This window comes from Candidatus Baltobacteraceae bacterium, from assembly GCA_036488875.1.
GTDB lineage: Bacteria > Vulcanimicrobiota > Vulcanimicrobiia > Vulcanimicrobiales > Vulcanimicrobiaceae > JAFAHZ01.
This window is the reverse complement of the sequence record DASXGW010000002.1, coordinates 1-115343: the sequence shown is the minus strand read 5'-3', so window position 1 is coordinate 115343 and position 115343 is coordinate 1. Positions and strand designations below refer to the sequence as shown.

Sequence of the window (115343 nt, the reverse complement as noted above, 5' to 3'; positions counted from 1 at the left end):
CATAACCGCGACGGCGGGTCGTGCAGGTAGTCGAAGCGAATCACGGTGTTTCCCATGCGGCAAGCGACGCTGCGAGCGTCCAATCCGGAGCGGCCGAGCGCGCGACGTCATCGGGATACGCGGCAACGCGCAGTAAGTCGCTGACGGGGACGTCCACCATCGCCCCGACCGCGGCTTCGACGAACTCCGCAAGTCCCGGCAAACGCGCGCCGTTTCCCGTCATGGCAAGACGGCGAACGGGGTGGCGTTCGCGCACGTCGTGAATCGTTGCGGCGACGCGTGCGACGAACGCGTCGCGCGCTCCCTCGCCGGCGCCCGCGGTTCCCAAGATGCGCTTTCGGCGCTCGGCCGCGGTGGAATCGATCCCGAGATCGCGGCAGATGCCGGCCGTCACCTCCGCGCCGCCCGCCGGAATGGTCACCGACAGCGGGCCCGACGCTGAGAAGACGTGCAAGCTCGACGATTCGCATCCGACGTCGAGCACTGCATCGGCGAACGGAAACGCTCGGCGCATCGCGCACGCATCGTGATCGACGCCGGCAACCGACAACCCGGCCCGACGGGCACACGCAACCCGCGCGCGCAGCGCCTCCTCGCGCGCGACGCCGATTGCAACGAGCCCGTCACGCACGTTCACCCAATGCGCGCGAACCACGGTGGCGATCTCCTTGGAGTTCCACGAAACGATACGCTCGGACTCAAAGAGCGCCGCGTTGCGACGCTCGGCATCGCTCATCTTCGGAAAGCGCAAGACCTTTAGCACGCCGGCGCTGGCCGGCAGTGACAACACGCAGCGGCGCTCGCGCGTTCCGAGCTCGCGACGAAGATCGTCGAGAACCGTCGCCGCTGCTTCGGGCTCGTCCGGCGCCTCGCGCGACGCGACGCCGACGAGCTCCACGGCTCCCGACGCCGCTCGGACGGCCGCGGCGACGCGTATCCGCGTCTTGCCGATATCGACGCCCAACGGAATCGACCGCATTTTCACCACGCCGCGCTTCCCGCCGACATCACCGCCCCCAGTGCGACGAACGGCGCGAACGGCATCGCGTCACCGCGCGAGCGGCGGCGCGTCACGATGCACGCAACCGCGACGAGCGCTCCGATCACAAACGCGAACCACAGTGCCCGCATCGCGTCGTACGGTCCGAGCGCACAACCCAGGACGCCCGCGAGCTTTACATCGCCAAACCCCAGACCGCGCGCGCGGGTCACCGCCCACGGCACGGCAAGCGCCGCCGCCGCGACCGCACCGCCTTCCAGCGCAAAACTCAGCCTTCCGTGCGCCGCCTCCGCGGCCATCAACGCAACGCTCCCGGCGAGCAGTACGCGGTCGAACACATATCCGCAGTGGAGATCGGTAATTGCGGCAACGGCGGCGATACCGAAGGCGATCGACGTCTCGATTCCACCGACGCCGCGCCGGGCCAACCAGCCGCGTGCGAGCGTCGCCGCGACCGCTATCGTCATCGCACGAGCGTCGAGCACCCGCGCTTTCAAGCCGTTCGCGTGCATCCTTTCATAAGCGATTGCCGCCAGAACGCTCAGTGTTAAAACGGTCTCGAGGGACGCCGCAACGACGCTCACGACGCGTTACTCCCAAGCGCGTGAAGCGCGGCGCGAAAGTTACGATCGACGGTCAGCGCTTTGCGCCATAAGGCACGCGCGCGGCGATGCTCGTGGAGCTTGTCGGCGGCATAACCGGCAAAGGTCAGCGCCGTCGCGTCGCGTTCCCGTTCGCCAACGCGCTCGAAGTCTGTCGCAGCGTGGCGCCAATCGCCCAGCAACCGAAACGCCATCGCGCGATCCATGCGCACGACGTCGTCGGCCGGACGCCGGCGAAGGTACGCTGACGACGCCGCGATCGCTTCGCGAACGACCGTTTTTTCCCGAAGGCTCACCGCGCCGAAGGCGAACCGATCGACTGCGGAGGCGTTGAGCGGATCCGCGTCGATCCCGCGCTTGTAATACCCGAGCGCCTCCCTTGCGCTGCCGCGATAAAGCCGCTCGTCGCCGCGTATCACGAGCGCTTGGGAAATCTGCGGACGCACCAAGTAACCGGAAAGGACGATGCCGGTGAGTGCCAGCGCCATGCGCCGCGCCGCCGGAATCTCCCTCACGCGAGCACCGCGTAATACGTACCGGTCGCAAGCATCAGGGCGCCCGAAATCGTTACGCCCGCGCCGCTTTCGACCGCTCGCGTGACGGCGCCGCCGAACCGCATCGAGCCGGCTGCAACCGCCACCAGCGGTAAAGCGTGACCCAGCGCGAACGCGCCGGCGATCGCTGCTGCGTATCTGGGACCGGCCGCCGCGGCCGCGACGCCCGCCAACGCGGCACCGATCGGACCGCAGCACGGCGACGTTACGCTCGCCGACACTAAGCCGGCAAAGAATCCCACACCGCCGTTAACTCGGCCTTCGCCGCGGCAACAAGCCCGTTGCGGCCCGCGTACGAGCGTCCAGACGCCGCCGGCCGCAGCGGCGATCGCCAAGATTCGATAGATCGACGGCGACAGCGCGGACGCCAAGCCTGCCGCACCCGCAACTGTAGCGACGATGGCGTAGCCGGCACACAGTCCGGTGGCAAAGATTCCAGCGGCAATCCAACGCGCCGCGCCTCGGTGCCGCGAGCACAGCGCCGCGAGCGTCAGTATTCGCGGACCGATGCACGGGCCGAAACTGGATGCGGTTCCCGCCGCGAACGCAAGCGCCGGCGCGGCGACCGATGCGCTGCCCGCGTCGCGCAGTGCGGCGCTCATAACGTCCACCACGTCAGTTCGCCGCCGAAAACCCTGCGGCCGACGTGTACTGAATGTGGGTGAGCGTCGTGTTCGGCGTAATGTTCTGTAACGTGCCGGGATCGTGCACGCCGGGGCAAACGATCGTATACGTCGCCGTCGACGCACCGGATCCGGTCACGGTAAACGTGTAGTACGCGCTAGGACCCGCGGCAGGATCGACCGGCGTTTGCTTCAGATAGGGTTGCAGATCCGTGTTGCTCGCGTTAACCGTACCGCTCGCGGGATATTTCTCGTTATCGGTTTCGTACAGCTCGAGTGCCGTCGCGATTTCCTTGAGATTCGCCTCGCACGCTGCGGTCTGCGCTTGCGCCCTCGCGCGAATGAAATTCGGGACTAAGATGCTCACCAGAATCGCAATGATCGCCACGACGATCATCATTTCGATCAGGGTAAACCCTCGTTGGGACGCTAAATGCTTGCGATCTGGCACGCTTCATCACCCTCCACGGGCAATGAAGTGCCCGGTTAGTACGAAGCCGAGCCGTTGTGAATCGTGCTAATCCCGATACCGAAGATGATCGCGAGCGAGTTGTGCGTTTGGCCGGCCGTCGTGACAACGTCCTCGAGCTGCAGTTTGAACGGGCGGCCGATAAAGATGCTCGTCCCATAGACGAAGTCTCGTCCGAATCCGCCGGCCGTGTCGTTAACGCCGTCCTCACGCGCGTACGCGAAGATCGATCGCCCGATTTGATACTGCCCCTCAACGTAACCGCCGCTCGAAACCACCGCTTGTCCGATGCCGAGCGGATTCGTATCGTTGCCGACCTGCAGCGCGGTGTGCACCGTCAAGCGGCCGGTATAATAGTTGGCGCCGTACCCTTGACGCCAAAACTGATCCTCCGGACCGACTGCTCGGCGCCCGGTGTACCGGTACACCTCGAAATCCGCGTGCCGGAACGTTTCGCGACCCACGAACATCCAATCCGTGCCGGTCTGCTGGATCGGCGATCCTTGATCGTGATTGCTAAACGCCAGAATCGATGCGTTGAAGCCGCTGACTTCCTTTCCTAGCGACAGTCGCAGACCGTCCATCGGCTCGTAGAGATTGAACGGATTGTCTCCGACGGTTTGCACGGCGACGCCGTAATCTTGTTCGCTCAGCTTAAAGCGCTGGGGATCGGTCGGCAGCGGCATGACTTGCTGGCCGACGCGAAAATCGACCGGAATTTTGTCGGTCCAGTTCGACGTGTATTCCACCCACGCTTCGCGCAAATCGCCCACCACGCCGCCATCCATGAAATACTGCTGGCCGTCGTAGGTAAAGTGCGGACCGATCGGCCCCCCGACCAGCCCGATAACCTTATCGACGATCGTCTTGGGCAAACCCGTGGGATCGGGGTCACCGAAATAGGCCGCTTGCGCCTGCAACGTTGCCGGAATCGAACCGTTCGGAACGAGCTTGGGAACCACGTAGCCGCCGGCTTTGAACGCCTTACCGAAATCCGTGAGCTTTACGCCCACGCTGTGACACGCGCCGCACGACAGCAAGGTGCGCCGTGCAAACTCCTGCGTCGCGTCGGCGGGACGCGGGTGAAACACGCCCAACGCCAGCACCGCCATTGCCGCGATACGAACGACCGCGCTGCGCAGGGCCGGCATCTCGATGTTGCGGAACACGCCGACCAGCTCGCGTAGGCGTTCCGACTGTTCGCGCGAGCTCTGCGACGAGTCGTTCATCTCTTGCATCTGCTGCGAGAGCACCCCCGTCGCATCGGAAACTTCGCGCGCGGTCTTTGCCTGCGCGTCGGCCGACTCGGCGACTGGATGAATCGTCGTCTGCACGTGCTCGCTGCGTTCGTTGACGTGCGCCGCAGCGGCGGCGTTGTCGTCGATGATCCGCGAAACGCCGGTGATGCTGCGCGTCAGCGCGCTCGAAGCGGATTTCATGTGCTCCGAACGGCTCGCCACCTCGGCGGCGACGTCGCTCGTCTGCGAGATCGCGGCGCCGAGCGCGCCCAGTGCTTTGGTCGCGTCGGTCGACAGTGCCGTGCCCGTCTTCACTTGCGCCGAGGCCGATGCCATTGCCGCCACGGCGCGCACGCTCTCGTCGCGGATCGCGTCGAGAATGCGGCTGATCTCTCCGGTGGAGATGCGCGACTTCTCCGCAAGCTTGCGTACTTCGTCGGCTACAACGGCGAAGCCGCGACCTTGCTCGCCGGCGCGGGCCGCTTCGATCGCCGCATTGAGGGCCAGCAAGTTCGTCTGATCGGCGATGTCGTGAATCACCGCGACGATATCCGAGACGGCACTCGAGCTGCTTTCGAGATTCTTCATGGCCGCCTGCGCCACGTTGGTCGCTTCGGTGATGCGCTCCATCGCGTGCGCGGCCTGCGCCACCGACCGTTCACCGGTTTGCGCTTGGTCGGACGCGTGTCCCGCAGCGCCGGCTAACGTCGTGCCGAGCGTCGCGAACGCGGAGATCTGCTCGTCGAGGCGCCGCACCGCTTCGACCGCCTCGATCGCTCCGCGCGCTTGCGCGCTCGAGCCCGTAGCGATTTGCTGCGCGCTCGCCGTCAGCACGTTGATTTCGCCGTGCGCCGCACTGATGCGTTCGGCTTGGTTACGTGCGCCGTCGGCTACGCCCTCGATCGATGCCGCGATCTGATCGACGGCGACCGATGATTCGCTCGCGGCTGCCGACATGCGGGAACTCAAGCTTGCCAGGTCGTCAGTCGCAACGGCGATGCCCGACATCACGTCGCGCAGCGTCTGGGTCATCTTGTTGAACTCCAGCGATATCAGTCCAAGGCCGGCGGCGACGCCGTTGTAGCTCTGCGCGAGCTGACCGATCTCGTCGCTCCCCTCGTCGACGATGAACGCTCGATCCGACTCGAAGCTAACGGCAAGATCGCCCGCGCTGAGGCGATCGAACGCCGCGGTAAGTTGTGCAACGTCCTGCTCGGTAACCTCGAGCAGCGCTTGCGTCACGGCCTGCAAGCGGCGTGCGATGCTCCCGCCGATGAACACGGCGGTAAAGATCAGCGCGATTACGGCAGCCACGGTGCTCACGAACAGCGCCGTCATCAGCTCGACTTGCGCACGGTCGAACTGCCCGGATGCGACGCCGGCCTGCGTGGTCGAATAGGTCAGCAGCGCGTCGTTGTCGCGTCGCAGATTCTTGAAGAGCCGTTGCGTGGCGTCCATCGCCGCAATCGGCTGCGGGCCGCGTCCGGGACCGACGGCGATCTGTTTGTCGAATCCCTTCTTCACCGCATCGATGTCGCTCTCGATCTGCGCGGCCTCGATGTCGACTTGCTCGAGCCGGGCCGAATCGATGGCATTGGTCTGATCGACTTTATCGAGCTTCGCGGTATCCGCGCTCACGGCCGCCTGCGCGGCACCCATCGAATCGAGATAACGCCGGTTGCCGGTGGCGACGTAGCCGCGCACCGCACCGGATTGATCGAGCATCTGCGCCATCACGTCGCGCGTCAACGTTGCGATGCCGCTCAGGGCGGCCGCTTCTTCCGACCGGGCGCGCATCACGTGAACGCGCGAAATAGCCAGCGCCGTCACAATCCCTAAGAGCAAAACACCAACGAAAAACCCGGCCCCGATTTGCACCGGAACGCGAAAGCGCGAGAGGACGTTCACGACTTCGAGATTCCGCAGGCCGCTTGCGTGGCGATGTCGGCGTACGACTTGTGGACGTTGACGATAAGGTCGCCGCCCGTGAGCTTGTCGATCGGCACGCTGAGCGTCGTCGTCGACTGGCCGTTCACCACGTCTTCGAGCGGATAGAGCGGACGCGGCTGATATTTGTCGCACGTGCCGACGTGAAAGTGCGCGGGCTGCTCGATGCCCGATCCATTAGAAAGCTTGATAACGACGACCGTCTTGCTGCCTTGCGCGTGCAGCGTCGCCGTTCCGTTCTCGCCGCTGCCGTTGAGCGCGTTGAGCGTTACGACTACGGTCTGACCGGAATCGGCGGCCGCCGTCACCGGCATTAACAGGGTCAGGGCAAGCGACGAAATCACGAGAGCGCGGGTCCTCATCACACCTCCAGCGGCATGCTTGTGCCGCTTCCGAGCTAGAGTTTGCCAGCTTGTCATGAATAAAGTCTGAAGGGATTCATGAACTTGAAACCCTTGCGGCTACGCGCGCAGGCGGTAGCCGACGTTCCAAATCGTCTCGATGAGATGGTCGGCGCCGCTGCGTTTAAGCTTACTGCGCAACTGGCTCACGAACACGTCCACGACGTTGCTGGCGCCGTCCCGTTCTTCGCGCAACCGCTCGAGAATTTTAGAGCGCGGCAAAGTCATGCCGGCGTTGCGCGCGAGCAGCTCCAATAGCCGAAACTCCGTCGGTCCGAGTGCCAACGGCTCTCCGGCATACGTGGCGGCACACGCTCCAACGTCCACGCGGAGCTCGCCGATCTCGAGAACGTCTGACTCTTCCCGGCCGTGACTACGCCGCAGCAGCGCTCGCAGACGCGCCAGCAGCTCGTGCTCGGCAAAGGGCTTGATCAAGTAATCGTCGGCGCCGCACTCCAAACCGCGAACGCGATCCTCGACACCGTCGCGTGCAGTCAGCATGAGAATGGGGATGACGACACCCTCTTTACGGGCGCGTTTTACGACCTCGAATCCATCAATGCCGGGCAACCCAACGTCGACGATTGCAGCGTCGTGCGAATGCCGCAGAAGCTGATCGAGCGCCGCCGGGCCGTCTCCCGCAACGCTCGTCGCGAACATATGTCCCTCGAGCATCGAGCGAATCGCTCGCGCGGTTGCGGCATGATCCTCGACGAGTAGGATCTGCACGGCGTCACCGTAGCGAGCGGACGTGAAGAAACTCTGAAATTCATGGGTTCTCCAGACTTGGAACGCTCGTCGATTCAGGATTCCTTCATGGATGCTTCCGAGAATCGATTCATGAATCTCCGGAGCGTCCTCGCGCCCTTTGTGGGCGCCGGCATCTTTTTATGTTCCTTTGCGCACGCCGCCGCCGGTGACGTCCGCATCGTCGATATCAAGGTCATCCCGAGCACCTTTTCGCCCGATACCATCGTCCTGCACGCCGGCGAGACCACCACCCTGCGCTTCTCCGTCAGCGGCGTCCACGGACTCTACGCGCCCGACGCCGGCATCACGCACACTCTGCTTTCCGACGGGCAAACCACCGACGTGACGATCACACCCGTCAAAACGGGCGCGTACGTTTTACACTGCCGCGTTTTCTGCGGTCCCGGGCACGCCGACATGACGTTGACGATCGTGGTCGAGTCTTAGTGTCGACCGCACACCGCGATCCGATCGTCGCTCTAACTTTTGTCGCAATTGACTTCAGTCCCGCGGAGGCTTCACCTAAGTGCGATGTATATATGGCGCGGACGCGCGGCGGCTTGGTAGAGTAGGCGTTATGCTTCCGAAGAGCTATGACGGGCCCGAACGCCGAATCAGCGATCGCCGTCGCAGCGCAGCCCCTCCCGCGCCATTTTTTGCGCTCGGTATTCTCGAGCGCCGGCAGCAGGGGCGCAGGTTGTCGGACCGCACGCACGCGATGCACCGCGAACAACTGCTCGACATCGCGCGAACGTTTTTACTCGAGGAAGAGACGCCGTAAGTCAACGGCGATCGGGAGGTGGCGCGCCCGGAGGGATTCGAACCCCCGATCCCAGCCTTCGGAGGGCTGTGCGTTATCCAGCTACGCTACGGGCGCACGTGACGCTTATGGCCGAGGTGACTCGGGCGAGCTCCCCGCACTCGGAATGTGCTTGAAGAGATCGAGCTTGTGGTCGACCAGCGTGCGGTAGAATTTCCGCACGCAATCGGGATGTCCGAAGAAATACGTGCGCGCGTATGCGAGATCGTCGCCCGAACTGTCCGGAACGTAGTGCGAGATCTCGATCTCTTCCATTTGTCCGCGATCGACGGGATGGGGACAAAAGTCGCAGGGAATGGTCGACATGATGCGATGCTTACCTCGGGAACTGAACCGGCCGCCGGACACGGCGACCGGCCCTCTATTCAAGCTTGACTCGGGTAGGATTTGAACCTACGACCTAGGGCTTATGAGTCCCCCGCTCTACCACTGAGCTACCGAGCCATGGCCGTCGAGCGCTTTTCGACACCGTACGATACCATGACCCGTCGCCCGTCGCAACTGTCGCGCCGTTTTGCTCGCCAGGGTAGCCGCCACACCCCCAGAAATCCTCGGCTCCGAGCCATCGTCCTTCGGAAGGCATCTCGTGCGACATCGTTTCACCGTTTTTGCTGCGGCCTTGTCGATCGTTCTCCTAGGCAGCGCGTGTCCAAGCACGACCGCCCAAGCTCTGGCCGATTCGAACGCCGGCCGAGCGCTTGCCATCAATGCGGGCGGCACGTTTCAGGATATCGGTGTGTGGCTGTATCGAAACGCTGCCGGCAAATACCGCTTCGGACCTGCAGTCGTCGGTACGAATGAGACGCTGAACATGCCGTCGCCCTCGCCCGAGACCGGCGGCGCTGTAGCGGGCGTAGAAATCGTGCGCCATTCCTTGGACACCCTCGGTTATCCGATGCACATTTCGCTGGTCGAAAAACTTTTCGCCGCCTCGTATCAGATCGAGATCGACGCCTCGGACGACGGCGCACTATGGTCGTACGAATATGGCGATCCGATCGCGAACGAAAAGCCGGTGACGACGACGTCCGCCGCGCGGCCGGCGTTCAAGGTTTGGGGTCCATTTCACGGCGATGCGGTGCCGTTCGGGCAAGCTCCGGAGGCCGACCTTCAGGCCGCTTTCGATTTTGCAAAAGGCGCGCTGAACTCGATCGGTAATCTGCCCGCGGCCCAGAAAGACCTAACGAATTACGGCGTCCTTTTCATCGACGACGGTCACACGATCTGGGTGGAGTTCGGCCCCCGCTTCGCTTCCGCCGAATCTCCGCATCTCGGCTGCCAAACCAAACTCGGCCGCGACATGGTGTTCGGTTACGACAAGCAACACGCGGGTCAAGATAAATCGGGCAAGTTCTTACAGTGTTTCTAAGATGGAAGCCTCGCGTTGCCGCGAGGCTTCTTCCATAATCGCGGTCGGAGGGACTCGAACCCCCAACCTACAAGTTCGTAGCCTGTTGCTCTATCCAATTGAGCTACGACCGCGCGTCCGTACTAACTTCGGAGAGAGAGGGATTCGAACCCTCGATACGACTTTACATCGTATAACGGTTTAGCAAACCGCCGCCTTCAGCCGCTCGGCCATCTCTCCTCGCCGACGACCGACTATACCACGCCCCGGCGCGATGTCCTAGTGGGTGCTTGGCTCGGGTGGGGGCGGGGGCGTGATCGGCGGCTCGGGCACGAACTCGGCCTGAACCCGCGGTATGCGAGTACGGCGTCGTCCCAACAGCGCGTCGAAGCCGAGGACGCGACCCGTCGGCAGTACGAGATTTATCCCCGACAGGACGATCATGCTAAAGTCCGGCGTCGCGAGCGTTTCGTAGCTCAGCAGCGGCCCCTTCGCAGCGAGATACATGATCGGGAGAAAGATTCCGACCAAGCCGCCTAGTCGCGTAAACAATCCGAGCAGCAGCGCGATGCCCGTCAACAGTTCGCCCAACCGTGCGAGCTCGGCGAAGAGCGGTAAGTTCGGCGTTACCACGGTTGCGAAAAACCCCGCGAATGCGTGCGAGCCGTGTTGCGCGCCGTGAGCGACCAGCTTCGGCATCATTCCGTTGGGAGGCATGAACGACGCGGCGTTGAGAAACTTCGGAAGCGCGTGCGCGATCCACATTGCACCGGTCAGGATGCGCAGCAGTGACAGCCAACGCGCGTACGTCGTCGCAGACGGTAACGTCATCATTAGGCAACGACCTCCTTTCGCATCCGCACCAGCCGCGCAATCAGCGACGCGGCTTCGGCCGCTGCGTGCGGTCTCGCGATGCGTCTAGCCGCAACGAGCATGCGCTCGCGACGGGCGCCGGGTGCCAGCACCGCGCTCACCGTCTCCGCCAGATCCCCGACGGTCCGCGAACGAACCGCCGCGCCGGCCTCGCAAAGAATGCGGGCGTTTCGTTCTTCTTGCCCGGGAAGCGGCTTACATAAAACCATTGGGAGCTGCGCGACCAGCGCCTCGGCCGCCGTTAAACCGCCGGGTTTGGTCACCAGCACGTCCGCCGCGTGCATGTAATCGTAGACGTTATCGACGAAACGCATCGCGCGCACCGGATAGCCCACGCCTTCTGCGGCAGCGAGCACTCGCCGTTCCATGCGCTTGTTGCGGCCGGCGATGACGACCGCGGCGATCGGTAACTCCACGCCGTCCAAGGCACGCATCAATCGTGCTAACGGCCCGATGCCCAAGCCGCCGCCCATAAGCAGCACGATGTGCCGATCCAACGGCAAGCCGAGCGCTTCGCGCAGGCGGCCGCGCGGAAGCGCCGGCGGCGCGAACTCCGCTTGTACCGGTATCCCGGCAGCGACGACGCGTTCGGGTGCGACGCCGCGCGCCATCATTTGATCGCGAATCGCTTCGGTCGCAACGATGTATCCATCGATGTTCTTATGGATCCAAAACGCGTGTACCGCAAAGTCGGTAACGATCCCGACGACCGGAGGAGCGTCGTCGAACTGGCGTTTGTATTCGGCCATCGCGCCGCTAGGAAACGCGTGCGTGCACACGACTAGGTCGGGGCGCTCGCGCTCGATCAGCGGTCGCAGATTTCCGGCGGTAAACTGATGCGCCCACGTTCGGAACGGACCGACTTCGGTGGCGCGCTCGGCGCGATGGTAGATGTAGCGATACATCTGCGGAATGGTTTTGACCATCTGCAGATAGCCGTCGGAAACGACGCGCGAAACGACGAGCGCCGCGTACTTATACGAGTCGACGACCAGCGTACGCGCGGACGGATCGATCTTGCGCAGTCCCGCGCAGACCGCGTTCGCGGCCGAGACGTGACCGACGCCGACGTTCGCCGACAGAAATAGGACGCGAATTAGGCTTTCGCGCCCCCGTCGTCGCCCGCTTCTTCGGCAAAGACCAAGAACTCGTCGAGAATCTCTTGGGCGAGCTCTTCGTCGTCGACGAGGTTCCCTTGCAAGTCCGTGACGATGAACTCACCTTCGCCTTCCTCGTGCGGCTCGTGCATGAGCACGGCATAGGAGGTTCCGTCGTCGGGATCTTCCAGAATGCCCACGACCTCGAACGGCATCTCCGCGCCGTCCTTGGTCTGAATGTAGAGGACCTCGCTCAGCTCGAGCGGGCCGCTCGAACGTTCACCGTTATCGGACGGCATTTCTGAAAGCTCCTTAATGCAGACAGCGTGCGACGTTGGCTTGGTGCTCGGTCAGCGTTTTCGCGAACGCGTGCCGCCCGTTACCGCAGTAGACGTAATACAGAAAATCGGTCTTCGACGGGGAGAGCGCCGCCTCCAGCGAGGGGAGCCCTGGATTGGCAATCGGCGTCGGCGGCAGCCCGGCGTGCGTGTAGGTATTGTAGGGCGAATCGATCCGCAAATCCGCGAACGACAGTTCGTTCTTGTGGGAAGGAAGTGCGTATTCAATCGTGGCGTCGACCTGAAGCGGCATGCGCAGGCGCAGGCGGTTGTAGATCACGCTTGCGATCAGCGGGCGGTCGGCATCCGCCTTTGCTTCACGCTCGACCAGCGAGGCGACCGTCACGGCTTGGGGAACGGTCACGCCGAGCCGTTTCGAGCGCGCTGCCGCATCGCGCGGAAGCCTTGCGAAAAACTCACCGGTAAGCTGCGATTCGACTTGCTGCGGACCGGCACCAAGCGACACCAGGTACGTGCTGGGAAAGAGAAAGCCCTCGAGACTCTTGGTTCGCGCGCCGTCGACCACGATCGAATCGTGGGCAAACGCGCTCGCAAACGGCTGCGCCGTTCCGACGCCGCTTTCTTTCAGTCGCTCGGCGATCTCTTGCGCCGTAAAACCTTCGGGGATCGTCACCCATACCGCGACTTGCGCGCCGCCCGTCATGAGCGCCTCGAGCACGGCACTTTGCGTTTGGTGCGCCGCGAACCGGTATTCGCCGGCGTGCGCGCCGGCTTCTTCGCCGCGGATGCGCGCCAGGAGCCGGAACGCCGTATAGTTGCCGACCACGCCTTCGCGCGCGAGCTGACGCGCGATCTCGTCGAACGTCGACCCGCGCGCGATCACGACTTGCGTCTCGTGCGCGGGTAACGTCGTGTCGCGATACGCCGTCGCGTAAAACCACGTAGCGGCACCCGCTGCAACGACGATCGCAACGAACAGCGCCCAGCCGGCGGCGCGAAGCAAACCCTTCAGGGGGTTTCCCGCCCACGGCGCGCCAGGTACGTTTCCAGGATGAGCGCGGCAGCCATTGCGTCGACCGCGCGTTTGCGTTTCGCGCGCGACACGTCCGCGGCGATGAGCGTTTTGGTCGCCGCAGCCGTCGTCATGCGCTCGTCGACGCGATGAATCGCTCCGTCGTAGACCGCGCGCAGCCGTTCGACGAACTCGTCCATCTTTTGAGCGGCGATTCCGCGCTCCCCCGAAAGCGCTATGGGATCGCCGATGATCAGTTCGTCGACGCCGTGTTCTTCGAAGAGCTCGCGCAGGCGCGCGAGATCGGCTTTGAGATTGCTTCGCTCGACCGTCGTCGCCGGCAACGCGAAGGTGCGGCTGGGATCGGCAACGGCCACGCCGATGCGCTTGCTTCCGACGTCGAGCGCCATAATGGCCATAGCGCTGCCTTTACCGCGAGCTAAACTCGGCCAGATGCGCGCCCGATTTCGGACGGCGCCCGAGATGGTGCGCGAGCAAATCGTCGATCGCGCGCGCCACGAGCGGACGCGCGCGCAGCCCGGCGGACGTCGCGTCCTTAGGCGCGCGGAGCGCGGCAAAGTTTTCGCGATCGGCCGCATCGGCTTCGGGAAGATCTCGCCACCGCTCGCGACACGCCGCATCGATGAATCCACCGGCTTGCGCATCGACCCACGCACGTGCGTCCCCCAGCGCCGTCGCGCAGCGCACGCAGTCGCCGGCCGGGGGAGCCAAGCCCAGCAGATCCAATAGACGTAGCGAAAAACGCGGCAACAGCGCGCGGGGTTCTTGCGACGAGGTCACGGCGCCGAGCATTCCTGAGAAAAGCGCGTACACCTCGGGCAGTTCCAAATCCGGTTCGCAAAACGCATCGATCAGCTCGGCCGCGACCGAGGCAACGGCGTATCGCTCGGGTTCGACCAGCTTCGTCCACGGCGCCGTCACGATGTCGGCCGATACGATGACGTCGAGCGAACGTCCGTGATGCATTCCAAACGCACACTCATTTCCAAACTCTAAGCGTCCCGCGAGATGGCTGCGCGGACGACGGACGCCTTTTGCAACCGCGTCGAGTTTCCCGCGCTCGAGTGTAAAGAGCGTGAAGATGCGATCGGCTTCGCCGAGCTGGCGTCCGCGAATGACGATGCCGCGCGTCTTATAGGCGCGTGCTTGCGTCGCTCGTCTCCACTTCGGACTGCGGCTTGAGCTGGGTTATGCCGTTGGTGAACACGCGCACCAAAAGGATGCGCCGTCCGCGCGTCCGGTCGACGCGCAGCCGCGTATGGTCGTCGGCGTCGATCTCTTCGCCTTCGGCCGGAAGCCGGCCGAATAAACCCACCGTGTAGCCGCCGATCGTCTCGAAGTCGTCGCTGGGAATCACCGTTCCGAGTTTGGCGTTGAGATCTTCGATGTTCGTCCCCGCCTCTACGACGGCTTCGGTCGGGGAAACCACGTGAATCGCTTCTTGCTCGTCGACGTCGTGCTCGTCGCGAATCTCGCCGACGATCTCTTCAAGCAAATCCTCCATCGTCACCAAACCGGCGGTGCCGCCGTACTCGTCGACGACGATCGCGAGCGTAAATTTATCGCGCTGCATCTCGCGCAGCAGGTCCGCCAGCCGCTTGCTTTCGGGAACGTGTACGGCCGGCCGCATCAATGCGCGCAAACTCGCTTGCGAGATCGTTCCGTTGGCCAAAGCGACGAGCAGCTCGCGGTCGTGAATCACCCCGATGATGTCGTCTTTGGATTCCTGATAGACGGGCAGTTTCGAGTAGCCTTCGGCGATCACGACTTCGAGCACGCGGCGCGGCGGATCGTCCACCGAGACGGCCACCATCTCCGGGCGCGGCGTCATGACTTCGCGCACGATCGTGTCGCCGAACTCGATGATCGAATGGATCATCTCGCGCTCGCCCTCTTCGATGACGCGCTGTTCCGCGCCGACGTTGATCAGCGTGCGGATGTCTTCTTCGGTTATGTAGATCTGCTGCCCGTGCTTGACGCCGAACGGCCGCAGCACGAGTTCGGTCAAGAACTGAAAAGTTCGCGCGATCGGCGTGAGCGCGATCGCGAAAAAGCACATCGCTTTGCCGAGCCGCAGCGCCCAGCGTTCGTTGTCGCTCGTCGCGATCGTTTTCGGAACGATTTCGCCGAACAGCAGCATGACGATCGTCATGAGGACGGTCGACCACACGGCCGGCGCGGGCAGGTTCAAGTTGATCGCGACGTAGGTCGCGAGCGAATCCGACGCCATCAACACGATCGTGTTGCCGACGAGGATCGAGGTGAGGAATCGGTTCTTATCCTCGACGACGGTGACGAGGGTGTCCGATCCGAGCACGCCGCGTTCGGCGATGGATCGGGCCCGAAGCCGTGAAATCGAGATCAGCGCCGCCTCTGAGGCCGCGAAGAACGCCGCCAGGAGCACGAGCACCACGAGGGCGACGATCTGGAAAATTAAGGCCTCGGGACTACTTCGAGACGGGTCGGTATTCAAGACGGCGCCTATTATAGCACGAAGGGCAGGCGGTCAAAGCAGCACGTGGGGGCGGACGATGACGTAGATGGCCATGGCCACAATCGTTCCCAGGGCTGCCCCCCAGAAGACCTCAAAGACACTATGAATCCGGGCCTCCACGCGGCTCTGGGCCACCAGGAAGGCGATGGCATAGGCTAGGAGCGCCGGAAGCGGCTTCTGGTAGAAGAACGCCAGCATCGTGGCGGCGGCGAAGGCGACGGCCGCATGGCCCGAGACGGCGCCCCCTTGTAAGGGCGACCCCCGGCCGACCCAGGCCTTGGCGAAGATCGTGGCGATCGAGACGACCGCCAGCACGATCAGGGCCACGTTGGCCGGTACCGACTGTACCGCCTCGAAGACCCGGGTGCCGCCACCGACGATGCCTTGATAGAAGATCAGGTAGCCGGCCAGCGCCGAGGCGATGGCCGCGATGAGTACGGCCCCGGCGGCGGCGTCCTTGGCCGTCTTCGCCAGCGGGTGGTGCGCGACGGTCAGCAGATCGACGATCGCTTCGACGGCGGTATTGATCAGTTCCAGGCTCAGCACCAGGGCGACCAAGATCAACGTCGCGACGACGTAGAACCGGTCCAGCCGCAGCACGAGCGTGGCCAGCAATACCAGCGCCGCGATGACGAAGTGCACGCGCATGTTCGGCTGCGTGCGCGTCGCGTAGAGAATCCCTTCGAACGCGTGGTAGAACGAACGGCCGAACTTGCTCTCCGAAATCGGAACGTATTGCGGGCGCTCCGGGCGTTTGGGCTCGTCGACGGGATGCTTCATCAGCGGCTACCCTCGTACGGCCACGTAAGTCCGATAGCTCGCGCCAAACGCCGTTCCGCGGTCACCATCACGCGGCGCTCTTGCACGCGCTCGTGGTCGTGCCCCATGACGTGCAGAATCCCGTGAATGAGCAGGCGGTAGAGCTCGTCTTGCAGCGATGCGTCGTAGTCGGCCGCCTGCCGACGCGCGGTTTCAATTGAAATCACGACGTCGCCGAGCAGCCGTTCTGCCGACGCGCTGCCGTTTTCCACTAGAGAAAACGACAAAACGTCGGTCGCCTTGTCTTTTCCGCGATGCTCGCGATTGAGGCAACGAATCGCCGCATCGTCAACCAGCGTGAGCGAAAGCGACGAAGACGGCTCGCCGGCGGCGACGAGCAGCTTCTTCGCCGTTGCGACGAGGGCGCGGCCGTTCACGCCGCTGCTCCGGACGTCGTTGCGATAATAGATCACGGCTTTTTGGGTGCGTACGCACGGATAATCTTCGCCACCAGCGGATGACGAACGACGTCGCCTTCATCGAACTCGACGATCGCGACGTCGCCGAGACCGTTCAAGCGGTTTGCCGCGTCCCGCAGCCCGCTGCGCTCGCCCGACGGTAAGTCGATTTGCGTCTCGTCGCCGACGACGAGCATCTTCGACGCGGAGCCCAGACGCGTGAGAAACATCTTGATCTGATCGTTGGTCGCATTCTGCGCTTCGTCGAGAATGACGAACGCGTCCGAAAGCGTCCGGCCGCGCATGTACGCCAGCGGTGCGACTTCCAAGGTCGCGCGGTCGATGTGTTTGTCGACGACCGCCGGACCGAGCAGTTCGTTGAGCGCGTCGAAGAGCGGACGCATATACGGGTCGACCTTTTCGCGTAAATCGCCGGGCAGAAATCCGAGTTTCTCCCCCGCTTCGACGGCCGGTCGCGAGAGGATCACGCGCGCGACTTCGCGATTGCGCAGCGCGCGGACGGCCATCACGATCGCGAGGTACGTCTTTCCGGTACCGGCCGGACCGATCCCGATCGTCAACGTCTTCGATTCGACGGCTTCGACGAACCGGCGCTGTCCGGGCGTTCGCGGACGCACGCTTTTGCCGCGTTGCGTCTGCGCGAGCGTTTCAGGCAGCGCACGCTCGCCCGAACCCTCACGTACGTCGTTGGAAGCCAGCGAAACGTCGTCGGGCGTCACGAACGTGCCGCCGCGGGCAGCGTCGAGCATCTTGCGCACGACGTGCTCGGCGCGTTCAACGTCGTCCGGATGCCCGCTGACGCGCAGCCAATCGCCATCGGCCTGTACGGAAACATCGAGCGCCTCCTCAATAGCCGACAGGTTGCGGTCGAATTCGCCGAACAGGCGAACGCGATCGGGAAGATCGTGCAGCTCGATAGAGCGGGTTGTTGAAGTCAATAGCCGATTATTCGTCGCGCAGCGCGAGAGGCTTTCCCAGCACTTCTGCCGCGACGATACCGCGGATCAGGGCCCCGCGGTCGGCAAAAAATCCAGTGGCGCGCGCTCGCGGCAACTCGACGTGTGATACAACCGGGCGCGGCGGCGCGATCACGATTGGCGGCGGCGGTACGCTTGCAACCGGCGGTACGCGAGCCGGCGGCGGAGCCGGCGCCGCTTGCACCATCACGGGAGGCCGCGCGGGCGCTCCGGCCGACCGATTCACTCGAGCGTTAGGCGAGGCCGGGGCAGCCCGAGCACGCCTGGCACTTCGCACGATGCTCGATATCACCGCGAAGAGCACGAAGACGATCCAAACGAGACCGCCGATGTCGCGCACGGTCGAAACCTACTTCACGGGCGGCGTGGGCGGCGCTTGCTGATCGCTTGCGGCGTCGGCGGAGCCTCCGATCGTCGAGCGCATGTCCGTGTCGGCTTGAAGGTTTTTCAATCGATAGTAATCCATCACGCCCAGATTGCCGCTGCGAAACGCTTCGGCGATCGCTTGGGGGATTTGCGCTTCGGCTTCTACGACTTTTGCGCGCATCGCCTGCGTCTGAGCTTTTTGCTCTTGTTCGGAAGCCATTGCCGCGTATTGCCGTTCCGCGGCTTTCGCCTGTGCGATCCGCCGATCGGCTTCGGCTTGACTCGTCTGCAGCTCGGCACCGATGTTCTTGCCGACGTCGACGTCGGCGATATCGATCGAGACGATCTCGAATGCGGTGCCCGCATCGAGCCCTTTTGCGAGGACGGCTTTACTGATGCGATCGGGAAACTCCAGTACTTCCTTGTGATCGATAGCCGCACCGACGGCCGAGACGACGCCTTCGCCGACGCGCGCAACGATCGTGGGTTCGCTGGCGCCGCCGACGTAACGATCGAGATTCGTACGCACCGTGATACGCGCTTTGACGTTGAGTTGAATGCCGTTTTGCGCAACGCCCTGGAAGATCGGCGTTTCGATGACTTTCGGGTTTACCGACGTCTGCACCGCTTCGAGCACGTCGCGTCCTGCGAGATCTATGGCGGCGGCACGCTGCCACTCCAGCGGAATCTGCGCGCGCTGCGCGGCGATCATGGCCAAGGTCACCTTGTCCACGTTACCGCCCGCAAGAAAGTGCGACTGCATTTGGTCGACGGTGAGATCCAATCCGGCTTTGCGCGCGCGCACGTAGTTCGAGACGATCACGCTAGGCGGAATGCCGATCAAACGCATCCGCACCAGCGAGATGATGCCCAGCGGTACGCCGGCCGCGACCGTTCTGATCCACATCCCGATCGGGAAGTAGTACAGGAACATGAAGAACGCGACGACGAGAACGAATATGACAATCGCCGCGCCCGCTCCAGCTAACGCCACCCTCTATACCTCCTCAACGAATATGCGCGCGCCCTCGACGCGCGCGACGCGAATCGGGGTTCCCTGCGCGATGAACTCGCCCTGCGTCAGCACGTCGACGCGGTGTCCTTCGATCTGCGCGATCCCGGCCGGCCGCAGGTACGAGGCCGCCACGCCGCTCTTCCCGCGCAGCGCTGAAAAGTCGGCGCTGGCGACGTAGTCGGGACCTTGCACTGCCGCCAACGCCAGCCGGTTGGCCCACGCGTTTTGCGGAACGGCGCGCACCAGCAGCGAAAAGCCGATCGCGGTGAGCACGATGGCCGTCGCGATCGTCTCGACGGCGATGACGAAAAACGGCGTCCCGAATGCGAAGAGCACCGCGCAAAAGAGTAAGACGGCGCCGATGATTCCCGGTAGGCCGTGGCCGGGCACGACGTGCAGCTCCCACAAGATGCCCAAGACGCCCAGCAGCGCCAAAACCGCGACGATGCCGTTGGAGAATCCGGCATAGATGTGCGCTCCGAAGAAGAGCGCGAACGCGCCGACGCCGATAACGCCGGCGATGCCGTGCATCGTCTGCATCTCGATGAGCAACCCCAGCATGCCGAGCGTCAGCAGAAGCCCACTAATGACCGGATCGGTTGCAAACCGCGCAAGCTCTTCCGCCCAGGTGTACCCCGCCTGCTCGCGCGGAGCGGAACCCAGACCTTGTGCCGTGAGCGCCGCATCCAGCGACGGTTCAATCCCGTCGGCGATGTGCGAACGAATCGCGTCCTGCGTGTTGAGCGTTAGAAACGCTCCCGTCGGCTTATATTCGGGAACGTCGATCGTTCGATCGACCATCGCCGCGGCAAGCTTTGGATTGCGGTGATTGCGCAGCGCCGTCGACTCGAACTCGGCTTTTAGCGCCGAAACGGTCTCGCGCGTATCGGGATGCGGCTCGGCGGATCCGATCGACGCGCCCGGCGCCATGATGATGCGGCTCGACGAAAGCGAGATGAGTGCTGCCGACGAATATGCGCGGCCGGAAACGAACGCGATGACGGGTTCGTGCGCCGAAAGCAGCGCGTCTTTGATCTGCAGTGCGGCATCGACGATACCGCCGAGACTGTTGACGTCGAGAACGACGGCGGCGGCATGTTCTTCGTTGGCTTTTTGCACCGACCGCGTGACGAGGTGGGCCATGCCTTGGTCGACGGTACCGTGAATCGGTACGACGACGACCGGAGGGGCCTCCTGAGCGAACGCGGCGACGCCCAGCCCGCACATACCGCACAGCACGAGGCCGGAGCAAACCCAGGCACGCAAGCGTCGACTCCACATACGGCTAGCTACCGTCGCGGCGCGAAAAGGTTACTGGCCGAGCTCTTCGGTGACGATTTGGCGGACCAAATTGCCGTCGGCCACGCCCTTGAGCTGGGGCATGACGACCCTCATGACGGCGCCCTGGTTGCGGTTTTCCGGCGGCAGCTCCGCCAGAACGCTTTGAACGATCTCGCGCACCTCGGCCGCCGATTTTTGCTGCGGCAAATAGGCCATGAGAATTTCACGCTCGGCGCGCTCTTTGGCCGCGAGCTCCGTCCGTCCGGCCTTCTCGAACTCGGCTTGTGAGTCGCCGCGCTGCTTGACCAAACGCCGCACAACGTCGAGCTCGTCGGCGTCGGTGAGGTCTTGACCGGCTTCGGAGCGTTTGTAGGTAAACCCGGAAAGGGCCGACCGCAGCGTATCGAGGCTCAGTTGGTCGCGCGCCTTCATCGCCTCCTTGAGATCGGAGGCGATGCGGTCTTTCAAGGATGCCATTGTGTTATTAGCTGCGGCGCTTGCGAGCGGCTGCCGACTTCTTCTTGCGGCGCACGCTCGGCTTCTCGTAATGCTCGTGCTTGCGCGCCTCGGCGAGGATCCCCGCCTTTTGGGTGGCCTTTTTGAAGCGACGCAGCGCGCTCTCGATCGATTCGCCCGGAGCAACGCGAACTTCCATTCTGTAACGACCCCCCTTTCGAGACGTGCTGACGCACGCAAAATTAGGCCCCGAGGGGCCTGAGCACCTACCCTAACATAGGGCAGCAAGTGCGTCAAATATAGAGGAGGCTACCTCCCTCGACCTCGACCCCTTCGGTGAGCCGGTGATCGGCCTGTTTCCCGGCGATCAGGTGGACCACGTGATCGTTCGCCAGCAGCACCGCGGCGTCGGAGATCAGCCGCCGATGGCATTTCCACCACGGCGTCTCGGCGCACATAACGGCCGTGCGGCGTTCGCGCGACTCGTCGACGACGCTCGAAAACGCCGCTCGAAACGCGTCACTCGCCATCCAGTCCGCGTAGCCGCGAAAGCCTTCGTTGCGCAAGCCGGTGTTGGCAGAATCGGGCAACGGACGACGCCGCCCTCCGAGATCGACGGCGTGGCGGTACGCAACACCGGCTTGCCGCAACGCGTCCGAAAGTGCGGCCGAGCCGAACTGCGGATGTCTACGGCTGCCGGGAAAACGTCGCACGTCGACGAGCGATGCGATTCCCGCATCGCACACGTAGCCGATGAACGTGTCGATATCGACGGCGCCGTGACCGATCGTAAAGAGCGGCTGCGAGGCTACCCGGGAGGCCACGTCATCGGACGGCCGGCGAGCACGTGAACGTGGAGATGATCGACGGTCTGTCCGCCGTCGCGGCCGGTGTTGATCACGAGCCTGAATCCGTCGCCGCCGCGCTCGCGCCCGAGCCGCGAAGCGACCTCGATCAGCTTCCCAACCAGCGAACCGTCGTCACGATCGGAGAGCGCTGCGATGTTCGGATGATGCCGTGACGGCAGAACGAGCAAGTGCACGGGGGCTTGTGGGTTGACGTCCTCGATGGCGAGCACATCGCCGTCGCGATAGACTTCCTTCGCCGGAATCGACCCCGACGAAATCCGGCAAAAGATACAGTCCTCGTTCATGGTTACCCCGGCGGATGGAGAAACTCGAAAGCGATGCTCGTGTCCGGACTGGGAATGTACCCAGCGATCGACGTTCGCATCGCCACCGGCACCGCCGAATGGACGATCGGAATCGACGGAACCATGTCGTGCACCATCGCGTTGGCGCGCTCGTAGATGAGCGCTCGCTGGGTGGGATCGCTGGTATTCTGACCCTGCAGCATCAGTTGATGGTACGCTTCGTCACGCCAGAAGCTGTAGTTGAGCGCGTTCGGCCGGCGCGCCGAGTCTTTGTCGAGCAGCGTGTACATGAAGTTGTCGGGATCGCCGTTATCCCCGCTCCATCCGGTCAGCACCATCGGATGCTCCCCGTTGTGGATCTTTTCCAGGAACACGCTCCAGTCGAACGATTCCAGCTTCACGTCGATGCCGACGCGGTGAAGCTCGGATGCAACTTCCCGGGCCATGCGCGCCGGATCGGGCATATACGGCCGGGCCCTGGTCGTGTAAAAGAGTTCGGTCTTGAACCCGTCGCGAAATCCGGCGCTCGCAAGCAGCGCGCGCGCGCGTTTATCGTTCTGCGCGTACGCCTTGACGCTCGAGTTCTCGCCCGCCATGCCGGGCGGAGTCCAGTTGTCCGCAACCTCTGCGCCGCGTGGGAAAAACTCTTTGACGATGCCGCGCACGTCGAGCGCGTACGCCACCGCTTCTCGGACGGCACGCTTGTCGAACGGTTTGCGGTCGATATTCATCGCGAGGTAGGCGCTATTGTTGGGCGGCTGATAGTACATCGTCACGCCCGGCGTTTCCGATAGCGCGTCCACGCTGTCGGGCGCCGGATCGACGAGCACGTCGACCGTCCCTTCCGTCATCGCGCGCACGCCGGCTGCGGGATCCCCCATGTCGCGAATCACGACCGCGGAGTACGTCGACCGCACCGGATAGGATGGATTCGCGCGCAACACGATACGGTCGCCTTTGACCCACTCGCCCAAGGTGTACGGTCCCCATCCGACCGGATGCGAAGCAAAGCCGGCGAGGTCGTCGCGAATCGCCGTCGGCGAACCGATCCCGAACGACGGCACGGCGAGATCGTGAAGAAACGGCGCGAACGGCCGCGCGAGCGTAAAGACGACGGTGTAGGTGTCCGGCGCCTGGACGTCTTGGATCAGTCCTGGGAATCCGCCGAACTCCGAAATGTAGTACGGATAGCTAAAGTTCCCGTGATACGGATTGCTGATCAGCCGCCAGCGGTCGAAGTTGAACTTCACCGCCTGGGCGTCGACGGGAGTGCCGTCGGAGAATTTCAGACCGCGCTTGATGGTGAACGTCCAACTGCGTCCGCCGCCGCCGACGCTCCACGATTGCGCGATAGCGGGTTCGATGTCGAACGTCCCCTGCTTGAACTGCACCAAACCTTCGACGATCTCGCGCGTGATGTTGAGCGAGAATCCGTCGCTGGCTTGCGCGGGGTCCAGCGACACCGCGTCTCCCGCCCGCGCGACGAGCAGCACGGGGTCGTTCACCGACGCTGCGTAGGCCGGTCGCGTGACCGGCTGCGACGTGCACCCGCTGAAAAGAAGGGCCGTTAAAACGGCCGATGCTCGGACTCGTTCGGCTCCGTTACGCACCTGCTACCCCCTGCCGTCACCGCGCCTTGATCGAAAAGGTCCAAGACTTCGTGGTGACGTTCCCGGCCCGGTCCGCGATTCGCACGGTGACGCGCACCGGTCCGTTCGGATACGAATACGACGGAAGGTATTGAATGAACTGCGCGGTGCGCACGCATTCGGAGGTAACGTCGCGCCCGTTGACCCACAGCACGGCGCTCGACGGATTGACCGGGACCGCGCCGGCCGAGAACGCGGCAAAAATGCCCGGGTGCGAGCCGTTGACGGTTGCTCCGGGGTCCGGAGCAATGGCCGAGATACCCGGCGCGGTACTGGCGGCCGAAACCGTTTGCTCAGCGGCGGCGTCGGCCGGGGCACGCCCCGGCAACTGCAAGTGGCCGATCACCGGCACGGCCGAAAAGTTCGCCCCGCGTGGAATCGTGTAGACGCCCGAATAGGTGCCGGGCTGCGTCTCTTGCATGGCGATATTCGTGACGTACGAACCGATGTCGAAGGTCGCCGAACCGCTCGGCGTACCGTGTATCGTGACGTGCACCGCGTCGCCGGCGCGCAGCGGCTGATTGGCATCGTCTTCGACGCTCGTAATGAGCTGCGGGTCGCCGCTGACGCCGGCGACTTTCCGGCTGGCCAGCACTTCGCGAACTTCGTTCGTCTCGACGTTGTATCGAACGCTCACGTCGTCGCCGGGCTTCAAGTCGCCAAAGCCGGCGGCGCGGCCGTTGAGCGCGATCTCGGTCGTGCGCCCGGCGGCAATAACCTGGCCGTCGTCGAGCACGAACTGACCGCTGCCGACCGCGACGATTTTTCCGTAGTGCGATCCGTAGGCGTCGATCACGCGCTCGACGCTGCCCCTACGGTCCATCTCGACGCGCGCGAAATCGCCCGGGCGGACGTCGCCGAGTTCGCCGGGACTCGTGACGTTGGCGCCGACGTCTTCCATTTCGATGATCGCGTTGCGCCCGATCGCAATGGTCTTTGGTCCGGTATCGTAACCCAGCGTAATCGTCGGCGGATCCGACAACACGTCGACCGCGGCGACCGTTCCAACTCGAACGTAGCCTTCGTGCGTCGCACTCAAACCGTTGGCCGTCCGTCCGACGAGCTGCGCCACGATCGTTACGGTGTTCGTCTTTCGGTCGTAGTTCGTTTGCGCGCCGAGGACGTCGCTAAAGAACCGCAGCGGCGCGTAGAGCACGTTCCTGATCTCGATGGTCGGCGCGACGTCCACGTTGCGCGAGCCGACCTGCGTCGTCACGTGCTTGTCTTGCGCGAAGAACGGCAGACCGAGCGCCGCGAGCGTGTGCCGCACGGGAACGTAGAGCACGTTGTGCTCCATCAGCGGAGGCGGATCGATCGGAAGCTTGTCGCCGTTGATGACGATCGAAATGGGCGGCGCCGCGCCGAGCAGGCCGATCAACGCCGCCATCGACAAAAGGCGTCTATACACGTTTGCGCGCAGGCTCGAGCACCTCTCGATAGACGTCGGCAGTCGCCCGCGCGCATCGATCCCACGTAAGCGTCCGGGCGATTCGCCGCCCTAAGTTGACGAACCGGTCGCGGAGCCCTGCGTCGGCGAGCACGTCGTGCAGAATCGCCGACAACTCGCCCGAGTCCCGCGCAGCAAAGGTCAGCGCGGCCGGCTCCAGGATTCGCGGAACCGCGTCCTCGCACGCGACGACGGGACAGCCGGCCGCCATTGCCTCGAGCATCGGCAGCCCAAATCCCTCCCGCAGCGCCGGCTGCACGAGCGCCCGTGCGCCGGCGTAATACGAGGCGAGCCGATCGTCGGGAAGGTCGCCCAGCGCCACGATCGCGCGCTTGCCCGTCGCGCGCCGCTGCAGCTCGCCGTTGAAATCGTCCGGACCGGTCACGTAGAGATCGACCGCGTTCTCTTCGGGCAGTTTTGACCACGCGTCGAAAAGCGTCGCCAGATTTTTATGGAGCCGATGGTTTCCGACGTAGAGCACGTAGGGACGCTCGGCCGTGAAGGGTTCGGCCGGCGCCAAAAACCGGTCGTCGACGCCGAGCGCGACCACGCGAATCTTCTTCCGCTCGACGCCCAGCAGTTCGTGCAAATCGTCAACGGTTCGCTCGTCGTCGGTGATAACGGCCTTCGCTCGCGCGCAGGCGAGTCGAACGACGGTTTGATAGTATGGCCGAACCTTCGCCTTGAAATACTGCGGAAAGCGCAAGTGGATGAGGTCGTGCACCGTAACGATCGACGGCGCAGCCACAAGCAGGGGCACGTAGATCGAAAGAAAGTGCACCAGGTCGACGCGCGACCGCCGCATCGCCCACGGCAAGCGGATCTGCTCTTCCAATCCGAAGTTGCGCCCGCTGGAATACGTGCGATAGGAAAACTCCGGCGCCACGTTCGGAAGGCGCGCGACGAGCTCGCGGACGTAGGTTTGCATTCCCACCGACATTTGAGCGGTCAGCCGCGCATCGAGTCCCACCGTTCCCCGCGTCAACGGAGCAGCGCTTTCCAAGCCACCGCTATGGGATACGTCGCGGAGCCGCACGCCACGTAAATCCCGCCTAGACCGTCGAGCAACGCTCCCTTGGCCAACAAGAAATACGGAAACCTCACGGCTGCGCGCAGGCACGCGGCCAGCAGGGCTCCCACCGACGCTCGGGATCCTTCCGCTTCAATAGCCGTATACTGCGCGAACTTTTTGCGATACGCCGAGGCGTCCGGATAGGAGTAGTGCAGCAGCGATCCGGTCAATTCGGCCACGCTGCCGTCGCCGACCCAACGTTCGTGGAGCGCCGCGTCCGCGTCGGTTGCCGGCGCGGATTCGAGATGCGCGCGATCCCGCTTGAACAGCCGCAGCAGCGGTTCGTCGCGCCACAACCGCATCGGCCGGCCGCAGAAGTACGTCGTCCGGCGCACGCGGTAGCCGTCGATCGCCGGATCCGCACGCTCGATCGCGTCGCGCAGCACGTCGTCGAGGGCTTCGTCGGCATCGAGCATCAGCACCCAAGGGGTCCGCACGTGCCCCAGCGCAAAACGCCGCGCGTCCAGAAAGTCCGTCCATTCACGCTGCACCACTTCGGCGCCGGCACCCCGGGCAAACTGTATCGTGTGATCGGTCGAACACGCATCGAGCACGAACATGTGCATACCTTTCGGCAAGCTCGTTAGTGCTCTTGGTAAGTTACGCTCCTCATCCCGCGTGAGTATGACGGCAGTAACGTCAGCGGGATTCACGGTTGCGACGAGGACTTAGCGCGTGACTGAACGTTCGATCGAGCCGTGCTTGAGACCAGCGCTATCTGAATGCACGAGCGCCGCACCAATAAAATCGCGGTACAGCGGTGAGGGGCGGTTCGGGCGAGATTTGAATTCGGGATGCGCTTGCGTGCCGACGAACCAGGGGTGCATCTCCGGCGGAAGCTCGATGAGCTCGACCAGCGTCGTTTTGCCGATCGTGTGGTGTCCGCTAAAGCGCATGCCGTGCTCTTCAAAAATCGGACGATAGCGGTTGTTAAACTCATAGCGATGGCGATGACGCTCGCTGATCTCCACCTCGCCGTACGCCCGAGCGGCGTGCGTTCCGGCGTCGAGCGTGCACGTGTACGCTCCTAAGCGCATCGTGCCGCCCAGAATTTCGAGATTGCGCTGGTCGGGCATGAAATCGATCACCGGATCCGGCGTCGATTCGTCGACTTCGCTCGACATGGCGTCGGACAGCCCGCACACGTTACGCGCAAACTCCACGCAGGCGAGCTGCATGCCGAAGCATATCCCCAAATACGGTATTTTACGCTCGCGTGCGCACTGTATCGCGCGAAGCTTGCCCTTAACGCCGCGCGCCCCGAAGCCGGGGGCGACCAGTATCCCGTGCGCGCCTTCGAGCAGTTCGATACCGCTCTCTTCGATCGTCTCGGAATCGATGCGGCGAATTTCGACGGCCGCGTCGTGGAAGTTTCCGGAGTGATTGAGGGCTTCGATGATCGAGATGTACGCGTCTTTGAGCTCGACGTATTTGCCGACGAGGGCGATCGTGACGTGGCGCTGCGGTTGGAGCATCCGCGCGGCAAAATCTTCCCAATCCGCGAGTTTGGGCACCTGCGTGGGCAGGTTCAATTTCCTCACCGCCGCTTGGGCCAGACCTTCGGCCTCCAGGTTGAGCGGGACTTGATAGATCGTTTTCGCGTCGCTGTTTTGCACGACGGCGCTGGGCGGAACGTCGCAAAACAGCGCGATCTTTTCCTTGAGCTCCACCGACATCGGCGTCGACGATTGCGTGCGGCAGACGATGGCGTCCGGCGAGATACCGATGCCGCGCAGTTCGCGCACGGAGTGCTGCGTCGGCTTGGTTTTGAGCTCGTCCGCGGCGCCGAGGTGGGGCATCAACGTAAGGTGGACGTACATCACGTTCTCTTCGCCCACGTCGTAACGCATCTGGCGGATCGCCTCCAAGAACGGCAGCGACTCGATGTCGCCGACGGTGCCGCCGACTTCGACGATGCAAACGTCGGCATGGCTGGATTCCGCGACGCGCTTGATATGCGCCTTGATCTCGTTGGTGATGTGCGGAATGACTTGAACCGTCGCCCCTAAGTAATCGCCGCGGCGTTCCTTTTCGATGACGGAGTTGTAGATTTGACCCGTCGTGACGTTATTCGCCCGCTGCAAATTCTCGTCGATGAACCGCTCGTAGTGCCCCAGATCGAGATCGGTCTCGGCGCCGTCTTCGGTGACGAAGACCTCGCCGTGCTGGTACGGGTTCATCGTGCCCGCGTCCACGTTGATATACGGGTCGAGCTTTTGGATCGACACGCTGACGCCGCGGGATTTGAGGAGTCGTCCGAGGGAGGCCGCCGTAATGCCCTTGCCGAGCGAACTCACGACGCCGCCGGTGAAGAAGATATACTTCGCCATCTCGGGTTGTTGCGTTTCGGCGCGAAGCGGCAACGGGCCTTTGGCTCCTAGCTTGGCGACGTGAGCTTTACGTAACGAGCGAGGCCCGCGTAGTCCTCGCGGATCTCGAAATCGACGCGGGGGAACGCCTGGCCGGCCAGGAGCGCCAGCCCCTCGATGGTTGGGGGGGCCGCCTCCATGAGCAACAAGCCGCCCGGTTTGAGCAGCGCCGGCGCCGACCCGAGAAACTTCCGGTACGCGTCGAGGCCGTCCGGTCCGCCGTCGAGCGCTTCGCGCGGCTCGTAGCCGGCGGGGTCGGGCGGTCGCGGCACGTCGTCGCTGGGAATGTACGGCAGGTTCGCGACGACGACGTCGAAACTGCGGTCGCCGATCGGCATCGCCAAGCTTCCATAATGAAAGCGGCATCGCGAGATCACGTTGAGCCGCCGGGCGTTGTGTTGCGCGACCTTCAGCGCCGCCGGCGAAGTATCGGTGCCCTCGACGAAGACGTTGGCGTTTTCGGCGGCCAGGGTGCACGCAATCGCGCCGGAACCGACGCCGACGTCGAGCGCCGTCACGAACTGTTTGGGGAAATCCGGGTTCACGCGCATTTTGACGAACGCAAGTGCTTCGTCCACCAAATGTTCGGTTTCCGGGCGCGGTACGAGGACGTGCTCGTTGACGGCAAACTCGCGTCCGTAGAAGCCGGCAAACCCCAAGATGTACGCCAACGGCGTGCCCAGCGCCCGGACGTCGCACAGGGATGTGAACTTTTCGGCCTGCGGCCTGGAAAGAAACGTTTCGCCGTGAGCGGTCACCCACGCGCGCTCGCGGCCGAGCACGTGCGCCAGCAGCAGTACCGCGTCGGCGCGGGGCGAGTCGCCGTTTTTGGCCAACGCCACGATGCCGCGCGCGAGCGTCTGCGCTACCGTCTGAGGCCGGTAGGCCTTGGCGTTCATCACGGCGGCTTCTATACCGCGGATGCTTCTCCCGCGAGCAAGCGCGCACGCTCGTCGGCGAGCAGTTCGTCGACGATGTGTCCGAGATCGCCGTCCATGATCGCGCGAATGTTACCGAAGTTACGATTGATGCGGTGATCGGTTACCCGGTCTTGCGGAAAGTTGTACGTGCGGATCTTCTCGGAGCGGTCGCCGGTGCCGACTTGCGAACGGCGCATCGATCCGACCGCCTCTTCCTGTTCGCGCAGCTTGCGATCGTAGAGCGTGGCACGCAGCATCTGCATCGCTTTCTCGCGGTTTTGCATCTGGGAACGTTCTTGCTGCGAAGCGACGACGACGCCGCTGGGGACGTGCGTGATGCGGATCGCCGACTCGGTCTTGTTGACGTACTGACCGCCGGCGCCGGAGGCCTTATAGGTGTCGATCTGGAGATCCGAAGCCCTGATCTCGATCTCGATGTCTTCGTCGACCTGCGGGAGCACGGCCACCGTCGCGGTGCTGGTGTGAATGCGCCCCTGCGCTTCGGTTTCGGGTACGCGCTGAACGCGATGCACGCCCGACTCGTGTTTGAAGTAACGGTAGGGCTCGGCGTCGCCGGTGCCGTTGACCGCAAAGACGATTTCCTTATATCCGCCGGCGTCGCTGGGGCTTTCCGAAACGAGTTCGACGCGCATGCCCAGGCGTTCGGCGAAACGCATGTACGCGCGCGCGAGATCGCCGGCAAAGATCGCCGCTTCGTCGCCGCCCGCGCCGCCGCGGATTTCGACGAAGACGTCCTTGTCGTCGTTGGGGTCGCGCGGGATCATCAGTTGCTGCAGCTCGTCCTCGAGCGACGCGAGTCGCTCGCGTAGACTCTGCGTTTCTTCTTCCGCAAGCTCGCGCATTTCGCCGTCGCTCTCGCGGGCAAGGCGCGCGCTGGCGTCCATCTCGTCGCGCGTCTTGGTCAGCCGTCGGTACTTTTCTACCGGCGCTTCCAGCTGCGCTCGCTCTTTCACCAGCGCCGTAAACTTCGTTTGATCGAAGCCGCCGGCCGGATGTGCCAGCCCCGCCTCGATTTCGTCGAAGCGGCGGCCCATCGCGTCGAGCCGTTCCCGTAATGCGTCGTTCATGGCGTAACCAAATCAAAAGCGAGCCGCATCAACGGCTCGCTTCCGGAAAACAGTGCGTAGCTAAAGGGATGCGGCGGCTTTTTTGGCGTCGCGATCCGCTTTGCGGACGGCGGCCTCTTCCTGCTTCTTCTTCGCGGCGGCCGAACGCTGATTGAACTTGTCGACGCGGCCAGCGGTATCGATGAGCTTCTGTTGCCCGGTGAAGAGCGGGTGGCACGCGGCACAAATTTCGACCGAGATTTCCGGCAGCGTCGAACCGGTGGTAAAGGTACTGCCGCACGCGCAGTGGACGCGCGCTTGCGAGTGCCATTTGGGATGGATCTTGTCTTTCACAGCCTTAGCATTATACCAGGGCCCGCAACCCCTCGACTTCGGCACTACGTGCCTTCGGGACGACGCTCCCTTCGGGAGCTCGCCGGTACGGAGCGGTCGCTTCGCAGGAGCCGCTACGACGCCGCCTAAGAGCGCCCGCGTGAAACCCTTTGCGTCCACCCTCCTCGCGTCGGCAGCAGCCGTCGCGCTCCTCGGCTACGGCTCGGTGGCCTCGAGCTCGCCCGTCGTTGCCGCGACGCCGCCTCCGACCCCGCCGCCCGTTTCGGCCCCCGGACCTCTGGCCAGCCCGACCTCACTGGCTCCGCCCAACGGCCCGCAGATTCCCCTCACCTCACCGTCGCCGGGCGCAACTCCCACGCCGCCCGCCGTTGTGCGCAAAGGGCTCGAAGGCGTCTGGGAGGTCGCGATCCAGCATCCGGACACCACCGACTACACGCATTTCCGGCTGGCACCGCAAAGCGGCAGCACCTTAACGGGCACCTACCTCGACACGAAGGGTAAGCGATACCCGCTTGCCGGCTCGGTCGACGGACAGGCAATCCGCCTGATCGTGACTATGTCCGACGGAACGACGCTTCTGATGGAAGGCCGGCTCGACGGCACGACGGACATCATCGGCATGCTGACCACCCCAAAAGAGCAGATCCCGTTCACGGCAGCCTATCGGCCAAAAGAAAAGTGGATCGAGAACGTCAATCCGGCGCCGGGCGGTTTCGGGATGCCCAACGCCGGCGGAGGTCCCTCGGGCGGCGGCGGCTACCCGCCGCCGCGCTAGGCCTTCGCTTCGGCTAAGCGTTTCTCGACGTACGGAACCAAACCGCCGGCATCGATGAGCGACTGCATGAACGGCGGAAACTGGGCCGCCTGATACGTTTCGCCCTTCGTGTGGTTGACGATCGCCCCGGTCGCCGGCTGCACCTCGATATCGTCACCGCTGGCGATACCGTTGACGGCAGCTTCCGATTCGAAGATCGGTAAACCGATATTGAGCGCGTTGCGGTAAAAAATCCGCGCGAAGCTCTTGGCGATCACCGCCGACGTCCCCGAGCCTTTGATCGCGATCGGCGCGACTTCGCGACTCGATCCGCAGCCGAAGTTGGTATCGGCAACGATGATGTCGCCGGCCTTCATCTTCGACGTGTATTCGGCATCGAGCCCCTCGAGCGCGTGCTTGCCGAGCTCCACGGGATCGATGATGTTGCAATATTTTCCCGGGATGATCACGTCGGTATCGACGTTCTTTCCGTATTTGTGCGCCTTGCCGCGCATCGAATCTTCCACTCTATACTCCTGCCAGCTCTAAAACGCGCGGATCGCTGATCTTTCCGGTTAACGCCGACGCCGCGCACGTTGCGGGTGACGCTAAGAACACTTCGGCTTTGGGCGAGCCCATCCGGCCCACGTAGTTGCGATTGGTCGTCGAAACGGCGCGCTCGCCGTCGCCCAGCGTTCCCATGTGGCCGCCGAAGCAGGCGCCGCAACCAGGCGTATTGACCACGCAGCCCGCGGCGGCAAGCGTCGTGAGCACGCCTTCCTGTGCGGCCTGCATCCAGACTTTTTGCGAACCCGGATTGACGATCACGCGCAAGCTCGACGCGATTTTCTTGCCCTCGAGAATCTTTGCGACGATGCGAAGATCTTCGATGTAGCCGTTGGTGCACGAACCGATGAAGACTTGGTCGACGTTCACGTTGTCGGCCGCGACTTCCGAAATCGGATGCACGTTGTCGGGCGTGTGGGGACAGGCCACCTGCGGCTCGAGCTCGTCGACGTCGATCGTTACGACGCGCTCGTAAACTGCGTCGGCATCCGACCGCTCGACCACGAACTCCCGGCTCGTGCGCTCCTTGACGTAGGCAATCGTCTTGGCATCGGCGTGGAAGATTCCGTTCTTCGCGCCGGCTTCGATCGCCATATTTGCCATCGTGATGCGTCCGGTGATCGACAGTTCGTCGACGGTCGACCCGTGGTACTCGATCGCTCGATACGTCGCGCCGTCGATGCCGAGCTCGCCCACGGTGCGCAGCATCAGGTCCTTGGCGTAGACCATGCGCCCGAGCTTCCCGTTATACACCAGCTTGATCGAGCCGGGAACCTTGAGCCAGACTTCGCCCAACACGAACGCCGCCGCGATGTCGGTCGAGCCCATGCCCGTCGCGAACGCGCCGAAGGCGCCGTACGTGCACGTATGCGAGTCGCCGCCGACGATCAGCTCGCCGGGCGCGACCAGACCTTCTTCGGGTAACACGACGTGCTCGATGCCGCCGCGTCCGACGTCGAAGAAGTGCTCGATCTTCTGCTCGATCGCAAAATCTTTCATGAGCTTCGCGAGCTTGGCGGACTGCGCGTCCTTGGCGGGAACGAAGTGATCTTCGACCAGCGCAATACGGCTGGGATCGAAGACGCGTTGAGCGCCCTTGATGCCGCGCATCACGCCGATCGCTACCGCCGCGGACAGCTCGTTGGCCAGAACGAGATCGACCTTGGCGTTGATGATCTGCCCCGGTTCGACGCGGTCCAGGCCGGCGTGCCGAGCGAGAATCTTTTCGGTAAGTGTCATGCCCATGATCTCTTCATTATAGGGCGAAGCAGTCGGGTCATGCACCTCGACCGGCAATTCGGCTTCGCCACCCGCGCGATCCATGCAGGAACGCCTCCCGATCCGGCAACCGGCTCGCGCGCGGCACCGATCTACCAAACGGCTGCGTACGTCTTCGGTTCAACCGAGCAGGCGGCGGAGCTCTTCGCCCTGCGCAGTTACGGCCATATCTATAGCCGCATCAGCAATCCCACCGTTGCGGCGTTCGAAGAACGCGTGGCCAGCCTTGAAGGCGGCCTCGGTGCGATCGCCTTCTCCAGCGGAATCGCGGCGCAGTTGTGCGCGGTGCTCGCGGTCGCGCAAAACGGCGATCACATCGTTTGTTCGCAGAACGTCTACGGCGGAACGGTGACGCAGTTTACCGTTACCCTCAAACGCATGGGCATCTCTACGACGTTCGTTCCCGGAACCGATCTCGAAGCGGTTCGCGCGGCGATCGCGCCAAACACGAGACTGCTCTTTGCCGAAACCGTCGCCAACCCGTCGGGTGAAGTCGCCGATATCCAAGCGCTGGCAGGGATCGCGCACGAAGCCGGCGTTCCGCTTTGCATCGACAACACGTTTGCGACGCCCTACCTTTGCCGGCCGATCGAGCGCGGCGCCGACCTCGTCCTTCACTCCGCGACGAAGTTCATCGGCGGTCACGGCGCGGTCATCGGCGGCGTGCTCGTGGAGTCGGGACGCTTTCCCTGGGATAATGGCCGCTTTCCGCTGTTGTCGCAGCCGAGTCCGGCCTATCATCAGAAAACGTTCACCGAAACGTTCGGTGAATACGCGTTTCTCATGCGCGCGCGAGCCGAAGTACTGCGCGACGTCGGCGCGCAGCTCGGGCCGATGGACGCGTGGCTGCTGCTGCTCGGCCTCGAAACGCTGGCCGTTCGGATGGATCGTCACGTCGACAACGCGCGGGCAATCGTCGCGTTTCTCAAACAGCGCTCCGAAGTCGCGTGGGTCAACGAGCCGCGGCTCGGATCGATCTTCACGTTCGGCTTGCGCGGAGGCCGCGAAGCGGCGCGCCGGTTCATCGACGCACTGGAGCTGTGGAGCCACCTCGCCAACGTCGGCGACGCGAAGAGCCTGGTCATCGCGCCCGCATCGACGACGCATTCGCAGCTCTCCGACGACGAGCTGCGCAAAGCCGGCGTTCCGCCCGAATCGATTCGCCTTTCGGTCGGCTTGGAAGATCCGGCGGACTTGACTTGGGATTTGGATCGCGCGTTGAGAGCGTCGGCCGTCCCCGAGGGCGTCGTATGATTCTGCGCACCCCCGCCGAGCGGCGCGCCCTGCTCGATCGCGTCAAAACCGTCGCAGTGGTCGGCGCCTCGGCCAATCCGCTGCGCCCGAGTTACACGGTCTTCTCCTATCTGCGCACGCGTACGGCGTATCGCGTCGTACCGATCAATCCCACCATCGACGCAATCGACGGCATCAAAGCGTATCCGTCGGTGGCCGCCTATGCCGCCGAAAACGGGCCGCCCGACGTCGTCGACGTCTTTCGCAAACCTAGCGAGCTCGTTGCCGTCGTCGACGACGCGATCTCCGCCGGTGCGCGCGCGATCTGGTTTCAGTACGGCGTCGTCAACGAAGACGCTATCGCGAAGGCCGATGCCGCCGGACTCACCGTGGTCGTCGATCGCTGCATGAAGGTCGAGCACGCGCGCTTTCACGGCGGTCTCTCCGCAACCGGACTCAATAGCGGCGTCATCTCTTCACGGTTGCTGCCCAACTCGCGCTCGTGACCTACGCGGCGGAGTCGTCCGCGCTCGACGCCGAGATCTTCGCCGTCATCGACGGCTGGCACGCGCACGAGCGAGATCTCCCCGAAGCCCAATTCGACGATCTCGCGTCGCGCCTACTCGAGTATCAACTTCGCTACAACGCTCCGTACGCCCGGTATTGCGCGAGCGCCGGCATTTCGCGCAGCAGTCTGCCCGCGCGCTGGGAGGCCATTCCGGCGGTACCAGCCGCGGCGTACAAAGAGGCGGCGCTCGCGACGTTCGATCCGGCGAGTGCCGCGCTCGCCTTCGAAACCAGCGGAACGACGACCGGCACCGGCGGGCGTCACTTCATGGAAACGCGCGCCCTCTACGACGCGGCACTGCTCGCCGGTTTCGACCGCTTCGTGCTCGGCGACGGCGCCCGGCTTCGCTACTTCAACGTCGTCCCGAATCCCGCGGATCGCCCGCACTCGTCGCTTGGATACATGATGCAGCAAGTCAGCCTGCACTTCGGCGACGGCCAGACCGGCTGGTACGTTCGCGGCGACGAGCTGTTCGTCGACGCATTTATCGCCGACGCGCGCGCGGCAGCCGGCGACAACGCCGCCGTATGCGTCGGGACGACGGCATTTGGTTTGCTGCATATCCTCGACGAACTCGAACGCCGCGGAATCGATCTTCCGCTGCCGCCGGCGAGCCGGATCATGGAAACCGGCGGCTTCAAAGGCCGCACGCGCGCGGTCGCGCGCGAAGAGCTCTATGCGCGTGCGTCGCGCGCCTTCGACCTTCCCGTCACCGCGATCGTCGCCGAGTACGGAATGACGGAGTTGACGACACAGTACTACGATGCGCCGCTGTCGCGCGGTGCGCCGGAGGGCCGGCGAAAAATCGCGCCGCCGTGGCTGCGTACGCGCGTCGCCGGCGCCGACGGGAAAACGCTGCCCGACGGGACGGTCGGCGCGCTCGTGCACGTGGATCTTGGAAACCGGTCGTCGTGCATTGCCGTCGCGACCGAAGATCTGGGCGTGCGTTTTACGGATGGACTGGTGGTCATCGGACGCGACGCCGGCGCGTCGCTGCGCGGCTGTTCGCTCGACGCCGAGACGCTGCTTCCGCGTTAGTTCCGGGACACTAGGTCGAGCTCGCCGTCGGTGACGGCGACGTGCTGTAATACGGTGTGGGCGACGGCGTGGGCGTCGATGCCGGTTGCGGCCCGACGACGACCTTCGATCCGCCGGCGCTCGAGAGGATCGTTACGTTTTTCCCGGTCGTTCCCGGTCCGAACACTTGCTCTTTGCGATACAAGCCGGCGCCCGAAGTGCCTTGCGTTTCGAAATGCAGCCACGTATTGCTGCGCGCGACGAGCGTGGCGCCGCCCGTCGTGATGTAAATTTCGTGAAGGCTGTGCGCGAGTCCGAACGTGTTCCCTCCCGACGAACCCGTCGCGCCGTACCCAAAGTCGAGCGTCATACCCGAGGAAGAACCCGACGACGACGAGCTCGACGTCGGCGTGCTCGTCGGCCCGGTCGTCGTCGCGGGCACGGTCGCCGGTTTGCTCGACGGCGAGGCAACGGCGTACGTATCGGTATACGCCGAATCACGCGCGGCAAAATTCTGTCCCGAGGCCGTCACCGAAGCGGTGCCGTCGGTACGAATCGCGTCGTTGCCGCTAATGACGGCTTGACCGGGTCCGCTGAGCGAAATTGACGGCGCGCTCGTCGCCGACGCCAGCGTGAAGGCCTCGATTCCGTAATCGCGGCCGCCGATCGTGCAGGCGAGGCAGTGCAGCGTTCCGCTCGGCAGCAGCACGCCGCCGGTCGACGGCTCGTGCGCGCCGGCGCCGAACGTATCGGCGTCGCCGGTGACGGTGCCGAAGTCGTCGACCGACGCGTAGATGCCGCTTGGCACCGCCGACGTCCCGACGTAGAGTTGATTGAGCGTCGCCGATACGCCGCCCTTGACGATGACGGTCGCGGAGAACGTGTGCGGAGCCTTGTTTAACGCCGTTTCGATGTACGTGTCTTCGCCCGACCCGTTGATGAACGTGCCCTTCGACTGCGAATGCCCGTAGTTGGTGCCGGCCACGACAACGCCGGCCGGAATGACGATCGGAAACGTCTCGCCGCTGCGCACCGAGTACGTGCCTTTGGTCAGGTTGATGGTGATGCCCATTCCGGCGGTCTTTACGACGGTGGCGAGCGCGTGGGTGAGCGTTTTGAACGGTTCCGAGACCGAGCCGTTGTTCGTGTCTTTTCCTTTGACGGGATTGACGTAGTAGGCGTTGATCGGGGTCGGGGTCACCACCGGCGGCGCGCCGTTACCCCCACGCCGCGTGCACGCAGTACTGCCGATCACCAAGGCGATGGCGGCGGCGGCGACGATAACGAACAGCGTTCGGCCCACTCGAGACATGGACGCGCCTTTTTGCCATCCCTTCCTTGGGAACCTCGGGCTCCTAAGAAGAACGAGTGAGCGTCAGATGAGAAAAGGCCTAGCCGCGCGACCGGTCCGTTCGATTCTACGTGCGATCGCCGACGCGGCCGAGCGGTGGAGGGACGGCGACTTTCCCCCTCGCGTGCGGGCGCTCGAACGCGTCTGCGCGCGCACCGGATACTCCATGCCGGCGGCGGAGTATGCGCTGGACCGGCTGTTCGGGGCGTTGACTGCAGTCGAACTCGAAGCAACCGTCGAGCGCGAGCTGGGAACCCTCGACGTCCTCGACGGATTCGCGGTGCGCGGTAACGGCCCGCGCGAGCGTGCGCTCCCCGCGGGACGCGTCTGCGTGATCTCTAGCCGTACGACCGTTGGGGTCGCGCTCTTCCCGGCAATCTTCGCACTGCTGGCTAAGTGCGACGTCGTGGTGAAGGACCGCGAGGACGCGTTGATTGCGGCGTTCTTCGCGACCTTAAAGGAAGAGCTCGAGGAGTTTGCCGGCACGGCGCTTGCCGCACAGTGGGAGGGCGCGGTTCGCGAGCGCGATCTGGCCGAGTTCGACGTCGTCGTCGCGTTCGGTGACGACGAAACGATCGCGTCGATTGCGAGTACGTTGACGCCGCGTACCCGGCTGATTCCGTTCGGTACGCGGGCGAGCATCGGTTACGTCGCTCGCGAGGCGCTCGCGACGCCAAGGCAAGCCGAGGAAACGGCTGGGGGCGCGGCGCGCGACCTCGTCCTCTACGAAACCGAGGGCTGCTTGAGTTTGCACGCGCTCTTCGTGGAGGTTGGGGGCACCGTCACGCCCGACGCGTTCGCCGAGGTGCTCGCGCGCGCGGTCGAACGCGCAAACGTGGAATTTCCCGTCGCAGAGCGCTCGCCACAGACCGTTGCGAGCGTCGCAGCGGCACGAGACTTGTCGGCATTTCGCGCGGCCCAAGGCCGCGGCGGCACGCACTCCGATACCACGGCGACGTTCCTCGTCGACGCGACCGCGACGCTCGACGAACCTCCCTCGTTCTTGCCGCGCGCCATCGGCGTGCGCGCGGTTTCGCGCCCCGCCGACGTGGTGGCCTATTGCACGGCGCATCGGCTCCCGGTCGAAGCCGTTGCGGTGGCCGGCGCGCGCGACGATATTACGGCCATGGCCGTTGCAACCGGTGCCTCGCGCATCGCCCGTTTCGGCGAGCTGCAATCCCCGGTCGCGGCAGGACGGCACGGCGGCCGTCCGCGCATCGCCGAGTTCGTTCGCTGGATCGACGACGAACGATGAGCGACGAACTCGAACGCGTCGTCACTGCGATACCTGGTCCACGCACGGCCGAACTGCTTCCCTCGCTGCGCGCGCACGAGTCGCGCAACGTCACGTACCTCAGCGACGAGTTTCCGGTGTTTTGGGAGTCGGCGAGCGGCGCGACCGTCACCGACGTCGACGGCAACCGCTACATCGATCTTACGGCAGCGTTTGGCGTCGCGAACGCCGGTCACGGCAATCCCTACGTCATTTCCGCCGTTGCCGACCAAGCCGCGCGGCTCATGCACGGCATGGGCGACGTTCATCCGCACGAAGCCCGAACGCGATTGCTGGAAAAGCTCGCGACCGTGCTGCCGCGCGGACTGACCAAGACGTTTTTGGCGACGACGGGATCCGAAGCCGTCGAAGCCGCGCTCAAAACCGCGATGCTTTCGACCGGCAAATCGCACTTCGTCGCCTATCGCAACGCCTATCACGGACTTTCGCTCGGCGCGTTGCCGCTCTGCGGCGTCGAGAAGTTCCGAACGCCGTTTGCGGGCGCGCTTGGCCCGAGCGCGATCTTCCTCGAGTACCCGCATAACGTCGCGGGCGCGAATACCGGTGCTGCCGTTGCGACGGCGCGCGAAGCCATCGAGCGCGACGGCAACGTTGCGGCGCTGATCGTCGAACCGATTCAGGGACGCGCCGGCTGCATCGTGCCTCCGCCCGGGTATCTCGCGGCGCTAAAAGATGTGTGCACCGAGCTTGGCGTCGTGATGATCGCCGACGAAATTTACACGGGATTCGGGCGAACGGGAACGTGGTTCGCCGTCGAGCACGATCGCGTCGTCCCCGACATCATCTGCATCGGTAAGGCGATGGGATCGGGCTTCCCGATCAGCGCCTGCGCCGGACGCCCGGAGATCATGGACGCGTGGCCGCTCTCCACCGGGGAAGCGCTGCACACGTCGACGTACCTCGGCAACCCCATGGGCTGCGCCGCGGCGCTGGCAACGATCAGCGAAATCGAGCGGATGGCACTTCCGGCGAAAGCGCGGCAAGCCGGACTCGCGCTGGCTTCCCGTCTGGACGCGCTGCGCGCACGCAAGAACGTCAGCGGCGTCCGCGGCCGCGGCTTGTTTTGGGGCATCCAGCTTCGCGACGCGGCGACGGCGGATCGCGTCGTCAAACGCGCGCTTGCATCGGGCGTCATCGTTCTGCAGGCGGGCCCGGAAGGCGACACCGTCACCGTCGCACCGCCCTTAGTCATCACCGATCGACAGCTCAGTCGCGGGATCGAGCTGCTCGAAGCCGCCATTCGGAGCAACGAGTAACGTATCGTGAAAACCTATCGCATCGGAATCGCCGGCGCCGGGTTCGGCGTCCACGCGCACCTTCCGGCCCTGTTAGCCCATAAACGATTCGAGGTCGTCGCGCTCGCGTCGCCGCACAGCGCGGCGCGCGTCGCGGAGGAGCGCGGCATACCGCATCATTTTCGGTCGTGCGCCGAAATGCTCGCGGGCGTCGAGCTCGACGCCGTCACGATTGCTTCCCCACCGTTTGCGCATAAAGATGACGTGTCGGCCGCGCTCGACGCGCGCAAGCCCGTCATCTGCGAGAAGCCTTTTGCAATCAGCGTCGCGGACGCCGAGGCGATGCTGGGTGCCGCCAAAGCGGCCGGCACCGCGTGCGGGGTCGCTCACGAGTTTCGTTTCGTTCCGCAAGCGCAAGCGCTCAAGGAGCTGGTGGTCAACCATCATCTCGATCCGCTGCGCGACGTCGAGATCACGTCACTGCGCCCGATGCTCCATCGATCGAGCCGCCGCACGCGCGGGTGGTGGTTCGACCGCGATCGCGGCGGCGGCCTCGCGGGCGCGATGCTATCACATCTCATCGATCAGGCTAGCTGGCTGGTCGCGCGCGTGCCGCAGCGCACGCTCGGCATGACGCGCACGGCAAATGTGGTTCGGCACGACGACGAGGGCGAGTTTGCGTCGACGGTTGACGACGGCGCGTTCGCGCTGCTCGATTACGGTGACGGGCTCATCGCGCGGTTGACGGTCGACGGCACGACCGCGGCGGAGGGATATACGTGCGCGCTACACGGTGAGGATCGCAGTGCGGTTGCCAGCGGCTCCAGCATGATCGAACTCCAGCTCTTTACCGTTGAGAAGGATGAAACCAGCGAGCTCGACTGCAAGCCGTCACCGTACGCCAAACTCAGCACGATCAACGGAAACGTTCCACTGTTGATGGAGCTCTACGACGAGTTCGTCAAAGCGATCGAAGGCCAACCCAACGCTCTGCCGACGTTCGAAGACGCCGTCGCAACGCAACGGGTGCTAAAAGCAGTAGGGTACGGAAGCTAACGCCGGTTAAGCGAGGGGGGTGCGGCAGACGAAAGCGTGAGCTTTCGCGTCGTACCACCACAAACGTTCGTAGCGGTCGATAATCGCGCCGCCGGCCAGACCGTCGAGTTTTCCGTACTGATCGAGCGGATGAACGCCGCCGTGGTCGACGCGCACGACCGATGACGTGAACGTGTTGCCGTCACGCGATCCCAAGAGGACCGTCGCCTGATCGGCGTCCGCACGTAAGATGCGCATCGCGCACCCGTCGACGTCCCAAGTGCGCAAGGTTCGCTTGCTCGGAAGGTCAATGGAGACGATGTGGCTTCCGGCCGTCACCCAGGTTTTCGTACTGTCTCGGCCGCGAACGTCGACCGGCACGTGCCACGTACCGCGCGAACCCGAAAAGCACGCGTTGTCGGGAACGCTAACGATTACCGAGCGGCCGTTCCAGCGGTTCTTGATCGCGATGACCGGTTTGGTCGCGTCGGCGACGACGAGATACTTTTTGCCGTGAGCTCCGCCCGCTAACGTCGACGCGTACGGGTCGATGGATGCCGGAATCCGCTCGCCGTACCACTTCCAGACGTCCAGCACGGCAAGCTCGTGCGGTTTGGTTTGTGCGAGGACGACCCAGCGGTTACGCGAGTCGGCGATAGCTCCCTCCACCGGCGCGTATTTATCGGGCACATCGGTGGGTTCGACGTGCAGCTTCGTGCCGACGCGCGCCAGCGTCGTTCCGCTGCCGTCGACGGCATACACGGCCCGGTCGTACCAAAAAAGCGTGCCGGATTTAACGTCCGGATCGTGCACGACGTCGCGCCGCGACGGTGCAGTCGAGCGGACGAGCGCGTCGCCGTCGATGTACCACAGCGCGCCGGACGCATCGACCGTGTGCGGATATTGTTGTTGAGCGCTCTTACCGACCGGATAGTTCAGGTCGATGTATTGCGCCGGTTTGTGCGCGAGTCGTTCGACGGCCGTGCAAGCAGCAAGCGAGCCGGCGAGCGCCGCGCAAGCAAGCAGTCTCACCCATGGCATCGTTTCCAGATCATACCCAACCCAGCGGTCGTCGCGCGGCTCTGCACGGCAGCGCGATCGCCCCGGAACACGATCCGCCACGCGCGCGCCCCCGAAACGTCGTCGATCGCGAACCATACGAGCCCGACCGGCTTCTCCGGGGTGCCGCCGTCAGGGCCCGCAATGCCGGTCGTCGACAGGGCCACGTCGGCCCCGAGGCGTTCCCGCGCTCCCCGGGCCATCGCGATCGCGACCTCTTCGCTCACCGCACCGGCGCGCTCGATGAGCTCGGCCTCGACGCCGAGCGCCGCCGTTTTGACGGCATTGTCGTACGCCACGACCCCGCCGGTGAAGCTCTTCGACGAGCCCGGAACGCTCGTGAGCGCTGCCGCGATGCGGCCGCCCGTACACGACTCGGCGACCGCGAGCATTTCGCCGCGCGCCTGCAGCGCTGCGTGAATCGACGACTGGATCGTCGCTTCATCGGTTCCGAAAACGTGACCCTCGAGCCGCATCTCGATCTCGCGCTGGATCGGGGCGATCATCGCTTGCGCTTCTCGCGCCGACGCCGCTTTGGCCATGATCTTCACGTCGGCGCGATACTCGTGCGCGAGTACGGCAATCTTCGGGTTTTCACCGGCACGAAAGAGGTCGTCGATGCGATGGTCGATCTCCGACTCGCCGAGATTGATGGTATGGAGCACGCGCGTGTAAATCGCCGAGTTCACCGCAAACCGCTCGCGTAAGAACGGCAGTAAGCGCTCTGCCAGCATCGGTTTCATCTCGCGCGGCACGCCCGGCATGCAAGCGACGAACTTTCCGTTTGCGTCGAACGCGACGAACCCGGGCGCCGTGCCGTGCGGATTGTCGAGCGGGCGGCTGCCGGCCGGCAACTCCGCCTGCTTGCGATTGTTGGGACGCATCTCGCGGCCGATCTGCGCGAAGAAGGACTCCATTTGCCGCAGCGCCGGCTCGTATAACTCCACGCCGAAACCGAGCGCGTCGCAGACCGCCTCCTTCGTGAGGTCGTCGATCGTCGGGCCGAGCCCGCCCGTCGTGATGACGCCGTCGGCTCGCGCGAGCGCGTCGGAGATCACCGCCGCGATGCGTTCGCGATTATCGCCGATCGTGTGGGTTGCGCGCACGTCGATTCCGTTTTCCGCCAGCTGCTGCTCGATATGCGTGGTGTTCGTGTCGACGAGCTGCCCCAGCAGCAGCTCCGTGCCGACGGCAATCAGTTCAAGCGCCGCCATTGCGGAACCACTGAGGATAGCGAAAGGTCACGTCGGCTTCAAAACCGTCGGCCGCTTCGATCGCGTCGGAGCGGCGCAGCGCCGATTCCTCAACGTGAGGGTGCGCTTCGCGCACGCGCTGCCGGCGCTCGGCGAGTTCGCCGACGAACGCCGCAAACGTCGCATCCATCGCGCGCTGGAGCGCCTGCTTCAGTTTCTTGCCGACGCGCGGCGCAAGGCCGGCCGTCGAGATCGCGACGCGGACGGGACCGGCCTTGGCAATCGCCGTCATCGCGACGAATCCGTGAGCCGGTTGATCGATGCAGCAGAGCAGGAACCGGTGCCGATCGGCCAATGCGCGCAGACGCGCGGAGAGCGCCTCGTCCTGCGGCGTCGAAATCACGAAGAATGCGTCGATCACATCCTCGTCGCGAACCGCCCGCGGATCGGTCAGCCGGCGAACGTTTGCACCGGACTCTTCCAAAGCCGCGGTTTTCTCGATCGCTTCGCGGTCGTCGGGCGCGCCGATGACGACGCACTTGCGCCCGTCGAGATTCAAACCGACGGGGAAAAAAGCTTTTCTCACATACGCCTGCCCTTCGACTTCGTCGCTTCGCGACTACGCTCAGGATGACACATATTGTCAGTAGTCGACGGGGCGTAAGTAAAACTCGTTGATTGCGGTGCTCGTGAGCATCGCGGTCGTGGGAAGGTGGCGCTTCCAGTGCGTCCCGTCCACGCGCCTGCGTATCAGGGCGACCTCCTCGGCGGCAAAGCCGCGCGTCACGAGCTGCGCGTTGGAGTACCCGAGCAGCAGCTGCGCCAGAATCGCATCGGCGCGCGCGTACGTTATGCCGAGATCGGCTTCGTCGGTCTGACCCGCCTCGAGGTCGGCGCTCGGAGCCTTCTCGATCAGTGCGGGCGGAACGCCGAGATAGCGGGCTAGTTCCCACACCTGCGTTTTAAACAGATCGCCGATCGGATTGACGGGGGGCGTATCGTCGGCGTGCCACGTGAAATACCCGAGCAGCCGTTCGGTCTTGTTTCCCGTTCCGATGGGAAGGGCGTCGTATTTCGCCGATTGATCGAAGAGCACGACCATGCGCGTACGGGCCATGACGTTACCGCGGCGCCGTCCGTTCGCGTCCGATTCGTACTGCAGGTATCCGTCCACGGCCGCGGTGATCTCGATCGTGCGGCAGTGAATACCCAACGCGTCGACGACCAGCTGCGCGTCGGACAAGCTCGACGAACTCGACGTGGCGTACGGCATCCGAATCGCATACACGTTCTGGGCGCCGAGCGCGCGCGCGCACAGGAACGCCGTCACCGCCGAATCCACGCCGCCGGAGAGCCCGACGACGGCGCGAGAAATATTGCGCCGGCCGGCAAGCTCGTCGCGCAGGAACGAGGTCAGCCATTCGGCCGTCACGGCCGCGTCGATGCCCGGCGGCTCGAGCGTCGGGCGCGCCGCTTCAACGATCGGCAGCATCGCGTCCTCCGCGCGGCAGCGGCAGCTCTTCGTCGAGCAAAAGATCCGGCAGCACCGCATCGAGATCGCCGATAAGCGGGAAGCTTGCGCGCGCCAGGTCGATGTCGCGCAAGTCGATATCCGCGGTGACGATGCACGATTGGTCGACCGGAGCTTCCACCAGCACGTTGCCGTGCGGATCGATCACGGTCGACGATCCCGACATGCCTTTGCCGCCTTCGAAACCCGTCAACCCGGCATACAAGACGAAGATGCCGTGCTCGGCTGCCGTCACGCGCAGAATTTGCCGCCAGCGCGTCACGCTGCTGAGCTCGCCGTCGCCGTCGATGCCGCGTCCCGGAGAAGCGCTGGGAACGATGACCAGACGCGCGCCTTTGATCGCGGCGATGGTCGGCACGATCGTGTGCCAGACGTCCTCGCACACGAGCATCGCTGCTTTCCCGAAACGCGTTTCGAAGACGCTCAGCTTACGGCCGCGCGATAGGAACCGCTCTTCGTCGAAGACGCCGTACGTCGGGAGGAACATCTTATGATGAACGTGCAGGATGTCGCCTTTTCCGCCCGCGACGTGCAGGTAGAGGGCGCTGTTGTAATAAGTTCCGTCGTCGTTTTCAAAAAATCCCGAGACGATATCCACCTCGGCGTCGCCGCACGCCGCCTGCCACGCCGCCGCGAGATCGGTCGCGAACGTTGCGGCCGGCAACGCGAGATCGAAGACGGCGCCCTCTAAGAAGTAACCCGTAAAGGCGCCTTCCGGGAAAACGACGAGCTCCGGCTCGCGTTCCCGCAACTGCGCAAACGCCTCGACAGCCGCGCGAAGATTCTCTTCGTAGCGGCCTTTGGCCGGCTTAGTCTGAACGATCGCGACGCGCATGTTACGGCGGCGTCGCGTCCACGCTGGTCGCCAGCTCCATCTGTTCGTCGCCGGGCGCCTTCATGCCGAGCTGCGCGGCGCACTCTTCGGCCGGATACGTCCAGATTTCCGCCAGCGTCGGGTGCAGATGCGGAATGCGCATGAACTCCGCGACGGTCGATCTGAAGTTCATCGCGACGATGACCTCGTGGATGAGCTCCGACCCTTGCGGACCGATCACCGACGCGCCCAAGATCCGCCCGTCCTGGGCGTCCGCCATCATCTTGACGAAGCCTTTGGTCTTTCCGAGGCATTGCGCCTTTCCGTGCTCGGCGAAATCGTAGCGGCCGCGCACGTATCGAGCGCCTTCACGCTGGAGCATCTTCTCCGACTTGCCGGCCGCCGCGACTTGGGGATCGCAGAAGACCGTGTGGGCGGCGACGAGGCCGTAATCGGCTTCTTCCCGACCGTTGAGACACGCATTGCGCGCCGCTACTTCGCCTTGGTAAATCGCGACGTGTACGAGCATGTATTCGCCGGTCACGTCGCCGACCGCGTAGATGTTCGGATTGCTCGTGCGAAGCGTGGCGTCGACGTCGATGCCTCTGATTGCGTGATAGGCGATACCAGCCTTCTCCAAATCCAGCCCGGCAACGTTCGGCGTTCGGCCGAGCGCGTAGAAGATCTCGTCGGCCGCGACCTCTTGCGGCCGGCCGTCCACCGTGAAATGCACGATCTTCTTGGCGCCGCGTCGCTCGGCACGCCGTAGCGACGTGCCCGTAATGACCTCGATGCCTTCATCTCTGAAGTAGCCGGTCAACGCGCCGCCGACGTCCTCGTCGGCGTGCGTCAGCAAATGACCGCTGCGGATCAAGATCGTCGTCTTCGCACCCATCCGAGCCAAGAACTGGCCGAGTTCGCACGCGGTATATCCGCCGCCGAGAACGACCACCGACTCCGGAATCCGCTCGAGCTCGAGCACGCCGTCGGTATCGACGTAACCCGTTTCCGCCAAACCCGATAAGGCCGCCGGCGGAATGACGCTGCCGGTCGCAACGACGAAATGTTTTGCTTCCACGACGTCGTCGTCGCCGACGGCGACTTCCGTGGGCGAGAGAAACCGCGCCGGCCCGCTATACAGCGGAAAGCGTTCGATGCCCTCGATCCGGTAGTCCGCAAACTCTTTGACGAGCATCCGCTTTCGGGCAAAGATCGCCGGCACGTCGGCTCGCACGCCGCTCGCGTGAATCCCCAGATGGGCGGCTTCCCGCACGTCGTAGATGGCGTCGCTCGAAGCGATCACGGCTTTGCTGGGCATGCAGCCGCGTAATATGCATAAACCCCCGAGTGGACCCGTGTCGATCATCGCGACGTCACATCCGAAATCGCGCGACGTGCGCGCGGCGGCGTAACCGCCGGAGCCCGCACCGACGATCGCGACGTCGTGTTTATGCCGTTTCACGGGTTTAGCGCCCCGTCGGGCGCGCACCAAGCCGGTGAATCGATTCGATAAAGCGCACGGTTCCACCAGAATGGACGTGAATCGAATGCGTGCGTGCCTGGTTGCCGTAGAACCGTACGCCGCGAACGAGATCGCCGTCCGTAATGCCGGTCGCGCAGAAGATCACGTTGTCGCTCTTGACCAAATCTTCGATCTCCAGCACGCGCTTGAGATCGCCGAAGCCCATCGCAATTGCGCGATTAGCTTCTTCTTCGTTCCGCGGCTCCAGCCGGCCCATGAAGTTTCCGCCCAAACACTTGATGGCGGCGGCGGCAAGCACGCCTTCGGGCGCGCCGCCGGTTCCCATCGCGACGTGAATGCCCGTATTGTCGATCGCGGTCGCAATGCACGCGTCGACGTCGCCGTCGGAAATCAAGCGAATCCGCGCGCCGGCTTCGCGCACCTCGCGAATCAAGTCGGCGTGACGCGGCCGATCGAGAATGACGACGCAGACGTCGTTGATCGGCTTCTCGAGCGCGTTGGCAACCGCTTCCAGGTTTTCTTGCACGGGAGCGTCGATGTGGACGTACGGTGCGGCTTTGGGACCGACGGCCAGCTTTTTCATGTACGAATCGGGTGCGTGCAGCAGTCCGCCGCGCTCCGAGATCGCCATAACGGCGATCGAGTTCGGCAAGCCGTTCGCCACGAGATTCGTGCCTTCGACGGGATCGACCGCGATGTCGACCTCCTCGCCGCCGGCACCGACTTCTTCGCCGATGTACAGCATCGGCGCTTCGTCGCGCTCGCCCTCACCGATGACGATGCGGCCCGAAATCTCCATCTCGCCGAGGGATTCGCGCATCTTCTCCACCGCCGCACCGTCGGCCGCGTCGCGTTCCCCGCGCCCCATCCAGCGCGAGGCAGCCAAGGCCGCGCTTTCAGTGACTTTCACGAAATCGAGCGAATGAACCGGGTGGTTGAAGACGGTACCTGCCATCGTTCGAGCCATGTGGCGAGACCTACAAGGGATGCGGGCTATTTCCTTTAAAACGATGCGTCGCCGTGTCCGCCAGTACGCACCTGCCGCAAACGTCGCGACCACGCTCGCTTCGCTTCGACGTTCTCCTCGCGCCGGGAACGGGCGCGTTCGCCACAGTCGCCTTTGCCGGCTTCACCCTCGGTTTCTTCGCTTGGTACGCACTCGTCGTTCCGCGCCACGACCCGGCACTGAGCAACCTGGCCTTACTCGCCGCCGTCATTGCGGGTCCGCTCGCCTCGATTTCCTTATGGATCGGCTACGCACGCTACTTTTCACGGCGCGCCGGCGTGACGCAGTTGCGATCGCTGCAATACGACGCCCTAACGTGGCTGCCGTTCTGGCTGCTGTGGTTGACGTTCTTCTTGCCGGTCGAATACGTGCACGGCGCGCGCGTCTTTCTGCTGGCCGTCGCGCTTTTCTGCGTCGCAAAAGTTTTTATCGCGGCGCGTTTCAACCAAACGGTGCGCGAGGTCCTCGTCGACTTCGTCGCTACGCGCGCCGCGATTCTCGTCATTGCCGAACTCGCGGCGGTTATCATCGGTCAACGCCCCGGCGAACACGTTCAGGAATCGCGCACGGTGCTGCTCGCCGTGTGGGGACGCTGGGATGCCGTGCACTACCTGGATATCGCGACGCGCGGCTATCAAGGCACCGACATGGCGTTCTTCCCGCTCTATCCCTATCTCATCCGAATCGTGGGAGCGTTCGCGGGCAACCATCTCGTTGCCGGATTGCTCATTTCCAACGCCGCATTTTTCTTCGGACTGCTTTTCCTCTATAAGCTGCTCGAGCACGAATTCGACCGCGGCGTCGCTCGACGCGGCATCTTTTACGTATCGGTCTTCCCGACCGCCGTGTTCTTCTCGGCGGTCTATCCCGAATCGCTCTTCTTCATGCTGTCGGTCGCGTCGTTTTATTACATGCGCGCGCATCGCTGGTGGCTGGCCGGAGCGATCGGCTTCCTTGCCGCGCTGACGCGCGTTGAGGGCATTCTCCTCGTCGTACCGTTTGCGATCGAATGGCTGACGACGTATTGGTCCGTGCTCAGGCGCGGCGGCCGCGAGCGGGGGTTGGCGTTCGCGAACCTCGCGCCGGTCGCGTTGATCCTCTGCGGACTGCTGGTCTACATGGCGTACTTGTGGGTGCTTCGCGCCGATCCGCTTTATTTTTCGCACGTCCAAACCCACTGGAACCGCCACCTCGCCCCGCCATGGGTGAGCGTCTATAACGCCTTCCACAAGATCGCCATCGCCACGACCGGTCAAACCGTCGCCACGCAGTCGCTCGAAATCTCCTTCACTTTCCTGATGATCGGCGTCCTAGCGTTCGGCTTCCGCAGCCTGCGCCCGGCGTTCATCGCGTATATGGCGCTATCGATTCTCGTACCGATGTCTACGTCGAGCCTCATGTCGATGCCGCGTTTCGCGCTGGTTCTCTTTCCGATGTTCGTCATTTTGGCGCGCTGGGGAGAACGCCCGTGGATCAACAACGTGATCCTCGCGTTTTCGCTGCCGCTCCTAGGTCTGTTTACCGTGCTCTTCGCAGATTGGTATTGGGTTGCCTAAGGTGCTCGCATCGCTGACCGAACGCCGCGGCGTACGCCAGTTCGTAAAGTTCGGCATCGTCGGAGCGTCGGGCTTCGTCGTCAATCTGGTCGTCTTCACCTTGCTTCAGCGCGTCGTCCCCGACCACTCACGCCCCTTGCAGTACAATATCATTTACTCCCTTGCATTCATGGCCGGCGGCGTCTCGAACTATTATTTCAACCGCATTTGGACGTTCCGTTCGCAGGGCGACGCCGTTCGCGAGGGTGCGCAGTTCCTCACCGTTTCGGCGGTCGCGCTCGGCGTCGGTCTCGGCGTTTCGGCCGCCGTGAGTCCGTGGCTCGGGCACGGTCATAAGACGTGGCTCGTCGCGACCGTCGCCGGAATATTCGTCAACTTCTTCATCAACAAATATTGGACGTTCAAACACGTAGCGTAACGCCGTCCCGGTCCTCGCTGTGGTGGGGAGCCGGGCTGCTCGTTGTCGTCTTGATAGCCGTTGCACTGCGGCTCAAGGGCATTCACGATCCGATTCTCGATCATCCCGCGTGGCGACAGGGCGATACGGCCGGTATTGCGCGCAACTTCTTTCGGCTCCGGTACGACATTATGTATCCGCAGACGACCTACAATGGTCCGCCGCCGAACTACGTCGAGCTCGAGCTGCAAATCGTTCCGTTCTTAGCTGCGACTCTCTACAAACTCTTCGGAATACACGAGGTATTCGGACGGCTGGTTTCCATTGCGTTTAGCGTCGGGACGGTCGTCGTTATCGGCTTCTTCGGGCGGTGGCTTTTTTCGAGCTCCTTGGCTGGACTAATCGGCGCGTTCTTCTTTGCCGTGTATCCGGGGAGCGTGTATTACGGCCGCACGTTTACACCGGATACGGCGATGGTGTTCTTCCTTACGGCAGCGGTATATGCCGTAACCCGTTTCCTTTTGGAAAACGAGCAGATGGATCCGCGGGCGCTGGCGCGCTCGGCAGCGCTGCTCACGTTTGCGTATCTGGCGAAGCCGGTCGCCGTCGTCGGCCTGGTTCCCGTTCTGTGCGGGATCTGGGAACGCGCTCGTTCGGGTATACACACGCGCGTGACGGCGCTTGCCGTGCTGGTCGTCGTGCCGCTGGCGGTGTTGTGGCTCTACGACCGGCGGGTTGCATCGTACGCGGAATGGCATTGGGCCAGCGGCATTACCACGTTGCACGTGCTGCCGGCGCTAAGAGCGGCGTTTACGAGTCTGCCGGCCTTTGTCGACAAGCTCGTTCTCTTCCGGGAGGCGATCGGCATGTTTGCGGCCACGATCGCCGGCGCGATCGGGTTTTGGCTGGCGCTGGGAAGTTTCATTGCTTTGGGATGGATAGGCGCGCGAACGAAATCGGTACTGTGGGGTTGGCTTGCGGCGGGGCTCGTCTACGTTTTTGTCGTCGTTACCGTCGAGCGCGTCGACTACTACATGCTGCTTCTCGTTCCACCGTTCGCGCTGGTCACGGGAGGCGCGCTCGCCGCCTACGTCAGCTCGATCGCACGGATGACGCTCGCCGCGGCGGCGCGGTACGCGCTCGTCGCGATCGTTCCGCTCGTGGGCGCCGTCGTACTGGTCGACGGCGTCGCGACCGCCGCGCCCTACTACGCCTACCCCAAGGCGGCCTATCGCAATGCCGTCGCGCTCGACCGCACGCTCGATCGCAACGCGCTGGTCGTCATCGGACACTACGGACCCGACGTGCAGTACTACGTCGATCGCTTTGGGTGGGAGGAAGATCCCGCGCTTTGGACCCCGTTCGACGAGGAGAGCGCGATCCGCAAGGGTGCGCGCTATTTCATCTCGATCGAAGACAACCGGCTGCGCCGCAATACCGAGCTCTGCGCGTGGTTGCAGCGCTTTCCGCTGCTAAATCCGACGGCCGAATGGCCCGTTTACCAAACCGACCCTGCTAGAATTGCGCCGAAGGCCGACGCGTTCTGGCGTGCGTTTCGCAACGCCGAACGCCGCGGACGTGGGCGCGCGTTTCTCGACGCGCACCGCGTCTGTACGCTGCCTACTGCGGCCCGATCGTATTGAACACCCAGAGGGCGTTCTCAAAGGCATCGGGCGCCACCGTAAGTCCCCCTCTAAACGGATAGTCCAGGGCAAGCGTCAAGAAGAGCACGAGCCCGATCAAAACGCTGAGCGATCCGATCATGAGCTGTTGCATGATCGTCTGCTTGAATCCGAAGAGGTACGTAAATCCGACCGTTACGAACGCACCAGCGATCAAAACGGCCCACATGATCCCGTTGATCCCCGTCGCGTCCATCGACAGCCGGGCGTCGCGGTCCTGGAGCGCGACCGCTATCGCCGCCAGCATCTGCGCTTGGATATTCTGCAGACGCGGCGAATTGGCCGGAAGGTTACGGATGTCGCGATCGACGGACTCCAAAAGTAATCGCGCCTCAACGGCCCGCTCGCCGCGCTGCATCATCGGCCACTCGTCGTCGATCACGTGTTTAACGTAATCGCGCAGTGCCGCGCGCAGCCCCGATCCGGTCGAAAACGATCCGGCGTCGCGATAGACGATCGTCAGGTTTGTCGCCTCCTCGTACGTACGCGCTTCGGCCATTTCGAACCGTTCCCAGACGCCGATGGCGATGAATGCGAGCAGTACGGCGTAAATGACGCCGACCACGGCCAAGATAAACCCGGCCAAGTCGTTATGCTCCTCGCGCACGCTGGAGGGCAGCACACGCGCGATGATATTACCAATAACGAGGGTCAGCACCAAGAAGCCGCCGATAACCAAAATCCCGCTCAGCGCGATCGGCAACTGCTCGAAAGACTGGATCATCAGGGCAGCCTCACGGCAGAGGCAACAGCGAAGACGAGCTGCCCGACGTGACGGTTGACGTGGCCGCTGGAACGCCGGAGGTCACGAGCTGCCGGTAGACGATCAGGCGATTCGTGTTCTTCGAAATGTCCAACTGCAGCTCGTAGCTGCGCTTGATCGCGTCGGTGAGATCGTTAGCGTCGAACGTATAACCGAATCGGTGCAGGCTGCGCAGCAGCAGCTTGTTTGTGGTATCGAGCTGAACGTACGCTTTCTCGATCGCTAATCCGCTCTGTCCGTACGTCGGATAGTTCGATATGACGATCTCGCGTTTGAGGCGCGCCTGTTCGATCGTGGTCTTGAGGCCTTCGAGCCGGACGCTCTGCGGATCGACCGCCAGTCCGTGCGCGATCGTGGCCATCGCGTCTTCGAAGTCGCCCTTGGTGTACTCGTCTTTGGCCAACCCCGCCGCTGCCTCCACGTAGCCCGCTTGGGCGCGTACGTCGGTTGGATCGACGCGCAAAGCCAGTCCGTAGGCCAGCGAAGCTTCGCGGACGTTCCCGCGGACCAGCGCGGCGTCGCCCTGGTGCACGCGCACGTTGACGATCCAATGCTCGATCGACCCGGCGCAGCCGCACAAGGTCATCAGCAGAGCCAACGTCGTCGCTAACCTAAAACCGTACATGTCCCGCAAAGCGCGCTACAGCCTCGATGACGACCGCGGCCGGGTAAAAGATGGCTTGAGACAACAACGTCCCGACGATGGCCGTCAAAGAAAGATAGAACACCATGCTGCGGACTTCCTCGACGGTGCGCCTTCCATGGACGGCCTGGTCCGTGATCATCGCCGACGTGGGGTCGACGAATAGGGTGAAAGCGATGGTTCCTACTCCGTTTATCACCCCCGAGAGGCCGATCGCCGTCGCACGCCAGTGCACGTCGAGCACGGACGCAAGGTACGACGCCTGCACGCCGATAGCGTAGACGCACATGACGACGGTATTGAAGATCAACAACCGTTTGGGAATCCAGCGCCATTCGAACGCCCGTATCTCGCTCCAAGACGGCAGACGCTGGGCACGCAGTACCTCTCCAATGACCCTCGGCGACACGAGCCGCGCCAGCGAGTGCGGAATCGAGCCGCGCGCTTCGAACGAGTGCACCCCGCGACGGAATAAATAGGCAAACAGCGGGAGCAGCAACGCGAACAACGCCATACCGACGGTTCCACCTAAGACGATCAGGCGAAGCTGCACTTCAAACGTCCGCTGCCAAACCGCCGCCGCTGCAGGGTCGCTCGCCAGCTTCGTCACGGCGCCCGCGGCTTGATCGGCAAGCGGCCCAACGAAGAAAATCATAAACAAATTCGCCAGACGTCCGGCCGTCACGAACAGGTTGAAAAGCGAGATCGAGGTAGCGATGCGTTTGGTCTGCACGCCCGCCAGGCGCGCGGCGTACGCGCCGATCGTTATCCCTTGCGTAATGAACGTGATGGCTATCGCGCCAATAAGACGGCCCGACCATACCTCTGGAATCGGGAAGTGGTTAGGGGCCACTAGGCCGCGTCGCGACTCCAGGAAATCGTAGATTCGTCGACGGGTCCGATGACGCACAGCCCGACGTTAGGGTCGGGCAGCAGTTCCTGTGCCAGCTCTTGGAGTTCGTCCGCCGTCACTGCATCGACGCGCGCCTCGATCTCCTCGGGCGACAGATAGCGCCCGAGCGCGAACTCGTTGCGCCCCAAGCGGATCATTCGGCTCGACGTGGACTCGAGCGACAGGGTGAGGTTCCCCTTCATGTGTTCTTTGGCCAGATGCAGCTCGTCGTCGCTCACGCGCTCGTCGGCGACGCGATGAAACTGCTCGACGGTGAGGTCGATGCACGACTGCACGTGTTCGGGCGACGTGCCGCAATACACGCCGAACAGGCCGGCTTCACGGTAGGCGGCTTGGAACGAATAGACCGTATACACCAGCCCGCGCTTCTCGCGAATTTCTTGGAAGAGCCGGCTCGACATGCCGCCGCCCAGAATAGTGTCCAGCAGCGAAAGCGCGTAGCGACGCTCGTCGCGAACGGATAAGCCGCGCGTTCCGAGCACGACGTAGGCCTGCTCGCTGTCCTTGTGACGCACGTGCACGGCCGGCGTCGACTGCGGCGCTTCGGCGGTCGGCAACGCGCAGGTGCCTTCGAACGACGCGAACTGCTCCGACACCATCTCGACGAAGCGGTCGTGTTCGACGTTGCCGGCGGCGGCCACGATGACCGAGTTGGGCGCGTAGTGCCCGCGCATATGTGTCCGCAACGCGTCGGGCGTCACCTTGAGGACGCTGTCCGCGAATCCAATCGTGGGCTCGCCGAGATCGGCTCCGTTCCACATCGTCTGCAGGAAGAGATCGTGAATGAGCTCGTCGGGGGAGTCTTCGTACATTTTGATTTCTTCCAGCACGACGTTCTGCTCTTTGGCGAGCTCGCCCGGATCGAACGTCGAGTTGAGAAACATATCCGCCAATACATCGAGCGCCAGCGGCACGTGACGATCGATCACCTTGGCGTAGTAGCAGGTCGTCTCTTTATCGGTAAAGGCGTTGAGGTTACCGCCAACGCCGTCCATCGTCTCGGCGATCGCGCGGGCCGACCTGCGCGTCGTACCCTTAAAGAGCATGTGCTCGACCAGGTGCGAGATCCCGCGCGACGCGCGCGTTTCCAGCGCCGACCCGACGTCGGCCCATACCCCAATCGACGCCGAGCGCACCGCAGGCATCGTCTCGGTGAGCACGCGTAATCCGTTCGGGAGCGTCGTTTTTTGATACATCCTAACTCACGGGTTCCTGGCTAATCCACTGTTGAAAGCCGAACGCTCCCAATCCTGGTCCCAAAACGCGGTCGAGCCGGAAGCCTTCGCGAGAATCGCTTCGGACGTCGCGCCGCGACGCACGCTGATGCTGAAGACGGTTCGGGTGGTCGGCTTGGCGAGATCGCCGCTGACGATGACACCCTTGCCCACCGAGATCGGAACGCTCGCCCATAGGTCGACTTCTTCCGCCTCGGGCGCCGCCGCAAACGCCGTCTCAACCAGCGACGCCACCTCGTCGAGAAACTCGCGGCGCGCGATCGGGCGGTGAAACTTCACGCCCCACACGCGGATGCCCACGATCACGTGCTTGCCAACCGCGTTCGCGGAGATCTGACTGACTTGTGCCGCCCACGTCGTCTTGAAGACGCTTTCGCCGATTCGCTCGGCGATATCGACTCGGTTGCCGGCGGCACGCGAATCCGCATCCAACTCCGCCACCGTAGGAGTGTGCGCGAATGCGACGCCGCAGGTTAGCTGCACGGCGAACGCGACGCTCGCGAGCGCGCTAATAACTCTGCGCAAAGTACGCATTCACTTTGGCGGGTTCGCCGCAGGCGACGCAGAGCGCGTGGCCGGCCAGATCGCGCAGAACGCGCGTGGTCGCGCTCGTTTCGGCCTTCACGTGCGCTTCGCATTCGGGGCGGCCGCACCACGGAATCTCGATCATGCCGGCCCGATTGCGGCACATGTCGAAGAACTGCGAGCGATCCTGAGTGAGGAAGGTGTGCTCCTCCAGGAACTGCTTGGCTTGATCGAAGAGCGATTGCTGGATGTCGTCGAGTAACGCCGGCAAAATCCGCGGGAGGGTCTCCAGCGAAACGGTCTGCTTCTGCTGTTTGTCGCCTTTGGGGCGATCCCGGCGCACGACCACGGCGGTTCCGGCTTCGACGTCCCGCGGGCCGATCTCGATTCGCACGGGAACGCCGCGCACGTCCCACTCGCTATACTTCCATCCGGGCTGTTCGTCGCGCGTGTCGACGCGCACGCGAAAGCCGGCCTTCGAAAGCACGTCGGCCGTTTCGCGGCAAGCCTGCAGCGCCCGGTCGTCGTTCGATCGGACGATCGGAACGAAAACCGCTTCGATCGGCGCCATTTTCGGCGGCACGCGGAGTCCGCGATCGTCGCCGTGCACCATGATCATCGCGCCGAGCATGCGCCACGACATTCCCCAGGAGGTCGTGTGTGCGTGTTTGACTTGCTGGTCCGTATCGGTGAACGTGATATCGTACGCGCGTGCGAAGTTCTGACCGAGATCGTGCGACGTCGCCGACTGCAGCGCTTTACCGTCGGGCATCAGCGCTTCGATCGAAAAAGTCTCGATCGCACCCGGGAAGCGTTCGCTGGCACTCTTGACGCCGGCGTAGACGGGCACCGCCGCGACGTTCTCCGCGAAATCGCGGTAGACGTCGAGCATGCGCAGCGTCTCCTCACGCGCCTCGCGCGCCGACGCGTGCGCCGTGTGACCTTCCTGCCAGAGAAACTCCATCGTCCGCAAGAACGGACGCGTCGCCTTCTCCCACCGCACGACGTTGGCCCACTGATTGATGAGGATCGGCAGATCGCGATACGATTCGACCCACTGTGCGTACATCGTGCCGATGATGACCTCAGAGGTCGGCCGGATTGCCAAACGCTCGGTGAGCTCTTCCTGGCCGCCCTGCGTTACCCACGCCACTTCGGGCGCGAAGCCTTCCACGTGCTGCGCTTCCTTCATCAATAGCGATTCGGGAATCAGCAGCGGAAAGTACGCGTTCTCGTGGCCGGTCGCTTTGAATCGCTCGTCGAGATGGCGCTGCAGGTTCTCCCACAAACCGAATCCGTAGGGCCGCAGGACGACGCAGCCGCGCACCGGCGAGTACGACACCAGCTCGGCCTTTAGGCAAGCGGCGGTGTACCACGCGGAGAGGTCGGCCGCTTTCGGAGGGATCTCCTTAACGACGGGGACGTGGGAGCCATCGGACATGACCGGCCCCGTTTTGACCCAAACCGGCGCTTCGCCTGCGCCCGGCCGGGCCATATGGACGAGTTCTGGACGGCGGTCTCTTTACAATTGCTTCATGAGTGAAGCCGAACGCCCGCGGGTACGCGACCATCTCTTCGTCGTTCGGATGTGGCGAGACGACGGCGACAAGCCTTCGGGACGCTGGCGGGCGCAGGTCACGCACGTGACGTCCCGCGAGCGGCACTACTTCACCAACTATGGCGAGCTCTGCGAGTTCATCGATCGCTGCCGCGAACGGCCCGCGGTCGTTTAGGCCGTCATCGCGGCGCCCTCGAGCAGCGCGCGATTAAACGGTAACGACGAATACGCCGAGACGTCGGCTGGATCGCTGAACCGCTTGAGCTCCGCCTCCAGCAACGACAAACCGCGGGTTCTCCAGACCTGCGCGCCGGCCGCGTCGCCGGAATCTTCGGCCACGCGAGCCAAAGTCGCGCACAGCCGCGTCGGATGAATCGTCAGCGCATGATAGTGCAAAAACGTTTCCTCGAGGCCATCGCCGTAGCGGCGTGCATCGTCGATGCGCCCCGCGCTCAACAACGCCTCGACGAGGTAACATAGCGTCGTTGCGTAGTCGCCCCACGCCTCACGCGTACGGGCCATTTCCAACGCCTCGCTCAAATGTTTGACCGCACCGTCAACGTCCCCGGTCAGCGACTCGGCCGCGCCGAGCACGGTGAGCGCCTGATCCATGAAACGCGTCTCGGAGACGCTCAAGCTCAGTTCGTAGGCCTCGTGTGCCTCGGCCAACGCTTCGCGCGCGCGGCCGAGCAGCAAGAGTGCCTCGATACGGTTGAGGCGATACGCGCTGACGCCGTCGAGGCCGTGCAGCTGATCCCCGCCCGATAAACATTTTTCGAGCCATCGCATCGCTTCGTCAACGCGTCCGACGCGCAGCTCCAGCTCGCTGCGATTGATGTACGTCACCCGTACGGCGCGCAGCTCGCCGACGTTGGTGAAGTGCTCGATCGCCCGATCGTAGTTACTGCGAATCGCGGCGAAATCGCGGCGCATGTACGCTGAGTGGGCCAGCGTCGCATAGGCGCGTGCTTCGAGGTACTCGTCACCGATCGTGCACGCCAGCGACATCATCTCGGTTCCGATGCGCTCCATCCACGCGCCGTCTTCGAGCATCGCGGCGAGCGTCGATTCGGAAGCCAGCAAATCCAAACGCCGGTCGGCCGACGCGTTTGCGCTCTCGACCAGCTGGCGCTGCACCGAGAGTTCCGACCGCGCCCGCGCGAGGTTTCCCGAGCGCCCGAGCATGCTGACGAACTGCCGCCCGATCCGCGCGTTGAGATCGTCGACGGGAAGCTTCGACGCGATTTCGCGTGCCGTGGAGAGCGTTGCGAGACTGGCACCGACGTCGCCGCGCTGGCCTTCCAAGAATCCGCGCGCATAATACGCTTCCGCGAGATGCTCCTCGTTTCCGGAGCGTTTCGCCAGGGCAAACATTGCGTCGACGGCCGATAGCTCGAGTGAGTAGTCGACGATCTGGGCTGCATAGCGTTCCTGCAGCTTGAGCGCGGCAAACTGTTCGTCAATTCCCAGCGAAGACGCGACTCTAACCAGCCGATCTACATCGCGCTTCCAACGCTCGACGACGCCGGTGCGGATCTGCGTGCGGCACGCGATCTCGAGCGCTTCAAACCGCAGCCGGTCGTCCGGTGCAAGAGCGAAGGCGGCATACGCGTGTGAAATCGCTTCTTCGCGCGCGTACACGTCGAGCGCCGCCTGCGCCGCCGTCACGTACGCCGCCGCGGCGCGCGACGCATCGCCGGCGAGGTTCCAGTGCCGCGCGATCGCCGCCTTTTCGGCGCGATCGCTGCCGTGCCGCCGTTGGAGAACCTGTGCCGCTCGCCGGTGACGCGCGGCTCGCTGCTCGGGATCGGAGCACTCGTAAATCGACGCCGCGATCAACGCGTGCGTGAATGCATATTCGAGCGATCCGTTTCCACTTTCGCGAACGAGCGCACGATCGATCAACGCACCTACGGCGTCCAGCACGGCGTTTTCGTCCCAGCCGCCGATATCGGCGACCACGTCGGCTGAAAACGACTGCCCGATCGTCGCGGCGGTTTCGGCGACCGCACGTACCTCGTCGTCCAGCCGGCTAGCGCGTGCGCCGATGACGTCGCCGACGCTGCGCAACGCGTGCGAGGTGTCGGGAACTTCACCCGTCTCGCGATATCCCTCGAGCAGCTGCACGACGAAGAGCGGGTTTCCTTCGCTCAAACGCACGACGCTGTCGCCGAGCGTCGCGCCGGCATCGTCGCCCGCGAGCGCCTTTACCACGTTTGTGACGTCCGACTCCGACAGGCGCTCGAGCGGAATGGCGATTGCACGCCGCTCCGACACGAGCTGCGTCCGCAACTCCCGTAACGGATGGCCGGTTGCCGATTCTTCGCTGCGGTACGTCGCCACGACCAGCACCGGCAGCGTTCCCACGCGTCGCGCGAGCGCCGCCAGTACGTCGATCGTCGCGGGACCGGCCCAGTGCAGATCTTCCAGCACGATGCACAGCGGACGCATCGCGCCGAGCTGCGCGACGGTTCGCACGAACGCCTCGAACAGCCGCTCGCGCGCGCGGCCGTTTTCGATCGCCTCGGTTTCGTTGAGGTCGGGCCGAAGGCTGTGTATCTCGGGGAGAACGCCGGCCAACGACGAGAGCCACGCGCGATCGAGTTGCGCCTGAGCGATTTTCGGCAAGCCCGCGCGCAGCGCCGAAAGAACGGCCTGATACGGTTCGCCCTCCGGATTCGACGTCGTTCCGACGAGCGCGTGGCCGCCTTGGTCGCGCACGATTGCTACGAGTTCGGCGACGAGACGCGATTTGCCGATACCCGCCTCGCCCGAAACGAACGCCACGCTTCCGCTCTTACGCGCCGCGCGCGTCCACGCAGAGCGCAGCTTCTCCATCTCGTCCGATCGCCCCACGAACGGGGATCGAACGGCCGCAAGCGAGGACACCGAATGTTCCAGTACGTCTTGCGGATCGTCGGGCAACGCGATTCCGGCTCGCACCGCGTCGCGCAGTGCCGTCGTTTCCGGCATCGGCTCGGAGGAAAACTCCTCGCGCAAACGGCGCGCGAACCGCTCGTAGCCGGCAAGCGCGCCCGAGCGATCGCCCGAAGCGTATTTCGCCGAAATCCACTCGCGCAGCGCGTCTTCGCGCCATTCGTCCTCGGCCAGCAAACGCTCGGCAAAACGGACGGCCGAGGGCAGATCGCGTTTTGCGCGTGCTTCGCGGATCAGATCCGCGAGCGCGTCGGTATACAGCGTACGCAGCCGTTCTCGTTCGGCCAAAATGTATTCATCGTAGAATCCCTCGAGCAAATCGCCGCGGTACATCTCGACGGCCTCGGCGCGGCGCGCGGGATCGGCGACGGCTTCTTCAAACGCGCGAACGTCGAGCCGCGCCGGCGCCGCGTCATTCCACGCGATCGATCGCTCGTCGCCGCGAATCCATTCGACGCCTTCGACTTGCGGCAGGGCCCGAGCTAGCCGGTGAAGGTGGCGCCGCAGGTTCGATCGCGCGTCCGACTCGATCTCTTCGGGCCACATCGTCGATGCCAGCCAAGCCCGCGTCGGCGGTGTCTCGCGCGCAAGTCCCAAAAGCGCCAGCAATGGGAAACAACGCGGCGGAGCCGACCATTTCCACGGCTTACCGTCGAAGAACGCTCCCGGCTCTCCAAAGAGCCGGATAACCAATCGCTCCATATCTAGGTGACCTGTATCGTTAATTATCGTCCGGCTCCCGTCCATCCAGCGTCCAGGACCCTCCGAAGGCGGTCGGGGACCGATCCCCCGAGCCCTTCACACCTGGACGGTTTGTGGACGCGAGGCCCAGATAATACGAACATGGCCAGCACGCAACGCCGTTCCCGCGACGAGATGTTCGTCATTCGGATCTGGTCTGAGAGCGATCGAATGGTCCGTAGTCTTTGGCGCGCCTCGGTGACCCACGTCTCGTCGGGTCAGCGCCACTACTTCACAAACTACGGCGAGTTGTGCGAGTTTCTCGACCGTTGGCGTGCGCGAGCAGCTGTCGATTGAACGGCAGCGCGCAATAGGCTTCGGCTTCCGGAGCGATCTACCGCCACCCGCGAGAGTTCGACGCGCTCCGTACCATCGCGCCCTCCCGATCTTCTGCGCGCTCGGCCCGGTCGAACGACCAGCCGCGCCGGCGCCGGGCGCGTTCCGACGAAGCGTACTTCCAGAACAGCATCAGGAGCAAGCCGATGGACACCGTCAGATACATCGCCGTTGCCATGCTAGCAGCATGCGGCCCGTTCGTCCAAAAAGCGTCCCTTTGGCCGGGCTTCATCAGGCCGTGGCGAAGCCTTTACATTCATGGCAAAGTACACGCGAATTTACACGCGCACCGGCGACAGCGGCGCGACGGGGCTCGTCGGCGGCCAGCGCGTCGCCAAGAACCTGCCGCGCATCGAAACGTACGGCACGGTCGACGAGCTTTCCAGCGCGATCGGCGTCGTGCGATCGGCGCTCCGGCCGTTGCGCGACAACCCGCGCGCGGCGCGCTTAGACGCGTGGCTCGCGTGGACGCAGGACGAGCTGTTCAATCTCGGCAGCGAACTCGCAACGTTGCCGAAGGATCGCTGGGAAGGCATGCCGCTCGTCGATGCCGATGACGCTGCGGCGCTCGAACGCGCGATCGACGAAGCCCAGCACGACCTCGTACCGCTCGACACGTTCATTCTTCCCGGCGGATCGCTGCCGGGGGCGCATCTGCATCTCGCACGCACGATCTGCCGCCGCGCCGAACGCCACCTCGTCACCTTGCGCGAGAAGGAGGAAGGCATTTCCGAGGACGCGCTGCGCTATCTCAATCGTCTTTCCGACGCGCTCTTCGTGTGGTCGCGCTGGATTAACGACTCGCTGGGGGAGCCGGAGTATCTTTGGAATCCCACGACGCGCCCTCCGGAGTAAACGCGGCTACATTCTGTCCGTCACGACGAAGACGACCTTCGCGCCCTGTAACACGTACGCGTCCGTCGGGATCGTAGGCGTTCCCGGCAGCGATCCGTAGAGAACGCCGCCGCCGATGACCGTGAACGGATTGGCATACACGTTGGTCAGGTTGGTTCCGTAGGCGCCGATTTCGAAACGGTTCGTCCGGTAGGCGACGTGCGCGTCTAGCGTAGCGTACGGCGAGCGATTGAGCTCGTTATACGTTCCTTCCCAATCGAGATCGGCGCCGTACACCCATCCGCGCTGGACGTCGCGTTCGATGCCGAGATACGCTTTGTGGAGCGGTTCGCCCAGCGTTTGCTCGCCCACGACGATCGTCCCGTCCTGAACGTTCGCCGGTACCTTCGAAAAGTACGAACTATCCAGACTCCATCCGAAACGAAGACGGTATTGCTTGCCCAGCTGCTGCTCGGCGTGAAGGTCGATGCCGCGATAGACCTGATCGCCTGCGTTGATGGGCATCACTATGGGGCAGTGCTTCTTGCATCCCGGTTGTGGAGTGACTGCCAGGATGTTGATCGCCGCTCGGATGTTCGTCCGGTAGACGTCGGCCGACAGATGCAGCTGGCTTCCGTCTTGACCGAAGATTTGCTCCGCGCCCAGATCGTATTCCGTCGCGAAGTCCGGTTTGAGGTTTGGATTGCCGATTGAAATCACGCCGCCCGACGGCGGAGGAGGCACCGGCGGCACGAACAGCGACGACAACTGCGGGACTTGAAACGTCGTTCCGACCGACGCACGAACCGACGTCCGCGACGTGGGCGTCCAAACGACGCCCGCCCGGGGGTCGGTGTGATGACCGAAGGTGCTAAACGTGCTGTCGTACGCGGCTAGCGAGTAGTGAAAGAACGTGCTCGGATTGCCGTCGTATCGCGCGACGATATACCGCTGCGTCTGGGCAAGCGGAATATCGAGCGGTCCTTGCTGCTTTGCGGTGCTCGGCAGGCCGATCCCGATGACGTCGGCACTCACGGCACCCGGCACGTATTGCGTCGACATCGCCTCGGTCAACAGGTCGTACTTCAGCGAGAGATCGCCTTTGGCGAACTGATGATCGACCTGCATCCAATCGTCGCCGAGCAGATCGCGCTGATTGTACAGGTACGGGCTCGTCTGCGCCCCCGGACCGTCGACGGATTGCTGCGCCAAGGTCGTCAAGTGACTAAACGACAACGTCGTCGCCGGTGCGCCGCCGTCGATCGAGGGCCCTAGCGGAACGACGGCATCGAATCCGTAGTTCGCTTGATGCGACGCCATCGACGTTCCCGCGAACGTCTGATAACCGCCGTCGCTCGGGTCGTCGTGCGGCGCGAATCGCGCGATCGCGTCGTCGCCGCCGCCGAAGCCCGAAGGAGTATAGTTGGTGAGCAGCGACGAGAGATCTTCGTTGACGGCCTGATCGCGGACGCTCAGCTGCAGATACCCGTATCCGTCGCCGAGCTGGTAACGCAGTTTCGAGAGCATCGTTTCGCCGAAGAAGTCGCTCCCGACGGTTGCAGCGTCGCCGTCGGAGTTCACCACCGATTGATTGACGCTGCCGAGCGACGTCGCCCGGTGCAACGATGCGGCATAGCCGAAGCGTCCGCTGCTTCCAGTCGTTTGCAGCGTCTGGCCTGTGCTGCCGAACGACCCCAAAAATCCGCGCAGCAGGGTTTGCGGCTGGGCGCTGGGTTGAAGCGTAACGATGTTGACCGCTCCGCCGAGCGTGTTCGGTCCGACCAGCGACGACGGCGAAATGCCGTAGACGACTTGCACGTCGGCCAGCGCCGCCGGATCGAGCAGCGAGAGATCGAAGTCGCCGGTGTTGCCGTTGTTGACTTGATGCCCGTCGATATCCACGAGCGTTTCGGTTGGATCGGGACCGCGCACGGCCATGCTGACGATTGCGTTGCTTCCACCGCCCAGCGGCAGCGACGGCGTCGTCCCCATCTCTCCCCAGAGCATGTCGCTCACCGACGTCGTTCCCTGGGCGGCCGCCGTCTGCGCGTTGATGTTGACGCTCGGTGCGGACGACGTGGACACGGTCGAGCCGGCGTTTGAGATGACGTCGCCGATCACGGTCAGTGAGCTCGTCGTCTCCGGTTCCATAACGAGCGACAGCCGCGTTTCGCGATCGCCCCCGACGTCGATGGTGCGCCCCGAGATCGGGCTGTATCCCGGCGCCACGACGGAAATCAAATACGTGCCCGCCCGAACCTCTTTGAGCTCGAACCGCCCGCGCACGTCGCTCGTCGCGCGAACGATTTTCCGGCCGCCGTTGAGCGTAATGCTGGCATTGGCGATCGGATTGCCATCGCTCGTCGCGACGGTTCCGTGCACGTCGCGATGCTCGTGGTTGTCGTGATGCTCGTCGGCGAGGGCGCGCACCGCGAAGAGCAGTACTATCGCTGCAAGCAGTGAGAACGCGCGTGCCGTCCGAGACACGCGCCTGATGAGGCGTTGCAAATGGACACTCCCGGAAAAGGTGCTGTATGTGTTAGATCAAGCGGGAGTGAAGAGCGGCGGTGCGCGTTTTCCGGAACGCCGCGCGAGACGGCAAGCGCCGTCGAGCGTGATGGTGAGCGGTTCGTGCGTCGCGAGCGACGGCGACCGGTGACTGCGCCGGCCCAGCAGCCGCTCGACAAGGGCCGCGATGACGGGTTCCCAATCGGCAAGTGCGTGAAGTGCAAAGCGTACGCACCAGGCTACCGCGACGCTCACGAGCGTCACGCTGCTCATACCAAGCCAAAACGAACCGCCGAGCAGATCCTCGAATCCGTTGACGACGACGCGATCGCTCAGCGCGTCGGCGTACTCCATCGCCAGCAGTGCGGCGAACGCAACGGCCACGACCAGCGCGACGAATCGCCACGGCGATGCGCCGCGCGCGGCGCGCAGACCGCGCAGAAGCTCGGTCAGCGACGTGCAGCGGCGATCCAGGGCTTCCCAGAGAAAGCGCAGCGCGACGACGGCCGTCAACGTAACGGTGATTGCCGCGAAGACGGCGCGCGAGTGATGCTCCATGCCGTCGTAGGCGTCGTGCGGCAGCAGATAATCGCCGGCAACGTCGATGACGACGTGCGCCAGGATGGCCGAAATTGCTCCGGTCACCAAGACGAGCGCGCCATAGAAAGCCGCCTGAATTCTGCGCACGACCTGTCTCTTCACGACGGCGGCCGGACGAATCCCTTCGTAGCGGCATAACGGAAGAGTGCCGCAACCGTCACGGCATCGTCAATAACGCCGTCGAGCGCGTAGTGAAGCGCGGTACGAATGGGATAGCGGACGAGCTCGATGCTCTCTTGGCGCTCGGGCGTGGCCGCCTCGAACGTGAGGTCGCGCGCGACGAACAGCGTCAGCGGCTCGTTCACGATCGACGGGATCTCGAACAAGCTGCCCAGCTCCGTCCACGACGCCGCCACGATACCGAGCTCCTCGCGAAGCTCGCGCTGCGCGCACTCGAGCGGCGATTCTCCCGGGTCGTGACCACCCTTGACGATCTCGACGACACTGCGACGCGCTCCAAAGCGCGGCTGTCGCGCGAAGATGAGATCGTCGCCGTCTTCCACCACGACCGCGCAGGCCTTTGGAATGACGACGAGCACGTGCTCTCCCGGCTCGCCGTTGGGATGAAGAATCTCGTGCGCCTCGACGGCTAGCCACGGATTGCGATAGAGCTCTTTCGAGCGAATGCGAACGTACGGATCTGCTTCCATTGACGCTGACCGATTCGGAGAGGGGGATGCTTCCCTCCCCTCTGCGAACCGTGGGCGAATGTCCTTCGTTTCCCAGCTATTCGCGACGACCAACGTCGATAAGCTGCGCGAGCTTGGCACGCGCAAAATCCTCAAACGCGCCCTCACCGCCAAGGACCTGGTCGCCATCGGGCTAGGAACGATGATCGGCGGCGGCATCTTCACGACCATCGGAACCGGCGTCAAAGGCGCCGGCCCGGCCGTCATGGTGTCGTACTTGCTCGCGGGACTCACGTCGTTCTTCGCGGCCCTGTGCTACGCGGAACTCGGCGCGATGGTTCCCGTCGCCGGAAGCGCCTATACGTACGCGTACGCGACGCTCGGCAAGCTGTTTGCGTGGATCATCGGCTTCGCGCTGATTTTCGAATACGGCATCAGCGCCGCGCCGGTCGCGCAGCAGTTCTCCGCCGCTTTGCAAGACGCGATCAAATCGATCGGCATCTCCTTTCCCACGTGGGCACAGCAATCGAACCTGGTCGTCAACGGATCGTGGTGGCAACTCGGCAGCTGGGATCTCGCCCATTCGCAATGCGACGTGCTCGCGGCCCTCTTCGTTATCGGCCTGAGCCTCTTGCTGTCGATCGGCATTCGCGAGTCCGCAACGGTCAACAACATTTTCGTCGTATTGAAGATTTCAGCACTGCTCGTGTTCATCGCCGCCGGCGCGCTCCTGTTTCACGCCGGCCACTTCGCCAACTTCAATCCCGTCGGCTGGGGCACGCTGCATCCGTTCGGCGGTGTAGCAGACTATTCGTCGACCGCGCAACCGTACGGGATCATCGCGATCGGCGCGTACGTCTTCTTCAGCTACATTGGGTTCGACACCGCGACGACGACGGCGGAGGAATGTAAGCGCCCCCAGTTCGACATTCCCGTGGGCGTCATCGGCGCACTGGTCATCGGCACGATCATCTACTGCGCGACCGCAATCGTGCTGGTGGGTGCGGTTCCGTGGAACGAAGTGCCGATCAAGAATCCGCTCGTCTACGCATTAGCGCCGCTGCACTCACCCATTTTCACAGCCGTCATCACCGTAGGCGTTTTGGCGGGCACCACCAGCGTCGCACTTGCGTCGCTTTTAGGGCAATCGCGGATCTTCTACGTCATGGCGCGCGACGGCATGCTGCCGCCGGCCGTCGCGGCCGTTCACCCAAAGTTTCAGACACCGATGGTCACGACGATGATCACGGGCGTCGCGGTAGCGGTGCTCGCGTTGATCGTGCCGCTCAACAACTTGCTCAACCTCGTGAACATCGGAACGCTCATCGCCTTTACCGTCGTGTGCGCCGGGGTGCTCTATCTGCGCAAACGCAAGCCGGATATGCCGCGCTCGTTCCGCGTCCCCTTCGTGCCGCTCTTTCCCTTGCTCGGAATTGCGTTCTCGCTTTTCCTGGCCGTTTTTGGTCTATCGCGCGCGACGTGGACCTGGTTCCTGCTCGCGCTGGTCGTCGGTCTGATCTTCTTCTTCAGCTACGGATTCCGTAAATCCAATCCCGACGACGTCGTCCCCGTCGAAGAACCCGAAGGCCTCACCGAGTACGCTTAGCTAGCCTTGTCATCCTGAGCGTAGCGAGCGCAGCGAGCGAAGTCGAAGGGCAGGCGCCTCAAACGCTGCGATTCGCCTGCCCTTCGACTTCGGCGCTTCGCGCCTACGCTCAGGATGACAATGCGGTTACTGGGTCGTGTCGGTAGAGCCGGGGGTCGTGGCTTGACCGATTCCGGGCGTCAGCACGTCGATACGCTGCGTGCGCGGATCGTAACTCACGCGTACGCCGAAAGCGGCAGCGACGGTTTTTAGCGAAATCATCACGCGGCCGCGCACGCGAAACGGTGGATGCTTCATCGTCAGCGGCATGCCGTTGAGCGTCGCGTGGGTATCGCCGACGCGCACGCGCAGGGACTGATTACCCCGCACGACGTCGATGCGCCCTTTTTCGTCGAGGTCGGTCTGCGCACCCAGCGCTTCTGCGAGCGAGCGCAGGGGCACGAACACCTTATCCGCGGTCGTGGTGACGGGAGGGACGTCGCTTTCGACGCGCTGCCCGTCGACCATCATCACCGCGGGTCGCGAGAAAGCTAATAGCGCCGACGCGACGAGCGCAACGAACGCCGTCACCGTTAGCGTACGCCAACTCGGGATTCGATAGGTCAACTCTTCGCGCCGATCTCGTGCAAGTAGGCGGGGTATTTTTCGGCGATGACCTTTTCGATTTCCAGACGCAGCATGCCGAGCAGCTCGTCTTCGGGATACGTGCCGACGAGCTCACCCGCGCGGTAGATCGCGCCCTTGCCTTTACCGCCGGCGACGCCGACGTCGGCCATCTTCGATTCACCCGGACCGTTGACGACACAGCCCATAACCGCGACTTTCACCGGCGCTTGATACGATTTTGCAATCGCTTCGACGGCTTGTCCCAGTTCGAGCACCGAAATCTCGGCACGTCCGCACGACGGACACGCGGTGATCTCGAAGCCCTTTTCGCGCAGTCCCAACGCCTTGAGCATGCTCCAGCAGACGGGCACTTCTTCGATCGGATCGGCAGCCAGCGAAACGCGAATCGTGTCGCCGATGCCCTCGAAGAGCAGAATGCCCAGACCGATCGACGATTTAATGGTGCCGTCGCGCAACAAGCCGGCTTCGGTAATGCCCAGATGCAGCGCGTACGGCGTGTTGCGCTCGCGCAGGCGCCGATCCATCAGCCGATAGGCGTGCACGGTCGTCGTGACATCGTGCGCCTTGAGCGAGATCGCGATGTCTTCGTGTCCGTGCTCTTCGAGCATCGCCACGTGGCGCAGCGCCGATTCCACCATTGCCTCGGGCGAGTGTCCCAGGGTCTTCTCGAGATCGGGCGCGAGCGATCCCATGTTCACGCCGACGCGGATCGGAATGCCCTTAGCCTTTGCCGCGGTGACGACTTCGGCGACCTTCTTGGGGTCGCGGATGTTACCCGGATTCAAACGCAGTTTCGCAACGCCGGCTTCGATCGCCGCCAGCGCCATCTTGTGATCGAAATGAATGTCGGCGACGATCGGCACCGGCGAGCGATAGACGATCGCGGGTAAACCGGCGGCGTCGGGCGGGTCCTTGACCGTGACGCGAACGACTTCGCAGCCCTCCATCGCCAAGCCGTAGATCTGCTCGAGCGTCTTGTCGGCATCCGCGGTGTCGGTCGTGGTCATCGATTGCACGACGACCGGATAGTCGCCGCCGATCCACACACTCTTTGCGTCGGATTTACCGGTCTTATTCTGCAGGAAGATCGGTTTGCTCTTACGGCGTAGGCGGACGGCCACTACATTACTCCATTTCCACTGACGATGCGTGCGATATCGTGAAAAGCGACGAGCAGCATCAACGCCATCAATGCCGCAAAGCCGGCGACGTGCACCATTGCCTCCTTTTCCGGATCGACCGGTTTTCCACGAAGGAGCTCGGCGACGATGAAGGCGGCACGGCCTCCGTCGAGCGCGGGCACGGGCAACAAGTTAAAGAGTCCCAGTGCGAACGAAATGGTCGCCGCCAGCCACAAATACGGTCCCCATCCGAAATCTTGAATGGTCGTCGCGGCTTGACCCATGCCGATCACTCCCGACACCTGCGGGGCGTACTGCGTGAAGTGCATCACGATCATGCCGATGCTGCCGAACGTTACGTCCGCAATATATTCGAACTCGCCGATGCTCTGCGAGAACGCTTTGCCGAGCCCGACGTGCTCGTAAGCCGGCACCGGAACGAATCCGATGCATCCCTGGTGCGGTTGGGTCGGGGGACACTTGGCCGGCGTCACGCGGACTTTGGTGCGGATACCGTCGCGCTGGTAGACGAGCTCGAGCGGTTTGCCCAGCGAGTTGTGAATCTTGTCGATGAGCGTTTGACCGCTCGTGACCTCAACGCCGTTGAGCTCGACGATACGATCGCCCACGCGGATTCCCGCATGATCGGCGGGCGAACCGCTGACGAGCTGCAGGACCATCGGCTGCTTTTGATCGCTTTGCACGCCGAACAACACCGCGCTGGCAAGCAGCAATAGGAAACACAGAATGAAGTTTGCGACCGGGCCAGCCAGCACGATCGCCAAACGCTGCCACGGCGTTTTGGATTGGAAGTTATGGCCCAGCATCAGACGATTTGGCCGCTCCTCGAGCCGCCATGACTTCTCATGCTCGCGGAACTCGCGCTGCTGCTCGGCTTCCGACGTTTTATTATCCTCGCCTTCCATCGCGCAGTAGCCGCCGATGAGCAGCGCGCGGAACGAGTAGAGCGTGCCGGTTCGAGGACTGGTCCAGCCGACGATCTTTGGACCCATGCCAACGGCAAACTCGTTGACTTTGACGCCGTTACGGCGCGCGACCAGAAAATGCCCGAACTCGTGAAGCACGACCAGCACGCTCAGCATGATGACGAACGTCAGGACTTTGCCGAGTCCGACGAACGTGATGACTGCGAGGGTGGCGGTTAACAAGGGGAGGGCCTTTCGATCGTCTCTAGCATAGCGGTTGCGGTTTGGCGAGCCTTCCGGTCGGCCGAGCGCACGCCGTCGAGCGTCGGCTCCCCGCGCTCGACTTGGTGCATCGCGGCTTCGATGATACGCGAAATCTCCCCAAAAGCGATCCTACCTTCGACAAACGCGCCGACGGCGACTTCGTTTGCAGCCGAGAGCACGGCCGGTACGGTTCCCCCCGCCGCCAGCGCCTCGTACGCCAGCCGGACGCACGGGAACCGCTCGGGGTCCGGAGGTTCGAAATCGTAACGCAGCGCCTCAGCCGAGGGCTTCGCCCCAAGTGCCACGAGAGGATTCGCCTGCCCTTCGACTTCGCTCGCGCGCTCGCTACGCTCAGGATGACAAGGGAGGCGATCCGGATATGCGAGGGCGTAGCCGATGGGGATGCGCATGTCGGGGGCTGCGAGCTGGCCCTTGACGCTGCCGTCGGTGAAGATCACGAACCCGTGCGCGATCGACTGCGGATGGACGACGATGCGAACGCGATCGCCGGGAACGCCGAACAAGCGGCTCGCTTCGATCACCTCGAGTCCTTTGTTCATCATCGTCGCGGAGTCGATCGTGTTCTTGGTTCCCATCCGCCACGTCGGGTGCGCCAATGCCGCCGAAAGATCGGCGCGCTCCATCGCTTCCTTCGTGTGCCGCCAGAACGGTCCGCCCGAAGCGGTAACGACGATCTCGGCGATCGACGACGATTCCTCGCCGACCAAACATTGGAAGATTGCGCTGTGCTCGCTGTCGACGGGAAGCAGCCGCGCGCCGTGACGTTTAGCCTGCGCGACGAACAGCTCGCCGGCCGCGACGATGAGTTCTTTATTCGCAACGGCGATCGCCGTGCCGCGCTCGATCGCGGCAAGCACCGCGTCGAATGCGACGGCGCCGTCGGTTGCTGCGAGAACGACGTCGGGCCGGCTCTCGACGGCGACGCGGCGCAGTCCGTCGGGCCCGTCATCGGCCGACGTCGCAATCGCCGGTTTGAAACGGGCGACTTGTTCGCGCAGCAGATCGACGTTGCGTCCCGCGGCCAATGCGACGATTTCAAAGCGGTCCGGATGGCGCGCGATCACGTCGAGCGCCTGCGTCCCGATCGATCCCGTCGAGCCTAATATCGCAACGCGGCGTCGCACGCTATTGCACCTGCAGGATTCCGAGCAAATGCAAGGTCGCGAAAAACGCCACTCCGCCGAACAGATACGAATCGAAGCGGTCGAGCACGCCGCCGTGACCGACGATCATGTCGCCCGCGTCCTTCACGCCCGCGTCGCGCTTAAGCGCCGACTCCGCGAGATCGCCGGCTTGCGCCGCGATGCACGTAAACGCGCCGAGCACCGCACCTTGCCACCACACGAGATGGAGCTGCGGCAGCCACGTGGCGCCGACCGCAAAAACCACGACGATCGCGAGCGCGCCGAGCGATCCCTCGATGGTCTTCTTCGGCGAGATCATCGTCATCTGATGGCGTCCGATCGCCGAACCGATCAGCATCCCGAAGATGTCGGTGAGCGCGATCGTCACGATGACGTAGAAGCTCATCGCCAATCCCGTTCCGGGGATCTGGCGGATGAAGACGAAGTACGTGAGAAGCTTGCCGATGTACAGAACCGCCAACAGCGTGTAAGCGGTGCGCGCGAAGTACCCTTTTTGCTCGCCGTACATCCCGATGCAAAACGCCGCAACGACGATCCCCGCCAGCAGCACGCCTTCCCACCTGTGGATCATCCCGAAGACGGCCATCGCGATATACGCGCCGACCCCGACGACGGCCACCTGGTACTCGAGCGGCTGTCCTTTGATCTCGCACAGCCGATTCAGTTCGTAAATGCTCGCCAAACCGATCGCGAGCAGCAACAGATAAAAGATCCACGGAACGAAAACGCATCCCAAGCCGATGGCGGCGACGATCAAGCCGACCACGACCCGCCGGCCGAAGGTGCCGACGACGAAGCGGCTGTTTAACGAGCCCTCCGTCACGCTCCGCCGAACCGCCGCTCGCGTTGCTGAAACTCGACGACGGCGGCAATGAGATCCTCGCCGGAGAAATCGGGCCAGAAGACGTCGGTCATGACCAGCTCGGCATAGGCCGCCTGGTACAGCAAAAAGTTTGAAAGCCGGTGCTCGCCTCCCGGCCGGATGAGAAGATCGAGCTCGGGCAGGTCCGCGGTATACAGATGCCGCGCGATGAGCGCTTCATCGATCGCGTCCGGCGAGAGTTTGCGCTCGGCAACGTCGCGCGCGATCGCGCGCATCGCGCGCTCGAGTTCGGCGTGCGAACTATAGTTAACTGCGATGTTGAGCAGCAGGCCGGTATTGCGCAGCGTACCCTGCTGCAAGTCGGCTAGCGCGCGGCGCGGTGAGTCGGGCAGCGACTCCCAATCGCCGATGATGCGCACGCGCACGTTGTTGCGCTGCAGCTCGGCGAGCTCGTTCCGTGCGAAATAGACGCAGAGATCGAACAGCAGCGAGACTTCGCCCGCGTCGCGATTCCAGTTCTCCGTCGAAAATCCGTAGACGGTCAGCGCTTGGATGCCCAGGTCGCTCGCCGCGCGGGTTACCCGGCGCAGCGACACGATGCCGCGCCGATGTCCTTCGATAGCGGGGAAACCGTGGCACTTCGCCCAGCGGCGGTTGCCGTCCATGATGATGGCGACGTGTCGCGGAATTCGTCCCGTAGCGAGCTCGGTTCGCGGATTGATCATTGCGCGAACTCGTGGCGTTCGTAGCGCTCGTATCCGGCGACGAGTTCTGCCGAATCGTCGTCCGCGGTCTTCAAGCGCAGCACGCGCAGCGCGCCGCAGCCGACCCACGGTCCATACGGCGCGAGCACGGAAAAGCTAACGCGACGCCCGCGCAGGGCCCGTCGTGCGTCGACCTCCCGAGAGAGAATCAGATCCTCGTTCACGGGGCCTACACTTCCATGATTTCTTTTTCTTTGGCGACGACCAGCGCGTCGATGTCTTTGACGAAGCGTGCGGTCAGGTCGTCTAACGTCTTGAGCATCCGCTTGTTGTCGTCTTCGGTGATCTCGTGCTTCTTGAGCTGATTCTTGATGTCGTCGTGCCCGTGATGGCGGACGTTGCGCACGGCTACTTTGCCGTCTTCGGCCTTCTTCTTAACGACTTTGGCGAGATCTTTGCGCCGCTCTTCGTTGAGCGGAGGGATCGTCAAACGAATCGCGGTTCCGTCGACGTTGGGAGTCAGCCCAAGGTCGCTTTTTTCGATGCCTTTCTTGATCTCGGGCACCACGCTCTTATCGTAGGCGGTGATAACGAGCGTACGCGTGTCCGGCACCGAGATGCCGGCGACTTGCTTGAGCGGAACCGATTGTCCGTACGCCTCGACTAAAACCCGGTCCAGCAGCGCCGGGGTGGCGCGACCGGTTCGAATCGACGCAAAATCCGAGCGCGTCGCGTCGACGCACTTGCTCATCTTGGATTCGATGTCCGCGAAGTACTTGTCGGCCATTCTAACTCCTCGCCGTCGCCGCTTCCGGGCGCCCTACGTAGGTTCCGATGGGCTCACCCCAAATCGCCCGCCGGATATTTCCCGGAACCGTCATGTCGAAAACGATAATCGGCAGCGCATTGTCCATGCACAGCGCCATTGCGGTGGAATCCATGACCTCGAGCCCGCGTTGGAGCATTTCCATGTATTCGAGACGATCGAAGCGCGTCGCCGTCGGATCCTTCTTGGGATCGGCCGAGTAAACGCCGTCGACCTTCGTGGCTTTGAGAATCGCCTCGGCGTTGACCTCGACGGCGCGCAGCGCCGCGGTCGTATCGGTCGTAAAATACGGATTGCCCGTCCCCGCCGCAAAGATCACGATACGCCCCTTCTCCAAGTGGCGAATCGCGCGTCTGCGAATGTACGGCTCGGCGATCTGATGCATGGCGATGGCGGTCTGTACCCGCGACGGTACGCCCATCCGCTCCAGCGCGTCTTGGAGCGCCAGCGCGTTGATCACGGTCGCGAGCATGCCCATGTAATCGGCGGTCGCACGATCCATACCGGCCTCTTCGTGCACCTTACCCCGCCAAATGTTCCCGCCGCCGACGACCACGGCGATCGACACGCCGGCCCGGCTGACCTCGGCGATCTGCTCGGCCATCGCGCGAGTCGTCGCAACGTCGACGCCGGTATCGTTTCCGGCAAAGGCTTCGCCGGAGATCTTGAGCAGAACGCGCGAGTATCGAGGACCGTCCATGCGGTAGGCTATTCTCCTAGAGCGTATTTAGTGAAGCGACGGACGCGAATCTTTTCGCCGAGCGTGCCGATCGCGCCGTTGATCAGGTCGGCGACCGTCATCGAATCGTCTTTCACGAACGCCTGGTCGAGCAGACAGTGCTCCTCGAACCACTTGTTGAGCTTGCCTTCGACGATCTTCTCGGCAACCTCGGGCGGCTTGTTCGCGGGCACGTTCGCACGGAACTCAGCGCGCGCCTGATCGACGACCTCGCTCGGAACGCTCTCGCGATCGAGATACTTCGGCGACATCGCCGCGACGTGCATGGCGATATCGCGCGCGAGCTCGCCAAAACGCGGATTGCGCGCGACGAAGTCGGTCTCACTGTTGACCTCGACGAGCGCGCCGATCTTGCCGCCCATGTGGATGTAGCTCGCGACGGTGCCCTCGTTGGCGACGCGATCGGCCTTTTTCGCCGCTTGTGCGGCGCCGCGCTCGAGCAGCAGCGCTTTGGCCTTGACCATGTCGCCGGCTGCGTCGACGAGCGCCTTGCGGCAGTCCATCATCGGTGCGCTGGTGTCTTCGCGAAGGGCTTTGATCTCTTCGGCTTTCGGTTGATAGGACATTGCGCTTGACACGTATTCTCCTAAACTCTATGCTTCGGCCTCGGCCGTGGCGGCCGATCCATTCTGAGCGAACTCGTCGGAACCGGTTCCGTACGCGTTTTCGTCGTAAGAGCTCTCGCTCTCGGTGCGACCCTCGATGATCGCGTCGGCGATCTTGCCGACCATCAGCTTGACGGCGCGAATGGCGTCGTCGTTGCCCGGGATCGGGTAGTCGATTTCGTCGGGATCGCAGTTCGTATCGATCACGGCGATGATCGGAATCTTGAGCTTGCGCGCTTCCAATACGGCGATGCGCTCTTTCTTCGGATCGACGACGAAGATCGCGTCCGGCAAACGATGCATGTCTTTGATGCCGCCCAAGAACCGCTCGAGCTTGTTCATCTCGTCTTGGAGCTTGGCGACTTCTTTCTTCGGAAGGCGGTCGAAATCGCCCTGAGTCTTCATATTCTCGAGCTCGCGCAGACGCGCGATACGCTTCTGAATCGTGGAGAAGTTCGTCAGCGTTCCACCCAGCCAGCGCTGGTTGACGAAATACGTGCCGGCGCGTTCGGCTTCTTCGCGAACGACGTCCTGCGCTTGTTTCTTCGTGCCGACGAAAAGAATGACGCGGCCTTCGCGCGCCAGTTGTTTGACGACTTCGTACGTCTCGCGCAGCTTCGCAACGGTGAGCGCGAGATCGATGATGTAAATACCGTTGCGCTCTTGGAAGATGAACGGCTTCATCTTCGGATTCCACCGGCGCGTTTGATGGCCGAAGTGGACTCCCGCCTCCAGCAGCTCGCGCATGGTCACGACGGACATGATGAAAGAACCCTCTCTGGCCCCGGCCGCCGGCCCTCCTGGCATCGCGACCCTGGTCTGGAGCCATAACCGCCCGGCCTCGTGCCGGGCGTAGTGTACTAAGAGCCGCCTTGCGGCGGCCCGGGGCATTATAGCACACGCGGCGTGCCTGAGGGCAACTCGCTTGGCAGGGCGCAATCACCCGTCAAAAGTAGCAAGGCACCTCTAGCTTCAACGGAGGGCTCCCTTGCAGAGACTCGCGCGCTTCACCCAGCTGATCGCCGTCCTGGCCCTAACCGCGTGCGGTGGCGGCGGCCACGCTACATCTGCCCCGTCGAGTTCGCCCCCGGCCGCAACGGCCGCCCCAACCCTGGCCGCGACCTCCGCCGCATCCGCGGAGGCTACCGCGCTGCCAAGCGGGGCCACGCCCACGCCCGAACCGACGGCGACCCCCGACCCGAACCTGCTCTCCTGGAAGAACGGCGCGATCGTCCGTGCCTACCCCGTGCTGCGCCTCACGGAGAATTTCGACCCCAACGACATCGTCGAGGGCGTGAATTACGTGCAGAACGCATCGGGGCCGTTCGTTTTTGTCTACGAGTTGCCCGGGACGGCATCGATCGCGAGTTTCACGGCGCAGCTGCCAAGGGTCGAGCCAAGCTCGGCTCCCGCGACGGTCACGTTTGCCGTGTCGACCAGTGGCGCTGGAGGCGATTTCAAAGACGTCGGCACGCTGACCGCGCATCCCACCGACGACAACCCCCAGACGCTGCCAGCCAACGTCGCCGCCCGCTGGGTTCGCGTCACGGCAAACGGCCCGCGATTCGAGAGCATCGGCGCAACCGGTACGTTGCCGCCGGTGGGCGCGACCGTCTCTCCCGCCGGCATTTACGTGGAGCTGGTCCCGTCGCCATATAAGAACGGAACGCTCGACCCGACCGACACGGGAAACGACCCCTGGTATCGCCGTCTCGTCGCCATGGGCAAAGGGCTGACCGCCGTTCGCTGTTTTAACGGACACACCGGCGACGCGTATCCCGGCACATTCGACGGCCGCTATTGGACCTTCGGGAAGGGATCGGGTTCGGCACGGCTCGTCCTTAACGACGACGCGTCGATGATCGTCGGCTCGGATACCGATCAGGACCCGCGCTATTTGCTGCGCACGAGCGCACAACCGAAGTTTTGCGAGCCGCAGTCGAGCGGCAGCGGTCCCCACCACGTGCTGGTGCTCGATCGGCAGGGTCCCGCTTCGTTTTGGCCGATGGACGACAACTCGCTGCCCGGGTACAGTTACGACCGGATCGATGCGGGAATGCTCGACGATGCGGCGCTGTCGGGCCACGAGCTCGCGATTTTCAACATGGTTTGTCATCCGCTGGAGCAGATCTCCCCCGAACAGGCGGCAACTCTGGTTGCGTGGGTCGCGGCGGGCCACAAGCTACTCATCATCGATTCTGACTCGTGTACGCCGAAGACCGACTACTCGTTCTTGCCGTATGCGTTCGACACGTCGAATCCCGGCGCACAAGGCGCTTCGGGCGATCGGCTGATCATCGTCGAGAACGACGCGCTCGGAACGAGCGACAAGAGCGATACGGATCATTTCTTCGATCCGAAGACCTTCATTAACGGCGGCAGCAACCAGCTCGGCGACGCCAACATCGTGACGACGCAAGACGCGCATTGGTGCGGTCACCTGTTCGGAACCAACGTCAAGCACGACAACGGTTTCATGCAGATGTACGCACCGTACGGTCAGGGCATCATCATCTACGACGGCTTCGATCACGACGATGCGGGAACGCCCGGATACGAGCGCGTCAGGCGCCTCGAGTTCGCGATGCCGGTACCGGCGTCGATGCCTTGCACCCAGAGCGCCTCGCTCTCGTTCCTGATACAACCAAACCAAGAAGCAACGTTTACCTCCGGTACCGCTTCGACGCTGCACGCACCGATGGAGACGCTGGCGAATCTCGGTTGGGCCGGTCACATAACGATTACGACCACCGGCGACTTCCCGGCAACGGTCACGCCCAACGGGTTCGACATGAGCGGCGGCACGCAGCCGCTCGCGGTAACCGTGAACGTGCCCGCTTCCACGAAGCCCGGCGCCTATACCGTCAACGTCGTGGGTACCGGTAACGACGGAAAGACCGCGCAAGCGTCGATTACCATCACGGGAGCCGCACCGCTCAAGAAGGCGGTCCTCAAGAAGCATCAGCGTATCCGCATCTACGGCATTCACTTCGACGTCGACAGCGCGCACATTCAACCGCGCTCGGAACCGGTGATCGCACAGATCGCCGCGCTTATGAAAGACAATCCGGCGTGGAAGTTCGAGATCTCCGGTCACACCGATTCCGATGGGGGCGCAGCCTATAATCTCGGTCTATCCCAGCGGCGCGCACAAGCCGTAGTGAACGATCTCGTTTCGCGCTACCGTATCGCGCGCTCGCGCATGGTACCGAAGGGATACGGCCTCACCCGTCCGGTCGCGACGAACTCGACGGCGGCGGGCAAGGCGCTCAACCGTCGCGTCGAGCTTGAGCGGCTACAATGAAACGTGAGGCACTGCTCGTCCTCCTCGTACTCATCGTGGTCGCCGGCTTCGTTGCGTGGCGCATGCGGTTCGGGAGAGGTGCGGCAAGCAGCGCGGCGTTCACGACGCTGTTTCCCAGCGGTCCGATTGCGTGTCCCGAAGATCCCAACGATCTTGCGGGCATCGAGGGCTGGGCGCCGGGTGCCGGTAAGGCCGAAGCGATGGGTCAAACCGGCGCCGGCAACGTCAGCGGCTTTGCCGGCGCGCTCGGCGGCGCGCAGCCGACGCCGGCACCAAGCGCATCGGCCGCGTGCCAGGGACTGCGGCACGACGTTTCGGCGCGCTTCGATGCGATCGCACAGAGCGCGAAGTACGTTCCGACCGACGGCTTCGATCCCGCGGCGCGCGCCGACGAACTCGCCGACGCAAACGCCATCTTCGCGTTCGTGCGCGACCGCATTCACACCGACGCCTACCCCGGCGTCATGCGCGGGGCGGCTGGAACGCTGCAGGCGCGCGCCGGATCGAGCGCCGACAAGGCGCTCTTGATGGCGGCGCTGCTCGGCGCGAAAAGCATTCCGTACCGGTTCGTGCACGCCGACTTGAGCGACCAGGAGATCTCCACGGTGGTCGCCGCGGTAAACGCCGTGCCGCCCTCTCCGCAGCCCTACGACCTTTCGGCGGCCTTCAAAGCGCTCGGCGTCGACGTTGCGGCGGCGCGCGCCGGCGCCGCAAGCGTTCGCAAGCGCGTCGATGCGGGAACCGACGCGACGATCGAAACGTCGCGCGCGGCTACCGACGCACTGCTGGCGACGCTCAAGAGCAAGAACGTCGCACTGGCAACCGGCGACGCTGCGCTGCGTCAAGCCTGGAGCGCGTCGCTGCGCGATCATTGGTGGCTGCAGGTGCAGCAGAACGGCAACTGGATCGACGAAGATCCGACGCTTCCAAACGCAGCGCCGGGAACGCACCTGGGCGCGACGCCGGCGACCGACGCACTCGATTCGCTGCCCGATACGGTGCAAACCACGATGACGGTGCGGCTCGTCGGCATCAGCATCGCGGGCGGAGCGATGCAAACGAGTACGCTGGTCGAGAAGCAGATGAAGCTGGCCGACGTCGACGCGCAGCCGGTGGTCGTGACGATTGGGAACCGCAATAGCGGTTCGTCGGCGATTGCGACGGCGACGTCGTTTACGCCGTCGATCGGCAGCGTTGACGGCGAAGAAACCGGGGAGGCCTTCGACACCGGCGATCTCGCGACGGTCGAGCTGCAAATCGACGTTGCGCAGCCGGGGTTGCCGCTGCGCGCGTACCGGCGCACGGTTCTCGACCGGCGCACGCCCGACGGCAAAGCCGTCGATCCGTCTTGGAGTATCCCACGCACGGCGTACGCACTCACCGGCGTCTACAACATCTTGCCGCTTACGGGCGACCTCGATGAAGGTTTTGCCGGACTTCGAGAAATTGACGGGTTGAAGGCGGTGCGCGGTTTCATGGCTTATGCCGCCGCGGGCGGCAACGGCAAGCAAATGCCGCCGCCATCGTCGCAAACCTATCCGATGCAGGCGCTGCATTATTTCGAGGCCGATCAACTCATGCGCCGCCGGCTGGAATCGACCGGCGCGCGCTTCTTCTTCGACCGGCCGCAGATCGCGCTCGAGCACCACGGTTTCGATCTGCGCGACGGACGGCTGTCGAGCGTACAAGCATTTGACGTTGTCGATAACTCGATGGCGGCAACCGGCGCGCAGCCGGCGGCCGCGATTCGCGTAAACTTCACGCGCGGGTACGCCGACGAATACGCCGAGCAACACCTCTGGTCGTCGCCCAACGACGGCGGAACGATCGCGGTGATGGCGCAGGCGCAAAAAGACGGCGTTGCGCTGCAAGTCCTCAACGGTCCGCAGTACGGCGGCATGGCGCTGGCGCCGGCAAAAGCCGTCGACCTCGGCGCAACGCCGCGCATCGGCTGGTGGCAGATCGATACCGCGTACGGAAACCTTATCGGACGGATGGGTCCCGACGGCGCCGGACAAGAGCTCGCCGAGTATGCGATCGCGCGCGCCAACGATTGGTCGACGCTCTACGCGATGATCCAGTTCTACGGCGACTTCTTCCGCTGCATTGCCGGCGCGGTCGAGGCGCCGCTCTCCGGACTCCAAGGAGCCGCAGCGCAGACGTGGTTCGAGCAATGCGCCGGAGCCGCGATCTGCAGTTACTTAGAGGCTTTGAGCAGCAGCGAGGCGCTTTCGCGCCTCGAGATCAGCGACCTCGACACGCTGTTGTACAATATCTTGGATTTGAGCGTCCCGGGTTCTAAGGACTCCTGGCCCCCATCGGGAGGCGCCGCGTGCAGCGGGTTGTTCAAGAGTCCGTTATACTGAAGGAAGGCCATGCCGGGCGCCCGTAAGGCGCGGTCTATGCGTTGGCTCGTCACCGGCGGACTCGGTTTCATCGGCTCGAACTTCGTGCGCCTCGTACTGCGCGAACGGCCGGACGTGCGCGTCGTCAACCTCGACGCGATGACCTATGCCGGCAATCCCGCCAATCTCGCCGACGTCGCCGGCGATGCTCGCTATCGATTCGTCAAAGGCGACATCTGCGACGCGCAGGCCGTGCGTGAAGCGATCGGCGACGGCGTCGACGCGATCGTCAACTTCGCAGCCGAAACGCACGTCGACCGCTCCATCCTCGATCCCGAAGCCTTCCTGCGCACCGATATTCTGGGAACGCACGTGCTGCTCGAAGCGGTGCGGGAACGATCGATCCCGCGTTATCTCCAAGTCTCGACCGACGAAGTGTACGGCCACGTCGCCGAAGGCGAATCGACCGAGAATGACGGGCTTCGGCCCCGCAGCCCGTACTCCGCGAGTAAGGCCGGCGGCGATCTGCAAGTGCTCGCCTATCGCGAAACCTTCGGCACGCCGGTACTGATCACGCGCGGCAGCAATACGTACGGACCGTATCAGTATCCCGAGAAACTGATTCCGCTGTTCGTCACCAACCTCATCGACGATCAATCCGTACCGGTCTACGGCGACGGTCTCCAAATCCGCGATTGGATTTACGTCGAGGACCACGCGCGCGGCATTCTGCACGCATTGGAAAACGGGGAGCCCGGACACGTCTACAACGTCGGCGGCGGCAACCCGCGCACGAACATGGAGATCACGCGGCTGCTGGTGGAAGACTGCGGCCGTTCGATAGAGACGCACGTCAAACACGTGCTGGATCGCCCAGGTCACGACCGGCGCTACGCCCTGAACTGTTCGAAGTTGCGCAACGTGGGATGGTCGCCGCGCGTCGCGTTCGAAGAGGGCATCCGAGAAACGGTCGCATGGTACCGGGCCAACGAATCGTGGTGGCGTCCACTCAAATCCGGCGAGTTCTTGGAGTATTACAAACGGCAATATGCACATCGTTGATGCCCGACGCGGTCCCGATGGCAAGACGGCTGACGCAAACGCGTTTGTTTGGGGCGCCCTAGGGGAATCGTTGCAAGCCAATACGTTTATGCGCCCCATGGTTTGGGGGCCCCACGCGCAGCGTGGGGGGCGCGGAGGCGGAGCCGGAGTGCCTTCAAAGTGAAAGGCGTTATTCTGGCCGGCGGGCTAGGCTCGCGATTGAGGCCGCTCACCAAGGTCACCAACAAGCATCTGCTGCCGATTTACGACAAGCCGATGATTTATTATCCCATCGAGACGCTGTGCAAAGCGGGAATCCGGGATATCATGATCGTCACCGGCGGCACCTCGGCCGGCGATTTCTTGCGGCTGCTCGGAAACGGCGCCGAGTTCGGCTTGAAGGACATTTTCTATACGTACCAAGAGGGCGAGGGCGGCATCGCCGACGCCCTGCGGTTGTGCGAACACTTCGCCGAAGGCAGCCGCATCGTCGTGATCCTCGGCGATAACATCGTCCACGACGACATCTCGCCGTTCGTGCGCAAGTTCGAGCGGCAGGATTCGGGGGCGCGGATCCTTCTCAAAGAAGTCACGGATCCGCAGCGATTCGGCGTTCCCGAGCTCGACGGCGACCGCATCGTTCGCATCGAAGAGAAACCGGCGCAGCCCAAGAGCAACTTCGCCGTCACCGGCATCTACATGTACGACCGGCGCGTCTTCGACTTCATCCGCCATCTCAAGCCGTCAGGCCGCGGCGAGCTCGAGATTACCGACGTAAACAACCACTACATCCGCGAAGGCGATCTCTTTTACGACGTCCTCGACGGCTGGTGGACCGACGCCGGTACTTTCGAGAGTCTCGCGTACGCAAACGAACTGATCGCGCGCGACCGCTCTACTTCTTGAGCTCGTCTACCTTGATGCGGGTCGTTTCTTCGATGTACTCGATGAAGTTCGCCGCGGACTCCGGCACGCTGTGCCTCGTCGTGTCGATGAGCAGATCCGGATTCTCCGGAACTTCGTAGGGCGACGAGATACCGGTAAACTTCGCGATCTCGCCCGCGCGAGCACGCTTGTAGTGCCCCTTGACGTCGCGCCGTTCGGCCGTCTGCAGGTCGCACGCAACGTAGACTTCGTGAAAGCTCGTCGGATACGCCGCGCGAGCGCGCGAACGGTCGGCCGAAAACGGTGAGATCAACGCCGAGATGACGATGAATCCCGCGTCGGCCAGCAGTCCGGCGACTGCAGCCGCGCGGCGCACGTTCTCGGTGCGGTCTTCCTCGGAGAACCCGAGATCGACGTTTAGGCTCGTGCGTAAGGTGTCGCCGTCGAGCACGTAGACGTGACGGCCGCGATCGAAGAGCATGCGCTGCACGGTCATCGCCAAGGTCGACTTACCGGAGCTGGGCAGGCCCGTCAGCCAGAAGACTCCGCCGGAATGACCGTTGCGAATGATGCGCTCGGCCGCGACGACCGAGGACATCTGAGCAACTACGTCGGTCGCGCCTTCGGAACGCGGCCGCCCGATGATCGCGCGCACGCGTCCGCCGGCAACCACATTCGTCTCGTGCAGCAGTACGAAGCGCCCGATACTCGTATCTTCGAGTTCCTGGTCGCCGGCGATTAGCTCGCGCGACAGCAATGTGATGACACCGACGTCGCTCTTGCCGATCGACTCAGCCGACTTGCCTTCCAACGTGTCGGGATCGATGATCTCGTCGATGCGCTGCAAGGTCACCGGCACTTCGCGCGTGCCGATGCGCAGCCGCAGCGGCTCGCCGACCGGAGCCGGCTCGCCGCCGAGCCAGACGACGGTAGCCTGCATGGCATGACCCAAGCCCGGCGCATCGCCCGGATAACTCGCGACGGCACCGCGATCGACGAAGACGCGCTCGTCGAGCATGATCGCCACCGACTTGCCCGCTTTGGCTTCGTCGACCTTATCGGGCCAGTCGTGAATCTCGGTAACGACCGCATCGGTCTGCAACGGCCAGAAGACGATGCGTTCGCCGACGCGCATGGTTCCCGACTCGACGCGCCCGGCGATCATACGGTTGGGTCCGCGGCGGAAGACGTCTTGAACGACGAAGCGCAGCGGTCCGCCCGCGTGCGGCACGTAGGGACGCAGCTGGTGCAGCGAGTCCAGCAGCGTCTGGCCTTTCCACCACGACCACTTCTTGCTGGCCAGGGCGACGTTCTCACCGTCGCGTGCGGCGACCGGAACGATGTCGACCGCTTTGATGTCGAGCTGTTCCAAGAACGCGCGTACTTCGGCTTTGCGCCGGGCGAACGCGGTCTCGGCGTCGGTTGCGAGATCGAGCTTATTGATCGCAACGAGGAGCTCTTTGAAGCCGAACCACTGTAAGAACAGCGCTTGACGGCGCGTCTGCAGCGTGATGCCTTCGTCGGCGGCCACGACCATGATCGCCGCATCGACTTCCGAGGCGCCGGTGAGCAGGTTGCGGATCAGCTCGCGATGGCCGGGTGCGTCGACGAACACGTAATCGCGTTCGGGCATCCGCAGCCAGATGCGCGAGATGTCGAGCGTGATGGCCTGATCGCGCTCCAGTTGGAAGGCGTCGAGCAGAAACGAGTACTCGATGGGAACGCCGCGCTTCGTGCTCGAGCTTTCCAACTCGGCCAGCTTCGCCGGCGTCACTTGGCCGAGATCGACCAGCATACGGCCCAGGATCGTCGACTTACCAGCGTCGACGTCGCCGACCATGACGATGCGAACTTGTCTCACATGTACCCCGTGGTGCGCAGTCTTTCGAACGCGTCTTCGCTCTCGGTATCCATCGTGCGTCCGGCACGCTCCGGCTCGCGCGTCTGCTCGAGCTCGGCGATAACCTGATCGAGCGTTTCGGCCGTGCTCGCAATCGGCACGGTAATGTTGCTCTCGCCCAGCGACCGGTAGCGCATACCGTCCTTAGCCAGATACAAAGGCACGTACGGAATGTTCTCGCGCTGCGTGTAACGCCAGATGTCGAGTTCGGTCCAGTGCAGCAGCGGGTGGATGCGTACGTGCGCGCCGTCGGGCACTTCGTAGGGGAAGTAATCCCACAACTCGGGCGGCTGCGATCGCGGATCCCACGAGCCGTCGGCGTTGCGCGGGCTAAAAACGCGCTCTTTCGCGCGAATGGCTTGCTCGTCGCGCCGGATACCCAAAATGATGCCGCGATAGTTCTCGCGTGCGATCAGGGCGCGCAGCCCCGCGGTTTTGCGGGCGGCGTGGCGAGCGGCCGGGGGCAGCGTCTGATCGACGGTGCTTTCGGGCGGGCAAGCCTCGTTGTGGACCGGGAGATTCCAATCGCGCACCAGCTGATCGCGGAAGGCGTAGACCTCCGGAAACTCCATGCCCGTATCGAGCAGCACGACCGGAAAGGGCACGTCGCCGAGGAAAGCCTTGCGCACCATCCAGAGCAGCGACGTGGAGTCTTTGCCGATCGACCAGAGCATGCAAATAGGCGAAACGCACGAGAACGCCTCGCGCAGAATGAATATCGTACGCGACTCGAGCGCGTCGAGATCGGAATCGGTAGCCGTGGGCATCCCGCCTATTATCGGCTCGGCCGGGTCCGTTTCCTACCCCGTGGAGCGTAAAAAGGGCGTTCGCGGAGGCCGATGACCGTAGAGATGGTACACGCGAGGCAAGCTGAGGCGATCCCCGTCATGAGGCCGCAGCTGCCCGACGTTGCGCAGCTAAGCCCATACCTCGAGCGCATCGACGCCGCCCGCTATTACTCCAATCACGGGCCGCTCTTACGGGAACTCGAACGCAGACTCGCTACTCACTTCGGCGTGCAGCCCGAGCAACTGTCATTGGTCGCCAACGGGACAGTTGCACTCAGTGCTGCCTTGCTGGCAGTCGGCGCCCCGATCGGATCTCGCTGCCTCGTGCCGTCTTGGACGTTCGTAGCTTCGGCCGCCGCGATCTGGGCGGCGAATCTCACGCCGTACTTCGTCGATGTCTCACCGTCGACGTGGATGCTCGATCCGCTCGAGATCGAACGGCGCGGCGATCTAGAAGGCGTGGGCGCGGTCATGGCCGTTTCGGCGTTCGGCGCTCCCGTCGACACGCAAGCCTGGGATGCGTTTACGGCTCGCACCGGCATCCCGGTCATCATCGACTGCGCAGCTTCCTTCGACACCGTAACGTCCGTAGCGCAAGCGCGGCCGGGCAAATCGCCGATCATGATCAGTCTTCACGCGACGAAAGTCTTCGGCACCGGCGAAGGCGGGGTCGTGATCTCGCTCGACGACCGGACGATGAGTCGCTTTCACCGCATTTGCAACTTCGGCGTATGGGATTCGCCGGAAGGGCAGATTCTCGGCTACAACGGCAAACTCAGTGAGTATCATGCGGCAGTCGGGCTCGCCGCGCTCGATGGCTGGCAAACTCGCCGTGCGGCGCTCGCCGCCCTCACCGAACGCTATGCAGCGGCGCTTGCGCAGCGCTCCGGCATCGCTACGGTGCCGGGGTATGCCGGCGGATGGGTGTCGTGTTATTGCAACGTCGCCGTCGACGACGCGCCCGGCACCATCGAGCGCCTGGAACGGCTCGGCATCGCAACGCGGCGCTGGTGGCAGAGCGGCGTTCATCACCAGCGCGCCTACCGGCCATTCGGGCGCGACGAACTGCCGGTCACCGATTCGCTCGGCTCGCGCGTCTTCGGCCTACCGTTCTTTCACGACATGAGCGACCTGCAATTCGAACGCGTGCTGAGCTCGTTTGACGAAGCCCGCGGCGGCCTCCGCGCAGCGATGTTGTGACCAGCGTCGCGGTCATTCAGCCGTACTTCGTCCCATATGCCGGTTACTTTCGCCTCTTCACCGCCGCAGACGCGGTCGTTCTGTTCGATTGCGTGCAGTTTCCGCGTCGAGGCTGGGTTCATCGCAACCGTTTTGCGACCAGCACCGGAGAACCGGCATGGCTAACGCTGCCGCTCCAAAAGGCCGAGCGCGAAGTCGCGATCGCCGATCTTCGGTTTACGCCGGACGCGCCGGCGCGTTTGGAAGCCCAGGTTTGCCGCTTCCCTACGTTGGAGAGCGCCCGCAAACAGCAGCATCCCCTGCTTGCGCGACTCCTGGGCGTGGGCGAGTCGGGCGACGTTACGGAGTACCTCGTGGATCTTATCCGCGACGTCGTCGCGATTTTGGGCATCGAGCGCCCGATGCTGCGATCGAGTCGTATGAGCCTTCCCAACGACCTGCGCGGTCAAGATCGCGTCATCGCCGCCGTCAAAGCCGCAGGCGGAAACCGGTACGTCAATCCTTCGGGCGGTCGCGAACTCTACGACCATGCGTCGTTTGCCGAATCAGGCGTCGAGCTGGGATTCCTTTCGCCGTACGGTGGAAGCTATGCGAGCGTTCTTACTCGTCTGATCGAAGAACCGCCCGATCAACTCGGCGCGGAAATCCGGCGCGAAACGGTGGTTACGCCGTGAAGGTAAGCGCTTGGGTGACACGGTATCGACGGTGAACGATGAGTGATGGCATCGCGCCCGCGGATCGATTATCCGGGATCGTCGCCGGCGTCTTGCGGATCGAGCGCAGCGACATTACCGACGGTCTCGATATGGAAGAGACCGGCACGTGGGACTCCTTAAGCCACATGGAGCTCATCGCCGCGATTGAAGACGAGTTTGGCGTGGAGCTTACGGCTGACGAAATTGTGGCTATGCGAAGCGTCGGCACGATCAAGAGCGTTCTGCGCGACAAGTCCATCGCATTGTAACCATGGACATCGCAGGGAAGAACGTCGTCGTCGCAGGCGCTGCCGGCAACCTCGGATCCGCCGTCGCGGCCGACCTTCAACAGCGGGGCGCTAACGTCGTCCTTCTGGATCTTCGCACGCCGGAGGGCGACGATCCGCAGTGGGTTTGTGCCGATGCCACGGACGAAACGTCCGTCATCGCGGCGGTAGACAAAATCGTCGAGCAGCACGGCAGCGTCGAAGCGCTGGTCAACTGCACCGGCGTGATCCATAGCGAACCGCTCGTCAACCTCGCTAATCCCAGGCAGCGCCGGCACGGGATCGAAAGCTGGAATACCGTCATTCGGGGCAATCTCACGGCAGCGTTCGTTTTGGGCGCGGTATTTGCCGAACGAATGGCCGCTTCGCGAACCAAAGGCGTCATCGTGCACTTTTCCTCGGTCGCCGCTGCCGGCAATCCGGGACAAACCGCGTATTCCGCCGCCAAAGCCGGCATCGAGGCGCTTACCGTAGTATGGGCACGGGAACTGGGACCGCTCGGCATTCGCGTCGTCTCGATCGCGCCCGGTTTCGCCGACACGCCTACGACGCACGCCGCCGTTGCGGAGGCAACTTTGAACGACGTCAAGCGCAGAACGCCGCTGCGGCGTCTGGCCGCGCCGCGCGAAGTCGCGGCTGCGGTCGTCTTCGCTCTTGAAAACGACTTCCTGACGGGCCGGACACTCCACATCGACGGCGGATTGACCGTTTGAAAGGAAGCTTCTCGTGACCAACGTTGTGATCTTCGGCGCCGGGAAAGTAGCCGACGTCGTGTTCCATCACCTACGCAGATCCGACGAGTACGACGTAGCGGCCTTCGCGTGCGATGCCGGCTTTCTCCCGAAGGAGGGTCATTTCTTCGACCGCCCGATCGTCGCGTTTGACGACGTCGAACGGCATTTTCCGCCTGACCAGTTTTCGATGATCGTGGCCGTCGGTTATCACGATCTCAACGCCTTACGGCAAAAGAAATACGCAGAAGCAAAAGCCAAGGGCTATCGGTTGATTTCCTACGTCAGTCCTAAGGCCAGCACCGGCGATTGGCTCGACATCGGTGACAACTGCGTCATCCTCGACGGCGCGATCATCGAACCCGGGACGCACATCGGGAGCAACGTGGTCGTATGGAGCGGCGCTTTGATCGGTCACCACAGCGTGATCGAAGATCATGCCTGGATCGCGGGGCACGCGACCTTCGGCGGCAGCGCCCGGCTCGGAGCGGGATCGTTCGTCGGCTTGGGTGCGGTCGTGGGTCACGAGGTCGAGATCGGCGAGCGCAGCTTCCTGGGCGCCGGCGTACTCGTCACGAAGTGCGCTCCTGCGAAAAGCGTCTTCGTGGGCGCCAATACCCAGCTCTTCCGCCTCGACAGCGAACGGTTCCTCAAAATTTCAAAGCTGCGTTAAACGCGCATTACCCCGAGAAGTACTCTTCCCGGTATCGCTCAAATCCCTCAATATGCCGCAGTGCGGTCATGTGCGTTTGCATCGTCTCGACGAGCGCTCGCGGCATTTCGTAGATGACCCGGTCGTCGCGCCAGACCTCATTGGCTCGTTTGACGGCCGACTCGTCGTTCAAGACGGCGTTGTGCAGAAACTCCCACGTCTCTTGTTTGAAGCGGACGGTCCGGTTCGACCAGGAAGGTTGCGGCGGGGCGATGCGGTCGATCTCACCCCATAACGCACGAAGCCGCTCCGAGGCGCCGTCGGAAAGCCCAACGTTACGCGGTTCGTTGTCGAGCAAGACCTGCGCGCCGGCCATTTCGTTGACGCGAGCGAAGAACGTCGCAGTATCGTCACGCAGCATCTCGACTGGGAGAATGCGCACGCGCTCCTTACCGAAAAGTTCGGCGTACAGCTGCACGAGATAGTCGACGTCGGCCCACTGAACTACTACGCCTCCGAACCGGTCGAAGAATATCTCCGCGCTTTCGGCGACACCCATGACAACGAGATTTCGGTAGAGGCTGTGAAGCCATCGTTGCGGACTCCTGACGATCAGCAGCACCGTAACGTCGAACGGCGACAGCGCTTCAACGCTCATGGCGCGAAGAAGTTCCGCCACGCGACGCTGCAGCGCCTTAAGTGTATCCCCCGTATAAATGGGATGCGAGACAAGGCGCAGCGGCTGCGGGAAATGCCCCGTCAAGCATTCATTGGTGGCAATGAGCGGACGGTCCGTAGGTATCGTGACGGGAAGCGGCGGGGAGTCGGGGAACGCGACGACGGTTCCCCCGAGCTCCGCGAACGCTCGGTTGATCAGCAGATCGAAGGGTCTCCAGACCAGTGCAGATGCAACGCCGCGCTGCTGCGCCTTGAGAGCCTGGTCGCCCAGAAACGTCGACGCGCATTTGGCTAAGCCGACGTGCAATAGTGCGGCGGGCTTCATGCCGTCTCCGATCGGCGAGCAACCACGACGAATCCGCTCACGAGAATTCCGTACCAATCGTCGCGAAACGACGCAATGGACAATTCCTCGAAACAATCCGTAAAGGCCGCGGCGACCTCTTGCCGGTCCGCAAACGCGCGAAAAATAGAGCCGTTGCGCAGGCCATAGGGATCCGAGCGTATCCTCCAATGGCCGTCCGGTAAGGCGTCCGCCCCCGCCAGAATGAAATTCTCGCGATCCGGCACGGACGCGATAATCCAGCCCCCCGGTTTAAGAACGCGCGCCGCTTCGGCGACGTTCTGTGAAAACGTATCGCCGGAGTCAACATAGTAGATCGAGTGGCAAGCCACGACGTAGTCGAAGAATCCGTCCTCGAAGGGAACGTGGGCGTTGCTTCCCGGTCGCAATTCGCATTGGATGCCCAACGGCCTCATGCGTTCGCTCACGAGCGAACATAATTCGCGGTCCGGCTCGGCGCCGTAAATGCGGACTTCCAGATTCGCAAAGAGCGGAAAGTTTCTCCCGTCTCCAAAGCCAAGGTCCAGCAACCGGGCGTTCTTGTATTTCCTCTCGAGCTTCAGGCCCGGATAGGTCCCGAGCATCGTACGCACGACGAACTCGGTGGGGTAGAGATGGGCCCCCACCCGCTGACTGTGAAACGTCGTATACGCGTTTTCCGGCACGATTATTCGTTACGCAGCGCGACGCGGTCCACTTTGCCGTTTGAATTCTTCGGTAGAGCCTCGCGAATCTCAAAACGCTGCGGGATCATATACGGGGGCAACAGATCCTGCAGCTCAGACCGGAGCCGGTCCTCCGCGAGCGGCTTCTCGGCAGCAACGTATGCAACAAGAATCTTCTGCTCGCGCCGCCCGGCCTTTTGGACGACGGCCGACTGCGTCACCCCGGTGATGCGGTTGAGCGCCGACTCGATCTCCTCGAGTTCGATGCGATATCCCATGTGCTTGATTTGGTTGTCTTTTCGTCCCACGAAATCGAGCGAACGGCCGTCGGTGGAAAGGCGCACTAGATCTCCGGTGCGATACATCTTCTCGTACCAGCGGTTATTGAGGGGACTGCGCACGAAGGCACTAGCGGTTCGCTCCGGATCGTTTACGTACCCGAGACCGACTTGGGGACCCAATAGGCAGAGCTCGCCGATTTCGCCGGGCGAAACCCCGCGCTCTTCGTCCAGCACGAGCATCGAAAAATTCTCCGTTACGGGTCCAAGGGTCACCAATCCGTCCGGATTCGCCAAGTCTTCCGGTCGAACGTCCCATGCCGAACAGATACAGGTGCATTCGGTCGGACCGTAGACGTTTATCAGCTTTGCGCGCTGCCCGTACGTTTTAAAAAGCTTGGCGAGCTCCGGTTTCGGATAGCCCTCGCCGCCAAAGACGAACGAGCGGATAGCCGGCAGCCGGTTCGGGCTCAATAGCTTCACCGTGCTCAAGTAGATTAATAGCGACGGCACCGAAAACCAGATCGTACAGCCGGCTTCCTCGACTTGGCTCAAGGCATCAGCGGGGTTGGCGAGAGTCTCGCGTGTAACCGGTGCGATCGACGCACCGTTGAGCATAGCACCATAAAAATCGAACACCGAGTTATCGAAATACATCGGGTTGACGTTGGTCAGGACGTCGTCGGGGCCGATGCCGAATCGCGATCCACACCACGCGCCGAAGTTCAGGACGTTGGCATGCGTCATACAGGCGCCCTTGGGAACGCCCGTCGACCCGGACGTATACATGATATACGCGGGATCTGCCCCGGTGACGTCACCGCAATCGTCCGGCTCGGCCGTCCCAGCACTCGAAAGTTCGCTCGGAACCCCCTCGCCCGACCATTCCAGCACGCTGATGCCGGCATGCGTGACCGCTTGGTGCATCGGCGCAGAGAGCGCCTCGGCGCAAACTACCTTGGGTCGTGCGGTCGAGAAGATGCGTTCGAGCCGGGCCGGAGGGTTCTGGTCGTCGAGATTGACGTAGGCCGCACCGATCTTCAACGCAGCCAGCATCGCTGCGTAAGACGACGGCGTTTTGGTATGGACGATCCCAACCACGTCGTGCCGATTCACACCGCGGCGACGAAATACTCCGGCAATCCTATTGGCAAGAGTGTTGAGATCGCCGTACGAGACACTCGAGCCGCCGGCCATCTTTAGAGCCGGGCGCGCCGGGGCCTTCGCGACCTGTTCTGCGAAGGCCGAGCCGGCGTTATACCGGTACGTCGTCATCGCCGATATCTCGACGTGCCGCCTCACGTACCACCGCGTCGAGCCACGCGTGCATGCTCAGGCCGCGCTTAGCGCGAGCGCGCGCCGCGAGTTCCTTCGCCTCAGGAGTGACCCCCTCGAGGTTTCCATACATTCGCGTGCGGTGCGTTCCGCCGCGTGCGCCCGGAATGTCGAAATCGAAGTTCGCAGTCGGTTCCCCAACCCCGACGGTAAAGCTGATCAGATAGAATACGCCGCCGAGAATGTACTCGATGACCACGTCGCGAGCGGACACGGGCATATCGTCTAGCGGTAGCGGCGCCTCGTAGTGCTTACTCGAGTTCATGAGGATTCGGCCAAACTCCGTACCGCGCAGCCACGGCGGAACGCTTTCGTCGCCCACGACGACGCGGCCACCAGGACGAACGACGCGCGCCATCTCCGACAGTCCGCGCCGAACGTCCGAAAACATGTTCAGACCGCCAAAGTGGAAGACCGCATCGAAGTAGCCGTCGGGAAACGGTAAGTAAACGCCGTTGCTGAGCAGGAATGAAAGCCCTACGGACTCACTTGCAAGCCGCTCCACGGCTTTGAGCAGAATCCCGCGCGATATGTCGTGCACGTACACGTGCCCCTCGCCGCCGAGCTTGCCGGCGATGAATGCACTGGTACGTCCCGTTCCCGCACCGACTTCCAGCACTCGCTGGCCCGGGCGCAGCCGCAGACGATCCACCATGAGTTCGCGCGTTTCGGTTTCGTCGCTCGCGAACGTCATAAACGTTAGCGGGAGATATTCGTCGTATACGTCCGCGACGGTGTCGTAGATGTCGCGCGCGAACGCGTCTTCGCCGGCCAGCGTAGCCGGGTATCTCAGGTCCGGTATGCCGCCGGAGATCGCATAACTCGCTCCGCCGGGCGAGCGAAGCTGTCCCGAAACGACTTCGTCTCCCTTGCGTTCGGAAATCTCGAGAGCGAGCGATTCACCAGTGGCCGGGCAGCGGTAAACCGCGGCGTCAGTCACGCGCATGCCTTAAGTCGTCCCTCCGTCACATCGGCCAACAAATCCACCACCCGAGAAAGGAGCTCCTGCGCCGCCGACTCAAATGACGACGCGATGGCAACGCTCGTCTTTCCCGCCCTCAACCGATTGGCGGTCGAGTACCGCGACGCGGCCGCTCGGCGAGGCGAAACGATCGTCGCTGCGGCATCGGTCCACGATCCGCAGATGGAGCGCACCTTCGGTCACCTTTTCATCCTTCCATACGTCTACGACACCGCCTTTGGCGAAGCGCTTACGGGCCTCGTGAAGTCCCGCGGCATTCGACGCATCTACGCTCCGGTCGCCAGCGTTCACGCTTTTCTGCAATCGTACATCGCAAGCCAAGCGCTGCCAGTCGAGTTGGTCGGTGAGTCGCCAATCGCGGCCGTCGTCACGGCGTATCGCGACGTTCTCGAGAGAGCTTCACGAGCGCGGCGCTTTGCCGCCGCGTGCGCCGGCGAGTCGGCGCTCATCGCCGGCGAGCTCGAGATCGCAGCAATACTCAAGCACGCTGCCGACATTTACGGTGAGTCAAACGAAGAGAAGCTGGCGGCCATGATCGCCCTCTTCGCCGAAGCGCCCAAGGGCGACGTCGTAGAAATCGGATCGCTAATGGGGCGCTCCGCGTTTGTACTTCAGTTCTTAGCACAGCGCTACGGCATAGGGCCGGTGCTCTCCGTGGACCCGCTTTCGCCTAGCGCGTCGTTCCAGCACGAGATCCCCGGTGACGTCCAGAGAACGATGGACGATCAATGGGATTACGACTTACTGCGTAAGGCTTTCGTGATCAACATGCTGCCGACGGCTCGTGGACAGTTCAACTACCTGCGAATGACCTCCGAAGAGGGATTCAAGGTGTATAGCGCACGGCGCGAGATTCGAACGGACGAGTTCGCAGAGGTGCGGTACGCCGGCAAGATCGCCGTTATCCATATCGATGGAAATCACGACTACCGTTTTGTGAAGCAGGATTGTGACCTATGGGTGCCTGCGATCGTGCCTAATGGCTGGTTGATTCTCGACGACTACGTCTGGGCGCACGGCGATGGCCCTTATCGCGCCGGCAATGCCCTGTTGGAACGCCGCACCGACGTACGCCGCGCGTTTCTCTGCGGGAAAGCGCTCTTCGTTCAGTTCAGCTGAGCTCCGCATACCCGAAACCGTCGCGGCCGAAATAGTTCCCGCTGTAAAGCATCAGAACTCGCCCATCCAACGCAAACGCGAAGGGGTAACACACCATTTCGGAGTCCCAGCCTTCGTCCGACGGCGACAATTCGCCCAGATCGTCGTTTCTGTGCCATTGCGTGAGGTCATCCGACCAGGCGTATCCGATGCGATACCCTCGCTGCGCGTTGCGAAAGTCGATACCGTAGCGATAGCAAAACCACATATGGTAGCGTTCGCCGATGCGAATCACCGATGGACTGGTCTGGCATTCAAACTCGGCTTTGGTCTCCAAACACGGGACGCCGTCCCGATTCCACGCGATTCCGTCCAGCGAAGTGGCGTGTACGACGACGTACACGGACTCAACGGATGTCCCTCGCGCGATCCACGCAGTTCCCGTGCTGTACCACATATGGAACAAATCGCCGACCCGCAGCACCGATGGGCTGTTCTGGATAAAAGGTTCGTTCTGATTGCGCGTAACCACGGGACCGCTTCCGATTCGCTCGAACGTCATGCCGTCGTCGCGGCTGATCGCCAGTCCGATCGCGTGATCGTACGGCACGCCTTCGCAGCGGCTCCATCCCACATAGTACATCCACACGTCGTTGCCGACGCGAAGAACGCTACTCGACATCACGCCGAATTGATCGAACGTTCCGAGTTCGCCAAGCTCGAGCACGGGACGCGAGCCCAGGCCAATGACCGAGCCGGGATCGTTTCTGCGAACGTCCACGTACGCCGCACGAGCGCTGACCTTTCCATCGGCATCCTTCTTGGAGCGGGTGTTGAAGTACACACGCAACCGGTCCTCGAGTGGGAGAACTGCCGGATTTTGGGCGTGGCTCTCCATCCAGTCGAACTCACCGCTCGGTGCAAAGATACGCCCCTTCTTCTTCCACCGGAACGTCGTCATTGAGCCGGCAGCCAATCCTGCGCTAGGAGCTCGTAGTGATTCATGTCGTGCCACACGTCGTTCTTCTTGAAGAACTGCCTTTCGGTGCCGACGAACGTAAAGCCAAGTTTCTGCGGAATGCGACCGCTCGCCGGATTCGCGCCGGTATGCGAAATGCGCAAGCGGTTCAAACCTAGCCGTTCAAAAGCGCATGCAACGACGGCTGCGGTTGCCTCCGTCGCGATCCCTTTGCCCTGACTCTCCGGATCTACCCAGTACGCAACTTCGGCGCGCTCGAGCGTCCACGAGCGATGCTTGCGCTGCACGTCGATCAGCGAGACCAATCCTCGCACACGTTCCCCTTCGAAAATCGTCCAGTGGTAGCCCATTGCGCGGGACTGCGCCGAGACGAGTGCTTCGACGACTTCAAGGGTTTCCGATTCGCTCGCGTGTGCTTCCCATGCCAGGAATGTCGTGACGCGCGGATCGCTCATCAGCGGGAAGAGCAACGGGACGTGCGCCACTGCCGCCGGTACGAGGCTCAGGCGTGCCGTACGAAGCGTTAGCGCATCTGCCATCCGCACATATAATCGGCGAGCGAGGGGACAGTGCCTCTTCGGTGCGAACGTCCGCCCGATGAAATCGTCAGTCGCGGCGTACGGACCGATCGCGTCACGCTTTGGCGACGCGCTGCACTGCGACGAGCCCCTGATCGTCTTCGATCATACCGGCGCCGCCGAGGCGCTTCGAGACTGCACGCGGCGACGCTTCCAAAACCGCAGATTCTTCGTACGCGCGCTGTTGCAGCGCGAGCACTCGATGCGCAGCGACGCCGTTTTGCCGGCCATTATCTCTACGCTTGCCGGCAAAGACGAACGGCGCGAGGCGCTCGAACAAGCCTTTGCCGGCGTCTTGAACGTCAATGGACAGCGCTTAGCGGATCTAGCCGCTTACGATGCAGCCTCGCTGCGCCTCATGCAGGCGGCGGTTCGGCTGTCGGACGGCTTATTCGTGTGCAGCCAAATCGAACGCCGCCGCGTCTGCGACCTTCTCTCGGTGGACCCCGCCGCAGTGATCGCACCCGTAAAGCCCGGTGCGCGACGCTCCCCGTCCCCCGTCCAACGGTCGGGCCTCGTCGTTTGGGCACCCCATCTTCCAGGCAGCGTCGCGTTCGGCTTCGTGCTCGCGCTGGCGGAGATGCAGGAGCCGCTATGGGTCGTCAGCGCCGACGCACCGCCCAGCAACGATCTCGCGCGCTGGCTGACCGCTGCCGATGCCGATGCGATTTTGCACGGCGCCAAAGTAATCGTCGACGCGAACGCCTACGGATGCGATGACGCGCTGTCCCTCGCGTCCTACGGCGCGTCGCTCGTCGCAGACGCCGAGAGCGGCGTTCAAGAAGTTCTCGACGGCGTCCGCGTTTTCGATCGCCGGCGCATGGCCTCCATTTTCGAGGCCGCCGTGGCCGCAATCGGTATGGCGTCTTCCCGTCCACGCCCCGGTGCGCCGGTCACGGAACCGTTGGCGCCAAGAGAGCTGCTGCGCAGCGGGCCCAAGGTTTCCGTGATGATACCGACTTTAGACCGGCCGGCCATGCTTCGCGATGCGCTCGAAAGCGTCGCGCGCCAAAGCTATACGAACGTCGAGACGATCGTCGTGGTGGACGGCGGCCCGCGCCTCGACGCATTGGCATCGCAGTTTCCCGACGTCACCTTCATGCATATGGCTGAGAACAATCCCGTCGAGTCGTCAAACGCCGCGTTCGCGGCGACCTCCGGCCAATACGTCACGCTATTGAGTGACGACGACCTCTTCTTTCCCGACCACGTCGCGGAGCTCGTAACCGCACTGGAACGCTCCGGCGGGTCGGTCGCACACGGTGACGTCCTAACGGCATTTCTTCGAAGCAACAACGATGATTGGCTGCTATACGGCCTCGAAAGCAACATGAGCCGCAGCGCCGAGGCTAGCGCGCTGCTGGTGAGCAACCAAGTTGGTGCCGTCGGCGTCATGTTCCGGCGCGAGGCGGTCTTTGGCGATCCGCCGTTCGACGCGTCGATTCCATTTTGTCGCGACTACGCACTTTGGCTCCGGCTTGCGGCGGACAACGATCTCGTTCACGTCGAGCGTATCACGTCATGCTACACGATTCGCAACCGCGGTGCTCAGCAGCAATCCGTGATGTGGTCCGGCGGAACGCTCGAGGGCTACCGCGCTCTCTATGCGCGATATCCCGTTGAGGGACGGCCGCTGCTGCAGCGACGGCGCGAGGGAATACTGCAATCGATCGCGCGAGGGAACATGGGATTAGCCGGCGAGCCGGCCGCCCACGTTTCGGACGCGCCGTGGCCGCCTTGGCGAGACTCTTAAGCGCAGGCCGTTAAGGGTTTCTCGAGCAGGGTCAGACAGTCCGTATTCGGCGCGTCCCAGTCGAACGTTACCGACTCCAAGATGCGAAGGCCGGCGCGTCGCGCAGCGTGCAGAAAAAGCTGCTGGCTCATGAAGTTGCGCCCGCCGGGAGCCCTACGGTGATCCAAACCGGGAAAGCAGTCCACAATGGAATGATGGTAGAGCGCACGGCCCCCTGGCTCCAACACTCGAGCGCTGTCGTTCACGTACGAGAGCACCACGTCGAATTCGAAATGCACCATTGCGTCGTAGCAGTAAATGGCGCTCAAAAATCCGTCGGGAAGCGGTCGGAACGTCGCACCGTCGTTCTGCATGACGGCAACGTTACCGGCATCTTTGAATCGCTCGCGACAAAACGCCACGTTTTCGGCTACGACGTCGATCAAAACCAGACCGGGTATCTGGTGATGGATCTGCGCCGCGTGGCGCCCGTGACCGCAGGCGAGTTCTGCGGTCATACGTAGATTGAGCGCGTCGAACATGCGGCGAAACGGTCGCTGAGGATTCCCAGTCGCCCAAAATGCTCTCAGCCAGTCGGCCTGTTCCGCGCGATCGTAGTAGGGGTCTTGGTGCCAGTAACGCGCTACTTCCTCGACGGAACGCTCTAGGGAGGAGTCCAGTGCCGCACTCTCCGGATTCACTATTGGTTTATCGGCTGCCGATAACAGGGACGCTACCTTGAAGCGCATCTTCTTCGATCCAGCCGCCTTTCCCGAAGAGGCGTCCGCACTTGCGGCGATCCCCGAAGACACGGCGGTCCGGTTTTTTGGGATCGACTTGACTTCGCCCGCCGAAGGGATCGCCGCATTGATCGGCGCCCGCCGCCGGGGTCTTACGACCGCGCTCTTGCCCGTATTAGCCGAGCCGTACGAAGGTACGCTGCGATCCATTATCGAGGCGATTGCCGCTACGGCCGGCGAGGACGATCGGGCCGCTCAAATTTCAGCGTTAAGCTCCGGTCAGCTTCTCGTTAACGGAAAGCAGCCGCACGAACTCGCTACGCTCGCGCAGCGCCACCTCGATGCGGCCGCGCTCGCGCTGCGCGTTGCCGACGTCTTGATCGTCGGCGCGCCCGGCGAACGCGACCGATGGGTACGCGGGCTGAATCGCGCTTTTCGGCGCTTTGCGCTGCTACCGGTCGCAACGATGGGAGACGAGCGCGCGACTGCGCTTGACGACGCGGCAGTAACGGTATATGGCCCCTCGATGTCTCGTGCGGCGCTCGCAGTGTACGCAGCCGTCCTGGTGCGCCTGCGCCTCGACGTACGCGTGATCTGCGCAGAGAACGCGATGGAGAGGCCTACGACGCGCGTCGTGGTAGCTCCCGAATGGCGATCGATGCGCGCGCGCACGCTTGCGACACTCGGGCATCACGTCGTCGCTCCCAACGCCATGCGCGTCGATGACTGCGACGAACGCATTTTCGGATATGCGGCGCCGGACCTCCGCGGTATGCAAAGCGCCGTCACAGCAGCGCTCGTCGCATCCGGCGGCAGCGATCGCGTCCCATCCTCGCCGGAAGAAACGTTGCGCACGGTGGCGCGGTACGCGGCGGCGCGACTGGACGGGCGCCGAATCTCGATCGTCATTCGGACGTACGACCGCCCCGAGCTGCTCCGCCGCGCGGTCGCGAGCGTCGCGGCGCAGACGTATCGAAACGTCGAGATCGTCGTCGTCAACAACGGGGGCGAGGACGTACGCTCGATCGTCGAGGCCGCCGCAAACGGCCGTCCGTACCGTTACGAGACGCTCGACCAGCGGCGCCACATCAGCGCCGCCTCGAATGCCGGTGCCCGTGCCGCAAGCGGAACGTTCGTGGGCTACCTCGACGACGACGACTTGATTTACGGCGATCACTGCGCACTTGCAGTCGAGGCCATCGAACGCACGCAGGCCGACGTCGTTTTCACCACGTGCCTGGCGGAATACGCGCAGATGAACGGAGACGAAAAGCACGTGCTGGGCTATCAGATCTACCTCGACCGGGAGTTCCATCCCGATGACATTTACGTTTCGAACCTTTCGCCGATCCATACGATCGTCCACAACCGGACGGTTTTCGACCGCTTCGGTTACTTCGATGAAGATCTGCCGGTAACCGACGACTGGGAGTTATGGCTGCGGATTGCTTCGCTCGGTGCGAGATTCGTTCGCGTCGACCGCGTAACGTGCGAATACTCGTGGCGCTACGATCCAGTGCGCGGAAACATGACGATCGAGCATCAATGGGACTTCGTCGGAGCGTACCGGACCATCACCGCGCGGTACGCATCCGGCATCGAAGGTCGCGCGAGCCTTCACACGGCACAAGCCAACATGCTCGCCGATCAAGAGCGGCGCGCAAATGAGGCCGCAGACCCGTCGCGACGTGCCGGCATCGTGATCGGCGCCATGAGCAGCTCGGTCGTTCCCGTTGCGCCGATACCGTCAGACGAACGGAGTCCGGCGTGAGCATGCGCCCGTGCATTTTGCACATCGGCACGCATAAAACGGGCACGACGTCCCTGCAGATCGCGTTCCAGGAAAATCTCGACGCGCTGCACGGCTCGGGCATTCACTTCGTGCAGTCGGGGTGGCACGGAGATCTTCCGGGGAATGCCGAGTTGGCGTGGGAGCTGGTCGGCGAACGATCGGAAACGCTGCTCGCGCTTCTGGTTGAAGAGCTTCGCGCCAACCCATACCGCACGGCATTGCTGAGCGCCGAAGACTTTTCTCTATTGCACGCGCGGCCGCGTGCGCTGGAAAAGCTCGCCGGAGCCGTACGGTCCGCGGGTTACGATCCGCACGTGCTCGTCTATTTGCGCGCTCAAGGAGCGTTTGCCGAATCCATGTACGTGGAGCGCGTCAAGCAGGGTCACATTCGCCCTATCCAAAGCTACCTGGACACGATCGTGAGAACGGGATGCTACGTCCCCGAGGGTACCGTGCAAGCGATTCAGTTCCAATACACGCGCCTTCTCGAACCGTTCGCCGCCGCGTTCGGCCGTGACCACATGCACGTCCGGATTTTTACGGGTTCCGGCGAACCGTCGTTGATCTTCAAGGACTTTCTGGGCGCGCTTTCGCTGCTCGATGCTCAGTTCGCCCGCGATGGGCTCAAGCTGCAACTCAAACACCCGCGCGAAAATGCGAGCCTTCCGTTCGTCGAACTTCTCGGAACGCTGCACGTCATGCTGCGCCCCGGCGAGCCCCTTCCGGACGACGCCATGGAGTTCATCGGCATTCACGCACCCGAAGTTTCCGAGGCGGATGCGGTGGCGCGTTTCGCGCTCTTCGACCGAGAGGAGCATCTCCGGCTCCTGCGGAGTTTTGCATCGGATAATGCGCAGATCGCGGCCGAGTACGGCGCTTCGATACCGTTCGTCAGTGAAAACGACGTCCGGCCGGCGGACGACCCCTACTGGACGCGCGCCGGTGCGTTACGCGCGGCCTTCGACCGGTGCCTGCGGCTGTGGAGTACCGAATCTGCGGGCGGCCCACAAATGAGCTCGGCCGCCGCTGGTCAAACTGAGACGACCTAGATGCCGAGATATTACCGCTTTTTCGGTCTGGAGCGCGATCCGTTCCTCGATACGGCCGATCCCTACTTCTATTGCGAACTCGGCACGCTGCGCCGGGCCAAAGACCGGTTGATCGACTCGGTAGAATCGTCGCGCGGCCTAACGGTGGTCATCGGCGATCCGGGAACCGGCAAGACGAGCCTCAGCGGCGCCCTCGAACAGGACCTCCTCGCCGACGAACGCATGGTCCTCGGTAAGATCTTGGATCCGTCGTTCGCGACCGACGTGGAGTTTCTCATTGCCGTCGGCCGCGTCTTCGGCCTCGCGCTTCCGCCGCGCTCCAGCGCCGCACTCAAGAATGCGTTGAAGAACTTCTTCTTCGAAACGGCCGTGTTAGAAAAGCGCACGTTGGCGCTCATCGTCGACGAAGCGCAGAATCTCAGCGAAGAGAATCTCGAAGCCCTGCGTCTGCTGTTGAACTACCACGTGCCGCAGCGCAAGCTGCTGAATATTATGTTGTTCGGGCAGAGCGAACTCGAGGCGCGCATCGCCGCGAAGGGCAATCTTGCCGATCGTGTCGACGGGTGGGTACGGCTTGGGCGCATGGACGACGCGATGGCCTCGGCAATTCTCGATTTTCGACTGCAGCGCGCCGGCTTAACGCCCGGACAGCAAGTCTTCACGGCCGACGCGCGGGAGCTGCTCATTGCCGGCGCGACGGGCTTGCCGCGCCGGTTAACGATGGTGGCGCATCTCGCGATGGAAGAGGCCGCGGATCGAGCCAGCACCCTCGTCAATGAAGATCACGTCTTAACCGCGATGGCCATGCGCGGCATCGTCGTCGACCGCCGCCCGGCAGTGGCCGTCCTCACCGACAGCTTGCCGAACGGCTCGGCTCCCCACCGTGCCGAGCGAGGGTTTTTGCGCAAGCTCTTCGCGCGCCGTTCGACGGAGTAACGTATGCGCGAGCCGGATTTCGAGCTTAGCGCGGATATGCGTCTGCTCGAGCTGCAGCGAGGCGCGCTCGGCTTGCCTCCGCGCGAAAGAACGTCGTGGGAAAGCCGTCACACCACCGAAGGCATCCCGGTAGCGCAAAGCGAGCCGGAACCCGGTAGAACTCCGGTATTGGCAGTCGAAGCCGCCGCATTCCCACCCGACGGCGTCATTGCCGGCGCCGTCGTAACGATGTCGTTGAGCGTTGCCAACGAAGGCGCGGCCGAGGCCGACGACGTTGTCGTGCTCGCGCCGTTACCGGGCGGAGCCGCGTACCGGCCGGGTACGTTCGTTTGGAACGGGCGGTCGACGTACGACGAAGTTGCCGACAGCTTCTTCAATCAAGGATTGCCGATCGGCGCGCTGGTTGCCGGCGCGCGCGCCACGTTTCAATGGAAGATCGGGGTTCGTCTGGGAACCAAGCCGCTCGTCATCTCGCCGCACGTGCGCAGCGGTAACGCCGCGGTCGTAGGCGGCCGTTCCGTCGTTATCGGACGTAAGGATCAGGTCGCTACCGCGTTTGCGGGTGAGGTCGTGCAAGCCGACGCGACGATCTACGACAGCAAACCGCTCATCCCGGTGGACATTCCGGCTACGGATCTGCCGATTTACGAGCTCGATGAAGAGGAGCAGCTCGTGTACGAGGCTGCCGACGCGGCGCTGTCGACCGCCGCGCCCGTCGTGCCCGCACCGCAGCTCGAGACGGGCATCGTCGAACCCGAACCGCAACCCGAGCCCGAACCGCCGGTTCCCGTGCGCGAGGCAGTTGCCGTCTACGGAACGTTCGACCGCGCTACGCTCGCTTTCTTCGAACGCATCTTCGCAGGAAGCAAACCGCCGACGATCTTGCAGCACTGCATCTTCGGCGGCGCGCTGGCGTGCACGCTCGACGGCCGGAGCGCCGACTCCTACGGGCTAAAACGTCATCTCGACGCGCAGGCTGCAATTCTTCATCGGATCGGGCTCCACGAGAAACTCGGCAAAAAGGAACCGATCTCGGAATACGCCGGCGAGCTGCTCGCGTCGATCGACGACATGCGGCCGCAACCGATCGCGAAGACACCCTCCGCAGGGAAAGACCGCATCGCGCTCGTCGTTGAAATTTCCGAGCCCACGCGTCAGCTCCTAGCGAAGATCTCCGAGGAGCGCGCCCGCTGGGATTTCGTGAAAGCACGTCAGCTTACGCTCGCGCTTCAGGCTCAAAACGTCGGCGGCATCGACGACGAGCGGCTCGCGAGCGACATCGAAACCGCGCTGCGCGCGTACGCGCAGGCGTCGGTTACGGTGCTGCAAAAACTGTTCGTTCGCATTCGCATCGATCGCACGACCGGCTTGCTGTTTGCCAACGAACCGGCTTTCGACGCCGCAGCAACGTCCGTCATCGGACACCTCAAGCGCGCGCTGGCGTGAGGTTATTTCTCGGCGTGCCGAGCGCGGGCGCGCCGGCCCAGCCGTTCGTCGAGAGCCTCAGCCGTATCGTTCTGCCCGACGCAGTGCAGGCGTTCGAGCGCGGAATCGTTACGGGAAACTTCGTCCCGGCCCAGCGTGACTTGCTGGTCGAACGCGCGCTCGAGTGGGGTGCCGACGCGATCGCGATGTGCGACGACGACATGATCCTTCCGCCCGATGCGCTGGCCAATCTGTGCGACGCGCTCGCACGCAACCCGTCCGCCGCAATCGCCGGGGCGTTATACTACTCGCGCGACGGCCTGCGTCCGCTCGTCGTCGACGGTTGGAACGCCGCCGACACGCGACAAGGATGGATCCCCGCGTTCGACGACCGAACGCCGGTCGCGGTCGACGGCGTGGGTTTCGGCTGCGTCGTCATTCGTGCCGAGGCGATCCGCTCGTTCGATCGTCCCTTCTTCGCCACGCAGATCTACATGGAAAAGGCCGACGGCCGCGTGCGCGTCTGTAACGAGGATTATTTGTTCTGCGCGCGAGTGCGCCGCAACGGCCACGCAGTGCTGCTGCACCCGGGCGTCCGATGCAAGCACTTCGACCGCGGTCGTAACGCGGCCGCACCACCGCAGTGGGAGTCTGCGCAAAGCAGCGGTCGCCGGCGCGTGCTGGTTTTAAAGAACGATCGTTACGAGCTGGTTCCACTCGAAGAGGCAGGCGACATCGCCGCTAAAGCGGAGCGCCAAGTCCCTGCGGATGTTACCTACGTGGAGACGGATTAGCGGCGGCTGTCGAGTCCGACGGTTCGCTTCGAGCGGGCGTTCTTCGCCCCGATCGATCGCGCGAACGACTTCCAGCGCGAGAACGTCTGCAGCCGCTCGCCGACCTGGTCGCGATACTCTTGCAACCGGTGCAGTTGATCGTCGCGCAGATCGAAGACTCGCTTAACCCGCGCGTTCAAGGCGGCGTCGAACGGCTCGTCCCGATACGGCGCCGCCGCGTCCATCGCATTGAGCAGCGCGTGCGTTACGCGGCGGGTGTCGCGCAGAGTCTGCGAAGCGCCGTCCCAGCGACCGCCGACGAGATCGTGCTCCAGAGCAAGGCAGAGCCGCTCGAGTTCCTCGACCTCTCGTTCGACCGCGGCGCGAGCCTCAGCCGACGCTGGCAAAGGAACCCCCCGCTTCGGCCGCTTGATTCTGCAGCCGCTGTGCCTTGAACATCGTTACCGCTTTTTGCCACGTCTCGCGGTAGTCTTTGAAGTACGGCATGACGCGCTCGAGGCGCGTAATGTCCTTCTGCATGTTGGTCATCACGAGCTCGTGATGCCAAAACTCGTACACGCGGAAGAGATTCTTGGCGAGGTCGCCGCCGATGTCCATGTTGAGCGAACCCATGAGCAGGCAGCACGCGCGCTGGGCTCGCAGGAGCGCCTTATGGATGCCTTCGATGTCGTGGCGCTCGCGCAGAAGCTTGTCGTGCGCTTGCTGCGACGCGATGATCAAGGCGTCGAAGATCTTGACGATGAGATCTTCTTTCGCCGCGGTCGAGATCGAGGTCTCGAGGTAGCGCTGTTCGGCTGACGATCGCATACGCTACCCCTTTGATCCCGAAGACGACGACGATGACGATACACTGAAGCCGAACGCGGCGGCCAGCTGCTGCTGTTCGGCCTGCAGCTGCGCGATGAGCGCCTCGCTCGCGACGAACTGGGTACGCAGCGCGTCGGCCTGTTGATTCGTGCTGTCGGTGATCGACGAGACGCGCTGCTGTAGCGACGAGATCGCGTCAGTATTGGCGTTCTCGAAGTTCTGGATGATCGACACCGTTGGTATGCTGCCGACCGGACCCGAGTTCAGAAGTGTCGGCGTCGCCGTCACGCTCGTCAGGTACGAGCCCAGAACCGCGGTGAGGCCGTTGGCTCCGTTGAGCACGCTGCCGACTGCCGATGGATTTGCCGTGAGCGCGGCGAGCAGCTTGCTCACGTCGAGCTGTTGCAGCGTTCCGTCGGTACCCGGGGCCGAGGTCGTCTGCACCGTCTGCCCGCCGACACCCTGCGTTGAGTTGGAACTGGCGCTCGAGTTGCCCTCGCCGTTATTCGTGGCGGTTAACTGGGTGAAGGTATCGCTCAGGCTTAAGCCCACTTGCGAAAGCGAGTTGTAGGAGTTGCCCGACCCAAGAAAGCCGCCGACGATTTGCGTCAGTTGCTGCACGATCGATTGTGCGTTGGAGTTGCCGAAAAGCACGCCGCCGCCGATCGATTGCGCCTGGCCGCCGGATCCAGGTGCCGCCGGAATGACAACCGGAGCCGCGGTCGCGTTATTGATCTCGCCAATCGCCGCGTTGTAGCTCGTAACGAAGGATTGCACCGCACCCACGAGTCCGCTGGTATCTTGCGACACGCTCACCGTAAACGGCGTCACCGTGCTGGTCTGCAGGTTCAGCGTGATCCCGGGGATTGCCGTCGTCACCGCGTTGGAGTTGCTGAAATACTTCTGCGTGCCGCCGCTCGAGTTTTGGACGTCGACCTCCGACTGCGTGCCGACGCTTACCTTCGCACCCGAGGCTGCGGTCAGCCCCGCTGCCGCGAGGAAGTTGCTCGTATCGCCGGCCGCGCCGAGCACGACGCTCTGCGGTCCCGTACTGGTAGCGGTGAGGGTGATTTGACCCGTGGTCGTATCGAAGTTTGCCACGACACCAGCGCCGGCCGAATTGATGCGGTTGATGATGTCGTTGGTATTGTCGCCGGTCGAGACGGTGATCTTCGTGCCGTTGAGCGTAAAAAATCCACCGGTGACCGCGGTCTTATAACCGGCAGCGGTGGTGGTATCGAAACTAGCGGCGGGATTGATCCCGCCGACGTCGCCCGTCCCTACGATCGAGCCGCCGCCCGGGGCATTGTTGACTTGCGCGTTGGTCAGCTTGAGAACGTCGAGCAGATTGCCCGAATCCGAGCTGCTGCCGATCGAGATCGGCGCATCGGTCGACGTGAACTGCACGACGCCGCCGACCAGCGTCGCGGTGAAACCGGAGTCGGCCTTAGCCTGCACCGCCGACGTAATGTTGCTGAGAATTTGATCGAGCGATTGGTTGTTGACGTTGTACGACAGCGAGACGCCGTCGACGGTGATTTGTCCGAGCGTGCCGTTTCCGTTGCTCGGCGTAACCGACGCGTACGACTGAGCCAACGGCAGCTGGTCGGAGGGCGTTCCTCCGATCGCATCGGTGATGCTGTGGCCGGCCGCGGCATTGCTTACCACGCTCGATGCCGTCGCCGTTTGTACCTTAGTAATCGTGTAGACGCCCGGAACGGCGGCGACGCCGGGGATCCCGGAAGCCGTCAACGCGGTCGTATTCGAAGACGTCGCGTCGTAGGAGTTAAAGATATTGGGATCGGAGAGATTTTGGAGCGAGTTTTGAACCGAGACGAGGAGATTGTTGATTTTGATCAGCTCGGTGTTGGCGTTGTTGAGCGTCGCGATCTGCGAGTTGAGGCTGATCGTCGGAGCCAACGACAACTTCGTCAGCTGAGTGATGATCGCATTATAATCGATTCCCGAGACGATGCCCGGAAAGCTGATTGGCGGGACGTTGGTTCCCGGCACGCTGTTGGTCGACACGCTTTACCTGCCTACGCGCTTTTGTCGAGCGTGGCGCCGCGGTGCTGGTCGAAAAACGAAGCGACCTGAGCCAGCACGTCGGGGGGAAACTGCGCGACCTCTTGACCCGTCTTCGGGTCGCTAAAAACCGTAACGATCGTATCGGAATCGCCTTCGATACGATACGAAACGTTAAGGCTTATCGGCGCGCGCGGTCCGGGAAGCGCGAAAAGTTTAGCGATCGCCGGAGCGAGCGCGCTTTTGCCGGATTGCGTACTGTCGTGCGACTGATTTGCGGAGGCGTTTGTGACGACACCGTCGAGGTGTACGTTCGTCGACGAGGTACCGACGGTACCCGTGACCGTTTCTACATTCGCCTGTGGCACGACGGCGGCCACGGCTTGGCCGGTCGTCGAAACATCCATGTAACTCCGATCTCCCTCTCTCCGCTCCTTCTAGTCTTCGGCGGCGGGGGGAAGTCAGTTTAGGAAGGCGCTAAGGTAGCGGCGCTCTGGTAGGCGTTGAGGGTCAGGACCAGCATGTCGAAGGGGCGGTACTTCTCGAGGGTCCGGGCGGCCAGGGCCGGTCCAAGCTCGCGGGCGCGCTCCCATGCGGTGCGCAGACCCTTCTCGATGCTGGGCCCCGAAGCCGGATCGACGGCCTGGGCGTGCCCCGGCCACGTGACTCTGGCGAACCCCGATGCCGGTACCACGAGCGCCGCCCCGGCCGCCGCCGCCCGCGTCAGACGGTATAGCCCCGCGGCGGTCCACGACACATCGGCGAAGACCCGGGCGCGCCGGTAGAGTGCGGCAATCTCAGCCGGCGAGAGCTCGGCTTGCGGCAGCCACACGCCGCCGTGGTCGAGAGCTGCGACGACGTCGCCGTAATATTCGGTATTGGTGACCGAACCGAGCAGCACGACCCGATACCCTAGCTGGGCGCACGCGCGCACGAGGGCATATTGGTTGCACCGGGCATCGAGCGGCGCGTGCACCAAGACGAACTCGTCCAATCCGACGAGTGAGGCGATGCGCTCGTCGGCCACGGGCTCGTCGGCGAGGACGGCCGGAAGTATGCTCGCGGTTCCGCTGAAGCCGGCCTCGCGGGCGCGCCGCTCTTCCTCGTCCGATGCGAAGACGCCGCCGCGCGCGGCCGCGAGCAGATTACGCACGATCGGCTCGTTCGCGGCCGACGTTCCGATCTCGGGAACCGTTTTCGCCGCGAGCCGGCGATTGGCAATCGCCGCGGCATAGGTCGCACGCAGCGCTTCGTCGGCAGCGTTTGCCAGCGACTCGGCGGTGACGGCGCTCCCCCACTCCGCTTCGCACTTCGGGTCGTCGAGGTATGGCTGAATGACGATCGGCGGGCGCGGCCCTTGCGCCCGCGCCAGCGCTCCAGCCAAAGAGCCGGCGCAGCGGTAACCAAACACGTGCAGCAGATCGAAATCGACCGTGCGCACGTGGCTCGCGCCCACCACCTTTGCGCTAAAACCTTGCGCGTTGAGGTGATCGGCCAAAGCCAGCGCCGCGTCGCCGTCGGCGTCGGGCACTCCGAGATAGTCATCGCGCACCACGATGCCTATACGCCCCGCCGAACCGCCGATAACCGGAGTCGCAAGGCCGGCATGCTCGCGCAACGTCACGGCTGGGGCGGCAACCGCGAACCGGCGTACCTCGCCGCCGTCGCCTACGTCGAAGCTCACCATCACCGACAACGGAATCGGTTGCGCGACGCGGACCGTGCGTTCGCCGTTCCCCGCGTCCTCGAGCGCGACGGTGACCCTCGCCTTCGGGAGCATCGCGCGATCGCCGATCGCAAGCTCGTAGGGGCCTTCCGCGATCGCCTTCTCGAACGCCGCCGGCCCGAACCAGCGCCCAGCGTCCTCGTTTCGCAATCGATCGCCGAGGTCGACGTGAACCGTCGCCCGGCGCGCGAGAATCGCCGCACCACCGGCGCCGCGAACGTCGGCAATCGCGACGCGCCCATCGGCGGCAAACCGCTGTGCGAAGACGTACGGAGAAACGGCGACGATCGCATCCTCCGTCGCGGCCGCACCAACGAACCCCAAAGCCCGCACTCGCGCAAACAGTTCGCGGAACTCCGGCGTGCACTCGAAGAACTTCACGGCCTCGCCGTTGACGAATCGCGCCACCGCAAGCGATCGCAGCCACGGCTCGACCGCCGCTTCGATCTCGCGTACGAGCGCCGCGCGCATCGGCGGAAGCCACACGGGCCAGACGAAAGGGCTGGCCTCGCGTAAGAACAGCATCAGGCCCTGAACGACGATAAAAGGAACGACTTGAATTTCGTCGCGTGCAACGAACACCAGATCGAGCGTCCCGTAGTTGTCGATGCGCGCTGAAAAACCGGTGTCGAGACGAGCCGCCGCAAGGTGTTCCGCACGCACGACGCGATGAAACCGCTCGGCGTCGATGTGCGGCACGAGTTGCGCAAACCGATCGTGCTGCCTCACGAAGACTCCTTCACCAAGCGCCTCAAGGCGCTTGGGCTCCGATCGTTCAACGCCGGCAAGTCGATCGCGCGCACGTGCTCGAATCGCCGGCGCCATTGCTCGGCGCGATCTTCATCGCTGATCTCCACGTATCCGGACCGTTCCGGGTCGACGCCGGCCCGCGCAAAAATCCGCCGAACCCTGGCGGCAAGCGTTTCCGCGCTTTCGGACCCGAAAGCCCCGATTGCCAACATTGCGCCGTCGTCAATGGTAAACGAACGCGCAAAGCGCTTGAGAAACTCCGCAGTTCTGGCCCAATCGCGCTCTTCGTGCACCTCGGCGCAGAAGACCATTCGCACGCCCGCAGGCAGATCGGATTCGCCGCTCGCCGCTTCGACCGGCAGCGGCGCGAAGTGCGTCGAGCGATCGAATCCCTTAGCGATCGCGCGGCGCGGGTGGTAGCCGTTGACCGGAAACTCCCTTGAAAATCCCCACTTTTCCGCGAAGCGCGTCCAATTTGCGTGCATGGTCTTGGTGTAATCGACGTTATTTGCGGCGAACGACGCACTGCCGAAATGGTGAATGAACGCATCGTCGCAGATAAAAATTCCGTATCCCGCGGCGCGGACGCGAATGCAGAAATCGTCGTCTTCGAAGTTGCCCAGTGCGAAGCGCTCGTCGAAACCGCCGACTTGGTCGAGGACGCGGCGATCCACGCACAAGCACAAGCCTATTGCCCGGTCGGCGAAGTATCCCCGCTCCTCGTTGAGCTCCCGTCGCCGCTGTGCGAACGCGATCATGCCTTCTTCAGACTGATACACCGCGTCGGCAAGCTGTTGGTGTCCTACGACCTTATTGCTTCGCGGCGCGGTGACGCCGATTCCGGGGGAATGACGAAACGGCGCCGTTAGGCTATCGAGCCACCCTTCCGTCACGATCACGTCGTTGTTGAGAAACACGACGTACCGGCCGCGCGATGCGACGATGCCGTCGTTGTTTCCGCCGGAAAAACCCCGATTGGTCGAATTATAGACGACCCGCACGTGCGGGTCGTCTATCGCGCGCAGCATCTCCAGCGTTTCGGCGCCCGATCCGTTGTCGACGATCACCACCTCATACGGTTCGCGCGTACGGCTGTAAATCGATTCGAGAGCCTTCTTCGTAAACGCAGGCGCGTTCCAGCTGAGCATGACGATCGAAACGAGGGGCACAGCCGCGTTCTCGCGAGATCGAAGCACGCTTTCGATCGCTCCGGGATCGGTGTCGAAAACCGAGGTCAGCGCGCGCGCTGCGGCCGCGTGAAAGGAAGCGTCCTCGGCGCCGGGCGGTATACTACCGATTGACTTCGTAACGCCGCGCGTGGCCCTCTCGAACTCGACGCAACGCAAGAGCAGGTCGGCCACCGCGCCGCCCAGAGTGTCGAAATCGCCCAGTTCTAGGTGTTGCGGGAACTGCTTGAGCGAGAGGAGCGTGCAGCGGGCGTCGGCGGCAAGCGTAACGACGTTTTCGCCATACGGAAGTTCCGGCACGCTCGTGACCGCTGCAACGTTCGTCGGGGCGGCGGTCTGCGCCACCATTTCGTCAAGCCACCCGGTCGTCAAGCGGCAACGTGCGTCGATCAGCACTAAAAACCGCTCGCCTCGTATCTGCATTGCGTCGCGCGCCCGAGCGAGCGCCTCCGACGAGTCGCAAAAGTCGATTGCGGCGATGGGCGAACGACAGGCTCGCAGCGAGACTTCAAGCTCGCGCCGCAGCTCTTTATCGATCTCCCCATGCACGATCAGGTCCGCGGGCGGCGTCGGCGTTAGAAGAGTAACCATCGCCGCATTTTCATCGCGTTGGAGTACCGGAATTTCGCCGTTTTCCACGTTGCGCGAGTTGGAGTCAAACGCGACGGCACCGGTCCATCGCTCGGCCAAGGTATGAATGTTCCACGACACCTTGCGAAAGCGTTGAACGCCCGACTGCGACTCAAAGTGGTACAGTGTCGCCTTCGGCTCGTAGATCACCTTGAGTCCTTCAGCGCGAACCTTGAGGCAGTAATCGACGTCTTCATAGCCGTTCCAATAGACTTCGTCCAAGCCTCCGACCCGATCGTACAACTCGCGCGGGGTCACCATGCACGCGCCGGTAACGATTTGGTACTCGTGACGCTCGCCGACGTTCGGAGCGTTCGCAGCGGCCTTCCACGCGTAATGGTACGGCGCCAATCCCGCGCGGCCAAACAGCAGCGGCGCGATAACGACGCCCGCGTGTTGGATGGTATCGTTCGGATAGAGGAGCCGCGCGCCGACGATGCCGACGTCCGGCTGCGCCGCCGTCTCCAGCATCGCCGCAAGCCATCCCTCCAACCCTTGCGTATCGTTGTTGAGCAGCACGAGATACTTGCCGCGCGCCTCTCTTGCGGCTTGGTTGTTGGCGCCGGCGAAGCCGAGATTTTTCTCGTTACGAATCAACCGGATCCAAGGAAACTCCGCAAGCATTTCCGGCGTTTCGTCGGTCGAAGCGTTGTCGACGACGATGATCTCGCCCTCGCCGGCGCCATCGAGGGACGGACGAAGCGTTTGCAAACAGTGTCGAGTCAGGGACGCTTTATTGAAAACCGGTATGACGATCGAGTAGTCCAAAAAGCTCAGCTCCGTTGCAACGCGAAGTCCGCGATCGCCGCGGCGTCGGCAAAGCGTTGCTCGCGCAGGCAGCACGCGGAGAGCTCCAGTGCGGCACGCATCGCGTCTTCGTTGCCGCGATCGATTTCGAGCGCCCGCCGAATGGAGTCGATGCCCTCGTCGACGCGTCCGCGGGTACGCAAAAGATTTGCCTTTAGGGTGAATATGGCAACCTGCAGCGGCGGCGGCGCTTCCCCAATCGCGTTCAACATCTCGATCGCGGCGTCGTCTTCGCCCAGCTGCGCGTGCGCGGCGGCGGCCGCGTATCGCAACAGCGGCTGTTCGGGATCCTTTTCGAGGCCTCCGCGCGCGAGCTCCAAACCTTCGGCGGATCGGCCGGCGGCGATCGCTCTGCGCGCCCGGCGGGCAAAGTCGGACGCCGTCACCGGCGACTCGCGCTCCTCGCGCTCGATGAGCGACGCGATCTCCGAGTCTTTCCCGCGCTCGTGCAGCAGGGCTTCGAGTGGATCGAGGATCTCGGCCGACCAGGGCATCAACCTCGCCGCTTCGAGGAGATAGCGTTCGTCGTCGGCCGAGCCCATACGCTTTGCGACGGCGGCACCCGCCATCAGCAGCGGTACGGCTTTGGACGGCACGCACGACGGGTAACACTCCTCGATGACGGCGAGCGCCTCACGTTCGCGCTGGCGCCGCAACAAGAAGTTCACGTACTCGATACCCGAGTCGTCGCTTCGATGCAGCTCGTAGACGCTGCGGTACCCTTTCTCCGCTTCATCGAACTTTCCCAATCGTTCGAGCGCGCGTGCGCGGTTGATGTGCAGCGGCTCCGCTTGGGGCGCGTTCTTCAACCCTTTCTCGAACCACTTGATCGCTTTCTCGTCGTTCTTCTCGAGAACGTACGTCGAGCCCAGTTCGCTCTGCGCTTTCCAAATGTAGACCTGATCGTCCAAGACGAACTGGTGCGATGCGTGGTTTCGGTCGTCGATCGCGGCGAGATATGCCTCCCGCGCCTCGTCGAGCCTTCCTTGCGCGACCAATGCTTTGCCCAGCTGAAAGTGGGCGTTTGCATAATTCGGCGTAATCACCAACGCGTGACGTGCAACCCGTTCGCCTTCTTCGGGCATTCCCAGTTTGTCGCAATACGTTTCGGCCAGCACCGAGAGACCGTTGGGCATAAAACCGCGGCGCTCGTTGCCGACCATCGCGCGCATTTTCTCCAACGCGTCTCGCGCCATCTCGTAGTCTTCGACCAAAAACGCGGTCGTGCCGAGATTGAACCAGTGGAATGGGTCGTCGGGCTCGGCTGCGGCGGCGGCACGAACCATCGCCAGATTCCGCGCGCCTTTTTCGCGCTGGTGCACGATCTCCTTGACGTATCCGTGGTGAACGATGCTCACCTGCGCAATGACGGCCTTCAAACCGTTGCGGTCGCCGCCGATCGTCGGAAACTCGTGGATCAAGCCCGCGTACCGAATCTCTTGCGCGTTGGGAAAGATGCGCACGAGCGCGTGCGACATCGAGCCCGTTCCCCGATAGTCGTCGGCTTTGTTGTTTATGCGCGCCCATACCGCGGTGTGCTCGGCCGGAACGTCCTTGAGCTGCATGAGTGCCGGTTTCGATTCGGGGGTCAACTCCTCGTCGGCATCGAGCACGAGAATCCAACGCTTGGTCGCCAGCTCCAACGCCTGATTGCGCGCCCATGCGAAGTCGTCGCGCCAGGGGCGTTCGACCACAACCGCGCCGTAGGATTTGGCAATCTCAACGGTCCGGTCGGTAGAGCCGGTATCGACGACGATCATCTCGTCGACGACGTCCTTGGCGCTCTCAAGGCATTGCTCGAGAAACCGCTCTTCGTTCTTGACGATCATGCAGAGACTGATGCCGGGCGGTTTCTGCACGCGATCGGACGCCGGGCGCGGCAGACCGAACGGCAGGTCGCCCTGCTTGGATCTAACCGCGCTCTGCTGGAGCGGAACGGACGCGCTGCGCCGCTTCGAGCGGACGTGAATCGGCATCCTTACGGTTTTCGGTCGAGTCCTATAAAAAACCCAGAGCCCGCCGAGACGGCGGGCTCTGTGAGCTCCCTACCCTTCCGGGACTTATCGGAAGAGCGTTAGGACCGATTGCGCGTTGGCGTTGCTCTGAGCCAAGACCGAGGTGCCGACCTGCACCAGGATCTGCAGCTTCGTGAACTCCGTCGTCGCCTGACCGACGTTGAGGTCGCGGATGTTCGACTCGGCAGCTTGCAGGTTGGTGGCTGCAACGTTGTCGCTGTCCTCGTCGATGTTCAAGCGCACGACCACCGCACCGAGTTGAGCCTGCTGGTTGAGCAGACGCTGCAGCGCGTTGTCGATCTGACCGATCGTGTCCTCGGCACCCAGTGACGGGTTTCCGGAGGACGAGATCGCGAGGTTGACGTTCGAGATACGCAAGGTCGAGGTATTCGTCGCTTCGATCCCGACTTGGATGACGTCGCCTTCGTAGGCCCCCGACTGGAAGTTGAACGCCGGGTTGTTCGGGTTCGTCAAGGCTGCCACGTTCTGGCTGACCTTGATGTACGCCGTCGTACCGACGTCGGCAGTCGTGAACGCGCCAAGCGTGATCTTGACGTTGTCGAAGCCGTT

General features: G+C 63.4%; 117 protein-coding genes and 4 tRNA genes (1 of these 121 running past the window's edge). 34 read left to right on the top strand and 87 right to left on the bottom strand.

The genetic code is table 11. The annotated features are described in order from the left end of the window. From VGG89_03120 to VGG89_03080, 9 genes are all read right to left on the bottom strand, one after another. A protein-coding gene (locus VGG89_03120) for a hypothetical protein (GenBank protein HEY1975519.1) crosses the window boundary here: on the bottom strand, positions 1–44 show its 5' portion. Its footprint begins 505 nt before the window's first position; the window shows 44 of its 549 coding nt (coding positions 1–44); its start codon is at positions 42–44; its stop codon lies off the left edge, out of view. Further along, positions 41–979: a pilus assembly protein PilM gene (pilM, locus tag VGG89_03115; protein ID HEY1975518.1), complete on the bottom strand. Its 939-nt coding sequence runs from the start codon at positions 977–979 to the stop codon at positions 41–43. The genes VGG89_03120 and pilM overlap by 4 nt, the downstream gene beginning before the upstream one ends. A gap of 2 nt (positions 980–981) precedes the next feature. Further along, positions 982–1584 carry a prepilin peptidase gene (locus VGG89_03110; GenBank protein ID HEY1975517.1) on the bottom strand — a complete coding sequence of 201 codons (603 nt, stop codon included), beginning with the start codon at positions 1582–1584 and terminating at the stop codon, positions 982–984. Next, complete coding sequence (locus VGG89_03105) at positions 1581–2117, bottom strand: hypothetical protein (GenBank protein ID HEY1975516.1); 537 nt, start codon at positions 2115–2117, stop codon at positions 1581–1583. Before VGG89_03105 ends, VGG89_03110 begins: the two co-directional genes overlap by 4 nt. Next, positions 2114–2767, bottom strand: a complete 654-nt coding sequence (locus tag VGG89_03100) for a hypothetical protein (protein ID HEY1975515.1) — start codon at positions 2765–2767, stop codon at positions 2114–2116. The genes VGG89_03105 and VGG89_03100 overlap by 4 nt, the downstream gene beginning before the upstream one ends. Before the next feature lie 4 nt (positions 2768–2771). After that, positions 2772–3230 carry a prepilin-type N-terminal cleavage/methylation domain-containing protein gene (locus VGG89_03095; protein ID HEY1975514.1) on the bottom strand — a complete coding sequence of 153 codons (459 nt, stop codon included), beginning with the start codon at positions 3228–3230 and terminating at the stop codon, positions 2772–2774. Positions 3231–3265: 35 nt separating this feature from the next. After that, positions 3266–6394 carry a methyl-accepting chemotaxis protein gene (locus VGG89_03090; GenBank protein HEY1975513.1) on the bottom strand — a complete coding sequence of 1043 codons (3129 nt, stop codon included), beginning with the start codon at positions 6392–6394 and terminating at the stop codon, positions 3266–3268. Then, positions 6391–6795, bottom strand: coding sequence for a hypothetical protein (locus VGG89_03085; protein HEY1975512.1), 405 nt, complete (start codon positions 6793–6795; stop codon positions 6391–6393). The genes VGG89_03090 and VGG89_03085 overlap by 4 nt, the downstream gene beginning before the upstream one ends. Before the next feature lie 99 nt (positions 6796–6894). After that, entirely contained in the window at positions 6895–7563 is a 669-nt protein-coding gene (locus tag VGG89_03080) for a response regulator transcription factor (protein HEY1975511.1), read from the bottom strand. 111 nt (positions 7564–7674) lie between these two features. Between VGG89_03080 and VGG89_03075 the strand changes: the two genes are divergently transcribed. Together VGG89_03075 and VGG89_03070 are read left to right on the top strand one after the other, a co-directional pair. Beyond that, positions 7675–8031, top strand: coding sequence for a cupredoxin domain-containing protein (locus tag VGG89_03075; GenBank protein ID HEY1975510.1), 357 nt, complete (start codon positions 7675–7677; stop codon positions 8029–8031). Positions 8032–8161: 130 nt separating this feature from the next. Further along, a complete protein-coding gene (locus VGG89_03070; protein ID HEY1975509.1) occupies positions 8162–8365 on the top strand; it encodes a hypothetical protein in 204 nt (67 codons plus the stop codon). Between the two features lie 19 nt (positions 8366–8384). Here VGG89_03070 and VGG89_03065 read toward each other — a convergent pair. The 3 genes from VGG89_03065 to VGG89_03055 all read right to left on the bottom strand — a co-directional run bounded on the left by VGG89_03065 (position 8385) and on the right by VGG89_03055 (position 8848). Then, positions 8385–8461: transfer RNA gene (locus VGG89_03065), tRNA-Arg, on the bottom strand. 9 nt (positions 8462–8470) lie between these two features. Beyond that, on the bottom strand, positions 8471–8710 hold the full coding sequence (locus VGG89_03060) for a hypothetical protein (GenBank protein ID HEY1975508.1): 240 nt from the start codon (positions 8708–8710) through the stop codon (positions 8471–8473). A 66-nt stretch (positions 8711–8776) separates the two neighbouring features. Next, a tRNA-Met gene (locus tag VGG89_03055) sits at positions 8777–8848 on the bottom strand. Between the two features lie 142 nt (positions 8849–8990). Between VGG89_03055 and VGG89_03050 the strand changes: the two genes are divergently transcribed. Then, entirely contained in the window at positions 8991–9773 is a 783-nt protein-coding gene (locus tag VGG89_03050) for a hypothetical protein (protein ID HEY1975507.1), read from the top strand. Between the two features lie 39 nt (positions 9774–9812). On the opposite strand, the gene VGG89_03045 is transcribed toward VGG89_03050, so the two are convergent. From VGG89_03045 to VGG89_02990, 12 genes are all read right to left on the bottom strand, one after another. Beyond that, positions 9813–9886, bottom strand: a tRNA-Arg gene (locus VGG89_03045). Between the two features lie 16 nt (positions 9887–9902). Further along, positions 9903–9992, bottom strand: a tRNA-Ser gene (locus VGG89_03040). Positions 9993–10031: 39 nt separating this feature from the next. Then, complete coding sequence (locus VGG89_03035) at positions 10032–10586, bottom strand: TQO small subunit DoxD (GenBank protein ID HEY1975506.1); 555 nt, start codon at positions 10584–10586, stop codon at positions 10032–10034. Then, positions 10586–11707, bottom strand: coding sequence for a glycosyltransferase (locus VGG89_03030; GenBank protein ID HEY1975505.1), 1122 nt, complete (start codon positions 11705–11707; stop codon positions 10586–10588). Before VGG89_03030 ends, VGG89_03035 begins: the two co-directional genes overlap by 1 nt. Positions 11708–11721: 14 nt before the next feature. Continuing rightward, positions 11722–12021 carry a hypothetical protein gene (locus VGG89_03025; protein HEY1975504.1) on the bottom strand — a complete coding sequence of 100 codons (300 nt, stop codon included), beginning with the start codon at positions 12019–12021 and terminating at the stop codon, positions 11722–11724. 13 nt (positions 12022–12034) lie between these two features. Next, complete coding sequence (gene mltG, locus VGG89_03020) at positions 12035–13024, bottom strand: endolytic transglycosylase MltG (protein ID HEY1975503.1); 990 nt, start codon at positions 13022–13024, stop codon at positions 12035–12037. Between the two features lie 5 nt (positions 13025–13029). Further along, positions 13030–13452, bottom strand: a complete 423-nt coding sequence (gene ruvX / locus VGG89_03015) for a Holliday junction resolvase RuvX (protein HEY1975502.1) — start codon at positions 13450–13452, stop codon at positions 13030–13032. A 10-nt stretch (positions 13453–13462) separates the two neighbouring features. Further along, a complete protein-coding gene (gene recO, locus VGG89_03010; GenBank protein HEY1975501.1) occupies positions 13463–14176 on the bottom strand; it encodes a DNA repair protein RecO in 714 nt (237 codons plus the stop codon). 10 nt (positions 14177–14186) lie between these two features. Next, the gene (locus VGG89_03005) at positions 14187–15527 is read right to left on the bottom strand and encodes a hemolysin family protein (protein ID HEY1975500.1); all 1341 of its coding nucleotides are present in this window, start codon (positions 15525–15527) and stop codon (positions 14187–14189) included. 33 nt (positions 15528–15560) lie between these two features. Beyond that, on the bottom strand, positions 15561–16328 hold the full coding sequence (locus tag VGG89_03000; protein HEY1975499.1) for a diacylglycerol kinase: 768 nt from the start codon (positions 16326–16328) through the stop codon (positions 15561–15563). Further along, positions 16328–16744, bottom strand: a complete 417-nt coding sequence (gene ybeY, locus VGG89_02995) for an rRNA maturation RNase YbeY (protein ID HEY1975498.1) — start codon at positions 16742–16744, stop codon at positions 16328–16330. Before ybeY ends, VGG89_03000 begins: the two co-directional genes overlap by 1 nt. Before the next feature lie 32 nt (positions 16745–16776). Then, on the bottom strand, positions 16777–17724 hold the full coding sequence (locus VGG89_02990; GenBank protein ID HEY1975497.1) for a PhoH family protein: 948 nt from the start codon (positions 17722–17724) through the stop codon (positions 16777–16779). Between the two features lie 95 nt (positions 17725–17819). Here VGG89_02990 and VGG89_02985 point away from each other — a divergent pair, with 95 nt between their 5' ends. Beyond that, entirely contained in the window at positions 17820–18146 is a 327-nt protein-coding gene (locus VGG89_02985) for a hypothetical protein (GenBank protein HEY1975496.1), read from the top strand. Here the strand turns inward: VGG89_02985 and floA are convergent. From floA to rpmE, 14 genes are all read right to left on the bottom strand, one after another. Next, positions 18113–19123 carry a flotillin-like protein FloA gene (gene floA / locus VGG89_02980; GenBank protein HEY1975495.1) on the bottom strand — a complete coding sequence of 337 codons (1011 nt, stop codon included), beginning with the start codon at positions 19121–19123 and terminating at the stop codon, positions 18113–18115. The genes VGG89_02985 and floA overlap by 34 nt on opposite strands. 3 nt (positions 19124–19126) lie before the next feature. After that, positions 19127–20410 carry an NfeD family protein gene (locus tag VGG89_02975; GenBank protein ID HEY1975494.1) on the bottom strand — a complete coding sequence of 428 codons (1284 nt, stop codon included), beginning with the start codon at positions 20408–20410 and terminating at the stop codon, positions 19127–19129. Between the two features lie 45 nt (positions 20411–20455). Continuing rightward, positions 20456–20902: a GatB/YqeY domain-containing protein gene (locus tag VGG89_02970; GenBank protein HEY1975493.1), complete on the bottom strand. Its 447-nt coding sequence runs from the start codon at positions 20900–20902 to the stop codon at positions 20456–20458. A gap of 7 nt (positions 20903–20909) precedes the next feature. Next, on the bottom strand, positions 20910–21080 hold the full coding sequence (rpsU, locus tag VGG89_02965) for a 30S ribosomal protein S21 (GenBank protein ID HEY1975492.1): 171 nt from the start codon (positions 21078–21080) through the stop codon (positions 20910–20912). Positions 21081–21174: 94 nt separating this feature from the next. Beyond that, entirely contained in the window at positions 21175–21705 is a 531-nt protein-coding gene (locus VGG89_02960) for a DUF488 domain-containing protein (GenBank protein ID HEY1975491.1), read from the bottom strand. Continuing rightward, positions 21690–22034 carry a histidine triad nucleotide-binding protein gene (locus VGG89_02955; GenBank protein ID HEY1975490.1) on the bottom strand — a complete coding sequence of 115 codons (345 nt, stop codon included), beginning with the start codon at positions 22032–22034 and terminating at the stop codon, positions 21690–21692. The genes VGG89_02960 and VGG89_02955 overlap by 16 nt, the downstream gene beginning before the upstream one ends. Before the next feature lie 2 nt (positions 22035–22036). Continuing rightward, positions 22037–23539, bottom strand: a complete 1503-nt coding sequence (locus VGG89_02950; GenBank protein HEY1975489.1) for an ABC transporter substrate-binding protein — start codon at positions 23537–23539, stop codon at positions 22037–22039. 121 nt (positions 23540–23660) lie between these two features. Then, a complete protein-coding gene (locus tag VGG89_02945; protein HEY1975488.1) occupies positions 23661–25091 on the bottom strand; it encodes a stalk domain-containing protein in 1431 nt (476 codons plus the stop codon). After that, complete coding sequence (locus VGG89_02940) at positions 25084–26115, bottom strand: glycosyltransferase family 1 protein (protein HEY1975487.1); 1032 nt, start codon at positions 26113–26115, stop codon at positions 25084–25086. The genes VGG89_02945 and VGG89_02940 overlap by 8 nt, the downstream gene beginning before the upstream one ends. Continuing rightward, positions 26112–26855 (bottom strand): glycosyltransferase family 2 protein, encoded by a 744-nt coding sequence (locus tag VGG89_02935; protein HEY1975486.1) that lies wholly within the window; start codon positions 26853–26855, stop codon positions 26112–26114. Before VGG89_02935 ends, VGG89_02940 begins: the two co-directional genes overlap by 4 nt. Positions 26856–26870: 15 nt before the next feature. Further along, positions 26871–28565 carry a CTP synthase gene (locus VGG89_02930; protein ID HEY1975485.1) on the bottom strand — a complete coding sequence of 565 codons (1695 nt, stop codon included), beginning with the start codon at positions 28563–28565 and terminating at the stop codon, positions 26871–26873. A gap of 14 nt (positions 28566–28579) precedes the next feature. Beyond that, positions 28580–29470, bottom strand: coding sequence for a peptide chain release factor N(5)-glutamine methyltransferase (prmC, locus tag VGG89_02925; protein ID HEY1975484.1), 891 nt, complete (start codon positions 29468–29470; stop codon positions 28580–28582). An 11-nt stretch (positions 29471–29481) separates the two neighbouring features. Further along, complete coding sequence (prfA, locus tag VGG89_02920) at positions 29482–30579, bottom strand: peptide chain release factor 1 (GenBank protein HEY1975483.1); 1098 nt, start codon at positions 30577–30579, stop codon at positions 29482–29484. Positions 30580–30639: 60 nt separating this feature from the next. After that, on the bottom strand, positions 30640–30912 hold the full coding sequence (gene rpmE, locus VGG89_02915; GenBank protein ID HEY1975482.1) for a 50S ribosomal protein L31: 273 nt from the start codon (positions 30910–30912) through the stop codon (positions 30640–30642). Between the two features lie 139 nt (positions 30913–31051). Between rpmE and VGG89_02910 the strand changes: the two genes are divergently transcribed. Beyond that, positions 31052–31687, top strand: coding sequence for a hypothetical protein (locus VGG89_02910; protein HEY1975481.1), 636 nt, complete (start codon positions 31052–31054; stop codon positions 31685–31687). Here VGG89_02910 and VGG89_02905 read toward each other — a convergent pair. Next, positions 31684–32193, bottom strand: coding sequence for a 3-isopropylmalate dehydratase small subunit (locus tag VGG89_02905; protein ID HEY1975480.1), 510 nt, complete (start codon positions 32191–32193; stop codon positions 31684–31686). The two genes, VGG89_02910 and VGG89_02905, sit on opposite strands and share 4 nt — an antisense overlap. Position 32194: 1 nt before the next feature. Further along, on the bottom strand, positions 32195–33472 hold the full coding sequence (locus VGG89_02900) for a 3-isopropylmalate dehydratase large subunit (GenBank protein HEY1975479.1): 1278 nt from the start codon (positions 33470–33472) through the stop codon (positions 32195–32197). A gap of 39 nt (positions 33473–33511) precedes the next feature. On the opposite strand from VGG89_02900, the gene VGG89_02895 reads away from it, so the two are divergent. The 3 genes from VGG89_02895 to VGG89_02885 are packed head-to-tail and all read left to right on the top strand — an operon-like array spanning position 33512 to position 36350. Then, on the top strand, positions 33512–34765 hold the full coding sequence (locus VGG89_02895) for an O-acetylhomoserine aminocarboxypropyltransferase/cysteine synthase family protein (protein ID HEY1975478.1): 1254 nt from the start codon (positions 33512–33514) through the stop codon (positions 34763–34765). Further along, positions 34762–35250, top strand: coding sequence for a CoA-binding protein (locus VGG89_02890; GenBank protein ID HEY1975477.1), 489 nt, complete (start codon positions 34762–34764; stop codon positions 35248–35250). Before VGG89_02895 ends, VGG89_02890 begins: the two co-directional genes overlap by 4 nt. After that, positions 35247–36350, top strand: a complete 1104-nt coding sequence (locus tag VGG89_02885; GenBank protein HEY1975476.1) for a hypothetical protein — start codon at positions 35247–35249, stop codon at positions 36348–36350. The genes VGG89_02890 and VGG89_02885 overlap by 4 nt, the downstream gene beginning before the upstream one ends. A 10-nt stretch (positions 36351–36360) precedes the next feature. Here the strand turns inward: VGG89_02885 and VGG89_02880 are convergent, their stop codons facing one another. Beyond that, positions 36361–37641, bottom strand: coding sequence for a DUF1565 domain-containing protein (locus tag VGG89_02880; protein ID HEY1975475.1), 1281 nt, complete (start codon positions 37639–37641; stop codon positions 36361–36363). Between the two features lie 67 nt (positions 37642–37708). On the opposite strand from VGG89_02880, the gene VGG89_02875 reads away from it, so the two are divergent. Genes VGG89_02875 through VGG89_02865 form a run of 3 tightly spaced genes read left to right on the top strand, consistent with a single transcriptional unit; the run spans position 37709 to position 41265 of the window. Then, on the top strand, positions 37709–38935 hold the full coding sequence (locus tag VGG89_02875) for an acyl-CoA reductase (GenBank protein ID HEY1975474.1): 1227 nt from the start codon (positions 37709–37711) through the stop codon (positions 38933–38935). Next, on the top strand, positions 38932–40230 hold the full coding sequence (locus tag VGG89_02870) for an aspartate aminotransferase family protein (protein HEY1975473.1): 1299 nt from the start codon (positions 38932–38934) through the stop codon (positions 40228–40230). The genes VGG89_02875 and VGG89_02870 overlap by 4 nt, the downstream gene beginning before the upstream one ends. A gap of 6 nt (positions 40231–40236) precedes the next feature. After that, a complete protein-coding gene (locus VGG89_02865) occupies positions 40237–41265 on the top strand; it encodes a Gfo/Idh/MocA family oxidoreductase (GenBank protein ID HEY1975472.1) in 1029 nt (342 codons plus the stop codon). Between the two features lie 6 nt (positions 41266–41271). On the opposite strand, the gene VGG89_02860 is transcribed toward VGG89_02865, so the two are convergent. From VGG89_02860 to glpX, 7 genes are read right to left on the bottom strand one after another with little or no spacing between them, the layout of a single operon-like run. Beyond that, on the bottom strand, positions 41272–42276 hold the full coding sequence (locus tag VGG89_02860; protein HEY1975471.1) for a hypothetical protein: 1005 nt from the start codon (positions 42274–42276) through the stop codon (positions 41272–41274). Next, entirely contained in the window at positions 42273–43517 is a 1245-nt protein-coding gene (locus tag VGG89_02855) for a competence/damage-inducible protein A (protein HEY1975470.1), read from the bottom strand. Before VGG89_02855 ends, VGG89_02860 begins: the two co-directional genes overlap by 4 nt. Beyond that, positions 43504–44082 carry an NAD(P)-dependent oxidoreductase gene (locus VGG89_02850; protein ID HEY1975469.1) on the bottom strand — a complete coding sequence of 193 codons (579 nt, stop codon included), beginning with the start codon at positions 44080–44082 and terminating at the stop codon, positions 43504–43506. The genes VGG89_02855 and VGG89_02850 overlap by 14 nt, the downstream gene beginning before the upstream one ends. Before the next feature lie 57 nt (positions 44083–44139). Continuing rightward, entirely contained in the window at positions 44140–44988 is an 849-nt protein-coding gene (locus tag VGG89_02845; GenBank protein ID HEY1975468.1) for an NAD+ synthase, read from the bottom strand. Further along, entirely contained in the window at positions 44972–45862 is an 891-nt protein-coding gene (locus tag VGG89_02840; GenBank protein HEY1975467.1) for a nitrilase-related carbon-nitrogen hydrolase, read from the bottom strand. Before VGG89_02840 ends, VGG89_02845 begins: the two co-directional genes overlap by 17 nt. A gap of 1 nt (position 45863) precedes the next feature. Further along, complete coding sequence (locus VGG89_02835) at positions 45864–47303, bottom strand: dihydrolipoyl dehydrogenase (protein ID HEY1975466.1); 1440 nt, start codon at positions 47301–47303, stop codon at positions 45864–45866. 4 nt (positions 47304–47307) lie between these two features. Continuing rightward, the gene (gene glpX, locus VGG89_02830; protein ID HEY1975465.1) at positions 47308–48279 is read right to left on the bottom strand and encodes a class II fructose-bisphosphatase; all 972 of its coding nucleotides are present in this window, start codon (positions 48277–48279) and stop codon (positions 47308–47310) included. 65 nt (positions 48280–48344) lie between these two features. Between glpX and VGG89_02825 the strand changes: the two genes are divergently transcribed. Genes VGG89_02825 through VGG89_02815 form a run of 3 tightly spaced genes read left to right on the top strand, consistent with a single transcriptional unit; the run spans position 48345 to position 51926 of the window. Beyond that, positions 48345–49886, top strand: a complete 1542-nt coding sequence (locus VGG89_02825; GenBank protein ID HEY1975464.1) for a mannosyltransferase family protein — start codon at positions 48345–48347, stop codon at positions 49884–49886. A gap of 1 nt (position 49887) precedes the next feature. Continuing rightward, entirely contained in the window at positions 49888–50304 is a 417-nt protein-coding gene (locus VGG89_02820) for a GtrA family protein (protein ID HEY1975463.1), read from the top strand. 50 nt (positions 50305–50354) lie between these two features. Then, entirely contained in the window at positions 50355–51926 is a 1572-nt protein-coding gene (locus VGG89_02815; protein ID HEY1975462.1) for a glycosyltransferase family 39 protein, read from the top strand. Here VGG89_02815 and VGG89_02810 read toward each other — a convergent pair. The 6 genes from VGG89_02810 to proS are packed head-to-tail and all read right to left on the bottom strand — an operon-like array spanning position 51904 to position 57485. After that, the gene (locus VGG89_02810; protein HEY1975461.1) at positions 51904–52689 is read right to left on the bottom strand and encodes a DUF4239 domain-containing protein; all 786 of its coding nucleotides are present in this window, start codon (positions 52687–52689) and stop codon (positions 51904–51906) included. The genes VGG89_02815 and VGG89_02810 overlap by 23 nt on opposite strands. 10 nt (positions 52690–52699) lie before the next feature. Next, entirely contained in the window at positions 52700–53326 is a 627-nt protein-coding gene (locus VGG89_02805; protein HEY1975460.1) for a hypothetical protein, read from the bottom strand. Positions 53327–53339: 13 nt separating this feature from the next. Further along, positions 53340–54224 carry a DUF2837 family protein gene (locus tag VGG89_02800; GenBank protein ID HEY1975459.1) on the bottom strand — a complete coding sequence of 295 codons (885 nt, stop codon included), beginning with the start codon at positions 54222–54224 and terminating at the stop codon, positions 53340–53342. Further along, positions 54224–55480 (bottom strand): pitrilysin family protein, encoded by a 1257-nt coding sequence (locus VGG89_02795; protein HEY1975458.1) that lies wholly within the window; start codon positions 55478–55480, stop codon positions 54224–54226. The genes VGG89_02800 and VGG89_02795 overlap by 1 nt, the downstream gene beginning before the upstream one ends. Before the next feature lie 6 nt (positions 55481–55486). Beyond that, entirely contained in the window at positions 55487–56044 is a 558-nt protein-coding gene (locus tag VGG89_02790) for a hypothetical protein (protein HEY1975457.1), read from the bottom strand. Then, on the bottom strand, positions 56028–57485 hold the full coding sequence (gene proS / locus VGG89_02785; GenBank protein HEY1975456.1) for a proline--tRNA ligase: 1458 nt from the start codon (positions 57483–57485) through the stop codon (positions 56028–56030). The genes VGG89_02790 and proS overlap by 17 nt, the downstream gene beginning before the upstream one ends. Positions 57486–57579: 94 nt before the next feature. Here proS and VGG89_02780 point away from each other — a divergent pair, with 94 nt between their 5' ends. Then, complete coding sequence (locus VGG89_02780; GenBank protein HEY1975455.1) at positions 57580–57777, top strand: hypothetical protein; 198 nt, start codon at positions 57580–57582, stop codon at positions 57775–57777. Here VGG89_02780 and VGG89_02775 read toward each other — a convergent pair. Beyond that, positions 57774–61241 carry an AAA family ATPase gene (locus VGG89_02775; protein ID HEY1975454.1) on the bottom strand — a complete coding sequence of 1156 codons (3468 nt, stop codon included), beginning with the start codon at positions 61239–61241 and terminating at the stop codon, positions 57774–57776. The genes VGG89_02780 and VGG89_02775 overlap by 4 nt on opposite strands. A gap of 141 nt (positions 61242–61382) precedes the next feature. Here VGG89_02775 and VGG89_02770 point away from each other — a divergent pair, with 141 nt between their 5' ends. Then, complete coding sequence (locus VGG89_02770) at positions 61383–61577, top strand: hypothetical protein (protein ID HEY1975453.1); 195 nt, start codon at positions 61383–61385, stop codon at positions 61575–61577. Positions 61578–61614: 37 nt separating this feature from the next. Here the strand turns inward: VGG89_02770 and VGG89_02765 are convergent, their stop codons facing one another. Beyond that, the gene (locus tag VGG89_02765; GenBank protein HEY1975452.1) at positions 61615–61794 is read right to left on the bottom strand and encodes a hypothetical protein; all 180 of its coding nucleotides are present in this window, start codon (positions 61792–61794) and stop codon (positions 61615–61617) included. A gap of 80 nt (positions 61795–61874) precedes the next feature. On the opposite strand from VGG89_02765, the gene VGG89_02760 reads away from it, so the two are divergent. Beyond that, positions 61875–62471, top strand: a complete 597-nt coding sequence (locus VGG89_02760) for a cob(I)yrinic acid a,c-diamide adenosyltransferase (GenBank protein HEY1975451.1) — start codon at positions 61875–61877, stop codon at positions 62469–62471. 6 nt (positions 62472–62477) lie between these two features. Here VGG89_02760 and VGG89_02755 read toward each other — a convergent pair whose 3' ends face one another. Genes VGG89_02755 through VGG89_02745 form a run of 3 tightly spaced genes read right to left on the bottom strand, consistent with a single transcriptional unit; the run spans position 62478 to position 66208 of the window. After that, on the bottom strand, positions 62478–64937 hold the full coding sequence (locus VGG89_02755) for a TonB-dependent receptor (GenBank protein HEY1975450.1): 2460 nt from the start codon (positions 64935–64937) through the stop codon (positions 62478–62480). Positions 64938–64994: 57 nt separating this feature from the next. Next, on the bottom strand, positions 64995–65645 hold the full coding sequence (locus VGG89_02750; protein ID HEY1975449.1) for a hypothetical protein: 651 nt from the start codon (positions 65643–65645) through the stop codon (positions 64995–64997). An 11-nt stretch (positions 65646–65656) separates the two neighbouring features. Further along, positions 65657–66208 carry an NUDIX hydrolase gene (locus tag VGG89_02745; protein HEY1975448.1) on the bottom strand — a complete coding sequence of 184 codons (552 nt, stop codon included), beginning with the start codon at positions 66206–66208 and terminating at the stop codon, positions 65657–65659. A gap of 58 nt (positions 66209–66266) precedes the next feature. Here VGG89_02745 and VGG89_02740 point away from each other — a divergent pair, with 58 nt between their 5' ends. Beyond that, on the top strand, positions 66267–67793 hold the full coding sequence (locus VGG89_02740) for an amino acid permease (GenBank protein ID HEY1975447.1): 1527 nt from the start codon (positions 66267–66269) through the stop codon (positions 67791–67793). Positions 67794–67919: 126 nt separating this feature from the next. Here VGG89_02740 and VGG89_02735 read toward each other — a convergent pair whose 3' ends face one another. Genes VGG89_02735 through rpsB form a run of 11 tightly spaced genes read right to left on the bottom strand, consistent with a single transcriptional unit; the run spans position 67920 to position 76356 of the window. Next, the gene (locus VGG89_02735) at positions 67920–68399 is read right to left on the bottom strand and encodes a copper amine oxidase N-terminal domain-containing protein (GenBank protein ID HEY1975446.1); all 480 of its coding nucleotides are present in this window, start codon (positions 68397–68399) and stop codon (positions 67920–67922) included. Continuing rightward, positions 68396–69541, bottom strand: coding sequence for a flavodoxin-dependent (E)-4-hydroxy-3-methylbut-2-enyl-diphosphate synthase (gene ispG, locus VGG89_02730; GenBank protein HEY1975445.1), 1146 nt, complete (start codon positions 69539–69541; stop codon positions 68396–68398). Before ispG ends, VGG89_02735 begins: the two co-directional genes overlap by 4 nt. Then, positions 69541–70710: a M50 family metallopeptidase gene (locus VGG89_02725; GenBank protein HEY1975444.1), complete on the bottom strand. Its 1170-nt coding sequence runs from the start codon at positions 70708–70710 to the stop codon at positions 69541–69543. The genes ispG and VGG89_02725 overlap by 1 nt, the downstream gene beginning before the upstream one ends. Then, the gene (locus VGG89_02720; GenBank protein HEY1975443.1) at positions 70704–71876 is read right to left on the bottom strand and encodes a 1-deoxy-D-xylulose-5-phosphate reductoisomerase; all 1173 of its coding nucleotides are present in this window, start codon (positions 71874–71876) and stop codon (positions 70704–70706) included. Before VGG89_02720 ends, VGG89_02725 begins: the two co-directional genes overlap by 7 nt. 1 nt (position 71877) lies before the next feature. Then, positions 71878–72720, bottom strand: coding sequence for a phosphatidate cytidylyltransferase (locus tag VGG89_02715; protein ID HEY1975442.1), 843 nt, complete (start codon positions 72718–72720; stop codon positions 71878–71880). Next, positions 72717–73445, bottom strand: a complete 729-nt coding sequence (gene uppS, locus VGG89_02710) for a polyprenyl diphosphate synthase (protein ID HEY1975441.1) — start codon at positions 73443–73445, stop codon at positions 72717–72719. Before uppS ends, VGG89_02715 begins: the two co-directional genes overlap by 4 nt. Next, positions 73442–73648, bottom strand: coding sequence for a hypothetical protein (locus VGG89_02705; protein ID HEY1975440.1), 207 nt, complete (start codon positions 73646–73648; stop codon positions 73442–73444). The genes uppS and VGG89_02705 overlap by 4 nt, the downstream gene beginning before the upstream one ends. Positions 73649–73653: 5 nt before the next feature. Next, complete coding sequence (gene frr, locus VGG89_02700) at positions 73654–74211, bottom strand: ribosome recycling factor (protein ID HEY1975439.1); 558 nt, start codon at positions 74209–74211, stop codon at positions 73654–73656. Between the two features lies 1 nt (position 74212). Further along, entirely contained in the window at positions 74213–74950 is a 738-nt protein-coding gene (gene pyrH / locus VGG89_02695; GenBank protein ID HEY1975438.1) for a UMP kinase, read from the bottom strand. A gap of 8 nt (positions 74951–74958) precedes the next feature. Next, on the bottom strand, positions 74959–75555 hold the full coding sequence (gene tsf, locus VGG89_02690; GenBank protein ID HEY1975437.1) for a translation elongation factor Ts: 597 nt from the start codon (positions 75553–75555) through the stop codon (positions 74959–74961). A 27-nt stretch (positions 75556–75582) separates the two neighbouring features. Continuing rightward, positions 75583–76356 (bottom strand): 30S ribosomal protein S2, encoded by a 774-nt coding sequence (rpsB, locus tag VGG89_02685; GenBank protein HEY1975436.1) that lies wholly within the window; start codon positions 76354–76356, stop codon positions 75583–75585. A gap of 226 nt (positions 76357–76582) precedes the next feature. Here rpsB and VGG89_02680 point away from each other — a divergent pair, with 226 nt between their 5' ends. From VGG89_02680 to VGG89_02665, 4 genes are all read left to right on the top strand, one after another. After that, positions 76583–78898: an OmpA family protein gene (locus VGG89_02680; GenBank protein HEY1975435.1), complete on the top strand. Its 2316-nt coding sequence runs from the start codon at positions 76583–76585 to the stop codon at positions 78896–78898. Then, on the top strand, positions 78895–81264 hold the full coding sequence (locus VGG89_02675) for a hypothetical protein (GenBank protein HEY1975434.1): 2370 nt from the start codon (positions 78895–78897) through the stop codon (positions 81262–81264). The genes VGG89_02680 and VGG89_02675 overlap by 4 nt, the downstream gene beginning before the upstream one ends. Positions 81265–81300: 36 nt before the next feature. Further along, positions 81301–82305 (top strand): dTDP-glucose 4,6-dehydratase, encoded by a 1005-nt coding sequence (gene rfbB, locus VGG89_02670; GenBank protein ID HEY1975433.1) that lies wholly within the window; start codon positions 81301–81303, stop codon positions 82303–82305. Positions 82306–82464: 159 nt separating this feature from the next. Beyond that, the gene (locus tag VGG89_02665) at positions 82465–83190 is read left to right on the top strand and encodes a sugar phosphate nucleotidyltransferase (GenBank protein ID HEY1975432.1); all 726 of its coding nucleotides are present in this window, start codon (positions 82465–82467) and stop codon (positions 83188–83190) included. Here the strand turns inward: VGG89_02665 and cysC are convergent. After that, entirely contained in the window at positions 83180–85030 is a 1851-nt protein-coding gene (gene cysC / locus VGG89_02660; protein ID HEY1975431.1) for an adenylyl-sulfate kinase, read from the bottom strand. The genes VGG89_02665 and cysC overlap by 11 nt on opposite strands. Continuing rightward, a complete protein-coding gene (gene cysD / locus VGG89_02655; GenBank protein ID HEY1975430.1) occupies positions 85027–85836 on the bottom strand; it encodes a sulfate adenylyltransferase subunit CysD in 810 nt (269 codons plus the stop codon). Before cysD ends, cysC begins: the two co-directional genes overlap by 4 nt. A 120-nt stretch (positions 85837–85956) precedes the next feature. On the opposite strand from cysD, the gene VGG89_02650 reads away from it, so the two are divergent. From VGG89_02650 to VGG89_02630, 5 genes are read left to right on the top strand one after another with little or no spacing between them, the layout of a single operon-like run. Continuing rightward, positions 85957–87057, top strand: a complete 1101-nt coding sequence (locus VGG89_02650) for a DegT/DnrJ/EryC1/StrS family aminotransferase (protein HEY1975429.1) — start codon at positions 85957–85959, stop codon at positions 87055–87057. Next, positions 87054–87731, top strand: a complete 678-nt coding sequence (locus VGG89_02645) for a WbqC family protein (protein HEY1975428.1) — start codon at positions 87054–87056, stop codon at positions 87729–87731. Before VGG89_02650 ends, VGG89_02645 begins: the two co-directional genes overlap by 4 nt. 38 nt (positions 87732–87769) lie before the next feature. Continuing rightward, positions 87770–88021, top strand: coding sequence for an acyl carrier protein (locus VGG89_02640; protein HEY1975427.1), 252 nt, complete (start codon positions 87770–87772; stop codon positions 88019–88021). Between the two features lie 2 nt (positions 88022–88023). Further along, the gene (locus VGG89_02635) at positions 88024–88752 is read left to right on the top strand and encodes an SDR family oxidoreductase (protein ID HEY1975426.1); all 729 of its coding nucleotides are present in this window, start codon (positions 88024–88026) and stop codon (positions 88750–88752) included. 13 nt (positions 88753–88765) lie between these two features. After that, positions 88766–89443, top strand: a complete 678-nt coding sequence (locus tag VGG89_02630) for an acetyltransferase (GenBank protein ID HEY1975425.1) — start codon at positions 88766–88768, stop codon at positions 89441–89443. 7 nt (positions 89444–89450) lie between these two features. On the opposite strand, the gene VGG89_02625 is transcribed toward VGG89_02630, so the two are convergent. The 4 genes from VGG89_02625 to VGG89_02610 are packed head-to-tail and all read right to left on the bottom strand — an operon-like array spanning position 89451 to position 93661. Continuing rightward, positions 89451–90425: a hypothetical protein gene (locus tag VGG89_02625; GenBank protein ID HEY1975424.1), complete on the bottom strand. Its 975-nt coding sequence runs from the start codon at positions 90423–90425 to the stop codon at positions 89451–89453. Further along, positions 90422–91108 (bottom strand): class I SAM-dependent methyltransferase, encoded by a 687-nt coding sequence (locus VGG89_02620; GenBank protein ID HEY1975423.1) that lies wholly within the window; start codon positions 91106–91108, stop codon positions 90422–90424. Before VGG89_02620 ends, VGG89_02625 begins: the two co-directional genes overlap by 4 nt. 2 nt (positions 91109–91110) lie before the next feature. Then, positions 91111–92661: an amino acid adenylation domain-containing protein gene (locus tag VGG89_02615; protein ID HEY1975422.1), complete on the bottom strand. Its 1551-nt coding sequence runs from the start codon at positions 92659–92661 to the stop codon at positions 91111–91113. Next, positions 92642–93661, bottom strand: a complete 1020-nt coding sequence (locus tag VGG89_02610) for a methyltransferase domain-containing protein (GenBank protein HEY1975421.1) — start codon at positions 93659–93661, stop codon at positions 92642–92644. The genes VGG89_02615 and VGG89_02610 overlap by 20 nt, the downstream gene beginning before the upstream one ends. 93 nt (positions 93662–93754) lie before the next feature. On the opposite strand from VGG89_02610, the gene VGG89_02605 reads away from it, so the two are divergent. Next, a complete protein-coding gene (locus VGG89_02605) occupies positions 93755–94822 on the top strand; it encodes a class I SAM-dependent methyltransferase (GenBank protein HEY1975420.1) in 1068 nt (355 codons plus the stop codon). On the opposite strand, the gene VGG89_02600 is transcribed toward VGG89_02605, so the two are convergent. Together VGG89_02600 and VGG89_02595 are read right to left on the bottom strand one after the other, a co-directional pair. Further along, positions 94815–95762, bottom strand: coding sequence for a hypothetical protein (locus tag VGG89_02600; protein ID HEY1975419.1), 948 nt, complete (start codon positions 95760–95762; stop codon positions 94815–94817). The genes VGG89_02605 and VGG89_02600 overlap by 8 nt on opposite strands. Next, positions 95759–96319: a GNAT family protein gene (locus tag VGG89_02595; protein HEY1975418.1), complete on the bottom strand. Its 561-nt coding sequence runs from the start codon at positions 96317–96319 to the stop codon at positions 95759–95761. The genes VGG89_02600 and VGG89_02595 overlap by 4 nt, the downstream gene beginning before the upstream one ends. 58 nt (positions 96320–96377) lie before the next feature. On the opposite strand from VGG89_02595, the gene VGG89_02590 reads away from it, so the two are divergent. Beyond that, positions 96378–98111, top strand: coding sequence for a glycosyltransferase family 2 protein (locus VGG89_02590; protein HEY1975417.1), 1734 nt, complete (start codon positions 96378–96380; stop codon positions 98109–98111). On the opposite strand, the gene VGG89_02585 is transcribed toward VGG89_02590, so the two are convergent. Next, positions 98108–98791: a class I SAM-dependent methyltransferase gene (locus tag VGG89_02585; GenBank protein HEY1975416.1), complete on the bottom strand. Its 684-nt coding sequence runs from the start codon at positions 98789–98791 to the stop codon at positions 98108–98110. The genes VGG89_02590 and VGG89_02585 overlap by 4 nt on opposite strands. A 37-nt stretch (positions 98792–98828) precedes the next feature. Between VGG89_02585 and VGG89_02580 the strand changes: the two genes are divergently transcribed. From VGG89_02580 to VGG89_02560, 5 genes are read left to right on the top strand one after another with little or no spacing between them, the layout of a single operon-like run. After that, a complete protein-coding gene (locus VGG89_02580; protein ID HEY1975415.1) occupies positions 98829–100601 on the top strand; it encodes a glycosyltransferase in 1773 nt (590 codons plus the stop codon). Further along, positions 100598–101671, top strand: coding sequence for a hypothetical protein (locus VGG89_02575; GenBank protein ID HEY1975414.1), 1074 nt, complete (start codon positions 100598–100600; stop codon positions 101669–101671). The genes VGG89_02580 and VGG89_02575 overlap by 4 nt, the downstream gene beginning before the upstream one ends. Beyond that, positions 101672–102607: an AAA family ATPase gene (locus VGG89_02570; protein HEY1975413.1), complete on the top strand. Its 936-nt coding sequence runs from the start codon at positions 101672–101674 to the stop codon at positions 102605–102607. A 3-nt stretch (positions 102608–102610) separates the two neighbouring features. Beyond that, the gene (locus tag VGG89_02565) at positions 102611–104053 is read left to right on the top strand and encodes a hypothetical protein (protein HEY1975412.1); all 1443 of its coding nucleotides are present in this window, start codon (positions 102611–102613) and stop codon (positions 104051–104053) included. Beyond that, entirely contained in the window at positions 104050–104826 is a 777-nt protein-coding gene (locus VGG89_02560) for a glycosyltransferase (protein ID HEY1975411.1), read from the top strand. The genes VGG89_02565 and VGG89_02560 overlap by 4 nt, the downstream gene beginning before the upstream one ends. Here the strand turns inward: VGG89_02560 and VGG89_02555 are convergent. From VGG89_02555 to VGG89_02520, 8 genes are all read right to left on the bottom strand, one after another. Beyond that, positions 104823–105212: a hypothetical protein gene (locus VGG89_02555; protein HEY1975410.1), complete on the bottom strand. Its 390-nt coding sequence runs from the start codon at positions 105210–105212 to the stop codon at positions 104823–104825. The two genes, VGG89_02560 and VGG89_02555, sit on opposite strands and share 4 nt — an antisense overlap. Then, entirely contained in the window at positions 105196–105633 is a 438-nt protein-coding gene (locus VGG89_02550) for a flagellar export chaperone FliS (protein HEY1975409.1), read from the bottom strand. The genes VGG89_02555 and VGG89_02550 overlap by 17 nt, the downstream gene beginning before the upstream one ends. A gap of 3 nt (positions 105634–105636) precedes the next feature. Then, positions 105637–107661: a flagellar filament capping protein FliD gene (gene fliD / locus VGG89_02545; GenBank protein ID HEY1975408.1), complete on the bottom strand. Its 2025-nt coding sequence runs from the start codon at positions 107659–107661 to the stop codon at positions 105637–105639. Between the two features lie 11 nt (positions 107662–107672). Then, on the bottom strand, positions 107673–108065 hold the full coding sequence (locus VGG89_02540; GenBank protein ID HEY1975407.1) for a hypothetical protein: 393 nt from the start codon (positions 108063–108065) through the stop codon (positions 107673–107675). A 59-nt stretch (positions 108066–108124) separates the two neighbouring features. Next, positions 108125–110113: a hypothetical protein gene (locus tag VGG89_02535; GenBank protein ID HEY1975406.1), complete on the bottom strand. Its 1989-nt coding sequence runs from the start codon at positions 110111–110113 to the stop codon at positions 108125–108127. After that, on the bottom strand, positions 110110–112794 hold the full coding sequence (locus VGG89_02530) for a glycosyltransferase family 2 protein (GenBank protein ID HEY1975405.1): 2685 nt from the start codon (positions 112792–112794) through the stop codon (positions 110110–110112). The genes VGG89_02535 and VGG89_02530 overlap by 4 nt, the downstream gene beginning before the upstream one ends. Next, positions 112725–114734: a glycosyltransferase gene (locus VGG89_02525; protein ID HEY1975404.1), complete on the bottom strand. Its 2010-nt coding sequence runs from the start codon at positions 114732–114734 to the stop codon at positions 112725–112727. Before VGG89_02525 ends, VGG89_02530 begins: the two co-directional genes overlap by 70 nt. Positions 114735–114818: 84 nt before the next feature. After that, a partial coding sequence (locus VGG89_02520) for a flagellin (protein ID HEY1975403.1) occupies positions 114819–115343 on the bottom strand: 525 nt, incomplete at its 5' end.

Bases quoted from the DNA above. Each gene is read 5' to 3' on its own strand.
- glpX (HEY1975465.1), bottom strand. From the start codon at position 48,279: ATGGCAGGTACCGTCTTCAACCACCCGGTTCATTCGCTCGATTTCGTG.
- VGG89_03025 (HEY1975504.1), bottom strand. From the start codon at position 12,021: ATGCCGTCCGATAACGGTGAACGTTCGAGCGGCCCGCTCGAGCTGAGC.
- proS (HEY1975456.1), bottom strand. From the start codon at position 57,485: ATGTCCGATGGCTCCCACGTCCCCGTCGTTAAGGAGATCCCTCCGAAA.
- cysD (HEY1975430.1), bottom strand. From the start codon at position 85,836: ATGCCCACGGCTACCGATTCCGATCTCGACGCGCTCGAGTCGCGTACG.
- uppS (HEY1975441.1), bottom strand. From the start codon at position 73,445: ATGATCAATCCGCGAACCGAGCTCGCTACGGGACGAATTCCGCGACAC.
- VGG89_02570 (HEY1975413.1), top strand. From the start codon at position 101,672: ATGCCGAGATATTACCGCTTTTTCGGTCTGGAGCGCGATCCGTTCCTC.
- VGG89_02590 (HEY1975417.1), top strand. From the start codon at position 96,378: ATGAAATCGTCAGTCGCGGCGTACGGACCGATCGCGTCACGCTTTGGC.
- VGG89_02525 (HEY1975404.1), bottom strand. From the start codon at position 114,734: ATGCCGATTCACGTCCGCTCGAAGCGGCGCAGCGCGTCCGTTCCGCTC.
- VGG89_03075 (HEY1975510.1), top strand. From the start codon at position 7,675: ATGAATCTCCGGAGCGTCCTCGCGCCCTTTGTGGGCGCCGGCATCTTT.
- VGG89_03070 (HEY1975509.1), top strand. From the start codon at position 8,162: ATGCTTCCGAAGAGCTATGACGGGCCCGAACGCCGAATCAGCGATCGC.
- frr (HEY1975439.1), bottom strand. From the start codon at position 74,211: ATGGCCGACAAGTACTTCGCGGACATCGAATCCAAGATGAGCAAGTGC.
- VGG89_02595 (HEY1975418.1), bottom strand. From the start codon at position 96,319: ATGGCAGATGCGCTAACGCTTCGTACGGCACGCCTGAGCCTCGTACCG.
- VGG89_03000 (HEY1975499.1), bottom strand. From the start codon at position 16,328: ATGAAGCATCCCGTCGACGAGCCCAAACGCCCGGAGCGCCCGCAATAC.
- VGG89_02845 (HEY1975468.1), bottom strand. From the start codon at position 44,988: ATGCTGCCGATCGTTGAAGCGGCGCGCCCGACGCTCGAGCCGCCGGGC.
- rpsU (HEY1975492.1), bottom strand. From the start codon at position 21,080: ATGGAAGTTCGCGTTGCTCCGGGCGAATCGATCGAGAGCGCGCTGCGT.
- VGG89_02675 (HEY1975434.1), top strand. From the start codon at position 78,895: ATGAAACGTGAGGCACTGCTCGTCCTCCTCGTACTCATCGTGGTCGCC.
- pyrH (HEY1975438.1), bottom strand. From the start codon at position 74,950: ATGGACGGTCCTCGATACTCGCGCGTTCTGCTCAAGATCTCCGGCGAA.
- VGG89_02870 (HEY1975473.1), top strand. From the start codon at position 38,932: ATGAGCGACGAACTCGAACGCGTCGTCACTGCGATACCTGGTCCACGC.
- VGG89_02540 (HEY1975407.1), bottom strand. From the start codon at position 108,065: ATGGATGTTTCGACGACCGGCCAAGCCGTGGCCGCCGTCGTGCCACAG.
- VGG89_02900 (HEY1975479.1), bottom strand. From the start codon at position 33,472: ATGACACTTACCGAAAAGATTCTCGCTCGGCACGCCGGCCTGGACCGC.
- VGG89_02955 (HEY1975490.1), bottom strand. From the start codon at position 22,034: ATGAACGAGGACTGTATCTTTTGCCGGATTTCGTCGGGGTCGATTCCG.
- tsf (HEY1975437.1), bottom strand. From the start codon at position 75,555: ATGTCCTATCAACCGAAAGCCGAAGAGATCAAAGCCCTTCGCGAAGAC.
- VGG89_02745 (HEY1975448.1), bottom strand. From the start codon at position 66,208: ATGGAAGCAGATCCGTACGTTCGCATTCGCTCGAAAGAGCTCTATCGC.
- VGG89_02615 (HEY1975422.1), bottom strand. From the start codon at position 92,661: ATGACGACGTACCGGTATAACGCCGGCTCGGCCTTCGCAGAACAGGTC.
- VGG89_02895 (HEY1975478.1), top strand. From the start codon at position 33,512: ATGCACCTCGACCGGCAATTCGGCTTCGCCACCCGCGCGATCCATGCA.
- VGG89_02605 (HEY1975420.1), top strand. From the start codon at position 93,755: ATGGCAACGCTCGTCTTTCCCGCCCTCAACCGATTGGCGGTCGAGTAC.
- VGG89_02635 (HEY1975426.1), top strand. From the start codon at position 88,024: ATGGACATCGCAGGGAAGAACGTCGTCGTCGCAGGCGCTGCCGGCAAC.
- pilM (HEY1975518.1), bottom strand. From the start codon at position 979: ATGCGGTCGATTCCGTTGGGCGTCGATATCGGCAAGACGCGGATACGC.
- VGG89_03085 (HEY1975512.1), bottom strand. From the start codon at position 6,795: ATGAGGACCCGCGCTCTCGTGATTTCGTCGCTTGCCCTGACCCTGTTA.
- VGG89_02550 (HEY1975409.1), bottom strand. From the start codon at position 105,633: ATGCGATCGTCAGCCGAACAGCGCTACCTCGAGACCTCGATCTCGACC.
- prfA (HEY1975483.1), bottom strand. From the start codon at position 30,579: ATGAACGACGCATTACGGGAACGGCTCGACGCGATGGGCCGCCGCTTC.
- ruvX (HEY1975502.1), bottom strand. From the start codon at position 13,452: ATGGCCATTATGGCGCTCGACGTCGGAAGCAAGCGCATCGGCGTGGCC.
- VGG89_02810 (HEY1975461.1), bottom strand. From the start codon at position 52,689: ATGATCCAGTCTTTCGAGCAGTTGCCGATCGCGCTGAGCGGGATTTTG.
- VGG89_02650 (HEY1975429.1), top strand. From the start codon at position 85,957: ATGAGGCCGCAGCTGCCCGACGTTGCGCAGCTAAGCCCATACCTCGAG.
- VGG89_02780 (HEY1975455.1), top strand. From the start codon at position 57,580: ATGAGTGAAGCCGAACGCCCGCGGGTACGCGACCATCTCTTCGTCGTT.
- VGG89_02565 (HEY1975412.1), top strand. From the start codon at position 102,611: ATGCGCGAGCCGGATTTCGAGCTTAGCGCGGATATGCGTCTGCTCGAG.
- VGG89_02640 (HEY1975427.1), top strand. From the start codon at position 87,770: ATGAGTGATGGCATCGCGCCCGCGGATCGATTATCCGGGATCGTCGCC.
- VGG89_02970 (HEY1975493.1), bottom strand. From the start codon at position 20,902: ATGGCATCCTTGAAAGACCGCATCGCCTCCGATCTCAAGGAGGCGATG.
- VGG89_02875 (HEY1975474.1), top strand. From the start codon at position 37,709: ATGAGAAAAGGCCTAGCCGCGCGACCGGTCCGTTCGATTCTACGTGCG.
- VGG89_02855 (HEY1975470.1), bottom strand. From the start codon at position 43,517: ATGGCGGCGCTTGAACTGATTGCCGTCGGCACGGAGCTGCTGCTGGGG.
- VGG89_02760 (HEY1975451.1), top strand. From the start codon at position 61,875: ATGGCAAAGTACACGCGAATTTACACGCGCACCGGCGACAGCGGCGCG.
- VGG89_02880 (HEY1975475.1), bottom strand. From the start codon at position 37,641: ATGTCTCGAGTGGGCCGAACGCTGTTCGTTATCGTCGCCGCCGCCGCC.
- VGG89_03035 (HEY1975506.1), bottom strand. From the start codon at position 10,586: ATGATGACGTTACCGTCTGCGACGACGTACGCGCGTTGGCTGTCACTG.
- VGG89_03060 (HEY1975508.1), bottom strand. From the start codon at position 8,710: ATGTCGACCATTCCCTGCGACTTTTGTCCCCATCCCGTCGATCGCGGA.
- VGG89_02890 (HEY1975477.1), top strand. From the start codon at position 34,762: ATGATTCTGCGCACCCCCGCCGAGCGGCGCGCCCTGCTCGATCGCGTC.
- VGG89_02770 (HEY1975453.1), top strand. From the start codon at position 61,383: ATGGCCAGCACGCAACGCCGTTCCCGCGACGAGATGTTCGTCATTCGG.
- VGG89_02600 (HEY1975419.1), bottom strand. From the start codon at position 95,762: ATGACGACGTTCCGGTGGAAGAAGAAGGGGCGTATCTTTGCACCGAGC.
- VGG89_02795 (HEY1975458.1), bottom strand. From the start codon at position 55,480: ATGTATCAAAAAACGACGCTCCCGAACGGATTACGCGTGCTCACCGAG.
- rfbB (HEY1975433.1), top strand. From the start codon at position 81,301: ATGCGTTGGCTCGTCACCGGCGGACTCGGTTTCATCGGCTCGAACTTC.
- rpsB (HEY1975436.1), bottom strand. From the start codon at position 76,356: ATGTCCGTCGTGACCATGCGCGAGCTGCTGGAGGCGGGAGTCCACTTC.
- VGG89_02625 (HEY1975424.1), bottom strand. From the start codon at position 90,425: ATGAAGCCCGCCGCACTATTGCACGTCGGCTTAGCCAAATGCGCGTCG.
- VGG89_02740 (HEY1975447.1), top strand. From the start codon at position 66,267: ATGTCCTTCGTTTCCCAGCTATTCGCGACGACCAACGTCGATAAGCTG.
- VGG89_02840 (HEY1975467.1), bottom strand. From the start codon at position 45,862: ATGCGCGTCGCGATCGTTCAGACTAAGCCGGCCAAAGGCCGCTACGAA.
- prmC (HEY1975484.1), bottom strand. From the start codon at position 29,470: ATGAACGCCAAGGCCTACCGGCCTCAGACGGTAGCGCAGACGCTCGCG.
- VGG89_02765 (HEY1975452.1), bottom strand. From the start codon at position 61,794: ATGGCAACGGCGATGTATCTGACGGTGTCCATCGGCTTGCTCCTGATG.
- VGG89_02775 (HEY1975454.1), bottom strand. From the start codon at position 61,241: ATGGAGCGATTGGTTATCCGGCTCTTTGGAGAGCCGGGAGCGTTCTTC.